Consider the following 111,130-nt stretch of genomic DNA (forward strand, 5'->3'; position numbering starts at 1 on the left):
GCAAGGAGAAAATGGTCATCCGTATCGCGCTCGCCCGCAAGCTGCTCGTCATTCTCAATGCAAAAGCACGCGACGCGCGCAGCGAGTTCGCAAATGCAACTTGACACCTCAGATAGTCGCTCATCCGGCCGCTTCGCGGCCATCATCTCCCGCAAGGGGAGAAGGGGAAGTCTGCGTCCTACTCGTCCGCCTTGAACGTCTGCTTCTGCTGGCCCATGCCTTCGATGCCGAGCTCGACGACGTCGCCGGCTTTCAGGAACACCGGCGGCTTCATGCCCAGCCCGACACCCGGCGGTGTGCCGGTGGAGATGATGTCGCCGGGATGCAGCGACATGAACTGGCTGAGATAGGAGACCAGATATTTGACGCCGTAGACCATGGTCTTGGTCGAGCCGTTCTGCATGGTCTTGCCGTTGACGGTCAGCCACATCTTGAGATTCTGCGGGTCGGCGATCTCGTCCTTGGTCACCAGCCAGGGGCCGATCGGGCCAAAGGTGTCGCAGGACTTGCCCTTGGTCCACTGGCCCTGGCGCTCGGCCTGGAAGGCACGCTCGGAAACGTCGTGCGAGACGCAATAGCCGGCAACATAGTCCAGCGCGTCGTCCTCGCTGACATACTTCGCCGTCTTGCCGATGACGACGCCGAGCTCGACCTCCCAGTCGGTCTTGACCGAACCGCGCGGGATCAGAACGTCGTCATCCGGCCCGACGATGGCCGAGCTTGCCTTCATGAAGATGATCGGCTCCGGCGGCACCGTGGCGCCTGTCTCTGCGGCGTGGTCGGAATAGTTGAGCCCGATGCAGATGAATTTTCCGGTGCCGGCGACGCAGGCGCCCATGCGCGGCTTGCCGGGGACAGCCGGCAGCGATTTCGGGTCAAGCTTCGACAGCATCTCCAGCGAAGCCGGATCGAGCGCCGTGCCGGCGATGTCGACGACATGAGCCGAAAGGTCGCGGATCGTCCCATCCTGATCGAGCAGGGCGGGCCGTTCGCTTCCCGCCTCGCCATAGCGCAACAACTTCATCTTTTCTCTCCACCTTGCGGCCAGCGGCCGTTTTCTCGAACTCTTTCGCGAAGTCGGGCGGACCGTAATCGCCGTCCCGATCGCCAGCAAGCGCGCATCTCACTCACGCTGGGCCCGAGGGCAGGATTTTCAGACCCTGCGATCCCTCTGCCGATAAATGCCGGATGAGGCCGCTGTCTTCTCTGTCCGTGCTTTCCCAAGGCAACAAGTCAGATCGACCAGCCGCCGTCGATATTGTAGGCCTGCCCCGACGTGTAGGTCGCGCCAGCCAGATAGACGGCGAGATCGGCAATCTCCTCGGGCGTGCCAAGCCGCCCCATCGGCTGGCGGGCGATGAAGGCCGCGCGGGCTGCTTCGTAGTCCCCCTGCGCGTGCATGCGGTCCTGCAGCGACGGGCTTTCAACCGTGCCGGGGCAAATGGCGTTGCAGCGAATGCCCTTGGCGACATAGTCGGCGGCGACCGCCTTGGTCAGGCCAACGACGGCCGCTTTGGTCAAGCCATAGACGAAGCGGTTCGGCACGCCTTTCTGTGAGCTCGCCAGCGACGCCATGTTGATGATCGAGCCGTCGCCATGCTCCAGCATGCCGGGCAGCACGGCGCGGATGGTGCGGATCATCGAGCGGACATTGAGGTTCAAGGCGAAGTCGAGATCGGCATCCGTCATTTCGAGGATCGAGCCCGCATGGACGAAGCCGGCGCAGTTGAACAGCACATCGACCCGTCCGATCTCGGCGAAGGCGGCAGTAACGGCCGCGTCGTTGAGCACGTCGAGCTTGCGGGTCTTGATCCCGGCAGTCTTGCCAAGTTCTGCCAACAGCGGCTCGTTGATGTCGGTGGCATGAACGGTGGCGCCAGCCTTGGCGAAGGCCAGCGCGCTCGCCCGCCCGATGCCCTGCGCCGCCGCGGTGACCACAACCACCTTGCCTGCCAAATCCGCCATGCTTTTCTCCTCGCCTGCCTGGTGCGTCCGCTCTTTATCATGACCGGCTGCGGCGTCGTGGGCCAGACGGCCGACATCGTGCAGCCTATGCCGCTGCCTTCATAGATAAAGATGTTTTTTCTCGTTAAAGAACACACGCGTGAGCGTCAAGCCCGAAGGCGATCACCTTCGCGACAATGGCCGCAAGCCGGCGCGCTTCCAGCGATAAGCTTCAGTCGCCGTAAGGCACCCAGACGTTCTTGACCTCGATGGCACGGCGCAGGAAGGCCTCGCCGGCGGCTTCGCTCGATGCCCAGTCGAGACTGCGGCCGTTACCGCTCCAGACGCGCTTCAAGTTGCCGATGGAATCTGCTTCGGCCTTGGCGCAGGTGTCGGCATCGACAAACACCCAGAGCCCGTCGACGTCGTCGTGCTTGGCCAGCACGTCGCAAAGCTCGGCGCTGCGGCCGGTGACGATGTTGATGGCGCCGGCAGGCAAGTCGGAATATTCGATCACCTGGTAGAGATCGGTGGCCAAAAGCGGGTGGCGCTCGGACGGGACGGCCACCACCGTGTTGCCCATGGCGAGCGCAGGGGCCGCCAGCGAGATTAGCCCAAGCAGCGGCTGATTGTCCGGCGCGACGATGCCGACGACGCCCACAGGCTCATGCAGCGCCAGCGTGACGGCGCGGGCCGGCGGCTGGTGGACGCGGCCTTCGAACTTGTCGGCGAGACCGGCATAAAGGAACAGCCGCTCGATAGACTGCTCAACCTCTTCACGGGCCGCTTTGGCGGCAACGCCGGTGAGCTGGACAAGACGGGCAGCGAACTCGTCAGCGCGGCCGGACAGGTTTTCCGCGAAATAGTAGAGCACCTGGCTGCGGTTAAAGGCCGTCGCGTCCGACCAGGCCTTGCACGCGCGGGCAGCAGAAACCGCATCACGTATATCCTTGCGATTGCCAAGGCCGACTTCGCCGGCAAGCTTGCCCTTGGCGGTGGCGACGGCGAGCGAGTAGTTGCCGTCGGGCCGCACCTGCTTGCCGCCGATGAACAGCTTGGCCGTGCGGTCGATGACCATGCCGTCGGCCTGCTCGACCGGCTGGGCCGAGCCGGCCGCGGCCGGCTTGATAGCGGGGCCGACAGGCAGTTTTCCCGCCAGATATTCGAACATGCCTTCCCGTCCGCCCTCGCGGCCGAAGCCGCTTTCGCGATAGCCGCCGAAGCCGCAAGCAGCGTCGAACATGTTGGTGCCGTTGACCCAGACGACGCCTGCCTTCAATTGCGGCGCGACATGCAAGGCGAGGTTGACGTTCTCGCTCCAAACGGAGGCGGCAAGGCCATAGCGCGTGTTGTTGGCAAGTTCGATCGCTTCCTCGGTGTTGCGGAAGCTCATCGTCGCCAGCACGGGGCCAAAGACCTCTTCCTGCGCCAGGATATTTGCCGGCGAAACAGATGTCGCGAGCGTCGGCAGATGATAGTAGCCCGTCGTCGGCAAGGAAGCATCCGGCTGCCAGCAGATGGCGCCTTGCCTGGCACCTTCGGCGATCAGGCCCTTGACGCGGTCGAGCTGGGTGCGGTCGACCAGCGGGCCGATATCGGTGTTCTTGTCGAGCGGGCTGCCGAGGCGCAGCCGGCCCATCCTGACCTTGACCTTGGCGATGAAGGCCTCGGCGATGCCTTCCTGCACCAGAAGCCGCGAGCCGGCGCAGCAGACCTGGCCCTGGTTAAACCAGATGCCATCGACAAGACCCTCGACGGCGCTGTCGAGATCGGCGTCCTCGAAGACGATGAAGGCCGACTTGCCGCCAAGCTCCAGTGACAGCTTCTTGCCCGACCCCGCGGTCGCCTTGCGGATGATCTTGCCGACCTCGGAAGAACCGGTGAAGGCGATCTTCTGCACGCCGGGATGATTGACGATCGCAGCACCCGCCTCAGGTCCGCCCTGGACGATGTTGACGACGCCTTTCGGCACGCCGGCGCGCTCGCAGATCTCGGCGAACAGGATGGCGGTGAGCGGCGTGAACTCGGCCGGCTTCAGCACCACCGTGCAGCCGGTGGCCAAAGCCGGCGCGATCTTCCAGGCCAGCATCAGCAGCGGGAAGTTCCATGGGATGACCTGGCCGACGACGCCGACCGGCTTGTGGCCGGGAAAATCCTTCTCAAGCGTCTGCGCCCAGCCGGCGTGATGGATGAAGTGGCGGATGGCCAGCGGCACGTCGATGTCGCGGCTCTCGCGGATCGGTTTGCCGTTGTCGATCGATTCCAGCACCGCGAACAGGCGCTGGTGGCGCTGCATGGCGCGGCCGATGGCATAGAGCACTTTTGCTCTGGCGTAGCCTGTGGAGGTCGACCATTTCGGCAGCGCCTTGGCGGCCGCGGCGACCGCGGCATCGATATCGGCGGCGCCTGCATCGGAAACCTTGGCAAGCAGCTTGCCTGAGGACGGCTCGCTGGTGTCGAACGTCTTGCCGCCCGCCGCTGCTTTCCAGGCGCCGTCGATGAACAGCGCCTTGGAAAAATCGCGCGAGGCCAACCAGGCATCGGCCTCGTTGCGGGCTTCCGGCGCCGGGCCGTATTCCATGGCGTGGTAGCGTTCGAGGATGTTCATGGGGCGGCTCCTTTACCCTCCCCCTTGTAGGGAGGGTCGATCGGCAACGCCGATCGGGGTGGGGGTAAATGGCTGATGGTTCGGTTCATTGGACAGGCAGTTTGTTCTTTCGACCCCCACCCCGTCGCTGCGCGGCGACCCTCCCTACAAGGGGGAGGGTAGACGGCGCTACGCCATCGCGTGGCGATGGTTGGCCGAATAGTGGCCAGTCAAATGATGCTCGAGCTGACGTTCGATGTCGGTGAGCAAGCTGGAAGCGCCGAAGCGGAACAGGTCCGGCTCGAGCCAGGGCCTGCCGAGCTCTTCCTTCATCAGCACCAGCCAGTCGAGCGAGACTTTTGCGGTGGAAATGCCGCCGGCCGGCTTGAAGCCGATGAGATATCCGGTCTCCTCGAAATAGGCGCGGATGGCGCGCACCATGGCGAGGCCGACGGGAAGCGTGGCGTTGACGCTTTCCTTGCCGGTCGAGGTCTTGATGAAGTCGGCCCCCGCCATCATGGCCACCATGGAGGCGAGCATCACATTGCGCAGCGTGGCGAGGTCGCCGGTGCCGAGGATGACTTTCAGATGCGCCTCACCGCAGGCGGCGCGCATGGCGACGATCTCGTTGAACAGCTCGCGCCACTTGGCGCCGTAGACCAGGCCGCGCGGAATGACGACGTCGATCTCGTCGGCGCCGTCGCGCACCGAAGCCTCGATTTCCTGCAGGCGGGTCGACAGCGGCGCTAAGCCATGCGGGAAGGCGGTCGAGACGGCAGCGACATGGATGCCCGTGCCGCGCACAGCGTCCACCGCGGTGGCGACGAAGGGATGATAGACGCAGACCGCCGCCGGGCGGATGGTTTCGCCGGCGATGCCGAGACCGTCGACGATATCCTTGCGCAGCGGATTGATCGCCTTGGCGCAGAGCCGGCGCACGCGCTCGTCGGTATCGTTGGAGTTCAGCGTGGTGAGGTCCATGCAGGCGATCGCCCGCAGCAGCCAGGCGGCCTGGTTGTCGGCCTTGATCGATCGCCGCTTGGTGAGCGTGGCGACACGGCGCTCCAGCGCCGAGCGGTTGACGCTGCGCACCGATTCCAGGAAGCCGAGATCGAGCTTCATGCCGGGATTGCGGGCGATGCCGTGCTCCAGCGGCACCGGCGTGTTGGCAGCGGCGCGCGCCGGCAGCGGCATGATTTTGGACGCGCCTGCGCCGGCCTCGCGGATGGTGCTGCTCATCTCCTGCCCTTTCGTTCCGGCGCGCATGCGCTTTATGCCTTCGTCGTTGGCCGACGCACACAAAGATAGCCCGTGAAGCGACGCTTCACGAGTCTTTCAAAAGGGTCATAGCGGAAAAAGGACGCCGAAGCAGCAGATTTTTGACCGTATGGTCAAAACATCTGACCGGATGGCCGCACGCCTCAGCCGACGAAGGCGCGCTCGACGACGAAGCTTGCGGGATGGCTGAGCGAGCCCTCCTGGAAGCCGAGGCTTTCGGCGAGTTCCTTGACGTCCTTCAGCATGTGCATCGAGCCGCAGATCATGATGCGGTCGGTCTCGGGGTTGAGCTTGTCGATGCCGAGATCGGAATAGAACTTGCCCGAGCCGATCAGCGCGGTGATGCGGCCCATGCGCGCCGACTCCTCGCGGGTCGTCGAATTGTAGAGCGTGACCCGGCCGCCGGTCAGCTCGCCGATCAGTGGGTCGTTCTCGAGCGCCGCCACCAGTTCCTGGCCGTAGGTCAGCTCGGCATTGTCGCGGCAGGTGTGGGTGAGGATGACCTGGTCGAATTTTTCGTAGGTGTCGGGATCGCGCAGCAGGCTGGCAAAGGGCGCGATGCCGGTGCCGGTCGAGATCATGAAGACGCGCTTGGCGGGCGTCAGCGCGTCGAGCACCAGCGTGCCGGTCGACTTCTGGCGCATGATGACGGTATCGCCGACCTCGATCTTCTGCAGCTCGGAGGTCAGCGGACCGTCCGGAACCTTGATCGAGAAGAATTCGAGCTCGTCGTCCCAGGCGGGGCTCGCGACCGAATAGGCGCGGAAGATCGGCTTCTCGGCATTGGGCAGGCCGATCATGACGAACTCGCCGGAGCGGAAGCGCAGCGACTGCGGGCGCGTGATGCGGAACGAGAACAGCCGGTCGGTGTAGTGCTTCACCGAGACCACGGTCTCGGCATAAACATTGGCCGGAATCGGGAACTGCAGCGGCTTGGCGCCGGCAACGTTCAACGCGGATGTCGTGTTCATCAAACCCAACCTTCCGGCCCAGGCTCGCGGCGCTGGCGCCAAACCTTCTCCTGCGCGCCCGAACGGTCAGGTTCCGACGTGCCCTTCGCACACTGCCAAGCGGTAAGCTCTTGTGTCCGGAATTTATTAGTATACAAATGATCTCCAGGTCAAGATGGCAGCGTAAAACGCCTTTCCAAACCGAGGCATATCCGTAGTCGTCGTATTTCGGGTTTCGGCAATGAATGAGAAATTTTCGGCATCGGCTGGAAGCGTCGTTGCTGGCATCGATGTCGGCGGAACCTTCACCGACCTGCTTTTGATCGACGGCAAGGCGGGCGGCAAAGTGCATATCGCCAAGACCCCGACGACGGTGGAAAATCAGGCCTTTGGCGTGGTCGCCGCGCTTGGCGCCACCGGCTTTCCGGTCGACGGCATCGACCTCATCGTGCACGGTACGACGACCACCACCAATGCGGTGCTGGAGCGGCGGCTGGCACGAACCGGCATGATCACCACGCGCGGCTTCCGCGACGTGATCGAGCTTGGACGGCGCACCCGCCCGCAGGCCTATGGCATGACGGGTACCTTCGTCCCCGTCATTCCTCGGGATCTCAGGCTCGAAGTGTCGGAGCGGGTCGAGGCGTCCGGCACCGTCCGCGTTGCGCTCGACGAGGCAGAAATGCGCGACGCGGTGAAGCGGCAGCTCGCTGCCGGCTGCGAGTCGCTCGTCATCCATTTCCTGCATTCCTACGCCAACCCGGCGCATGAGCGGCGCGCGGCCGAGATCGCGGCCGAGCTCTGGCCGAACGGCCACATCACCACCGGCCATGCGCTGCTTTCGGAAGCGCGCGAGTTCGAGCGCGGCGTGACGGCGGCGGTCAACGCCTCGGTGCAGCCGATCCTCGAACGCTATGTCGAGCGGCTGCGCAAGGAACTCGGCGCAAAAGGCTATGCCCGCGACTTCCTGATCATGAACGGCAATGGCGGCATGATCTCGGCCCGCTTCGTCACCCAGGAATCGGCCAAGACCGTGATGTCCGGCCCGGCCTCGGGCGTGATCGCCGCCGCCTATACCGGCAAGCGGGCCGGCTTCGGCAACCTCGTCACCTACGACATGGGCGGCACCTCGACCGACGTGGCGCTGATCCGCAATGCGGAGCCAGCCGTCTCGAACGAGATCGAAATCGAATATGCGATGCCGATCCATGTGCCGATGGTGGCGGTGCACACGGTAGGCGCCGGCGGCGGCTCGATCGCGCGCGTCGACGCGGCCGGGCTGATCCAGATCGGCCCGGAAAGCGCCGGCGCCAATCCAGGCCCGATCTGTTATGGCCGCGGCGGCACCGAGCCGACCATCACTGACGCCAATCTGGTGCTCGGCCGGCTGGCGCCGAAGAAGCTGCTGGCGGTCGACAATCCGGTCACCGTCGAGCGCGTCACTGGCATCTTCGAGGACAGGATCGGCAAGCGGACCAGCCTTTCCGGCGTCGAGGCAGCGGGCGCTGTCTTGCGGCTCGGCAACATGAAGATGGCGGGCGCCATCCGCATGGTGTCAGTGTCGCGCGGCCACGATCCGCGCGATTTCGCGCTGTTCGCCTTTGGCGGCGCCGGGCCGCTGCATGCGACGGCGCTGGCGCGCGAGCTCGGCCTGCCCCGCGTGCTGGTGCCGGCGCGCCCCGGCATCACCAACGCGCTAGGCTGCGTGGTCGCCGATCTGCGGCATGACTTCGTCAACACGGTCAACCAGCCGGTCGGTGGGCTCGACGAAGCTGCTATTCGCCAGGTATTGGAACGGCACCGTAACGAAGGCGAGGCGCTGATCGCCAAGGAAGCGGTGAAGCCGGACGCGATCCGCGTCACCCACTCCGCCGACATGCAGTTCGTCGGCCAGACCCACATCATCAACGTGCCGCTGCCTTCGCCGTCGGTGACGCGGGCGACGCTGCAGCAGCTGTTCGAAAAGGCCTATTTCGCGCGCTTCAAGGTCGAGCTGCCGGAGATCCGCGCCAATCTGGTCAACCTCAACACCTCGGTGACCGGCGTGCGGCCGCAGATCGACCTGTCGCGCCTGATCGACCCGGCGGGGCGCGCGGCGACGCTTGAGGAAGCGCGGCGCGAGATCCGGCCGGTCTGGTATCACGGCACCTGGCACGACACGCCGGTCTATGCCCGCGAAAAGCTGCCGCTCGACGCGGTCCTCGAGGGGCCGGCGATCCTGGAGCAGATGGACGCCACCACGGTGCTCGAACCTGGCGACCGGGCGCGCTCGGACGCCGACGGCAACATCATCATCGACATCGGCGAGGCCTAAGATGGCAAAGCTCGACACGATCACGCTTTCGGTGCTGCAGGCGGCCCTGCAGCAGGTCTGCGACGAGATGGATCTGACGTTTTCCCGCGCGGCCTTCTCGCCAGTCATCGCCGAGGCCAATGACCGCTCGGACGGGATCTATTCGGCGGTGGACGGCTCGCTGATCGCGCAGGGCAGCCAGGGCCTGCCGGTGTTCGTCGGCGTCATGCAGTATTCGACGAAGACAGTGATCGAGATGATCGCCGACGGCCGCTGCCTGGCGCCTGAGCCCGGCGACATCTACATCGTCAACGATCCCTATCTCGGCGGCACGCATCTGATGGACGTGCGCTTCGTCATGCCGGTCTACCGGACCGGCAAGATTTTCTGCTGGCTCTCCAATACCGGGCACTGGCCGGATATCGGCGGCTCGGTGCCGGGCGGCTTCTCGGCCTCGGCCACGGCCGTCGAGCAGGAAGGCTTGCGACTGCCGCCTGTGAAACTGTTCAAGAAGGGCGCGCTCGATCCGGAAATCTACGCCATCATCTGCTCGAACATCCGCGTTGCCGACCAGCGCATCGGCGATATCCGCGCGCAGGCGGCTGCCTTGCTGATCGGCCAGGACAGGCTCAATGAAATCCTCGATCGTTACGGCGACGAAACCGTCGTCGAGGCAATTGCCGAGTTGCGGCGGCGAGCCGCCGAGCAGATGCGCGCCTCGATCGCGGTCATACCGGACGGCGTGTACCGCTCGCAGGCCTTCGTCGATTCCGACGGGGTAGTGAACGAGCCGCTGACCATCAATCTCGCGGTCGAAAAGAAAGGCGACACGCTGACCTTCGATTTCGGCGGCTCGTCAAAGCCTTGCGCCGGACCGATGAACAGCGTGCTGGCGACGACCTTGTCGTCGGTCTATCTCGCCATGCGCCACATCTTCCCCGAAGTGCCGATCAGCGCCGGCGCTTTCGAGCCGCTGATCGTGAGGCGACCGGAGGGTACCTTCCTCGACGCGAAATATCCTCGGCCCGTATCGGGCTGCGCGGCGGAGGTTTCGCAGCGTATCGCCGAATCGGTGTTCGCGGCCATGGTGCAGGCGTTGCCGGAGAAGGTGACGGCGGCGCCCGCCGGCTCCAGCGGCAATTTCGCGCTCGGCGGCAACGATCCCGTGCGCGGGCGCGACTATGTCATGTACCAGATCTCGGGCGGCGGCTATGGCGGCAATGCCGGCCATGACGGCTTGAGCAATGGCTGCTCGACCATCGGCATTTCGAAATCGCCGCCGGTCGAGATCATGGAGCAGGCCTTTCCGGTACTCTATCGGCATTATGCGCTGCGCGAAGGCTCCGGCGGCGCCGGCAGGCATCGCGGCGGCTTTGGGCTCGCCTATGAGGTCGAGATATTGCGCGGCGAGGCCCGCGCATCCTTTGTCATGGACCACGGCCGTTTCGGCCCGCAAGGCGCACTCGGCGGCAAGGACGGAGCGCCGAACAGCGTGACCGTGTTCCGCGGCGGCGAAGCGCATGTGCCGCCGCATCTTTCCAAGGAACAGGATATCGCGCTCAAAGCCGGCGACCGCGTGCGCGTCGGCACGCCCGGCGGTGGCGGTTACGGCGACCCGAGCGAGCGCGACCCGAAGCTGGTCGCCGAGGATGTCAGGCTCGGCTACTACACGGCCGAACAGGCGCGGGAGATGTTCGGTGGGCCTTCCGGCTGAGGGCTTCGCGGAAGCGGCCGAGTCTGCGCAGAACGAGGATCATGCGCGGGATCAAGGCGGGGGCATTCTCACCCAGCCGGTCGTGCCGTCAGGGTTTTCATGGGCCCGCGCCTGCTGCCGCCGAACGCGCAACTGAGCGGATCGTTCGTTGTCGCGGTCAGGGCTTCCAGCCAGGCGAGTCGCTCTCCCTGGCGCCCGATTATGCACCCGCCCAGGCGCCTCCGGCAGTGGCGCCACCCACACGCATCAATATCGCCCACGCCGCCGGAACCGCCTACACCGTCACTCGAACCGGGCGGATGTTCTGGTTGTGGTGGAAGACGTTGTCGGGGTCGTACGTGGTCTTCACGTCCACCAGCCGGTCGTAGACAGAGTCGCCGTACGCCTCGCGGACCCGGTCCGGATCTTCGTCGCCGCCGAGGAAGTTGACGTAAACGCCTTCGCGGAATTGTCCGAGGGCGGCGAAAAACCTCTTGGTCCAGACAGTATCCCGGTCTCCACAGTCCTCGCCGGGCCGCCACACCGCATCAAGGGTGATCGCGTGCGACGCCTGGCGGTTCCCGAATGCCGTCTCGCCCTCGGCCACCCGGCTCACCGCCCCCTTCAGATGGAACATCGCCACATAGGACCGTGGCGACGAAGAGGAAAACGCATGCCCTGCGATCACGTCGATGAGGTCGTCGTGAAGCTCGGATAGATGGGTGGACTTCCAGTAGTAGTTCCAGCCGTGGACGACGGTCGAGTCGAGCGCGCTCTGGAATACCGCGTACGGCTTGGCCCCGACGAGGTCGAGAAGGGGAGTCCGGAATGCGCGGAGCGGCCGGAGCATCTTCTCGCCATCCTCTATCGACCCGGCGTAGCAGCTACCCACGATCATCACGGGGCGCCAGTGCAGATACTCAGGAATGACGGGCAGCGGCGGGGCGGTACCGAACCTCACGACCGTGCCGAGCTCGTCGGGAGCATCTCTGACGAAGTCGCGGTAGAAGCGGAGGACGTCCCCGGCGTGGTTAGCGTCCCAGAGGATGGGCCCGGCCAGAACGGTCGGCCCGACGGCGTGGAGACGGAACTCGAACGAGGTGACCACGCCGAAATTGCCGCCGCCGCCTCTGAGCGCCCAGAACAGGTCGGGGTGCTCGTCCTCGGATGCCCGCAGCAGCTCGCCGTCGGCAGTCACGAGATCGGCGGCGACGAGGTTGTCGACTGTGAGGCCATGCTTGCGCATCAGCCAGCCGACGCCACCGCCGAGGGTGAGTCCGGCAACTCCAGTGTGGCTAACGATCCCGCCAGTGGTGGCGAGACCGTGCGCCTGCGTCTCGTGGTCGACATCGCCCCACAGCGCGCCACCCTGTACCCATGCCCTGCGGTTTACGGGATCGACCCGCACGCCCCGCATCGCCGAGAGGTCGACGACGATGCCGTCGTCGCAAACGGCGGTGCCCGCCACATTGTGGCCTCCACCTCGGATGGCGATCTCCAGATCGTGGCCGCGGGCGAAACGCACGGCCGTGATCACGTCGGAGGTCCCGATGCATCGGGCGATCAGGCGCGGGCGCCGGTCGATGGCGCCGTTCCACACTGCGCGGGTGGTGTCGTAGTCGTCTTGGTCGGCACTGATCAGCCTGCCCCGGAAATCGCCGATCTCCGCGACGCCTGTTTCCTTGCTCTGGAGGCCGACGCCTTCGATCATAGCTGTCATTATCGTGTCCTCCTCTCTCGAAGGGAGGCAACATCGGACCACCGTGTAGCGCTGCCGTATAGTCAAGAATCTGGACTTCACAGCCGACGTCGGGCGTGGAACACTGGTGGTGTGAGAACGTACGGCCAGTACTGCCCCATCGCCCGCGGCGCCGAGATTTTCGCCGAGCGCTGGACACCGCTGATCGTCCGCAACCTGTACCTTGGCTGCGGAAGCTTCAGCGAGATTCTGGAGGGCGCGCCCGGACTCTCCCGTACGTTGCTCTCTGAGCGGCTCAAGCAGCTCGAATCGGTCGGTGTCGTCGAGTCGGCACCCAAGCCCGACGGGCGCGGGCGCCACTACGAGCTCACATTCGCCGGGCATGACCTCTTCGCGGTTTGCCAATCGCTCGGAGAATGGGGAGCTCGTTGGCTCGAGATAGCGCCCCAGCATCTCGACCCCTTTGTGGCCCTGTGGTCGATGTGCAATGCGCTACGCCGGGACCGGCTCCCGGATCGGCGCGTCGTCATCCGTTTCGACTTCACCGGCCGCCCACGCCGTGAGCGCTATTGGCTGCTTATCGAGCTTGGAGACACCGAGATCTGCAAAACGAATCCCGGCCTCGACGAGGACCTCTACGTCACGGCGGAAGCCGAAGCATTCGTCAAATGGCACGCCGGACAGCTTACTTGGGCCCAGGCCACCCGCGAGGACCGCATTCAACTCGACGGCGACCTGTCGCTCGCAAGGGCTTTCCCGACCTGGAACGCCCGCAGCACGTTCGCCCACATCAGGCCGGTCTCGCGCATCGTCACGAATCCTGCGGGCTGACATCCTAGTCTGGATGCGGCGACCGTTGCGGCACCGCCGCCGCCAGGAGCAAGGCAATCACATATAGGATCCTTGTGAGAAGGACCCCACCCTAACCCTCCCCACAAGGGGAGGGAACGCGCCGCGCGCCTTTATGGATCTTGTTCAGCGTCGAACTTCGGCAGTTTGCCAAGTTTAGCGCCTACGAGTGTCCCGTCCCCCTTGTGGGGTATTCGTAAGGCGAAGGCCTCCGCTATCCATATGCGATTGCCCTGCCGCCAGGAGAGGGCGCGACGTATCGCCGGCACCCGTTCACGCCAGCTTCGCCAGCAGCCGCAAAAATGTCGCGGCTTCCTTGGCGGTGAGCGGGGCCAGCGTTTCCTCGGTTATGGAGCGGGCAAGCGGGATCAGCCGTTCGATCGCCTCGCGGCCTTCCGGCGTCAGGTTGACCAGCAGCCGCCGCTTGTCGACCTCGTGCTTGGAAAGCTCGACGAGGCCACGCGCCTTCAGCCGGTCGATAACGCCTTTCACCGTGGCGGCGTCCATGGCGATCAGCGTGCCGAGCTGGTTCTGCGAAGTCTCGCCGATATCGTAGAGCTTGGCTAAAGCCGCGAATTGCGGCGGCGTCAGATCGCCGATGTGGGCGGCAAAGATCGAGACGTGGCGCTGATGCGCCTTGCGCAGGATGAAGCCGACCTGATCCTGCAGATGGTAGTTGTTTTCGTCCGGCTCCTCGGCCTCGACCAGCCGCAGCAGATTGTCCTCGCCGCTCATCGCAACCCATCCCACGCCTTGATGTCCTCGGCCGCTAGGCCGCCCATCCGGTTGTGGACACGCGGACCGCAGGTCATGGCGAGGCAGAACAGGATCTCGTCCGGACGCGGCCCGTCGCTGATGCCGACCTCCATGGCGTCGAAATGGCTGCGCACATAGGCGGCGTTGATGTGGCCGAGCGGCACGTCGAGCCGCGACCCGAAAGCGCCGACCTTCTTTGCCGACGGCACGATCGCCTTGGCGTCGCCGAGCCGCTCGCGCATGGCGTAACCGCCCGGCACGTGCCACAGCGCGCCGTGCTCCAGCTCACCGTCCGAACCGACGATGGCGCCCTTGCCGTAGCCGTCGATCTTCCTCACGTCGCCGCCAAGTGCTGCAATCAGCTTGTCGGCCAGCAGAAGCCCGAGCGGCTTCAGGTCGTCCATCGCGCCTTGCAACTCCTCGACATAGCGGCCGGCGAACGGGTTCTTCACCACGGCAAGAGCGGCGGCGCGGCGGCGCGGCTCTTTCGCCACGGGGCCACCGTCATGAAAAATCTCCTCGGTCAGAACCGCGACCTTGCGGATCGGAAAGTCAGGCATGGGCAGTTTCCTTCACCTTATGCTTGTTGGGCGCGGCGAGCGCCACGGGGCCACTGATGCGGGTTTGGCCCGCCAGAAACAGCGCCGATGCGGCGATCAAGCCGCGCCGGCGAAAATCTTCGGCGACGGCAAGGCCGTTGTCCAGCGCCCGCGCCACCTGGCCGGGCGCAAGCGCGCCGACGCCCTGCGTCACCAGCCGATCGCCGAGGTCGCTGTCGGGCGCAAGATCACGCGCCGGCACGCGACGGATTGCCGGGTGTCCGGGCAGGTCGACGGCGTTGGCGATCAGCGTCGCCGCTGCGTCAGCCTCGGCACCGGACCGCGCTAGAACAGTCACCGCATCCGCTATGCCGAACGAAAAGGAGCGGCCGCGCCAGCCGCTGGTCGCGACGCCGCGCACGCCGTCCTCGGCATGGATCGTGATGCGATCGGCCATGCCGTGCCCGGTGCCGGCGATCGCCAGTGTCATCGACTGACCCCTGGCAAGATGGATGGCGCTGTCACCGCCATTGTTGACATAGGCGCGCTCCAGCCGGCGCCCGGCAAGCAATGCGGCAAGCATTTCGTCGGCTACCGAGCCGGCGACGGCGGCCATCGGCGTGATGAAGCTTTCGGACAATGGCACAACCGCCGCCTCCATGCGCCGCGCCGTCGGGCCAGCGAAACCGCGCGGCAGCAAGGACGCGGGACGGCGCAGTTCGGGAAGTTCTTCGACCAGCTCGTTCAAAATCGTCTGGAAACGCGCGACAGCCTGCGCATAGGCGGCGCGTCGTTCATCGGCCCCGCCAAACACCTCGACGACGAGGTCGATCGGCCCATGATTGAGATGAAGCCGCCTGCCATCGGCGAGCCAATGCGCCTGCGGGCCGTTCATCATCCAGCTCCGTTGGCCCAGCCTCGGCGCAATTGCGCCAGCGGCGGCCAGGGATTGCCGGCTGGCGCGCCGGCACTGCTGCGCGGATTGAGGTATTCGCCGCCCCTGGCGAGAATATCCTCGACGCTGCGGATCTCGCTTTCATAGCCGCCGAGCCGGACATAGTCGTCGCGGCGCAGCGTGAACTCGATCGGCGCTACCAGCGCCGGCGTCGGCACATAGCCGAAGGCGCCTTCGGGCACGCGGGTGACGTCGACCATCAGCGTGATGCCGCCGCCGGGCCAGACATAGACCGGCGCGCCGCCGACCGTGACATAGGTTTTCAAACCCTGCACCGATCGAGTGAGGTTCACAGGGTTTTCGGTGACGCCGGCGCGCAGCGAACCACCGGCGCCGCCGATGAACAGGACCGTGCACAGCGCCGGCTCGCAATTGTCCTCGATCAGGCCGACGGATTTCTGAAGCCGCTCGGGGAAAGGCTTTTCAACCGGCTTCAGCTGGTCGTCGAGCTCGTAATAGGCAAACTGCTCGCCGGTGGTCGAAACCATCAGCAGCGACAGGCCTGGACGCGCGCCCTTCTTGGCGTTCCAGTCGCCAAGGATCGACAGCGGATCGGAGATCGTCGTGCCGCCCCAGCCAAGGCCGGGCTCCGAAACCTTGAAGTAGCGGCCCGGCGTCGAACGGCGGCCGATGATCTTTATCCCGGTATCCTGCCAGCCCAGCACCTTGCCGGCCTGATGCTCGGAGACGACGCCGGTGATGTGGTCGTCGACCACCACCACCTCGTCGACCAGGCCGCGCCATTGCGTGGCGAACATACCGATAGTGGCCGAGCCGCAGCCGACACGCATGCGATGCTCGGCCTTGCCGTCGATGACCGGCGCCTTGCCGGCCTCGACGATGACCGTCGCGCCGCCATCGATGGTGAGCTCGACGGGCTTCCTGTTGCAGAGGTTGAGCAGCGCATCGCAGGTGGCGCGACCTTCGGCCTTGGAGCCGCCGGTCAGGTGATGGACGCCGCCAAGCGACAGCATCTGCGAGCCGTACTCGCCGGTCGTCACATGGCCGATCGCCTCGCCCTCGGAGCGCACCGTCGCCGTCTCATCGCCAATATGGCGATCGGTGTCGATCTTCACCTTGACGCCGCAGTAGGAGAAGATGCCTTCGGTGACGACGGTGACGAGATCGACGCCCTCGACCTCCTGGCTGACGATGAAGGGCGCCGGCTTATAGTCCGGATAGGTGGTGCCGGCGCCGATCGCGGTGACGAAGCGGCGGCCGGTGTTGACCAACTCGCCGTTCCAGGCTTCGCCCTCGGCGACGAAGGGCACCACCGCGCCGCCGGTCTCGGCCGCATGGTCGAGGATGGTCAGCGGGTCCATGCGCACGATGCGTCCGCCGACATTGCCGTAGCGGTCGCAGGCGCCGGTGCGGCCGTCGGCGATGTAGCACATGACCGGGCAGGCATCGCAGCGGATCTTCTCCGCCACCTGCTTCTCGCCGGGATCGTGGGTTTCGAAACGTTCGGCAAGCTCGCTCATCGGCGCGCCTCCTTTTCACGGATGGCCGCCAGGATACGGCTCGGCGTCGCCGGCACCTTGGTGACCAGGACGCCTGTGGCGTGGCGGATGGCATTGAGGATCGCCGGCGCCGTCGGGATCAGCACATGCTCGCCAAGGCCCTTGGCGCCGAATGGTCCTTCCGGATCCGGAACCTCGACCAGGATGTGCTCGACCGGCGGCACGTCGCCGATGGTCGGGATGAGGTAGTCGTGCAGGTTCTCGGTGCGGCCGGGGATGTATTCCTCCATCAGCGCCATGCCGATGCCCTGCGCGATGCCGCCCTCGATCTGGCCTTCGACCAGCACCGGATTGATCGCCTTGCCGACATCGTGCGCGGCGGTGATCTTGATCAGCTTCACGGTGCCGAGCTTGAGGTCGACCTCTAGCTCGGCGATCTGCGCGCCATAGCCATAGACGGCATAGGGCTTGCCCTGGCCCTTGGCGTCGAGCGGCAGCGTCGGCGGGTCGTAGGTTTCCTCGGCGACGAACACCAGGCCATCGGCATCAGCCTTCAGGGTCGCGAGATCGATCAGCCGCGTCGCGTCGCCTTCGCGGATGGAGATGCTTGCGCCGTCGACCGCGATCGTCGCCTGGCCGGAGACATTGGCGAAGCGCAGGATTTTTTCGCGCAAGGCGCGGCCCGCTTTCTCCGCTGCCTTGCCGGTGACAAAAGTCTGGCGCGAGGCGGACGTCTTGCCGGCGTCTGGCGTGATGGCGGTGTCGGCGCTCTTCAGCCGGAACTTCTCCAGCGGCAGGCCGAGCGCGTCGGCACAGATCTGGGTGATGACGGTGTTCGAGCCCTGGCCGATGTCGACCGCGCCCTGGTGCAGCACCACATCGCCCGAGGCCGAGATACCGACCTTGATGGTCGAGGGATTGGGCAGCGAAGTGTTGCCGCAGCCGTACCAGCAGGAGGCGATGCCGACGCCACGTTTGCTTGCGGTATGGGTCGCGTTGAACGCCTCCGCATCGCCAAGCGCGCGCGACCAGTGCGGCTGCAACTGCTCCAGGCATTCGCCGATGCCGACGCCCGATTCCAGGCGTTGTCCGGTGACTGTTTCGGATCCGTTACGAAGGCAGTTTTTCAAGCGGAAGTCGAGCCGATCCAGGCCGAGCTTGCCGGCGAGCTCGTCATAGAGCGTTTCCTGCATGATGGTCGCCTGCGGCACACCGAAGCCGCGGAAGGCGCCGGCGATCGGGCCGTTGGTGTGGATGGCATAGCCCGTCGCCCGGTAGTTCGGCGTCAGATAGGGGCCGGAGGCATGCACCGGTACGCGGTTGGCGACGGTCGGGCCCCAACTGGCATAAGCGCCGGTGTTGAAATCGCCGGTAAACACCATGCCGGTGACGCGGCCCTCGGCATCGGTGCCGATGGTCGCTTTCATCTCCGCCGGATGGCGCTTGGTGGTCGACACCATCGATTCATTGCGCGTGTAGGCAAGTGCTGCCGGCCGTCCCGTCTTGATCGCCACCAGGCCGATGAGAGGCTGCAGCGAGACATCGAGCTTGGAGCCGAAGCCGCCGCCGGTGGCGGTCGGCACGATGCGCACCTTGTCGACCGGCAGGCCGAGCACCTTGGCCGTGTCGTCGCGATCCATATAAGGCGCCTGCGTGCAGGCGACGACGACCAGCGTGTCGCCGTCCATGTAAGCATAGCCGGCTTCCGGCTCGATATAGGCATGCTCGACGAAGGATGTCTCGATGGTGCCGGACGCGGTGATTGCGGCGCCAGCGATAGCGGCATCCGGATCGCCCCGTTCGACAAAGCCCGACGTGAGCAGGTTCGCGGGCCGGTTAAGGTGGATCAACGCAGCGCCGTCGGCTTTTGCTTCGCCGGGCTGCAGCACATGCGGCAGCTCCGTCCAGGTGACCGGAAAATCTTTCAGGTCGAGATCCAAGATCGCTTCGCGCTCGCCCGCCACCAGCGCCACCGCCTCGCCGCGAAAGCGCGCGAAGCCCTCGGCGAGCGCCGGCTGGTCGGCAAAGGGCCCGATCACGCCGAAGCGGTTGGTGCCAGGGATATCGGCGGCGGTGAAGACGCCGGCAATGCCGGGACGGGATTTGGCCCAGGCTCCGAGATCGCCGAAGCTGAAGCGGGCATGATAGTGCGGCGAGCGTACCACGAGCACGGCGAGCGCATCGGCCGGGAAGGAATCGCCACCGAACTTCTCGTCGCCGGTAACCTTCGGCACACCATCAAGGCGAATCGGCGAGGCGCCGACGGCGTGGCCGACGCCGGGCATGCGGCGATCGACAACGTCAAGATGGCGCGAAGCATGCATCACCGCCGCGACGATTTTTCGATAGCCGGTGCAGCGGCAAAGCACGCCGCCCAGCGCATCCTGCGTCTCGGCCTCGCTCGGCGTCGGATTGCGCTCCAGAAGCGCGGTGGCCGCCACCAGCAGGCCCGGCGTGCAGATGCCACATTGCGCGGCGCCGTGCTCCAGGAACGAGGCCTGCAGGGCGGACAGCCTGCCATTGGCGAGGCCCTCGACCGTGGTGACGCAAGCGCCGGATACCGAGGCCGCAGGCATGAGGCAGGCACAGACCGGATCGCCGTCGACAAGCACGGTGCAGGCGCCGCAATCGCCGGCGTCGCAGCCGACCTTGGTGCCGGTGAGCCGCAGCTCGTCGCGCAAGACCTGCGACAGCCGCCGCACCGGCGGCACCGATACGCTGACGGCAGCACCGTTGACCTCGAAGGCGATGTCGGCACGTTGCATGCCCGTGGACGGCCGGGCCTTGCCGATGTCGGGCCGCGCTTCGTTCATGCCGCCACCTTGTCGCTGTTGCCGTCGCCGATGGCTACCCGCAGGGCACGGGCAACGATCTCGCGCGCCGCGTCCTGCCGGTATTCAGCGCTGCCGCGCACATCGCCGATCGGCGACAATTCATTGATCGGCGCCGAAAGCATCGCGCCGGCGAGCGCCTCGTCGATCGGACGCCCGCGCAGGGCCGCCTCGACGCCGGCAAGACGGCGGGCAACCGCGGAACAGGCGCCGACGGCGATTGCGGCATCGGCGACCGCGCCGTCCTCGACCACCAGGCGAACCGCAGCCATGGCAATCGAGATGACCAGATAGCGCCGGGCGCCGAGCTTGACGAAGGCCGATGCGCCGACGGCCGAGCGCTTCGGCACGCGAATGGCCGTGACCATCTCGCCGGGCTGCAGCGCGGTGCTGCGATTGCCGAGGATGAACTCGCCAAGCGGCAGCTGGCGCGTGGCCTTCGTCGATCGCAATTCCACTTCGGCATCGAGCACCAGCAGCGCCGGCACGCCATCGGCGGCAGGCGAGGCGTTGCAGAGATTACCGGCGACGGAAGCGACGTTCTGGATCTGGACCGAGCCGACTTCGCGCGCGGCAGCCTTCAGCGCGTCGAACGCCGCCGGCAGCGGGTGGCGCACAATGTCGGTCCAGGTGGTGCGGGCGCCGAGCCGCCAATGATCGTCCATCTCGGCAATGCCGCGCAGTTCGGCCAGGCCATTGATATCGAGAATGTTATCGCGGAAGGGATTTGCGCCCTGCACCGGATAGAAATCCGTACCGCCGGCAAGAATGCGCCAGCGGTCCCCGCCAAGCAGGGCGAGCGCCTCGTCAACCGTGGTGGGTTTCGCGTAACGGATCACGCTTTGCCTTCCCGAAAAGGGGCTTTTCCGAGGGAACCTGCCGGGCATCAGGCTCGAGCAAATTCATTCGTATGCAAATGATATCAACTTCGCCGAAATTGTCAAAGCAGACACGCGCGTGCACCTCCTCGAGCCATCGCCCCAGTTTTGTTGTGCCTGCCTGCGCATGACCCCGAAAATCAGGTCGATTTTCGGAAAAGGATCATGCCCAAATTTGAAATGCTACAGCGTCCTTTGGGCGTCCAAGGGGACGCGCGGCACTGTAGAGGTTGACGCCGCCGGCCATCTGGTCAAGGTTCTGCCTCCGGTCGCGTCAGCGGCATCAGATTGGAGCCGCAACGAAAGGGAGCCCCATGGCCGAGGAAGCGCTCATCGTCATCGACCTGCAGAACGATTTTTGCCCCGGCGGCGCGCTGCCGGTGGCCGGCGGCGACGAGATTGTGCCGCTGGTCAACGACCTGATCCGGCACACCGATCATGTGATCCTGACTCAGGACTGGCACCCGGCCGGCCATTCGAGCTTTGCCTCCAGTCATCCGGGCAGGCAGGCATTCGAGACGATCGAGATGCCCTATGGGCCGCAGACTCTGTGGCCAGACCATTGCATCCAGGGCAGCCTGGGCTCGGATTTCCATTCCGGGCTTGCCTGGACCAAGGCGGAGCTGGTGATCCGCAAAGGCTTCCGCACGGCCATCGACAGCTATTCGGCCTTTTTCGAAAACGACCACACGACGCCGACCGGGCTTGCCGGCTATCTGAAGGAACGCGGTATCGACAGCGTGACGCTGGTCGGTCTCGCCACCGATTTCTGCGTCGCCTTCTCCGCGCTCGACGCGGTCAAGCAAGGCTTCAAGACCACGGTGCGGCTCGACGCCTGCCGCGGCATCGATCTCAACGGCTCAGTCGACACGATGCTGAAACGCATGCGGGAAGCCGGCGTGACGCTCGAAGACCATTTGTCGGACTGACCCGCCTGTGAGGCATCGAGGGGGCTTCTCAGCATCGAAAAAAGGTGGGGCTGCGGGCCTGGCTGCCGCAGCCTTGGTCGCCTTTGCAGAACCGGCTTTTGCCGCCGAAACACATGAGCTGCCGGGCGCGGCGATGTCGCTGTGGTGGGCGTTGCCCTTTGCCGGCCTGCTGTTGTCGATCGCGACCGGACCGCTGCTCTTCCATCATGTCTGGGAGCATCACTACGGCAAGATCGCCGCCGCCTGGGCGGCGCTGGTTGTGCTGCCACTGGCAATCGCCTTCGGCATCCCGACCGCAGGCGAGGCGGTGCTGCACACACTGCTCACCGAATACATGTCCTTCATCATCCTGTTGTTCGCGCTCTACACGATCTCTGGCGGCATCCTGCTTGCCGGCAATATCCACGGCACGCCGCTGGTCAATGCCGGGCTGCTGCTTGTCGGCGCGCTGCTTGCCTCGATCATCGGCACGACCGGCGCCTCGATGATCCTGATCCGGCCGATGCTGCGCGCCAACGACAACCGGCCGTTCAACGCCCATGTGGTGATCTTCTTCATCTTCCTGGTATCCAACATCGGCGGCTCGCTGACGCCGCTCGGCGACCCGCCACTGTTCGTCGGCTTCCTGCGCGGCGTCGACTTCTTCTGGACGACGGTGCACATACTGCCCGACACGCTGTTCGTCGGCGGCCTGGTGCTGGCGATCTTCCTCGCACTCGACATCGTCCTGCACCGCCGCGAAGCCGGAATGCCGAAGATCAAGGACCCGACCCCGGACACCAAGGTGCGGCTGCGCGGGCTGGCTAACCTGCCGCTGCTTGCCGGCGTCATCGGCGCGATCCTGCTGTCGGCCAGCTGGAAGCCGGGCGTCAGCTTCTCCATCTTCGGCGCCAGCCTCGAGCTCCAGAACCTGGTGCGCGACGCCATCATCCTGGCGCTGGCCTGGCTGTCGCTTCGCGTCTCGTACAAGAGCCACAGGCAAGCGAATGGCTTCACCTGGGGGCCGATCGCCGAGGTCGCGAAGTTGTTTGCCGGCATCTTCATCTGCATCGTGCCGGTCATCGCCATCCTGAGGGCGGGTCACGACGGCGCGCTGGCGCCGCTGGTGTCGCTCGTCACCTCCGCCGACGGCCAGCCCAACGACCTCGCCTATTTCTGGCTGACTGGCGCGCTGTCGTCCTTCCTCGACAATGCGCCGACCTATCTGGTGTTCTTCGAGCTTGCCGGCGGCGACGCGAAGCACCTGATGACCGAGGCTGCCTCGACCCTCGCTGCGATCTCGGCGGGCGCGGTGTTCATGGGCGCCAACACCTATATCGGCAACGCGCCGAACTTCATGGTGTTTGCCATCGCCAGGCATCGCGGCTTCAAGATGCCGGGCTTCTTCGGCTACATGGCGTGGTCAGGCCTCGTGCTGATCCCGACCTTTTTGATCGCGGGTTTTCTGTTCTTCGGGTGAGTTGGCGCGGAGCTTTACCTCCCCCTTGTGGGGAGGTCGGACCGAAGGTCCGGGTGGGGGTCGGCGCCGTACCCCCGCCCCGCTGCTTCGCAGCGACCCTCCCCACAAGGGGGAGGGTGAGCCTCAACCGACGCCGACATAGCGTCGCACCGCCGATGGATCAGACCGCAAGGCCTCGACATCGACCGTCTCGCGGTTGCGGCCGTTCTCGATGAAGCAAACGCGGTCGGCGACCGACAGCACGGCGTCGACGCGTTGTTCGACCAGTATCGTCGAGACGTCGAGATCGCGCAGCTTCGCCACCGTCTCGAGGATTTTCGCGATCATCGACGGCATCAGTCCTTCGGTCGGCTCGTCGAGCAACAGCACCTGCGGCTCCAGGCAGAGCGCGCGGGCCATGGCCAGCATCTGCTGCTCGCCGCCGGAGAGCGTGCCGGAGCGCTGTTTCAGCCGCTCGCGCAGCAGCGGGAAAAGGTCGAGCACGCTCTCGCGGGTGGCCTTGCCCTTGCCGCGCGCCATCAGGCCGATCTCGATGTTTTCCGCCACCGTCATCTCGGCAAACAGCCGCCGGCCCTGCGGCACATAGGCGACGCCGGCCTTCGGCACGTCATGCGCGGCGAGCCCGGTCAGCTCAGCGCCGTCCAGCCTGATCGAGCCGGCCGCGGCCGGCACCAGCCCCATGATCGCCTTCAGCGTCGTCGTCTTGCCGGCGCCGTTGCGGCCGAACAGGCACAGCACCTCGCCCTTGTTCAGCACGAGGTCGAGACGGTAGAGCACCTGGACCTCGCCATAGAAGCAGTCCAGCCCGGAGATGGTGAGCAGCCCTCGATCGACCATATGGGGATCAGCCATGGGTCGCTCCGAGATAAGCGTCCTGCACCTCGGCATTGGCGCGGATCTGCTCCGGCGTGCCTTCGGCGAGGATCTTTCCCGAATTGAAGACGGTGATGCGGTCGGCAAGCTGCATGACCACCGGCATGTTGTGCTCGATGAGAAGCACGGTGGCGTCCTTGGCAATCTCGCGCACCAGCGTGATGAAATTGTCGATCTCGCTGTCGGCAAGGCCTTGCGTCGGCTCGTCGAGGATCAAAAGACGCGGCTTCAGCGCCAAGCCCATCGCCACCTCGAGCAGGCGCTGATGGCCGTAGGACAAATGCCCGGCCAGCGTGCCGGCGCGATCGGCAAGGCCGGTGCGTTCGAGTGCCGCCATGACGCCGCTCCTCACTTGGCCCTTCGAGCGTCCGTCCGTCAGCGTTCGCTGCACCGGCAGGGCGACATTGTCGAAAGCCGTGAGGTTGGCGAAGATGCTGGTGATCTGGAAGGTATAGGCGACGCCAAGGCGGACCCTTCGGTAGGCCGGCATCGTCGTGATGTCGGCGCCGTCGAAGACGATCATGCCGGAGGACGGCCGGATGCGGCCGCTGAGCAGGCTGACAAAGGTGGTCTTGCCGGCGCCGTTGGGACCGATGATGGCGCGGATCTCGCCCGGCATAAGCGCGAAGTCGACGCCGTCGACGGCGCGCAGGCCGCCGAAATGCCGCGACAGGCCCTTGGTGGTGAGCAGCGGCATCACGGCAGCCACCCCAGCCAGCGTTGACGGATCGAGCCCAGAATGCCCTTCGGGGCAAACAGCACAAGCAGGATCAGCGCTACGCCGACGATCAAAAGATAGGCGGAGGTGAAGCCGCTGGTAATGTCGGTGACATAGTACATGAACAGCGTGCCAACGAGCGGCCCGAGCGTCGTCGCGGCGCCGCCGAGCAGCACCCAGAGCAGCGGCAGGATCGAATATTGCACCGAAGCGAAGCTCGAGCCGATGTAACCGAAGAGCAGCGCATAGGCCGCGCCCGAGGCCGCGCAGATGGCGCCCGAGGTAACGACCGCTGCGAGCTTGTTGGCGACCGTGTCGTAGCCCAGCATCTTGGTGCGCTCCTCATTCTCGCGAATGGCGACCAGCACGCGGCCGAAACGGGAGCGGACGACGGCAAGCGTGACAAGCAGCACGACCGAGAACAGCGCCAGCGCGCTCATGTAGCGCACAGCTGGGTTGGTCAGGTCGAGCGAGGCGCCGCCGATCGAGATCACCCGCGACGCCTGCTGGATGACCAGGCCCTGATCGCCGCCGGTCCAGGCGGCGAAATAGAGGATGAGCAGATAGAAGACCTGGGCGAACATCATGGTGACGATCATGAACGCCACACCCGAGGTGCGCAGCGCAAGCAGGCCGATGACCAAGGCGAGCAGCGCGCCGCAGGCAACTCCTGCGACGAAGGCTTCCGGCACGCCCCAGCCGAGATGGTAGACCGTCAGCCCGGCGCCATAGAGGCCGGCGGAGAAGAACATGGCGTGGCCGAGGCTGAGCAGGCCGACATAGCCGAAGAGCAGATTGTAGCCCGTGGCGAAGACGGCCAACGCCATGATGCGGGCGAAGAGGCCCTGATGGTAGTCGGGCAGGATGAAGTTCAGCACGAACAGAAGCGCAATGACGCCGACGTGCAGCGCGTAGGTCTTTGCCGGCGAAGCATCCCTCATCGCTGCGCGGACCCGAACAGGCCTTGCGGCCGGAACACCAGAACCATGGCGACGACCAGCGTGGCGATGATCTTGGCCAAAGTCGGCGAGAAGAACACCGAAATGATGCCGTCGGAGAGGCCGATCAGGACGGCGGCGACCACGGTGCCGCGCAGCGAGCCGAGGCCGCCGATGATGACGACGATGAAGGACAACAGCAGCGGGTCCTGCCCCATCAGGTAGTGCGCCTGGCTGATCGGCACGATCAGCACGGCGGCGATCGCCGCCAGCATGGCGCCGATGGCGAAGACGCCGGCATAGACGCGCTCGACCGGAATGCCGAAGGCCTGCGCGGTCTCGCGGTCGTACTGGGTGGCGCGCATGATCATTCCGATCTTGGTGCGTGTCAGCACCAGCCAAGTCAGCACCAGCAGCAGAGCCGAGGCGGCGACGACCGACAGCTTGTAGCCGGAATAGCCGAACCACGGCAAAAGGATGCGGTAGCTGAAGGGCGGCTCGACCGGGCGCGCCTCCGGGCCGTAGAAGGTCAGCGCCAGCTGCTGGATGATGTAGAGCATGCCGATGGTGGCGACGATGGTGCTTTCGGGATTGTAGCTCAGCCGGCGCAGCACCAGCCATTCAGCAAGAAACGCGACCAGCCCGACCAGCAAGGGCGCGATCACCAGCGCCGCGACGAAGCCGATCGCGGGATGGCCGGAGATCGCCGTCGAGACCGCCCAGGCAAGCACCGCGCCAAGCATGAAGAACTCGCCATGGGCGACATTGACGATGCGCATGACGCCGAAGACCAGCGACAGGCCGAGCGCCGTCAGCGCCAGCACGGCGGAAGTGACGAGACCTTCGAGGGCGGCGAGGAGGAGGTGGGGTCCGAAATGCATTGACTACACGCAGGCCGGTGCCAAGCGCACCCCCCGGACAGAGGGGGGTGGCCGGGCGCTCACGCTCGCTGGAGCAACCACACTCACAGCGCCTGCGTCGTATAATCCCCTTCCGGCTCGTAGAGGCCGTCCTCGATCTTGGTCTTGTGGACGACCTTGAGCTTGCCGCCCTCGACCTTGGAGATGTTCTGGATGCCGAAGCACTGATGGATCTTGCCGTTGAAGCTCTTTGGACCCTGCGGATGCTCCGGGCCTTCGGCGAATTCCTTCAGCGCCTCGGTCGCCTCGACCAGCTTGGCCCGGTCTTCCGGCCCTTTGTAGCCGGCGTCCTCCATCGCCTTCTTGACGACGTAGAGCGTTTCCCAGCAGCCGAACATGTGCGAGGCGGTGGAAATGTCCTTGGGATCGCCGACGGCGGCGCCGTTGTCGTCGATGCCGACGGCGGCGCGATAGGCCTTCTGGGCGGCGGAGTCATCGGCCTGCGCGTAGCGCGGCGAGCCTTCCCAGAAATGGCTGCCGTCGAGGAATTCAAGGCCGGGGCTGTTGATGTCGACGGCCTCGAGCGAATCCATGAAGCCGAAGAGCTGCGGCCTCTGCGAGCCGTAGAACTCGCCGAGCTCCTTGACGAAGGTGAGCACGGCCGGGCCGACCATGACGTGGTAGATCACCTCCGTCTCTGCCGGGATCTGCGGGAAGTATTTGGTGAAGGAACTCTCCGTCGGCGGGATGGCGATCTGGGCGATCACATCGGCGCCTTGCGCCTTGAGCGCCGGCGGCAGGTAGTCGCGATGGTCGTAGCCGAAGGCGAAGTCGGGGAAGATCTGCGTCACCTTCTTGCCGGCGTTCGCCGCGATCCACGGCGCCATCGACTGGATCTGGCTCTTCACATCGGTGATGCCGGGCTGGAAGACGTAGCGGTTGAGCTTGGTCGAGGCGACGTGATGGCCTTCACTGACGACGAAATAGGGGATCTTGTTCTCGCCGGCGGCAGGCGCTGACCCGATCACGACATGCGAGAACAGCGTGCCGAAGACGATGTCGGTCTTGTGCTGGGTTGCGAACTTGCCGACCACCTCGGCGCCGCGCGCGGGATCGGTGCCGTCATCCTCGATGACCAGCTCGACCTTGCGGCCGTTGATGCCGCCGGCGTCGTTGATCGCCTTGACGGCGGCGGCGCTTGTCTTGTCGTACCATCGACCGTAAGCGGCGCCGATGCCGGTGCGGTGCAACTGGAAGCCGATCTTGATCGGTGCCGAGCTCTGCGCCTGGCTGTAGCGAACGAAGCCCGGCGCGAGCGCAAGGCCGGCGCCGGCCGCCAGGCCTTTCAGCGCCGTGCGGCGGGAAAGCGTGGTCTTGGAGAGGTCGAAAAATCCGTTCTTGTCAGCCATGTCGGTTCCCCTGTTTTTTCAGTTTTGACCAGCGATAAGGCGGCTCGATCCTCCTTGGCCAGAGGACGAGAAAATTGCATGTATACAAACTAAATCACCAAAGCCTTGGCCTGGCAAGCGAGCTTCCAAAAGACACTCATCCGGCGGTCGGCGTGGCGAGCAGCCACAGGCCGAAGATCGTATAGGCGATCATCAGAAGCGTCAGCGGGAGCTGGCTGAGTGCGGCGCGGGACGGTTGCGGGTGAAGACGCCAGGCGAGGCCATGGGCGACGAGGACCGCGAGCACATGGCCGGCGATGATGACGCCGGCCTGCAGGTTCCACAGCCACCAGGCCGACTGGGCGCCGGCGACGACGCCCGCCTCGACCATCCTGTCGGCGGTCCCGAACAGGTTCCAGCCGAGCGCGAAGGGATCCGACAGGGCGGCCAGCGCGTATTGGCCGCCGACGAGCAGCGCGGTCAGGTAATGCGCAACGTGATAGGCGAGCGCGATCGGCACGATCGACCACACCAGCAGGCCGGCGGCTTTTTCGAACGGCTGCGCATCGCCGGCAAGGCGCTGGCCGAGAAAGACGGCCAGCGCGAACACCGCCGCGAGCAGACCGAAGGTGAGGACGAGGCCGAAACTGCCGATGCCGACCAGCGCGGTGCGGCCCGGAAATTCCAGCGGATTGACGCCAAACAGACCGAGCCAGAAGAAGGTTTTCGACAGACCGTCGAAGGATACCGAAGAAAGCGCCACAAGAAGGAAGGCCACGCCGCTTGGCGGCAGCGGCTCGGCCGCGAGCAGCTTGGCGCCCGGCCAGCACAGGCTGAGCCGGCGATCGCGATGCTCGAAGAGCGCGAAGCGGGCGACCATCGAGAAGAAGACGGTCAGGAATTCGCCGCGCCGGCTCCAGTCGCCATAGCCGAAGGCGAGCATGGCGACAAAGCTGAACAACCAGTAGAAGCCGGCGGCGAGGGCCAGTCGGGACGGATCGTCGGGTGCGGGATCGATCAGCTCGAACCAGGCAAAGGCGAAGAACAGGGCGAAGGCCGGCCAGAAGCCGAGCCATGCGGGTAGACTCGACGGCTGGGCTTCGCCTGCGCGTTTGCCGGCAAGCCGGCATACAACGCGCCACGGCCCATACCATGGATTGAGCCAGGACCAGAGATCACCGAAGACGCCCTGCAGCAGTGTGAAGCCGGCCCAGAGCAGCGTCCAGATCACCAGCGGCAGCGGGTTGGAGAGAGGGTCGCGGCTGCCGACGAGGCCGGCGAAGATCAAGAGCGCAAAGCCGGCAAAGGAAAGCAGGCTGACGATGGTGCGTGGCGCGTCGCCGAAGGTGGCCAGGGAGAAGCGCCGACGCCAGAAATTGTCGAGCGCCGCCGGCGGCAGCAGCGCCAGGACGAGGAAGCTGACCGCCACGGCGAAAGCGCCGCCGGCAATGTAGTAGCCGGTGGGCAGAAGCAGAACGTGGCCGCGGTCGGACGCATGGGCGAAGGCGGGAGTGGGGAGGAGGGCTAATGCAAAAGATGCGAAAGCCAGCTTGGAAAGGCAGCGCTCTACGGCGCCCCCCTCTGTCCTGCCGGACATCTCCCCCACAAGGGGGGAGATTGAGCTCTCATCTCCGCTTTCGCCAATTTCCAACGTTGCAAGAAAAGCGCCGGCGACGAAACCGCCAATCTCCCCCCTTGTGGGGGAGATGTCCGGCAGGACAGAGGGGGGCGCGAAGGAACTCAAGCTATCCAAACTTCGACCCCCTTAAGGGCGATGCCGAAGTACCAGCACTCACACCTTGACCAGCTGCCTCACCCGATCCTTCTCGCCAAAGATCCTCAGATACCGTTTGATCTCCTTCTCATCCCCCGTCGCCTTGGCGGGGTTGTCCGACAGCTTCACCGCCGGGCGGCCATTGGCTTCGCTGACCTTGCAGACAAGCGAGATGGCGTCGAGGCTCCTGGTCTCGGTCGGCGCGCAGCCTTCGAAATCATTGGTGAGGTTGGTGCCCCAGCCGAAGGACATGCGCACCTTGCCGCGGAAATGCCTGTAGGTTTCCTCGATGGTCTCGACCTCGAGCCCGTCGGAGAAGATGAGCAGCTTCTGCTTCGGGTCCTTCCCTTTCTCGCGCCACCAGGACAGGATTTTCTCGCCGCCTTCGATCGGCGGCGCGCTGTCGGGGCGAAAGCCGGTCCAGTCGGCGATCCAGTCCGGCGCATCGCGCAGGAACGCAGCCGTGCCGAAGGTGTCGGGCAGCACGATCAAGAGATTGCCGCCATAATAGCGCTGCCAGTCCTGCAGCACCTTGTAGGGCGCTTCTCTCATTTCCTTTTCGGAATTGGCGAGTGCGGCAAACACCATCGGCAATTCATGCGCGTTGGTGCCGAGCGCCTCGAGGTCGTTGTCCATGGCCAAGAGCACATTGGACGTGCCGGTGAAGGCGTCGCCGATACCTTCCTTCAGCGCCTCGACGCACCAGCGCTGCCAAAGGAAGGAATGGCGGCGGCGGGTGCCGAAATCGGAGATGCGGATGCCGGGCAGCGCCTTAAGCCGCTCGGTCTTGTCCCACATCTTGGCCTTGGCGCGGGCATAGAGCACATCGAGCGCGAACGGTCCGAAGGAGCGCAGGGCGGCGCGCGAGCGCAATTCGTTGATGATGGCTAACGCCGGGATCTCCCAGAGCGTCGTGTACATCCAGGGACCGCTGAAGGAGAGCTCGAACTGGCCGTCGCGCCTGGAAAGCTCGTAGGCCGGCAGCTGGAAATCCTCCAACCAGGCAAGGAATTCCGGCTCGAAGATCTGCTTGCGGCCATAGAAGGTGTTGCCGCCTAGCCAGATCATCTCCTTCTTGGAAAAGCGCAAGGTGCGCGCATGGTCGAGCTGCTCGCGCAGTTCCCCTTCGTCGATCTCGTCGGCCAGGCGCACCGACGTCGTGCGGTTGATCAGCGAGAAGGTGGCGTCGACCTTGGGATACATGCCCCAGATCATCTGCAGCATCAAAAGCTTGTAGAAATCGGTGTCGAGCAGGCTGCGGACGATCGGGTCGAGCTTCCAGGTATGGTTGTAAACGCGCCGCGCAATATCGGTCTTTGCCATGTCCTGCCTTCACTGCTCAGGCTTCGCCAGAGAGCCTCTTAGCATTGAATTTCCGAAAGTTCTGCCCGCTTTGGCGGCTGGCCCGACAAAAACAGGTATGCAAGTCCAGCCGTCAGGACGCCGTCCTGGCGCCGATCACCCTCAGCGCCGGGCGCTTCCTACGGCTGGGCACGCGGCCGGCCACCGGGGCGTCGGCGCGGCCCTCGTCCTGCTCCTTCTCGGCAAACAGCCAGTCGATGAAGAGCTGGACGATCGGCGCCGAGCGCATCTCGTTGCGGCACACCACATAGAAATCATCGACCGCCGGCACCGACAAGGTGAAGGGCGCGACGAGCATGCCCCTGGCAAGCAGGGCGCGCGCGGTGACGGAATCGCCGAGCGCCACGCCGTGACCGTGGACGGCGGCTTCCGTCGCCATGCGCGCGTCGCCCAGATGATGGCGGCGGCCGCGCTCCAGATCGAGCGCGTCGGCGGCGGCCAGCCAGGTGTGCCACTCGCGGCCGTCGTCGCCATGGAGGAAGACGTGATCGGCCAGATCGCGGACGCTGCGGATCGGACGGTTGTTGGTCAATGTCGGACTGACCACGGGAAAGAGCTCCAGCCCGGACCATTTGCGTATCCAGCAGTCGCTCCAGCTGCCGTCGCCATAATGCACGCAGACGTCGATATGCGGGGCGCGGATGTCCCTGGCGTCGTTTGACGGGATCAGCGTGAGCTGGATGTCGGGATATTGCGCGGTGAAGGAGCCGAGCCGCGGCGTCATCCACAGAAGCAGCAGCGCCGGCACGCAGGACACCGAAAGCGCGCCGGCGCTCGCCGGCCTGGTCATGCGCTGAGTGGCGGCCGCGATTCCATCGAAGGCGGCCGAAACGGCGGGCAGGAACTCGGCGCCATGCGGCGTCAGCTTCACGCGCTGACCGGTACGCTCGAAAAGCTTTACGCCGAGCGATTGCTCGAGCGCCTTGATCTGGTGGCTGACGGCGCCGTGAGTGACGTTGAGCTCACCGGCAGCCTTGGTCAGCGAAGCATGCCGCGCCGTCGCCTCGAAAGCGCGAAGCGGGTTCAATGGCGGCAGGCGCTTGGCCACGGACAGCTCCCTGGTTTGTGAGATTTTCTCACAAGAGAGACCCTAACAATATCAATTGATTTTTCAAAGCGGCTGCCCGACACTTTTGTCCGGAACAGCTCCAAGAGACGCGAAAACCCGCAGGGCGCCAGCCTGGCAACGATCCAGCCGGACGAACGGCCGGCTTGGCACAGTCCACGCGGGCAGCGCTGCAAGCAGTCACAGAGGAGGACCGGACATGGGGTACGATCGCGGCAAGCTCGAAGCGTTGCGCCGCAAATATGGCGAGAGCCATGGCGGCGAGATGTTCGACCCGAAATTCCGCAAGGTCGCCGACAAGATCTTCAGCAAGTCGGGCACGCGGCTGGCGCCCTATTCCGGCATCCCGACCTTCCTTGCCGCTCCCTACCGGCAAGTCGCCGCCGAAAATCCGGATTTCGGCGACCTGCAGGTGGCGATGATCGGCGTGCCGATGGACCTCGGCGTCACCAATCGTCCCGGCGCGCGCTTTGGGCCCAGGGCACTGCGGGCCATCGAGCGCATCGGCCCCTACAACCATGTGCTGGAATGCGCGCCGACGCATGAGCTGCGCGTCGCCGACATCGGCGACACGCCGTTCCGCAGCCGCTACCGGCTGGAGATCAGCCATGAGGACATCGAAAGGCGCACCAACCAGATCGTCGATGCCGGCGTGCTGCCGCTTTCCGTCGGCGGCGACCACTCGATAAGCCATCCGATCCTGAAGGCGGTCGGCAGACAAGCGCCGGTCGGCATGATCCATATCGATGCCCATTGCGACACCAGCGGCCTGTTCGACATGACCAAGTTCCACCACGGCGGACCGTTCCGCAACGCGGTGCTGGACGGCGTGCTCGATCCCACCCGCACCATCCAGATCGGCATTCGCGGGTCGGCCGAATATCTGTGGGAGTTCACCTACGAATCCGGCATGACCGTCGTCCATGCCGAGGAGGTGACCGGCCTCGGCATCCCCGCCATCATCGAGAAGGCGCGCAAGATCGTCGGTGATGGGCCGACCTACATTTCCTTCGACGTCGACAGCATCGATCCCGCCTTCGCGCCGGGCACCGGCACGCCGGAAGTCGGGGGGCTGACGACGCGCGAGGTGCTCGAACTGCTGCGCGGCCTGAAGGGCCTCAACATCGTCGGCGGCGACGTCGTCGAGGTGGCGCCGCAATATGACGCGACCACCAACACCGCCCATGTCGGAGCGCAGGTCCTGTTCGAGATCCTGAGCCTGATGGTGTTCAGCCCGGCGATCAAGAAGGGCTGACGTCTCTATATTTCACGCAATTCCGGACGGAAGCCATGACGAGGTCGCCAAGCCTAAACCGCGTCTCAGTTTTCCTGGAATTGCTCCGACCAATACGGCCGTCGCGCTGGAGCCGGCGGCCGGTTCGAACAACAAGCTTCCAGCAGGGGAATGACAATGACACTTCGCAACGCACTGAAATCCGCCATCGCGGCAGCTATGATGCTCGGCGCCGCCGGCCTGGCCACGCAGGCCAAGGCTGACGCCGTCGACGACATCACCAAGGCCGGCGCCATCAATGTCGGCATCTTCTCGGACTTCCCGCCCTTCTCCTCGGCCAGCGCCGACATGAGCATCAAGGGCTATGACATCGACGTGGCGCAGGCGATCGCCGATGCCTTGAAGGTGAAGCTCAACCTGGTCAGCGTCACCGGCCAGAACCGCATTCCTTATCTCACCGACAAGCGCGTCGATATCCTGATGAGCGTCGGCTACTCCAAGGAGCGCGAGCAGGTGATCGACTTCGCCGCAGCCTACGCGCCTTACTACATCGCCGTCATCGGCCCGAAAGCGACGGCGGTCAAAGGCAAGGAAGACCTCGCCGACAAGTCGATCGCCGTCAATCGCGGCACGCTGGAGGATACCTCGCTGACCGAAGCGGCGCCGTCTTCGGCCGACATCCGCCGCTTCGACAACTACAATTCCGTCATCCAGGCCTTCATCTCCGGCCAGACGCAGCTGATGGTCGTCGGCAACGACGTCGGCGCGCAGGTGCTGGCCAAGCAGGACGCGCTGCAGCCCGAGCAGAAATTCCAGCTGCTCACCTCGCCCTCGCATATCGGCCTCAACAAGAACGAGGACCGGCTGAAGAAGGCGGTGAACGACGCGGTCGCCAAGATGCTGGCCGACGGCAAGCTGGACGAGAGCTCGAAGGCGTGGCTCAAGACGCCGCTCAACCCCGACAATCTCAAGGATTGATCTCCCGGGCGGTTCAGCTCACCATGAAGCGCTGAACCGCTCCATCATCGTTTTGCGGCAGGCACTTCTCCAACAAGGTCAATCGCCATGGGCTACAGCCTCGACTTCGGCTGGCTTGCGGGTGCCGTGGGCGCGATCGCGCGCGGCGCGGCGACGACGGTCCTTCTGATCGCCGTCACCACGCTGGCGGGGACCTTCCTCAGCATCCTGGGTGCCGCCGGCAAAAGAAACGGTCCGAAGCCGCTCAGGCTGGCGATCGCGACCTATGTCGAGGTGATGCGCAACACGCCGTTCCTGGTGCAGCTGTTCTTCATCTTCTTCGGCCTGCCCAGCCTCGGCATCAGGCTCGACCCGATTCTCGCCGCCATGCTGGCGATGACGCTCAACATGGCAGCTTACACGATCGAGATCGTCGGCGCAGGGCTCGACGCCGTGCCGCGTGGGCAGACGGAGGCGGCGCTTGCGCTTGGCCTCAGGTCCCGCCAGGTCTTCATCAAGATCGTGCTGCCGCAGGCGCTGAAAGTGATCTATCCGGCGCTCACCAGCCAGATCGTCATCATGATGCTGGAATCGGCCGTGGTATCGCAGATCGCGGTTCGCGAGCTGACCTACGAGGCCGACATGCTGCAGGCGCGCACTTTCCGCGCTTTCGAGACCTATCTGGTGGTGACCATGGTCTATCTCGGCCTGTCGATGGGACTGCGCCGGCTGCTGGTCGGCGGCGGGCGCCGCGTTCTCGGAGCCGGCGTGTCATGATCGAATTCACCTTCTGGGACATATTGCGCAACCTCCTGCTCGCCGCCCGCTGGACGGTGCTCTTGTCGCTTGCAGCCTTCGTCGGCGGCGCGCTGGTCGGGCTGGTCGTGCTGTTCTTCCGCATCTCCAGGAACAAATGGATCAAGCGGATCGCTTCCGGCTACATCGCGCTGTTCCAGGGCACGCCGCTCCTGATGCAGCTCTTTTTGATGTTCTTCGGCCTGCCGATGCTGGGACTGCGCATCGAGCCCTGGACGGCGGCGGCGCTCGGCCTCACCTTCTTTGCCAGCGCCTATCTCGCCGAGATCTGGCGGAGCGGCGTCGACGCGCTGCCGCGCGGCCAGTGGGACGCCGGCGCCAGCCTCGGACTGCACTATCTGCAGGAGCTCAGACTGATCATCCTGCCGCAGGCCTTCGCGATCACCCGCGCGCCGACCGTCGGCTTCCTGGTGCAGCTCATCAAGTCGACGGCGCTGACCTCGATCATCGGCTTCGAGGAACTGGTCAGGACCTCCAACGCCATCAACAACGCGACCTTCGAGCCGTTCACCGTCTACGGCCTGGTGGCGCTGATCTTCTTCGTCATGTGCTTCCCCCTGACGCAATATGCCCGGCGGCTCGAGCGCGCGGCGGCGCATTGAATGGTGAATGGACCGCCAGTCGACCGGCGGTCTTTGTCAGTGACTAAAGGACAGCGCCGGCGCGATGCAGTCGCGCCGCAGCCAGCGCACGAGCAGGAGCGCGGCCACCACGGCCAGCCCCGACGCCAGGCCGATCCAGATGCCGACGCCAGTGAAGCCGAAATGGAAGGCGAGCAGCACGCCGAGCGGCAAGCCGACGCCCCAATAGCCGACCGCGGCGTAGATCATCGGCACCTTGGTGTCGTGCAGGCCGCGCAGCATGCCCGCCGCCACTGCCTGCGCACCGTCGAAAATCTGGAAAAGTGCTGCAAACACCAGGAACGACACGGCAAGCCCGATCACCCTGGCGTTGGCCGGATCGGCGAGATCGATGAAAGCGCTGATCAGGAGATGCGGCCACAGGATCATCACCAGCCCCATCAGCGCCATGAAGGAGACGCCGATGACATAGGCGGTCCAGCCGGCGCGCGACACGCCTTCCGGATTGCCGGCGCCATGAGCGAGGCCGACGCGCACGGTGACCGCCTGGTTGAGGCCGAGCGGCACCATGAAGGAGATCGAGGCGATCTGGATGGCGATGGCATGCGCGGCCAGCGAATCCGCGTCGATGAGACCCATCAGAAGTGCCGCCGCGTTGAAGATCGTCACCTCGAACGCGAGGATGCCGGCGATCGGCAGGCCGAGCCGAAGCAGGCCGCGGAAGCGCGCCCAGTCGGAGCGCCAGAAGCGGCCGAACAGGCGATAGCGGCGGAACTTCTTCTGCAGGACCACCACGGCCGCCAGGCCAATGAACATCAGCGTGCTGGAAAGCGAGGTGGCGAGGCCCGACCCGGCAATACCCATCGAGCGGACGCCGAGATTGCCGAACATGAACACCCAGTTGAAGAAGGCGTTGCAGGCAACAGCGACGAAGACGATGACCAGCGCCCAGCCCGGCCGCTCCAGCGCCGAGATGAAGGAGCGCAGCACGATATAGCCGTAGAAGGGCAGCACCGCCCATTGCAGCCAGTGCAGGTAGACGCCTGCCTGATGCGCGAGCTCCGGCTTCTGGCCCATGGCCAAAAGCACCTCTTCACCATGCCAGAGGAAGAGCCAGATCGGGATCGAGACGAGGACCGCCAGCCACAGGCCCTGGCGCACGGTGCGGCGCAGGTCGCGCACCGAATGGCGGCGGCGGCCAAGCTCTGTCGCCATCATCGGCGAGGTGGCCAGCATCAGGCCGAGACCGAAGATCAGCGGCATGAAATAGAGGTTGGAGCCGAGCGCGCCGGCGGCGAGCGTGTCCGGCCCGAGCCGGCCCATCATCATGACGTCGGTCGCAGTCATGGCGGTCTGGCCGAGATTGGTGAGCACCATCGGCCAGGCAAGCGACAACGTCGCCCTGATTTCCTGACGCCAAAGGTTTTCCGGCGCGCGAGCGCCGGCTTCGATCGCAGACATTTCCGCTCTTCAGACCACGGCGCGTCGGGACGAAGCCCGGAAGCCGCACGCAAACGGCGCAAAATGGCGCCGTTTGCGGCGTCTATTGAACGAAATGCGACATGTTGGCAAGGAGGAGGAGCAGCCAATCATTGATCCAGCAGGAAGCCGGACTGGTGGCCGCGTTCACTTGCCGGCCGGGGGCTGCTACGAATTGTGCGAGGACACAAGAGCCGGCGAGAGATGCCGGGAGGACTAGATGCCGTTCAGGCGCAGAAAGAACACGGCAGCGATCCCGCGGACGGTGCCCGCCTTCGAGCACATCGTCACCGAGGCAAGCGACAGCTTTCTTTGGCGGCTGGACGACTATCCGTGGGAGCGCAATGTCTGGAACTTCCATCCGGAATACGAGATCCATCTCTTGCGAAAATCCTCCGGCGTGGTGCTGGTCGGCGACCATATCGGCGAGTTCGGGCCTGGGTACCTCACCATCGTCGGCGGCGGCCTGCCACATGACTGGGTGACGGCGGTGCAGCCTGGCGAGCTGATCGAGGGACGCGACATCGTCCTGCAGTTCGATCCCGAGCGGCTGCGCGGGTCGGCCGGGCTGCTGCCGGAACTGCGCGAGCTGGAGCCGTTCCTGGAGCGCTCGCTGCGCGGCATGGTCTTCCATGGCCAGACGGCGCTCGACGGCGCCGAGTTGATGGAACGAATGGGGGAGGTGCATGGGCTGGCAAGGTTCCGCATGTTCCTCGAGCTGCTCGACCTTTTGGCCACCACCGACGAATACGAGCTGTTGTCGTCGCCGGACTTTTCCCCGCTTCTCGACGCCGAGTCGCTGGACATCATCCAGCGCTCGCTGACCTATCTGTTCCAGCATTTCGCCGAGGATTTGAAGCTGCCGGATGTGGCGGCATTGGCCGGCATGAGCGAGAGTACCTTCTCGCGCTTCTTCCAGAAAAACACCGGCAACTCCTTCAGCGACCATATCGCCAAGCTCAGGCTCTGGCAGGCCTGCAAGCTGCTCGCCGATACCGAGATCCCGATCACCGATATCTGCTTCCAGGTCGGCTACATGAACATCTCGAATTTCAACCGGGCCTTCCTGCGCAAGCACAAGATGACGCCGTCATCCTATCGCAAGCTGTCGCGGCAGCGGCTGGCGTTGCGGGCCTGATCGGATCGAGAATCGGCTCTCCTGATACTCGTGTGACAGGCAGGCTTTGCCTGCATTATTTTTTGCGCCGCACAATGCATAAAAGTACAGGTCTGATGCAACGGGGCTTCTAGTCTCGCTCCTTCCAACTCCTCATTTTGGCGACGGGTGGCAGGTCACCCGGGCGACGGTGAGGGTCGCTTAGCCCGCGGATCTCCGCTTCCTGCGAGTGTTCCTGGAGGAGAAAAATCAATGAGACCACATCGGCTCGCTGCCGGCCTCGGCGCAGCGTTCGTGCTTACCGCTTCTGTTTCTACCGCAGCGCTTGCGCAGGCGCCGGTCTGCTCGGCGCCGGTCAAGGTACTGGCGCAGCCACGCGACGGGCTGACGCTTCTGGAAGACTCCAAGGATGAGTTCAAGAAGCTCTCCGGCGCCTCGTTCCAGATCGACTATCTCAACGAAAACGACCGCCGCGCCAAGTCGCGCGCCGACGCCTCCACCGTCGGCAATTACAACGTCTACTATGTCGACGAGGCCAATGTGGCGCTGTTCGCTTCCTCGGGCTGGATTGCGCCGCTGACCGATTATTACCCGGCTGAATACGATTTCGCCGATTTCGATCCGGGCCGCCAGAAGGTCGCCACCTATGACGGCAAGGTCTGGTTCGCGCCGCTGACCGGCGGCGGCGACCTGATGGTCTACCGCAAGGATGTGCTGCAGGCCGCCGGCATTCAGCCGCCGAAGACGCTCGACGAACTTATCGCCGACGTGCCGAAGCTGACGAATGCCGACAAGGGCATGTACGGCATTGCGCTGCGCGGCGCACGCGGCTCGGGCGCCAATGTCTGGCGCTGGATGCCGTTCTTCAAGGCCTATGGCGGCAAGTGGTTCGACGGCGACAAGCCGGCTTTCAATTCGGACGCCGCCGTGAAGGCGACCGAAACCTATCTCAAGCTGTTCAAGGACTCCGCGCCCGGCACGCAGACCGGCAGCTGGGATGAATCGACCGGCGCCTTCCTCTCCGGCCAGGTCGCCATCCTCGTCGAATCGACACCGCTGTCCGGCATGGCGGTGGATCCGAAGACCTCGCAGGTGGTCGGCGAGGTCGGCTTCCTGCCGCCGCCCTCGCCGCTGCCTGGCGGCGGCTACGGCCACGGGCTCGCGATCGGCACCAAGGCCAATGCGGACGACGCCGCGAAGAAGTGCGCCGGCCTGTTCATTGCCTGGGCGACCTCGAAGGAGAACGAGAAACGCCGGCTCGACGCGCACCAGTTCGGCGAGCTCAACCGCACCAGCATCCTGTCCAGCAAGGAATTCGCCGACATCTACGGCGCCGATCTCGGCCAGGCGCTCGCCGAGACCGGCAAGGTCACGGCGGTCAACTTCTGGCAGGATCCGCGCTGGCCCGACCTCGGCGACCGCTGGGGCATCATCCTGGAAGAGCTGGTCACAGGCACGCGCACCGACATCAAGGGCGGCCTCAACGAGCTGGAGGCCTATGCCAACGAGCTGGCGAAGAAGAAGTAATCCTCCCGCCTGCGGCGCGCGGTCCGCGGCATTCACCGGAATGCCGGGACCCGTGCGCCGCGGGTTCACGCCAGCGATACGATCTCTTTGTTTGAACGCAATTCCGGACGGGAAACCGCGTCACACTTTTCCTGGAATTGCTTCGATATCCCGAGGATAGGCAATGCGCCGACGCTCCTTCCTGCCGGTCACGTTTCTCGTTCCGACGCTCGCCATTCTATTGGTGCTGTCGATGGTGCCGACGCTCTACGCCATCGTGATTGCCCTGCAGAACCGAGAGCTCAGCACGCCGGGCTATTCCTGGGTCTGGTTCTCGAACTTCGCCGATTTGTTTCTCGACCGCCGCTTCCTCAACGCCGTCTGGGTTTCGGTGAAATGGGAGATCGTCACCGTCGTGGCGACGATGGTGGTGGCGATCGGGCTCGGCGTGCTGATGTTCGAGGTCGCCGGCCCACGCCTGCGCAATTTCTATTGCCTCTTGTTCATTATCCCGGTGCTGTTGCCGCGCGTCTCGGCCGCGTTCGTGTGGAAGTTCGCCTATCACCCGCTCTACGGTATCGCCACCTACCCTTACCGGCTCGTCACCGGTGGGCTGATCTTCGATCCGCTCTCCAAGGCCTCGACGGCCTTGTTCGCCGTCGCGTCGGTGGATGTGTGGCAATGGGGGCTGTTCTTCGCGGTGATCGTGCTGAAGCTGCTCGAGACCTTGCCGCCGCAGCCGATCGAAGCGGCCAGGCTCGACCACGCCAGGCGCTGGCAGATACACGCCTATGTGACGCTGCCGATGCTGAAGGCGCCGCTGATCAGCCTCATGTTCGTCAAGATGATCGAATCGCTGCGCTCCTTCGACCTCATCTATGTGATGACGCGCGGGGGACCGGGCGTCGCGACCGAGACGCTCGACATGTATGCCTTCTCGCAAGGCTTCATCGAATCCGGCAAGGTCTCGTACGCCTCTGCCATGGCGGTGCTGATGATGATCGCCACCGTCATCACCTTCACCATGCTTTGGAAGCGGGTGCAGGCATGAAGCCCGGCCGCCTGATCGCCAAGGCCATGCTGGCGCTGGCCGGGTTCCTGGCCGTGTTCCCGCTCCTTTGGACCGCGCTCAATGCGCTGAAGAACAATGTCGACATCATCACACGCGTCCCGCGCCTGATGTTTTCGCCAACGCTTGCCAACATCGGCTACATACTCGGCCGCGACAGCGTGCTGACCGGCCTCTACAACTCGGTCATCGCCTGCGGCATCGCCGTGCTGATCGGCGTCGCGCTCGGGCTGCCGGCGGCTTACGCGGTGGCGCGCTATCCCAATCGCTTTGCCGGCGACATCCAGTTCTTCGTGCTGTCGCTGCGCTTCCTGCCGCCGGTGGCGGTTGCCATTCCGCTGATGGTGATCTGGCTGCAGGTCGGGCTCTACGACACTTTGCCGGCTTTGATCGTCACCTACTCGCTGCTCACCATCTCGGTGATCATGTGGCTAGCGATCCCAGCCTTCCAGGCCGTGCCGAAGGAGATCGAGGAAGCGGCCTTCGTCGACGGCTACGGCGCCTATTCGGTGTTCTGGCGCATCGCGCTCCCGGTCGCGGCGCGCTCGCTCGTCGGCGCCGTCGCCTTCAGCTTCGTGCTGGTCTGGAACGAGTTCCTGATCGCACTGATGCTGTCGAGCTCCAACGCCAAGACCCTGCCGATCGTGGCTTCCGAGCTCTCCCAGCAAGGCATGAACGTGCCGTGGGGGATCCTCAACGCCTCGGTCGTGCTTCTGTCGCTGCCGCCGCTGCTGTTCCTCGGCGTTCTTAGCGGCTTCCTGAATTCCGTTTTCCGGCAAAAGAAAAGTTGATGCGAGGATACCCGATGCGGGCACTGGTGCTTGAGAAGAAGGGCGAACTGTCGCTGCGCGAGATCGCGTTGCCGCTCGACGTCAGTCCGGACGACGTCAGGATCGCCATCCATACCGTCGGCGTCTGCGGCAGCGACGTGCATTACTACACGCACGGCGCCATCGGCAGCTATATCGTGCGCGCTCCGATGGTGCTCGGCCACGAAGCGTCGGGGACGATCATCGAGACCGGCGCCAATGTCACGAGCCTCAAGGTCGGTGACCGCGTCTGCATGGAGCCTGGCGTGCCGAACCTCTCGTCGCGGGCGACAAAGCTCGGCATCTACAATGTCGATCCCGACGTCACATTCTGGGCAACGCCGCCGGTGCACGGCGTGCTTGCGCCTCAAGCGGTGCATCCGGCGGCCTTCACCTACAAGCTGCCGGACAATGTCTCCTTTGCCGAAGGCGCCATGGTCGAGCCCTTCGCCATCGGCATGCAGGCGGCGACGCGTGCCCGGATCGTTCCCGGCGACATCGCCGCCGTCGTCGGCTGCGGGCCGATCGGCATCATGATCGCATTGGCCGCCTTGGCAGGGGGCTGCTCCAAAGTTCTGATCTCGGACTTCTCCGCCCCGAAGTTGAAGATCGCCGCCCAGTATCCAGGCATTGTGCCGGTCAACATCGGCGAGCAGTCGCTGGTCGACGCGGTCGCGGCCGCGACCGGCAATTGGGGCGCCGACATCGTGTTCGAGGCGAGCGGCAGCCCAAAGGCTTTCGCCGACCTGTTCGCCGTCGTGCGGCCGGGCGGCGCGGTGGTGCTGGTCGGGCTGCCCGTCGAGCCGGTCAGCCTCGACGTGCCTGCGGCGATCTCGAAGGAAGTGCGCATCGAGACCGTGTTCCGCTATGCCAATATCTTCGACCGCGCCCTGCAGCTGATCGCCTCCGGCAAGGTCGACCTCAAGCCCCTGATCACGGGGACCTACAATTTCTCCGAAAGCATCGAGGCGTTCGAGCGGGCGGCCCAGGGCAATCCGCAGGACGTCAAGCTGCAGATCCTGCTCACCGGCGAGAAGGGATAAGGGATGTCCGCGATCACCTGCTCCCATGTCGACAAGGCCTATGGCGCCACGACCGTCATCCGCGATCTCAACCTATCGATCGAGGAGCACGAATTCGTCGTGTTCCTCGGCCCGTCCGGCTGCGGCAAGTCCACTCTGCTCAGGATGCTGGCCGGGCTGGAGGACATCAGCGGCGGCGAGGTTTCGATCGGCGGCAAGGTGGTGAACGATCTCGATCCCGGCGAGCGCGGCATCGCCATGGTGTTCCAGAACTATGCGCTCTATCCGCACATGACGATCTTCGACAACATCGCCTTTGGGCTGAGGCGGCAGAAGGTGCCGGCGGCTGAGATCGGGAAACGGGTCGAGGCCGTGTCCAAGACGCTCGGGCTCGAGCCCTATCTCGGCCGCAAGCCGACCGAGCTGTCCGGCGGCCAGCAGCAGCGCGTGGCGATCGCGCGCGCCATGATCAAGACGCCGAAAGTGTTCCTGTTCGACGAGCCGCTGTCCAACCTCGACGCCAAGCTGCGCAACCACATGCGGGTCGAGATCGCCAGGCTGCACCAGTCGCTGAAGACCACGACGGTCTATGTCACCCATGACCAGCTCGAGGCGATGACGCTGGCCGACCGCATCGTGCTTCTGAAGGACGGCGTGATCGAGCAGATCGGCTCGCCGGCGGAGATCTATCGCCGTCCCGGCAATATGTTCGTGGCCGGCTTCATCGGCACGCCGAACATGAATTTCATCGAAGTGACGGCGGGCCGGGCCGGAAACGGCTGGGCGCTGACCGGCGCCGGAACGGTGCTTTCGATCGAAGGCCGGGGATTCCATCTGCAGCATGGCGACCGCGCCGTGCTCGGCATCCGGCCGCCGGACCTGAAGACGGCAAATGCCGATGCCGGCGGAAACCTTCTGCTGGGCGCGGCCGACCTCATCGAATTCCACGGCAACGACGCGCTGGTGACCTTCGGGTCCGGCGGCAAGGAGATCAGCGCGTTGGTGCCGGCCCGCGAATGCCCGGACCTGCGCGCGCCTGTCCGCTACACCTTCGAGCAGGAAAGCATTCACCTGTTCGATGCGACGACGGGCATGTCGCTGCGCAAGCAATAAACTTGGACTGCTCCTGAGTTACTCTATCGCGTCGAGCGCCTGGCGCTGGCGATGCATCTCCAGGAAAATCCGGTAGTCGCGGTCGAAGCGGGCGCCGGCGGCGGAATTCGAGGGCCGCGTCCTGCCGCCTTGCTGCATGCCGACGCAGGCCGCGTTCAGGTCCGGGTAAAGTCCGGCGGCGGTGGCCGCCACCATGCCGGTGCCGAGCAGCACCGCCTCGTCGGCCAGCGGCTCGATGACGGTGCAGCCGGTGGCGTCGGCATAGAGTTCCATCAAAAGCGGGTTCTTGGTGTGGCCGCCGGTGACATGCAGCGTGTCGATCAGGTAGCCGTTCTCGTTCAGCGCCTCCAGCACATGGCGCACGCCGAGCGCGATGCCGACGGCGGTGCGCCAGTAGAGCTTGCACAGACTGTCGAAGGAAGAGTCCAGCGTCAGCCCGCTGACCACGCCGACCGCATGCGGGTCGGCGAGCGGCGAGCGGTTGCCATGGAAATCCGGCAGGACATGCAGCCTCGCCGCCAGATCATCGCCCTCGACGGCGCGCAGTTCGGCGACGCGCCTGGCGATCCTGGCATGCATGGCCGCATCCGGCTCGCCGCCGGCGCCGTGCCAGCGGATGATGTGGTCGAGCAGCGCGCCGGTTGCCGACTGGCCGCCTTCCGACAGCCACAGCTTCGGCAGGGCGGCGCCATAATAAGGGCCCCAGACGCCGGCGAAAGGCTGCGGATCCAGCGACATCGCCATGACGCAGGACGAGGTGCCGGCAATCAGCGCAAGATGCCGGCTGATATCCGTCTCGTCGCCGGCAAAGCCGCCGAGAACGCCGAGCGCGCCGGCATAGGCGTCGATGACGCCGGCACCGACGCGGCATTTCTCGGTGAGGCCGAGATCAGCGGCGGCTTGCGTCGTCAGCGGGCCGATGTCGGCGCCGACAGGACTGGCCTTTTCCGGCAAGTTGCCGTGCTCGAAGAGATCGCCAAGCCCGACGAGATCGAAGAAATCACGCCGCCAGCTCGTCTCCTCATGTGCGAGATAGGTCCATTTGGCTGTCAGGGTGCATTGCGAGCGGGCGAGCGAGCCGGTCGCCTTCCAGGTCAGGAAATCGGCAAGGTCGAATAGGTAGCCGGCTTCGTTCCAGGTTCCGGGCAGGTTGCGCTTCAGCCACATCAGCTTCGGCGTTTCCATTTCCGGCGACATCACGCCGCCGATGTAGTCGAGCACCGCATGGCCGCTTCGCGTGCACTCGTCGGCCTCGGCGATGGCGCGGTGATCGAGCCAGACGATGGTGTCCCAGCGCCTCTCGCCAGTGACGGAGACACTGAGCTGGCCGCCCTGGCTGTTTCGCACCACAAGCGAGCAGGTGGCGTCGAAAGAGATGCCGACGATATCCGCGGCGGCGACGTTCGCTTTCTCGCGCGCGGCGCGCACTGCGGCACAGACGGCCGACCAGATATTTTCCGAATCGTGCTCGGCGTGGTCGGGCCTGGGCTGGTGCATGGCGATCGGCCGATCGGCGCGGCCGAGCAGATTGCCATGCGAGTCGAGAATGCCCGCGCGAGCGCTCCCGGTGCCGACATCGACCGCGCAAACGAAACTCGTCGTCAAGATGCTTTTACTCTCGCTCCCAGGCCTGCAATCAGATCGGGCAATTGCAGCATGTCAGCGAATATAGAGTCCGGTTCGGTCGACGCAAGCCGCGCCTTAAGAGCGGGGTTGTCGGCGTGCGAGCCGCCGGTGAAGGCAAAGACGCGCATGCCCGCCGCGCGCGCCGCCGCGACGCCGGCCGGGCTGTCCTCGATGACCAGGCATTTGCGCGGATGCGCGCGCATCGTGGCGGCGGCATGGAGGAAGAGGTCCGGCGCCGGCTTGCCGCGCTTCACCATGGCGGCGCTGAAGAGATGCGGCTCCATCATGCCGAGCAGCCCGGTAACGTCGAGAGCGTAGCGGATGCGCTCCAGCGTCCCGGAAGAGGCGACGCAGAAGGGCAGGCCCAGCCTTGGCAGGATCTCCTTGACGCCGGGGATCGGCTTCAGCTCTTCGCGGAACTTGCGCATCAGGTCGACGCGCATGGCGGTGACATGCTGGTCGCTGATCTCGAGTCCGAAATCGCGGCCGAGGATCTCGCGCACGCTCTTCATGCTCTTGCCGAGGAAGTGCTCGTAGGCGGCATCCTCGCTGAGCGCGCCGCCGGCGAGCTCGATCATGCCGAGCAGCGCCGAGACCGAGAGCGCCTCGCTGTCGACCAGCACGCCGTCACAGTCGAAGATGACCAGTTCGGGCGTCATCCAACCGGCTTCCAGCGCCTTCAGAGCTTACCGGCGAGATAGCGCGTCAAGGTTTCGCGCGCGCCTTCGGCCCAGAGCACGTTCAGCGCTTGGGCGAAGGCATCGGTGAAGACGGGCGAGCGGCCGACATCGCCATAGATGTCGTCCATGGCAAGCCAGGCGCCGGGCATGTCCTTGGCGGCCTTCGCGGTTGCCTGCATGCGGTCCCAGCTCGGATCGTTCGGCTCGATGACGGCGCCGCTGTCGGTGGTGCCGAAGCAGTAGCGGCACCAGAGCGCGGATTCCAGCGCGAGACCCGCGACGCCGCTGCCCGCCTTCAGCCGGTCGGCGATGGTCGGGATGATGAATTTCGGCTGCCGGTTGGAGCCGTCGAGGCAAAGCCTGCGGATGGTGTCGCCGATCTTCGGATTGGAGAAGCGGCGCTCGATGAGCTGGTAGTAATCCTCCAGCACCGTGTCGGGCACCGGCGGCACGGTCGGGATGATCTCGTCGCGCTCCAGCTTGGCGAGGAAGCCGCGCACCAGCGGCTCCTGCATCGCCTCATGGACGAAATGGATGTCCATCAGCCCGGCCGGATAGGCGATTGCCGCGTGGCCGCCGTTGAGGATGCGGATCTTCATCAGCTCATACGGCGAGACATCCTTGACGAACTGCACGCCGGCCTTTTCCAGCGGCGGCCGGCCGGCGGTGAAACGGTCTTCCAGCACCCATTGCTTGAACGGCTCGCAAAAGACCGGCCAGTTGTCATCCAGCCCGAAATCGCTGGCCAGGATGCCGCGCTCGCGGTCGGTGGTGGCGGGCGTGATGCGGTCGACCATGCCGTTCGGGAAAGCGACATTGTCCCTCACCCAGTCGGCCAGATCCTCGTCGATCAGCCGCGCAAGGCCGATGACGCCGTCGGAAGTGACGTGGCCATTGTGGGGGATGTTGTCGCAGGACATGACGGTGAACGGCACGATGCCGTCGCCGCGCCGGCGCACCAGACCGGCAAGGATGATGCCGAAGACGGTCTTCGGCGCGGCGTCCGGCTCGGCATCCGCAACAATGTCGGGATGGGCCGGGTTGAACTTGCCGGAAGCCGGGTCGATGAAATAGCCGCCTTCGGTGATGGTCAGTGACACAATCTTGATCGCCGGGTCGGCCAGTTGCTCGATGATCGCCTGCGCATCGCCCGGCATCAGGAAATCGATCATCGCGCCGGTGACGCGGGCGCTCATATGGCCCTGATCCTGCTCGACCACGGTGGTCAGCCAGTCCTGTTCCTCTAGCTTCGAGCGCCCGACCTTTTCGCCCTCGAACACGCCGGCGCCGATCAGCGCCCAGTCATGGCCGAGCCCGGAATTGAACAGGTCGTCGAGATAGACGGCCTGGTGCGAGCGGTGGAAGTTGCCGACGCCGAAATGCACGATGCCAGCCTTCAGGGAGGAGCGGTCGTATTTCGGACCGGATACCTTCGAAGGAAGCTTTGCGAGGTTCGAGGAAGAGAGTTTCACGGTCATCTTGCTTACCCTTCGGCCGATATGCAGCCCGACAATTCCGCCTGCGTTGGGTGAGCGGTGAGGGACGGCATCCGCTTTGCAGTGTGCTGCCCCTCACCTGCCCCGCGGCGCGTTCTCCCCGGAGGAAGGGAGACGCGCCTTCCCCCTCAACTCATCCATTGGCCGCCGTCGACATTGTAGGTCTGGGCGACAATGTATTCGGCCTCGTCGCTGGCGAGGAAAACCGCCATGCCGGTCAGATCTTCGGGCCGACCCATGCGGCCGTAGGGCACGCTTTCGCCGACCAGCTTCTTCTTCTCGCCCTTCGGCCGGTTCTCGTATTTTGCGAACAGCGAATCGACGTGATCCCAATGCTCGCCGTCGACGACACCCGGCGCGATGGCGTTGACGTTGATGCGGTGCTTGATCAGGTCGAGCCCGGCCGACTGGGTCAGCGAAATCACGGCGGCCTTGGTGGCGCAATAGACCGCGACCAGCGCTTCGCCGCGGCGCCCGGCCTGGCTTGCCATGTTGATGATCCTGCCGCCCTTGCCACGCGCGATCATCGAGCGCGCCGCCGCCTGCAGCATGAACAGCGTGCCGGCGACATTGACGCAGAACAGCCTGTCGTAGCTTGCCCGGCTGATTTCGACGATGGGCGCGAGATCGAAGAGCGCGGCGTTGTTGATCAGGATGTCGAGGCCGCCACTCCTGGTTTCGACCGCCTTCACGGCGGCCTCGATCGAGGGCTGATCGGTTACGTCGAGCTTGACCGCATGGGCTGCCGGACCGATCGCCTTCGCGGTCGCTTCCGCCGCTTCGAGGTTGATGTCGGCAATCGCCACCGTGGCACCTTCATGCGCGTAGGCTTCGGCGAAGGCTCTGCCGATGCCGCGCGCCGATCCGGTGATCAGCGCCGATTTGCCCTTAAGCCTCATTGCGCCAGCGCCTTGCCGTCGGCGCCGAAGCGATGGAGCTTGGTCTTGTCGGGCGTCAGGTAGACGGTGTCGCCATGCTTGACGGCGACCTCGCCGTCGGCGCGCACATTGATCGTGCCGATGCCGTCGGTCTGGACATGCAGGAAGGTGTCGGAGCCGAGATGCTCGGCAACGCCCACCGTCGCCTTCCAGTCGCCGGCGGTGGTCGAGATGTTGATATGCTCGGGCCGGATGCCGATGGTCTTGGCGCCATATTTGTCCGCCGGCGCGCCTTCGATCAGGTTCATCTTGGGCGAGCCGATGAAGCCGGCGACGAAGAGGTTCTTCGGCGTCCGGTAGAGTTCCATGGGCGAGCCGACCTGCTCGATATTGCCGGCGTTGAGCACGACGATCTTGTCGGCCATGGTCATCGCCTCGACCTGGTCGTGGGTGACGTAGATCATCGTCGTCTTGAGCTGATGATGCAGCTCGCTGATCTCCAGCCGCATGGTGCCGCGGAGCGCTGCGTCGAGGTTGGACAGCGGCTCGTCGAACAGGAAGGCCGACGGCTGGCGCACGATGGCGCGGCCGATGGCGACGCGCTGACGCTGGCCGCCGGAGAGCTGGCCCGGACGCCGCTCGAGGTAATTGGTGAGGTTCAAGACGCGCGCGGCGTCCTTCACCTTCTTGTCGATGGTCGCCTGGTCCTCGCCCGCCATCTTCAGCGGGAAGGCGATATTCTTGGCGACCGTCATGTGCGGATAGAGCGCATAGGACTGGAAGACCATGGCCAGCTTGCGCTTGGCCGGCGCTTCCTGGGTGACGTCGCGACCATCGATGCTGATGGTGCCGCCGCTGGTGTCCTCGAGGCCGGCGATCAGCCTGAGCAGCGTGGACTTGCCGCAGCCTGACGGACCGACGAACACGACGAACTCGCCGTCCTCGATATTGAGGTCGATGTTCGGAATGATCGTCGTCGACCCGAAGGACTTGGAGACGTTCTTGAGCGTGATGTTTCCCATGGTTTCCTCCCGGGGGATTTCGTCCGCCGCTTGCGGCGCTCTTATTTCACTGCGCCAAAGGTCAGGCCGCGCACCAGCTGCTTCTGGCTGAACCAGCCCATGATCAGGATCGGCGCGATCGCCAGCGTCGAGGCCGCCGACAGCTTGGCCCAGAACAGGCCCTGCGGGCTGGAGAAGGAGCTGATGAAGGCGGTGAGCGGCGCCGCATCGGTGGTGGTCAGCCGGATCGTCCAGAACGCCTCGTTCCAGGCCAGGATGATGTTCAACAGCATGGTCGAGGCAATGCCGGGGACCGCCATCGGCGTCAGCACATAGATGATCTCGTTCCACAGCGAGGCGCCGTCCATGCGCGCCGCTTCGAGGATCTCGCCCGGGATCTCGCGGAAGTAGGTGTAGAGCATCCAGACCACGATCGGCAGGTTGATCAGCATCAACATCACGGTGAGGCCTATGCGGCTGTCGAGCAGGCCGGTATCGCGGAAGATCAGGTAGATCGGGAACAGCACCGCGACGGCCGGCATCATCTTGGTGGAGAGCATCCACATCAGGATGTCCTTGGTCCGCTTGGTCGGCGAGAAGGCCATCGACCATGCCGCCGGGACCGCGATCAGCAGCGCCAGGACGGTCGAGCCCACCGACAGGATCACCGAATTCAGGAAGAACTTGAAATAGCCGCTCTGCGCCTGGACTTCGGCATAGCTTTCCGTGGTGCCCGACGGGATCAGGGCGAAGCCCTGGATCGCCTCCTGCTCCGACTTGAACGAGGTGATGATCGTGTAGAGGATCGGGAAGAAGATCAAAAGCGCAACGATCCAGGCCGCTGTCGTGGCGATGGTCTTGTGCTGGGTGGTGACTGCGCGTGCCATGGTCAGGTCCTCCCGTATCGGCGATGTTGGCGTGGGGGTCGACCCCCACTCCGGTTTGCTGCGCAAACCACCTCTCCCCCGATCGACGGGGCAGAGGAAAGGTGCAGCGTCGATGCAGGCGTTTCCTCTCCCCCGGGCAGGGGGAGAGGTGTCCCGCGCAGCGGGACGGAGTGGGGGTGGTTCAGCGCACGTGGCATGGTCTTCCCCGTCATTTGTCCAGGTTCTTGCCGACGGCGCGCATGACGAAGAAGGCGACGATGTTGGCGAGAATGACCGCGATGATGCCTCCGGCGGATGCCTGGCCGATTTTGAACTCCAGCAGCGCCTTCTGGTAGACGAGGAAGGGCAGGTTGGTGGAGGCGTAGCCCGGGCCGCCATTGGTGGTGACCAGGATCTCGGCATAGACCGAAAGCAGGAAGATCGTCTGGATCAGGATGACGACGGTAATGGCGCGCGACATGTGCGGCAGCGTCAAATACCAGAAGCGGCTGAGGAAGCCGGCGCCGTCCATCTCGGCCGCCTCTTTCTGCTCGCCGTCAAGCGACTGCAGGGAGGTGAGCAGGATCAGTGTCGCGAAGGGCAGCCACTGCCAGGCGACGATGAGGATGACCGCCGTCAGCGGATGCTGGCCGAACCAGTCGATTGGGTCGGCGCCGAAGAAACGGGCAATATCGGCGAAGACGCCATATTGCGGGTGCATGATCATGTTCTTCCACACCAGCGCCGCGACCGGCGGCATGACGAAGAACGGCGAGATGACGAGAATGCGGACGATCCCCTGACCCCAGATCGGCTGGTCGAGGAGCATGGCCAAAAGGATACCGCCGACCACGGTGATGACCAGCACGCTGACGACGATGGCGAGCGTGTTGAGGATCGACTGCAGGAAGGCCGGGTTGGAATAGAACAGCGCGTAGTTGGAGAAGCCGACGAAGCCGTCGCGGATCGGGTTGAGCGGGTTGTACTGCTGGAACGAGAACCACAGCGTGAAGGCCAGCGGCACGATCATCCAGATGAACAACAGGATCACCGATGGCGCCATCATGAAACGGGCAAGCGAACGGGTTTGCTGAGTAGCCATGACGGTCACCCTCCAAAGGTCAGCCAGATTTTCAGAGCCGTGCCCAGAATTTCCTGATTGTGAAGATGGCCGCCCGAACTGGGTTTCGGGCGGCCAATGCCGGTCATGATGCGCTACCGGCGTTCGGCACCGGGAGGAGCCTTACTTGATGTAGCCGCCCTCGGTCATCGCGGCCGTCGCCGCGTCCTGGGCCTGCTTCAGCGCGTCGTCGACGCTCGACTGGCCGGCAAGGGCGGCGGAGAAGAGCTGGCCGACGGTGGTGCCGAGGCCCTGGAATTCAGGGATGGCCACAAACTGCACGCCGACATAGGGCACCGGCTTGACGGTCGGATGCGTCGGGTCGGCGGCGTTGATGGAGTCCAGCGTCATCTTGGCGAAGGGCGCCGCCTTCTGGTACTCCGGATTGTTGTAGAGCGAGGTGCGCGTTCCGGGCGGAACGTTGGCCCAGCCTTCCTTCGATGCCACCAGCTCGGCATAGTGCTTGCTGGTTGCCCACGACACGAACTTCTCGGCGGCGTCCGCCTTCTTGGTGCCGGCGGGAACCGCCAGCGACCAGGCCCACAGCCAGTTGCCGCGCTTGCCGAGGCCGGTGTCCGGCGCCAGCGCGTAGCCGACCTTGTCGGCCACCTGCGAGGCCTTCGGATCGGAGACGAAGGAAGCGGCGACGGTGGCGTCGATCCACATGCCGCACTTGCCCTGCTGGAAGAGCGCTAGGTTCTCGTTGAAGCCGTTGGACGAAGCACCCTCGGGACCGTCGGCCTTCATCAGGTCGACATAGAACTGCAGCGTGTTCTTCCATTCCGGCTGGTCGAACTGCGGCTTCCAGTTCTCGTCGAACCAGCGCGCGCCGAAGGAGTTCGACATGGCGGTGAGGAAGGCCATGTTCTCGCCCCAGCCGGCCTTGCCGCGCAGGCACACGCCGTTCACGCCATTGGCGCGGTCGGTCATCTTATCGGCGGCCTGCTTGATGAAATCCCAGGTCGGTGCGTCGGGCATCTTCAGCCCGGCCTTCTCCATCAGGTCCTTGCGGTACATCACGAAGGAGCTTTCGCCGTAGAAGGGCGCGGCATAGAGCTTGCCGTCGACCGAGAGGCCGCCGGCGATGGCCGGGATGATGTCCTTGACGTCGTAGTCGTCGCCGAGCTTGTCGAGCGGCAGGAGCCAGCTCTGCTTCGCCCAGATCGGAACCTCATAAGTGCCGATGGTCATCACGTCGTACTGGCCGCCCTTGGTGGCGATGTCGGTGGTGACGCGCTCGCGCAGCACGTTCTCTTCAAGCGTGACCCAGTTGAGCTGAATGTCGGGGTTAGCCTTGGTGAAGTCGTCGGTCAGCTTCTGCATGCGGACCATGTCGCCATTGTTGACGGTGGCAATGGTGATGGATTCGGCATGCGCGGCGAAAGCAAGGGCGCTGGCCGACAACAGGCCCAGGGTGAGCGTGCGAAGTTTCATCAATTCCTCCCTAAAACCAAGATGAGCATTTGCCTTGGCTGTGGGCAATTACTCACTTAGCGTGAATTATGTCAAGCGGAATCGATGCTGCAGCGCAGCACAAATCACCATCGCGCCGCTTCGGCAGCGCTGAAGAAAATTTCAATTCGGGTGGTTGGTTTTCGTGTCCGGCCTACTGGCAGGCGATCTCGGCGAGGATCCAGTCACGGAAGGCGCGGATCTTCGGCACGTTGCGGCGGGCCGTCGGATAGACCAGCCAATAGGCATGGCCGTCGTCGCCGACCAGGTCGAAGGGCTGGATCAGCCGGCCGTCGGCGATCTCGTTCTTGAACAGCGCCGTGGTCAGGATCGCCACCCCGTGGCCGGCCATCGCGGCATTCGCCTCGTAGGCCTGCGCGCCCATGCTGGTGCCGGGCCGGCTGGCGAGCTCGTCTGCCGGCAGGCCGGCGAGCGCGAACCACTCCTGCCACCAGATGTCGCCCGGATCGAGGATCGGCAGCTTGAGCAGGTCGGCCGGCTCCTTGACGCCGCCGATGCTCGCCGCAAGCCTGGGACTGAGCACCGGCGTGAAATCGGCCTTGAACAGCATATGCGTTTCCACGCCCGGCCATTTGCCCCCGCCTGAACGGATGGCGATATCGATATCCTCGCGAGCGAAGTCGACGACGCGGTTCGACGTGTCGACGCGCACGGCGAGCGAGGGATGCGCGACCTGGAAGGAGCCCAGGTGCTGCGCAAGCCAATTGGAGGCGAAGGTGAGCAGAGTGGAAACGCAAAGCACGCCTTCCGCGCCGGCCCGGGCTGCCGAGTAAGCCCCGCTCAGCAGGGAGAAGGCCTCGCTGACGGCCGGCGCCAGGCGCTGGCCGGGTTCGGTCAGCTCGATCTGCTTCGGCCGGCGTAGGAACAGTGGGGCGCCGATGCGCTCCTCGAGAAGCTTGATCTGATAGCTGGCCGCCGCCTGTGTCATGCCAAGCTCCTCGGCGGCCTTGGTGAAGGAGAGATGCCTGGCCACGGCCTCGAACACCCGGATCGCCTGCAGCGGCGGGAGTTGAGCAAACTGTCGGGCGTTTAGATCCGGCATAAGGCCTCTTTATGGGTCATGATCGACGTTTGATTGGCGGCGCTGGCCGATCAGCCCGATATGTGGGGTCGACGATCAATCCAGTTCAAGCATAGCGAAGGCTGACGATCATGACCACGATACAGGAAAAACTGCTTCTCGCTCCAGGACAAGGCTGGTTTTCGAGGCTTGTGCGTGGATTTGCGCGCCGCCAGGCCAAGAGACGGGCCTATCTCGATATCAGAGAATTGTCGCCGCACCTGCAGCGCGACATGGGCTTCCTGGACGGCAACGACACCCTCAAGCCCTACAGGTAGGCTGGCCGATTTTATCGAAGATTATGGCGTATCCTTGCCCCGGTGCATGACGTTCCGGCACCAAGAGGTCTGGCGTCATGCGCCGGCCAGCAAGGCGGCGGCCGTCTTCTCATCGGTGATCAGCCCGTTGACCAGCCGCCGGTTCACGGCGGCGAGGATGCCCGGCAGCTTGCGCTCGCCCATGGCGAGCGCGATGACCAGCGATTTCTCGCGCGACGGCAAGGCGGCGGATGAAACCCGGTCGTTGGTGATGCCTTCGATCATGCGGCCTTCGCGGTCGAACACCCAGCCGACGATCTCGGCGACGCCGCCGGCCTTCTGCAGCGCCTTCAGTTCGCTCTCCGAAATAAAACCGTCCTCATAGAGCGGCGCCTTGGGGCCGAGATCGCCGATGCCGACGAAGGTGACGTCGGCTTCGGCGGCAAGCGCCAGCGTCGGCTGGATCATAGGCTGGCTGAGCAGCATGTCGCGCTCTTCCGGCGAGGAAGCGATGACCGGCAGCGGCATCGGGAAGGAGCGCGCCTTGACGCGGTCGGCCATGGTGAAGATGACGTTGTAGAAGGCAGCCGAGCCGTCGGGCGAGATATTTCCGGTCAAGGACACCACCTTGTGCTGCGGACACTCCATCGGCGGCAACTGCTCGATCGCCGCTTTCAGCGTGCGGCCGGTGCCGATCGCCATGACGATTGGCGCGGCCGAGCGCAACCGCCGCTCGATCTCGGCCGCGGCCGCCTCGGCAACGCCGATCGTCGTCGAGGACGAGGTCGGATCGCTCGGCACGACTTCGACCAGATCGAGCGCGAAGCGCGACTTCAGCCGCGCGGCAAGGTCGAGGCAATTGGCGATCGGATGGTCGACCCGCACCTTGATCAGGCCTTCCGACATCGCCAGCGACACCAGCCGCTGCGCCGTCTGCCTGGAAATGCCGAGCTTGGCGGCGATCTGGTCCTGCGTGTTGCCGGCAACATAGTAGAGCCAGCCGGCGCGCGCGGCGTCGTCCAACCTCGTGTTGCCGGTCTCCTGTCGCGAGTTCACAACCTGCCTCCCCAGCCCCGAGATAGCGGGGTGCTATAGATTACAGTGAAAGCGGCAATGCGCAATTGTCAATCGAAAGGGCAATTGCTTGCGGCGACCGGAAGCCGCGGACGAACCAATTCGGCCTTGCGCCAACCATTAGACGGTGGGGCGGTTTATCTCGGCCGGGAAACCCATTAAGGGATCGGCAAAAGGAGCCTCGCATGACGCCGAAAGCGGTTTTCTGGGACATGGATGGAACGCTGGTCGACAGCGAGCCGCTGCATGAGGCAGCGCTTGTGGCTGCGCTGCGCAGCGTCGGCATCGCGCCACCGGTCGACCTGCATGAGCGGGTGCTCGGCGTCGCGGCATGGCCGGTCTACGAGATGCTGCGCAACACGTTCGGGCTCGACCTACCCTTCGATGACTGGATCGTGCGCAAATACGACCACTACCTGCCGATGGCCGAGACGCTGAAGCCGCGTCCCGGCGCGATCGAGGTCTTCAACGAATTGCGGGCGCTCGGCGTCGAGCAGGCGGTGGTGTCCAATTCCGACCGGCTGATCGTCGATGCCAATCTGAGCGCCGTCGGCCTCATCTATCCCGGCATGCACACCGTCAGCCGCAACGACGTGCGTCAAGGCAAACCGCATGCGGAACCCTTCCTGCGCGCCGCCTATCTCGCCGGCGTCGATCCGGCCGACGCGGTCGCGGTCGACGACAGCCGCACCGGCGCCATGGCCGGGCTGGCTGCCGGCATGAAGACCATCTTCTGGCCGGAAGCGCCGATGGAAGGACCGCCCGGTGCGATCGTTATCGGCAGCGCGGATGAGCTCCGGCAAACGCTCGGGCTGTAGGTCTCAGCTGCGGTACACCGGCTCTTCCTCGTCGAGGATCGCCTTCAGCTCCGCAAGATGGCGCTCGGCCTGGCCGGGATAGTCGTCCATCTCGCTGGCCGTCTTCTCGGCGATGGCGTCCGAGAGCGTGCGCAGCGGCCGGCCGGTCCACAGCGCCTTGATGTAGGTCTCTGCGGCGCGCTCGAAATAGAACATGCGGTTGAAGGTGTCGGCGACGGTGTCGCCAATGACCATCACGCCGTGATTGCCCATCACCATGACCTTCACCTTGGGGTCGGTCAGAAGCTGCGAGCAGCGCTCGCCCTCTTCCTCGAAGGCGAGCCCGCCATAATTGGCATCGACGACATGGCGATTGAAGAACATGGCCGAGTTCTGGTCGATCGGCGGCAGCGTCGAGTCGGCCAGCGAGGCGAGCACGGTGGCGTGGATGGAATGGACATGCATGGCGCAGCGCGCATGCGGGACGTTGCGGTGGATGGCGCCGTGCAGGCCCCAGGCCGTCGGGTCCGGCGCGTTGGGACCGGAGAGCGTGTCTGGATCATTGGCGTCGATCAGAAGCAGGTCACTCGCCTTGATGCGCGAGAAATGCACCTGGTTGGGATTCATCAGGAATTTGGTGCCGTCCGCGTTGACCGACAGCGAGAAGTGATTGGCCACCGCCTCGTGCATGTTGAGCCGCGCCGTCCAGCGGAAGGCGGCGGCGAGATCGACGCGCTCCTCGTAGTAAGGAAGGTTGGTCAGCGGTTCCTTCAGACGGGCAATGCTCATTGAATATCCTCCGGTTTCCCTGAGAATGCCGTGCCCAACTGCGACCAGCAACCGCAAACTGGTGGGTCAGATAGTGTCAGGCCGCAGGCCGTGCCGATTGCAGCCCGCCCTGCTCGACGATGAAGTCGATCACCTGCTGCAGGCCCTTGCCGCGCGACAAGTCCGTAAAGCCGAAAGCCCGCTTGCCGCGCATGCGGGCGGCATCCGCTTCCATCACGTCGAGATTGACGTTCACATAGGGCGCAAGGTCGCTCTTGTTGATGATGAGAAAATCGGAACGGGTGATGGCCGGCCCGCCCTTGCGCGGGATCTCCTCGCCCTGGCAGACCGAGATGACATAAAGCGTGAGATCGGCAAGATCGGGCGAGAAGGTGGCCGCAAGATTGTCGCCGCCGGATTCGATGAAGACGATGTCGAGATCCGGAAACTTGCGGTTCAGCTCGGCGATGGCGCGCAAATTGATCGAAGCGTCCTCGCGAATGGCGGTGTGCGGGCAGCCGCCGGTCTCGACACCGACGATGCGCTCCTCCGGCAGCGCCTGCAGGCGGGCCAGCATCATGGCGTCTTCCTTGGTGTAGATGTCGTTGGTGACGACGGCGATGGAGAAGTCGTCGCGCAGCGCCTTGCAGAGCTTTTCGGTGAGCGTCGTCTTGCCGGAACCGACGGGGCCGCCGATGCCAATGCGCAGGGGACCGTTTTTCGATGTCATGCCGGAAACTCCATGATGGCGAGGACGGCGAAGCTCAGCCCGATCAGCAGGCAGAGCGGCGAATAGAGGCTTTGGTCGAGCCGCGCGAAGGGCTGCTCCGGCGTCAACCGGCGCCACCACGGCGTGAAGCCGGCGACGCCGCGGCCGAGAAAGACGATGCCAATGAGCAACGCGGTGGCTGCCAACCCTTCCTTTGGAAAGGGCGTCGCGAAGACGCCTGCGAGCGCCAGCGGCCACAGAGTGGCGAGCGCCAAGCAGGCGGCGACGGCGAAGCTCGCGACAGGCGACGGCATCTCGTCGACGCCGCGAAAACCGACGACGGCATGGGCGCAGGATCTTGCATCCGTGCCCGGCCAGATGCCGCCGATGCCCCAATAGACGTGCAGCGTGGTGATCAGCAGCAGAACGAAGGAGAGCAGGACGGCAAGAACGATCATGAGCGGAACAGACGCGAATACTGGGTTTCGTGCTTCATCGCCTCTATGTCGGAGACGAAGGCTGAGCCGCCGAGATCGTCGAGCGAAGAATTCGCCGCACCGGCGGCCGTCGCAAGAGCCAATGGTTCGAAGCCGGCTAACAATGCCGTTGCATCGACCTGACCTACCACACCGAGCCGGATCGCGGCCTGCACGAGGTTGGAGAAGAAGGCCTGCAGGAAGGCGGACAGCCCATCCGCGAGGCTGATACCGTTGCTCCCGGCAATCGCGCCGACGGCGACGCAATAGGGACAATCGGCAGGCAGTCGCTCCAGCGCCGGGCACGGCCAGGCGGACGCCGCCTTGAGAAAGGCGGCGCCCTGCAGCATGGTTTCCAAGTGCCGCTCCTGCGAGCCGGCAACCGCCTCGGCAAGTGCTGCGACTTCCGCGAGATCGCCGCCATCACGCGCGCGCCGCCAGCTTTCGGCGAACAGCACGGCATCGTTCCAGCCGGAACCCATCTCGACCAGCGTCTCCAGCCACTCTGCGAGAGTCTCGCGATCGGCGATCAGCCCGTCATGCACGGCGCGTTCGAGACCATGGCTGTAGGAGAAGCCGCCGACCGGAAAGGACGGCGACAGCCAGGCCATCAACCGCAACAGCGCTATGGACGACGGCTGGTCAGTCATGATGGTGGTGGTGATCATGGTGGTGATGGTCATGATCATGATGGTCGTGGCCATGGTGATCATGCGCATGGTTATCATGGCCGTGCCCGTGTCCGGAATAGGCGCCGCGCACCGGATTGAACGGTTCCGACACCTCGCTCACTCTGGCGCCGAGCCCCTCCAGCATCGCCTTGACGACATGGTCGCGCAGGATGAGGATGCGGTCCGCCTCGATCGCCGCTGCGAGATGGCGGTTGCCGATGTGCCAGGCAAGCTCGGCCAGATGCACGGCGTCGCGGGCGCGGATGTCATAGACCTCTTCCGGCGCAGCAACGATCTCGAGCTGGCGACCGTCCTCCAGCACCAGCCGGTCGCCATTGCGGAGCGCCACCGGCTCGGGCAGGTCGACCAGCACCTTGTCGCCGGCCGCCGTCTCAATGGCGCGACGGCGCAGATGCCTCTCGTCATGCGGCAACACGGCCCTGTCGAAAGGTGTCGCCGCTCCCGCCTCGCCGGCTGGCAGCACCGAGACGGCGCGGGGGAATTTGGTGAAGTCGGTATTGATGTTCAGCTTCATCTCATGGCTCCGCCATTGGCTTGCGCCCGCGCGCGGGCAGGACGCTGCAATACACGATCGAAATAGGCGTTGACCCGTTCGGATTCGATCGGGAACCGGCCGGCGCGTGCCCAGCCGCCCATGTCGCCGAGCAGCACATCGACAGCGGAAAAGCGATCGCCAAGCGCAAACGGCTTGTCGCCAAGCCGGCGATCCAGCGCTTTCACCTCCGAAGCGAAATCATGGGCCGCGGCCGGACCGACATCGACGCGCATGTCCTTGGGCAAGAGGAAGCGGTGGCGCAGCTTGTTCCACAGCGGCGCTTCCAGTTCGCTCTGGGCGAAATGCATCCAGGAATCCATCTCGGCGCGACCGGCGAGACCAGGATTGGCGCCCATGCCCTTGTCGGCATGCTTGTCCGCCAGGTAGACGCAGATCGCCGCCGAATCCGTGATTTTCAGATCGCCGTCGATCAGGATCGGCACCTTGCCCGACGGATTGAGCGCATAGGCTTCCGGCGAGCGCAGCTTGACCTCGACGAACTCATAGGGCTGCCCGAGCTCCTCGAGCATCCAGAGCACGCGGCTGACCCTGGAGCCTCTCGATCCGACCGCCTTGTACATGGTTGAACCCTGTCTTTTACCGGACTCTAGAGCGGTTCAGCCTCTCACGGAATCGCCGAAGCGCTCTAAGTATTTGTTTTTACGCAATTCCGGACGGAAAACCGTCACACACTTTTCCTGGAATTGCTTTAGACTATCCGCGGCGGTCATACGATGGTGTCGAAGAGCCGCAGGATGAACGATATCTGATAGACCAGCGTGGCGACGACGAAGGCGATGTGGAAGCGGCGGTCGCGCACCAGGATTGCCGCGATGCACAATGCCACGAAGACCGGCGTGCGGATCAGATATTCGTGGCCATAGCGGGCGAAGTGCTCCGGCCCCTTCAGCAGCGTGTCGATGACGTCGAGCAGGTAGGTCATGCCGAGCAGGCCGAAGAACCAGGCGCGGCGCGAATAGAAATAGTCCTCGTAGCTGGTGTAATCGAGCATCGAATCCGGAAACAGCAGCGCGCAGAGCAGGAATAGCGTGACCGCGTAGAAGATGATGAAGAGGTACTTGCCGAAGGTCCAGGTCTCCAGCGCGTAGAGGCCGAACTCCCACCACCAGAAATGCACCAGCAGCAGCAGCATGGAGCCGACCCAGGCGAGATGCACGGGATAGAGCTTGTATTGGCCGGGATGCTGGACGATGCGGGCAACCCCGGACAGAAGCCGGGTGACGCCAAGGCCGACCACCATGCCCATGACGATGCGGATATGCGGGAAGACGTCGTGGGGAGAGGCGATTTCGGTGGCCATGGTTGTCCGCTATGCAGTTGCGCAACCGCATAGTGCAAGGTCCACACTCCAGCCGCAACGGAATTTGCCCGCTCACCGGAAGGCGCAATCGGCTTTAAAACAGAAAATACCGCTGCGCCATCGGCAAGACCGTCGCCGGTTCGCAGGTCAGGAGCTCGCCGTCGGCGCGCACCTCGTAGGTCTCGGGATCGACCTCGACATGCGGCGTGGCGTCGTTGAGCACCATCGAATGCTTGCCGATGCCGCCGCGCGTGTTTTCGACCGCGACCATGGCTTTGTCCACGCCGAGCCGGCCCTGCAGGCCGGCATCGAAGGCGGCCTTCGAGACGAAGGTCACGGACGAGTTGGTCAGCGCCTTGCCAAAGGCGCCGAACATCGGCCGGTAATGCATCGGCTGGGGCGTCGGGATCGAGGCGTTGGGATCGCCCATCGGGGCGGCGGCGATCGAGCCGCCGACCAGCACCATCTCCGGCTTGACGCCGAAGAAGGCCGGATTCCACAGCACGAGATCGGCGCGTTTTCCGACCGTCACCGAGCCGATCTCCTTCGACAGGCCGTGCGCGATGGCCGGGTTGATGGTGTATTTCGCAATGTAGCGGCGGACGCGGAAATTGTCGTTGTCACCGGTTTCCTCAGGCAGCGAGCCGCGCTGACGCTTCATCTTGTCGGCGGTCTGCCAGCAGCGGATAGCCACCTCGCCGACGCGGCCCATGGCCTGGCTGTCGGACGAGATGATCGAGAAGGCGCCGATGTCGTGCAGGATGTCCTCGGCCGCGATCGTCTCCTTGCGGATGCGGCTCTCGGCGAAGGCGATGTCCTCCGGGATCGACGGCGACAGATGATGGCAGACCATCAGCATGTCGAGATGCTCTGCCAGCGTGTTGACCGTGTAAGGCCTGGTCGGATTGGTTGAGGACGGGATGACGTTGGGCAGGCCGCAAACCTTGATGATGTCGGGCGCATGGCCGCCGCCGGCACCCTCGGTGTGGAAGGCGTGGATGGTGCGGCCTTTGATGGCGGCCACCGTGTTTTCGACGAAGCCCGACTCGTTCAGCGTGTCGGTGTGGATCATCACCTGGACGTCGTAGGCGTCGGCGACCGACAGGCAGCAGTCGATCGCGGCGGGCGTCGTGCCCCAGTCCTCATGCAGCTTCAGCGAACAGGCGCCGGCGAGCACCATCTCTTCGAGCGCTGCCGGCCGCGAGGCGTTGCCCTTGCCGGACAGGCCGATATTCATCGGGAAGGCGTCGAAGGACTGGATCATGCGCGCCATGTGCCAAGGGCCGGGCGTGCAGGTGGTGGCCAGCGTGCCATGCGCCGGACCGGTGCCGCCGCCGAGCATGGTGGTGATGCCGCTCATCAGCGCTTCCTCGATCTGCTGCGGGCAGATGAAGTGGATATGCGCGTCGAAGCCGCCGGCGGTGAGGATCTTGCCCTCGCCGGCGATGATCTCGGTCCCCGGCCCGATGATGATGGTGACCCCATCTTGAGTGTCCGGATTGCCGGCCTTGCCGACGGCCGCGATGCGGCCGTCCTTCAGGCCGATATCGGCCTTGACGATGCCGGCAATCGCATCGACGACCAGCGCATTGGTGATCACTGTGTCGACCGCGCCCTCAGCTCGCGCGACCTGGCTCTGGCCCATGCCGTCGCGGATGACCTTGCCGCCGCCGAACTTCACCTCCTCGCCATGGACGGTGAAATCCTTCTCGACCTCGATGAAGAGCTCGGTGTCTGCCAGCCGCACCTTGTCGCCGACGGTCGGGCCATACATCTGCGCATAGGCGACGCGGGTAATTCTGGCCATTAGCGATTGCTCCTGACAGTGAGGTTGCCGAAAGTGAGGATTGAGCGTGAGGTGCACATTGTCGCCATCCAATGGTCACGCAATGACCCGCTCGGCGACACCTTCCGATCCCATTTGGCGGTTGAGGTGTGCGAGTCAGCCCAAAACGACCGTTTGCAAAACCGATGGAAGGAACATCCATGCGCAAGACGATATTCTTCGCGGCCGCTGCCAGCTTGGCGCTGGCGGGTGCAGCCAGCGCCCAGCAGCAGCCCGCGCCCCAACCAAGCCCGGCGCCGACCGCACCTGCTCCCGCCGCTCCGAAGGCGCAGCCGGCCGTGCCGTCCATCCAGAGCGTGAGCATCGTCGACATTACCGAACTGCCCAAGGACACACAGACGCAGGTCAACCAGATCGTGGCGCAGCGCGGCGACGCCGGCCTGCAGACCCTGCGCAAATCGATCGACGCGACGCCCAAGGTGAAGTCGGCGCTCGAAGCCAAGGGGATGAGCTCCGCGCAGGTGATCGCGGCCAGCCTGCAGCCCAATGGCGCGCTGACCCTGATCACCAAGAAGGCGAGCTGAAGACCCATGCTGGCGGGCCGGCTGCGGGTCCGTCAGCAGCATCGCCAAGGGAACCTCCTGCCGACACGACTCGTTTCGCCTTTTTCGCCCCGCCACAAGTTCAATCAGGAGCGAGCGATGGCGAGCGTCCCGCGTCTCGGAACAGGATCTCCAACCCTTGTCGCGGCCATGCTTCTGGTGGCCGGCGCCCCGGCCTTCCCGGCGCAGCCGCTGGACAGCACCAAGCCAAGCGCCGCGATCGTTGATTCCGACATCCGGCAGGAAGAAGCGCTGTCGAAGACGGAAGCCGGCAAAGTCATCACCGCGATAGACCGCACGCGCGAGAATATCGGCACAGTGCGCAAGACGACCAGGCTCGACACGGTCGATATCGTGTTCCTGACGGATGCCGCGCGCAGCGAGGGCGGACCGCCGCCCGCGATCGAGAACAAGGTGAAGCAGCATCAGGACGACGTCGCGGAACTGCGGCAGGAGATCGAAGCGAACGCGCTGCTGTTCAACGCCATCGATTCGCGGCGTGTGCTCGCCGAGGACGTGCTTGCCGTGGAATTCGACAATCCGGGCAAGATCGTCATCTACGCGGCGGCCAAGCCTCCGAAGTGATTTGACCCCGCCGCCAGACCTCACAGCTTGCCCATCACCTTCTGCTGGAACCCATAGACCTCGCGCTTGCCCCCGAGCGGCACCAGCGTGACGTCGCGTTCCTGGCCCGGCTCGAAGCGCATGGCGGTGCCGGCGGCGATGTCGAGCCGCATACCGCGCGCGCGCTCACGGTCGAATTTCAGTCCCTCGTTGGTCTCGAAGAAATGATAGTGGCTGCCGACCTGGATCGGCCGGTCGCCGCTGTTGGCGACCTTGAGCGTCACCGTGGGCAGGCCCTTGTTCAGCTCGATCTCGCCTTTGGCGGTGACGATTTCGCCGGGGATCATCGCGGCCTCACAGCATGCCGAAAGCAATCGCCATGAGCGCGGTTCGTATCATCGGAGCTGTTGTCATCTGCATGCCTTTCTTCAGGGGTCGTGTTGCTCAAGCGGCCTTGCGGGGATCGCAGCCCTCGGCCTTGACCACACGCTTGGTCGATGCCGGGTATTTCGCCAGCTTCGCAGCCGGCCTGATCGGCCGCGGCGCGAAATTGCCGCCGCAGTTCGGGCAAACGCCGGCAAGCACGCCTTCCGCACAACCGGCGCAGAAGGTGCATTCGAAGCTGCAGATCAGCGCATCCGCCGCTTCAGGCGGCAGATCCTTGCCGCAGCATTCGCAATTGGGCCTCAGTTCCAGCATCGGTTTCTCCTCACCGGATTGGCCCTCACCTGATTGGCTCGTGCACAGTCACCAGCTTGGTGCCGTCGGGAAAGGTCGCCTCGACCTGGACGTCGTGGATCATCTCGGCAATGCCATCCATCACTTGGGCTCGGGTGACGACATGGGCGCCGGCCTCCATCAGTTCGGCCACCGAGCGGCCGTCGCGGGCGCCTTCGACGACGAAGTCGGTGATCAAGGCGATCGCCTCGGGATGGTTGAGCTTGACACCGCGCTCCAGCCGCTTGCGCGCCACGATCGCCGCCATGGCAATCAGCAGCTTGTCTTTTTCACGCGGCGTCAGATTCATGCGTCGTCCCGGTATTCAAGATCAACCATTCGAGGTCAAAGTGACCATAATTTGGGCAGGCCCGCCCGTCCGTTGAGCAGTTCGACCAGCGGAACCAGCCGCTTGCGGAGCTGGTAGCCGTCGCCGGCGGTGAGCCTCGCAAGAAGCTTGCCAGATTGCCCGACGCTCCAGAAACTGACGCCGCCCCGGTCACTGTCAACGAGGCCGCCGATCATGGGATCGCCGATGATGGCGCGGGCCGGCTCCAGCAGGGCTTCCGCATGCGGGGAGACGAGAAGCAGCGTTGCGATCGCACGCGCGCCGCCGGCCACGGCCCGGCGCTGGAGGCCGGCGGCGATATCCGGCCCGATGCGAAAATCCTCGGCATGGATGAGCCTGCCGTCCTGCCAAACCCGCCAGCGGTCGCGGAAGTTGCCCAGAACCGTCTGCTCGCCCATCGCCAGCCGGCCGAACAATGTCGCCTCCAACAGCAGCGCTTCGGCGCTCCCCGCAAGCGTCACATCGAGCGTCCTCGCAAAGGCCGCCCGGTCGAAGACGATCGTCTCCTGCGGCAGCCACGCAATCCGGCCGCCGGCGCCGACATCGAGGCTGACCTTGGTCTCGGCGCGATCGAAGGCGGCGCGATAGACCTTCTCGCAGGCCTGGGTGGTGATGGAGGCCGAGGCGCCCTCGCCGACTTCGATCGCCCAGCCGAGCCGGTCGCCGCCGGTCAATCCGCCGGCCGTGTTGATCAGCACGGCCTCGAGCGGGTCGCCTTGCACGGCCGGCATGCGAATCTTGGCCGATCCGTCCTGATAAAGGCGCTGAAGGCGGGTCCGGCCGCCTGTTCTGCCGCAGAAAAGCCTGCCTCGCCCGGCAACACGTTGGGCGGCAAGCGGGGAAACCAGGGTATCGTCGATCATGTCCACGACGCCAACGTTAAGCACTCCGGTGGCTTTGTCGATATATAGCTTGTTGCTTGACATCGTTTCGGTTTCTATAGAGGGAGCCACCTTGGAGCGGTCACGCGATGCCTGGAGAGGTAAGGGCGACGGCATCCGTGTATCCGGGTACGAAGGGGCGCTGATCAGTCGGCGTCGGAAAACGACAGGGGAAGGAACCGAATGGCTGACCAGCTGACGACCGAAATCATCGAGAAGATCAAAGCTCATGCCGAGACCGGCGGCGAGGAAATCACCACCAGCACGGATCTCAACACGCTTGGCATCCACTCGCTGGAGCTGACCGAGATCATCTTCGATCTCGAGGAGAAGTACGGCATCGAGATCGAGATGAACACGGTCGACGCCTGGAGCAACCTCAAGAACGTCGGCGACATGGTCGAGGCGGTTCGCGAACTGATCGCGAAAAAAGCCTGATTGCATGCTGAAACGCGTCGTCATCACCGGCATCGGCGGGATATGCGGGCTCGGCAACGATGTGGCCGCGATCTGGGACGCAATGCGCGCCGGCCGCTCGGCAATCGGCCCGATCGACAACCCTTCCCTGCATGACCTGAAGGTCAAGGTAGGCAGCGAAATCAAGGAGCTGCCCGATCACGGCATCGACCGCAAGCAGGTGGTTTCGATGGACCGTTTCAGCCTGCTGGCGGTGATCGCCGCCCGGGAAGCGATGCGGCAGTCCGGACTGGTCGCGCATGCCGACAACACCTACCGGATGGGCGCCGTCGTCGGCATCGGCGTCGCCGGCTTCGAGACGATCGAGGAAAATTACCGCGCGATCCTGATCGAGGGACGCAACCGCGCCGCCATCTTCACCGTGCCGAAGGTGATGCCGGGCGCGGCCGCCGGCCAGGTCAGCATGAGTCTCGGCCTGCGCGGGCCGGTGTTCGGCGTCACGTCAGCCTGTTCTTCGGCCAACCACGCCGTCGCCTCGGCTGTCGACCAGATCCGGCTCGGCCGCGCCGACGTCATGGTCGCCGGCGGCACCGAGGCGCCGCTGGTATGGGGCGTGCTCAAGGGCTGGGAAGCGTTGAGGGTGCTTTCGCCTGACACCTGCCGGCCATTCTCGGCCGACCGCCAGGGCCTGTCGCTGGGCGAGGGCGCCGGCATGGCGGTGCTGGAAAGCTACGACCACGCCATGGCGCGCGGCGCCACAATCCTCGCCGAGATCGCCGGTACCGGCCTATCGGCCGACGCCTCCGACATCGTCGCGCCGACGATCGAAGGGCCGGAAGCGGCGATGCGCTTCTGCCTGGTGGATGCCGGGCTCAATCCCGAGGATGTCGACTATCTCAACGCGCATGGCACCGGCACCAAAGCCAACGACCAGATCGAGACGGCTGCGATCAAGCGCGTTTTCGGCGAGCATGTGGGCGCGCTCTCGGTCTCCTCGACCAAGTCGATGCACGCGCATTGCCTTGGCGCATCGGGCGGACTGGAGATGATCGCCTGCGTCATGGCGATCCGCGACGGCATCGTGCCGCCGACCGCCAATTACCGTGAGCCCGACCCGGAATGCGATCTCGACGTGACGCCGAACGTGGCGCGCGAGCGCAAGGTGCGCGCCGCGATGAGCAACAGTTTCGCCTTCGGCGGCACCAATGCGGTGCTGGCCTTCAAGGCGATCTGACACGAGCGATCTGATTCGGGCGCCAGCCATTCCGCCGGAACGCGCTTGCGTCCCGGCGGATCGCTATGGTTGCCTGTCCGTGCATGGCAATATTGATCCCGAGGGATCGCGGTCCTAATTCTTGCCCACCCGCCATGAGCGCCGCCCGGCGCCAATCCGCATCCGGAGCCCCCGATGACCGACCTGTCCGTCTTTCCGATCGCCAAGCGCTGGCCGGCCAAGCACCCCGACCGCCTGCAGCTCTATTCCGCTGCAACCCCCAATGGCGTGAAGATCTCGATCGCGCTGGAGGAGATCGGCCTGCCCTACGAGCCGCACTACGTCGACATCGGCAAGAACGAGAGCTGGACGCCGGAATTCCTATCGCTCAACCCGAACGGCAAGATACCGGCGATCATCGATCCGAACGGACCCGACGGCAAGCCGATCGGCTTGTTCGAATCCGGCGCCATCCTGCTCTATCTCAGCGACAAGACCGGCAAGCTCATACCGGCCGATCCGATCCGGCGCTACGAGACGATCCAGTGGGTGTTCTTCCAGATGGCCGCGATCGGCCCGATCTTCGGACAGGTCGGCTTCTTCAACAAATTCGCCGGGCGCGAGATCGCCGACAAGCGGCCGCTGGAGCGCTATCGCGACGAATCGCGGCGGCTGATCGGCGTCCTGGAGACGCGTCTGCAGGGCCGGCGATGGATCATGGGTGACGACTACACCATCGCCGATGTCTCGATGCTCGGCTGGGTGCGCAACCTGATCGGCTTCTACGAGGCGCGCGACCTCGTCGGCTTCGACGATTTCCCGACTGTTGCGGCATGGCTGGAGCGCGGCCTTGCACGGCCGGCCGTGCAGAGGGGCCTCACCATTCCGGCGAGGGCCTGAACGGGAGCCGCCGCGCGCTTTTCCAGGAATCGCCTATTTCGTCTTGGTTTTGGTGCCACCGCGGCCGAGAACGGAAGCGGCAAGCCGGGCGGTGGCCACCACCGCGCCGGTCGCCACGCTTGCAACGGTGCGGATCGGACCCGACTTTGCCGCCGCGGGCTTGTGCGGCTTCGCGGCGACCTTGTGCGCCGCGCCGGGCACCACTTTCCTCGGCGCGGCCTTGCCGAATGTGGGTTTGGCGTCCCTGGCACCCTCGGCCATCGCCTCGCCGGCGCCGCCCTTCGATTGCGCTGTCTTCGATTGTGGTGTCTTGGATTGACTGGCCCTGCTTCTCGCGGGCACGGGTTTTCTGGTCTTGGTTGCCATGGGACGGTTCCCTGTTATTTGTTTTGCGCAATTCCGGACGGAAAACCGTCACGCACTGCTGCTGGAATTGCTTCAGCGCCGGATAATTCGGGATAGGGCATAACGGCGCGGAACCCTTAAGGTTCCCGTCCGAAAATATTGAAAATTGAGCAGGTTAACCAATCACCAGGGTCATTGACCAATGACCAGATCGGCCTCGCGGCGGCGCGCCAGCACACGCTCGATATTCGGCATGTCGTTGGAGGCGATCCAGGCGCGGGCGTCCTCGTCGGACTTGCCATGGCCGCGCCAGCGTTCCATCAGGCGGCGCTCCAGCTCGCCCCGCGGCACGTCGACAAAAATCGTGAAGTCGAACAGAGGCGCCAGCCGCGACCACGGCTCCTCGTCGAGCAGGAGATAGTTGCCCTCGACCAGGATGAACTTGGTGTCGGCGGAAATGATCTCGGCGGCGGCGCGCGACAGTTCGATGCTGCGGTCGAAGACCGGAATGGCAATGTCCGGCTCACCGGAGCGGATGCGCTTCAAAAGCGTCTCGAAGCCGCCGAAATCGAAGGTCTCCGGCGCCCCTTTTCGCGAGCGCATGCCGCGCCGGTTGAGCACGATGTCGTCAAAATGGAAGCCGTCCATCGGCACGACTTCGGATGAGCCCTCGGGCAGCAATTCATGCAACCTGCCCGATATGGTCGACTTGCCGGCTCCCGGCGGGCCGGCAATGGCGACGACGAAACGCTTGGCCTTGCCGGCGCGCTTGAAGATGGCGGCGGTGATATGGGCTAAATCGGACATCAACGCCTCTCCGTTAGCGATTCCGGCTCCATCTTGGCGGCTGTCGGCGGAAATTTCAAACCGCGATTGCTGCCGGCTTCAGGCCGGAACCGAGCGGCCGATGCGCAGGAATTCGCTGTCAAAGGCGATGTCCCTTGCCGAGCCATCTGTCGCCACGAGACGCATGCGCCCATCCTCCGATTCGATGCCGCTTGGCGGCTCGGCATCGGCGAGCGGAACCGCGCCGATGACATGGCGGAAGGAGACGCTGCGCCCTTGCGCAAGCGCGAAGGCCGTCGCCACGCCTTCGTGCTTCAGCCAGTTGTCGCCGAGCGAGGCGGCGTGGCCGACCGCGGCGCGGCCATCCTCGATGCCGAGCACGCCGATGTGGCGGCCGCTCCAGGGCGCGTAATCGCGCCCGCCATTGCTGAACCACAGCATAGTGACCGGCAGTTCGGCCGGGTTCTTCAGCACCAGCACCAGATCCTGCTCGGCGCGGCGGGCGAGCGCCGTCCAGCCCGGTCCGACGTGATCGGCTTCGACCAAAGTGATGAAATCCTCGCGCCGGTCTTCCATGCGGTAGTCGGTGAGGTCGGCGGTGCCACCGGCCGCGATCGGGAAATGGGTGAGATCGGTGGCGCGGGCGGGATAGGCCAGGCGAAAGCGGCCGCGCGCCGGATCGGGCTCCAGCGGGGTGGCCGGCGTGACCGCCAGGCGCTTCGGCGAGAAGGCGAGCCTGCCGCCGCCGTGCATCGCCGTCATCGGATGATGGGCGACGGAAATGGCGCCGGAGCCGCCGGAAAAGATGTGCTCCTGGTAGAGGAAGGGGTGGTTGTCGCGCAGCGTGAAGATCTTGTCGACGGCCGCGCCCATCACCTTGCGGCGCAGCCGGAAGACGGCGCGCCAGCCGCCGGCGATGGCGCTGTTTTCGACGACATCCCATTCACTGTTGGCCGTCCAGCCATGCAGGGGTGCTGCCTCGACGTCGCTGGTGGAGAATGGCGCGCAGAGGAAATCGCCCGACAGTCGCACCGTGCCTTCGGGAAGGTTCTCCGGCAGCTTCTCGCGCGGCGCGCCGACCCAGGGCGCGCGGTGCAGCGGCTTCAGGCGGCGGCCGTCCGCCTCGATTTCCATGGCTGCGATATGGCCGACCACGAGATCGAGCGAAACCGAGATGCCCTTTGCGTTGATGGTGACCGTGTCCATTGCTGCCTCGCCGCGAATCTTGTTCTTCGGCTGGCAGCAAAGCCTGCACCATCCCCGGTGCGCAAGGGCAATGGCAGGCATTTTGCATCAGCGTCTACCCTCCCCCTTGTGGGGAGGGTCGGCGAGCGGTCGGAGCGAAGCGGAGATCGCTTGACGGGGTGGGGGTCCAACCCAAAAGAGTCCTTTCGCCCCCCACCCCGATCCGCTGCGCGGATCGACCCTCCCCACAAGGGGGAGGGTAGGCCCCTACTGCCGTTTATACTCTCGCACCGGCGACTTCGTGCCATCGGTGTAAGTGACCTGCACCGCCATCGATTTCACGTCGTCCTTGACCTTGAAATAGGGCTGGTAGTCGGCCGGGATCGCGTAGGGATCCTTGGCGTCGCAGGGCGGCATCTTGATCTCCTTGTCCAACGCGGTGCCGTTCAGGCTGTAGCGCACCTCCTTGATGGCGCAGCGGAAGGACAGCATCTGCGTGAAATAGACCAGGCCGTGGTTGCCACTGGCATCGAAGGCGATCCACGAGGTCCAGAACTGGCCGAGGATCTGCTTGTTGCCCTGCTGCAGCGCCGAATCCGGATCGAAGCGGATGTCGAACGGGCCGGTCTCGCGGCCCCTGATGTCGAGATATTTTATGCCGATGGTGGTGGCCGCGGTGCTGTCCGGCAGCTCGAAGCTCGGGTTCGGCATCGGCTTGCCGGTGCGCTGGTCGTTCATCGCCATCAGGCCGGTTTCGGTGAAGGGGCCGCTGTCGCCGAGCCGCCAGGAAATGGCGGTGGCCGGCTCGGGCAGCGAGATCGTCATCGACCAGCCGGCGTTGGAGCGCGTCGGCGTCAGCGTCGGCACGAAGCGCGACGGGTCGAGCACGTCGCCGAGCGCAGCCAGCCTGGTGCGGCTGCGGTCGAGCCAGTCGGCCAATTGGGTCTGGTCGACGAAATATTTGAGCAGGCCGCCATCCTTCTCATAGGACACGAATTTGGTCAGCGCCTCAGCCTCGCTGCGCTTGTCGGCCAGCGTCTGGCTGCCGAGACGGTCCTCGGAGAATTCCTGCGCAAGCAGGAAGTAAGCCGGCGCGTAGTCCGAATTGGCTGAAATGAAGGCGTTGAGCTTGTCGAGCCGCTGGGCATCGTCGAACTGGAGCAGGTGGACGAGCTTGATCGCCGGCGCCTTGGCCTTCCCGGCGAGCTGGCCGAACACTTCGCGCGCGCCGGCCTTGCCGTCCTGGACCCTCAGCAGCGTGGCGAAGCGCGTATAGGGATCGATGGCGTCGACATCGAAGCCGGCAAAGGCGAGATAGGCGCGGCGGGCGTTGAGCATGTCGCCCGCCAGCTCATAGACGCGGGCGTTGTGGTAGAACTCGTCGGGACGCTTGGGATCGGCGATGGCGCCGCCCTGCGCGGCGAGCTGGGCAAAGCCCTTGGCTATCGTGTCGATCGAAGCGGCGATCTGCTCGGTAGTCGCCTGCAGTTTCTCGGCCTGCGCCTGCTGCTGTTGCTGGCCGGCGGCTAAAGTGTCGGTGGTCTGCTTGACCGCCTCGACCGTCTTCTGCGTTTCGGCACCCTGCGCGGTCTGCTGCTTCTGCGTCTCGGCAATCTGATCGGTCTTCTGCGCCACCGTGTCGGTGGATTTCTTGACCGCTTCGACCGTCTTCTGCGTCTCGGTGACCGTCTTTTCGATCTTCGCCACCTTCTCGGAGACGATGCCCAGCGACTGCTGCAGCTCGGCCACCGCCGGCACCAGCGCGGCGATCACGCCGTTCTGCGAATTGGTTTCCTGCTGGACGCCATAGACGCCGCCGGCGATCGCCGCCGCGCTGGTGGCAAAGATCAGCGCCGGCATGGCCTTGGCCGCCAGCACCAGGCGCAACACCATGGCGATGGCGATGATCGCCGCGGCGACCGCGGCGACCAGCGCGATATAGGCGGCAAAGGGCCCCAGCGGATTGAGCACGTCCGACGCCGCGCCGCTGAGGAAGGCGACGCTGCCCGCCCATTTGCCGGTGCGGCTGAGCGATGCCCTCAGCAGCGACGTCGTGCCCGTGGCGATTTCCGACATGCCGATCCCCCCGATTCCAAGCCGCAGACATCATAGCGGCAGGGGCATGGGGATGGCAAAGGCGGCTGAGGGGCGCGAAAACCTGGGCAAATGCCTTATTGCTGCCGTTAACCAGTTGGACGCGGCATTGGCGTTACGTTAGCTTCGCCGCATCTCAGCAACAGTTTAGAACACGTCTTGTCCCGTCCCTTTTCGCTCCTCCAGAAACTGATGGCCGCATTGGCCCTGCTGCTCCTGCTTGCAGGCTGCACCACCGCGGCGACGCCGGAAAGCGTGCTGGCGGTGCCGGCGCAGCCGCAGAAATACGCGGCGATCGTGGTCGACGCCCCGACCGGCAAGACCCTGTTCGAGGTCAATTCGTCGGCACAGCGCTATCCCGCCTCGCTGACCAAGATGATGACGCTCTACATGCTGTTCGAGGCACTGCAGAGCGGCCGGGTGACCAAGGAGACGCAGATTCCGGTCTCCGATCACGCCGCCTCACAGCCGCCGACGAAGCTGCGCTTCAGGCACGGCGAGACGATCGATGTCGATTCCGCCATCCGCGCCATGGTGGTGAAATCGGCGAATGACGTTGCGGTGGCGGTGGGCGAATATCTCGGCGGCAGCGAGGACCAGTTTGCCGCTATGATGACCGCCAAGGCGCGCCAGCTCGGCATGACCAGCACGACCTTCCGCAACGCCTGCGGCCTGCCCGACGGCGGCCAGGTGACCAGCGCGCGCGACATGGCGGTGCTGGGGCTGGCGTTGGAGAAGCGCTTCCCGCAGCATTTCCACTATTTCTCCGAAAGCGACTTCATGTTCCGCGGCCGGCTGGTGCGCGGCCACAACGACATGCTGGGACGCGTGCGCGGCGTCGACGGCATCAAGACCGGCTATATCCGCGCCTCCGGCTACAACATTGTCACCTCTTACAACGCCGACGGACGGCATCTGATCGTGGTGGTGATGGGCGCCGACAGCGCGCGCCAGCGCAACGACCATGTCGAGGCGCTGATCCAGAGGAGCCTGGGGCCGATGACCGCCGCTGCGACCCAGCCCAAGCTGATGTATGCCGGGCAGCAGCCGGCCGCTTCGGCGCTTCCCGGATTGCCGCCGCCGGACGCGGCGCTGCCAGGGTTGCCGGCTCCTGGTTTGCCGGCGCAGTAGCAGGTCGCAGAAACCTGAAACGCCGGCGGGACAGCGCCCCCCTCTGTCCTGCCGGACATCTCCCCCTCAAGGGGGGAGATTGGCTGTTCCAGCGCCCCGCTCGTCCAGGGCACGTTGAGATTCAGGTCAGGCCGAGCCGAAAATGGGGGTTTCCGAGAACCGGAGCGAAGCGTACTTGAAGTACGTGAGCACTGGAAGCGCAGGAAACCGCCGTTTGCAGGCCGGCCTCACCTGAATATCAACGTGCCCTTACCGCACCACCAGCACCGGGATCTCCGTCAGCGACACCACTTCCGCCGTCTGGCTGCCGAGCACCAGCCGGCCGATGCCGCGGCGGCCATGCGAGGCCATGACGATCAAATCGCAGGCTTGTGTGCGGGCCGTGTCGAGGATCGCCTCGGCGGGCGTCCGGTTCTCGATATGCAGGCTCTTCGAGGCCACGCCGAGCGCGTCGGCATCGGCCTTGCATTTGTCCAGCACTTCGCGGGCATATTTGCGCGCGCTTTCCTCATAGTAGACCAGCTCGTCGCCGGTTACATAGCCGGCCATGGCACCGCCCCAGGCCAGCGCCGGGAACGGCTCCGTGACGTGGACGAAGGTGACGACAGCGCCGAGGCCCTTGGCCAGTTCCAGGCCGTGGGCGACGCCCTTGCCGGCGAGTTCCGAACCGTCGGTGGCGATCAGGATGTGCTTGTACATGTCGATCCCTCTTCTTGCGGGGCGATGCGCCCCCTGGTGGCGGGTCGAGCGCTTGCGCGCGACCGGGCCTGAAACGGATATAGTTAGCCGGCCGGGCCGGCCACAGAGCTTGGATAAGGCCACCCAGCAGCGACGATGGCGCCAGGGTAGACAATCGCCCACGGCGCTCCCCCGCTCCGTCTCGGCGCTGCGCGCCGATCCACCTCTCCCCTGCTTCCGCGGGGGCGAGGAAACTAAGTTTGCAAAGGTCGCGGCCCTCGCGATTGGCGTTGGGTCCGAAGGACGGGCGAGACCGGTGGCTCGCTCCGGCACGGTGGCTCGGCGAAGCCGAGACGGAGCGGGGGCTGGCGCTACCCTATGCGGTTGCAAGGAAGCCCGCCCATCATCACAAGAACTTGTTCGGTCACACCAGCTTCACAGCCACCATGGATATGCCGCGCCGGCTTGGCGTATCGTATCGCAAAGCCTCGCGAACAGGAGCACTGAGCATGGCCAGCGACCCCAAGGCATCCGCGCCAAAGCAAGCGGACGACGAGAACGAGTCGGGCGGCGAGTATCTCGAGGCGGCCACGGTGCCGGAGGACGCGCATGAGGCGGCAGACGAGATCCTCGAAGCGCCGGAGGTGCCGGATTCCGAGCCCGCCCTACCCGGCACGACGCGGGTCAAGCCGAAGAAAAAGCCGTCGGCGATCAGCGGCAGAAAGTTCCGCAAGCGCGACCTGGTGCGCATCGACGATCTCAGGCCTAGCCTCGCCGACCGCATCCGCTCCGACCATCCCGACCTGCCGCGCGGCGCCCGCATCAGCCGCCAGGAGCTCTCGCGCTACCGCATGCGCTACATGGAGGAATTGCTGCAACAGGAGCACGGCGAATTCTCCGAGCTCGACCGCCAGGTGGTGGAATCGATCGCCAGGCAGGACACGATCTCGGAAAACTCGGAAGAGGAGTTCGAGGAGCACCGCTCCTTCGCCGACCGCGTCTCCGACAACATGGCCGAGTTCGGCGGCAGCTGGTGGTTCCTGATCTCGTTCGCGGCCGTGCTTTTGATCTGGATCGGCATCAACCTCGCCGAGGGCACGACAGGCGCGTTCGACCCGTACCCGTTCATCCTGCTCAACCTGATGCTCTCCTGCATCGCGGCCATCCAGGCGCCGGTGATCATGATGAGCCAGAAGCGGCAGGAGGCGAAGGACCGGCTGCGCTCCTTCAACGACTACCGGGTGAACCTCAAGGCCGAGCTGGAAGTGCGGCACCTGCACGAAAAACTCGACTACCTGATCTCGCGCCAATGGCAGCGGCTGGCCGAAATGCAGCAGATGCAGCTCGACGCCATGCATGAGCTGACCGCGAAGAAGCAGAAGCGGGCGACGCGGGGGGTGAGGCGGAGGACGGCGAAGGTCGAGGTGGAGGGGTGAGCGGGACGAAGCCCGCGCGCCGCCCTCTCAAGCCGCGCCTTGCCTCTTATGCCCGAGGCGACACGCGGTCGTCCTGTGCGCTTAAAACGTCACCATCCCAATTGGCCGTTGAAGCGCGGAGCGGCTTCCGCTAAGAAGCCGTGGCTGGCCGGCTCACCGGCTGGTTCGTTTTCCGGTCTCTCGGGAAGCACCCGTAGCTCAGCTGGATAGAGCGCTGCCCTCCGAAGGCAGAGGTCACAAGTTCGAATCTTGTCGGGTGCGCCAATCTCCCCTTACGCCTCTTTGCATAAGCGGACTTCCCGATCAAATCCAGATAGGCGGCGGGCGCTTACGGCGCGATTGTGGAGTGACGCGGGCCAGTGGGAAGTCTAGGGTCGAATGTCTTTCCTGCCTGCACGAAGAGCGCACCGCATGCCCCGCTTTCTCGCCGTTTACACCATGAAGCCCGAAGACCTCGGCCGCTTTCGCGCCCTGCCCAAGTCCGAGCAGGACGCGATCGACGCCGTCGGGCTAAAGCAGTGGACGGATTGGGAGGAGAGGAATGCCGCATCGTTCCCTGATCGTGGCGGCATGGTTGGCAAGACGATGCGCGTGACCAAAGACGGCATTGCCGGCGCCGTGAATCCCTTCTGCGGCTACATCGTCGTTGAGGCTGAAACCATCAAGGCCGCCGCCCGCCTCTTCGAGAACCACCCGCATTTCTCTGTCTTTCCAGGAGACGGCGTGGACATCATGCCCTTCCTCACCGACCCCGCGACCTAGAGCAATTCCAGGAAAAGTGTGTAACGGTTTTCCGTCCGGAATTGCGTAAAAACAAATACTTAGAGCGGATCGGCGATTCTATGAATCGCTGAAACGCCTTGCCCCAGGCAAAGCGAACAAAACACAGGAGCCGGAACGCATCTTAGCGGCGCGACTCCATGGGCTAAAGCGGCGGCGCGCATGGCGGATGCGTCCCCCCGGGCGGCCGCCACTCCTTCACTCCTTGACTCTATCATCAGTCTGCACTAATCATAAGTCATGACTGTTGATAGCGCCCAGCTTGCGGCCCTTGGCGATACCACTCGCAGGCAGATTTTTGAGCTGATCGCGGAGCGGCCGCGCTCGGTGGCGGAGATCACGCGGCAGGTCGCGGTGTCGCAGTCGGCGGTGTCGCAGCATCTGAAGGTGCTCAAGGACTCGCGGCTGGTGCGCGCCGAGCCGAAGGGCGCCAGCAACGTCTACCACATCGACCCGCACGGGCTTGGCCAGATGCGCGCCTGGCTCGACCGGTTCTGGAGCAAGACGCTCGCGGCCTACAAGCTGGCCGTCGAGACCCCACCAGAGGAGTCACCATGAATACCCGAGTCCCAATCACGTCCGTGAAACAGTCCGTCGTGGTCGAGGCGCCGATCGAGCGCGCCTTCAAGGCTTTCACGCAAGATTTCGGCAGCTTCAAACCGGCCGAGCACAATCTGCTGCCGGTCAAGATCGCCGAGACAGTGTTCGAGCCGCGGGTCGGCGGCCATCTCTACGACCGCGGCGTAGACGGCAGCGAGTGCCGCTGGGCGCGCGTGCTGGCCTATGAGCCACCCAACCGGGTGCTGCTCAGCTGGGACATCAGCCCGCAATGGCGGATCGAGACCGACCCGGCCAAGACCAGCGAGTGGGAGGTGCGGTTCACCGCCGAAACGGCCGGGCGCACCCGCGTCGAGATCGAGCACCGGAATCTCGAGCGCCACGGCCAGGGCTGGGAAAGCGTGCGCGACGGCGTCGACGGCGATCAGGGCTGGCCGCTGTATCTGCAGCGGTATGCCGAGGTGATTGCGCGGCCGGCTTGAGCGCCGTCAGGCGAGCAGTCGCATAGGGCGCTCCCCCGCTCCGTCTCGGCTGCGCCGAGCCACCTCTCCCCCACGTTCGTGGGGGCGAGGAAACGCCAATCGCCTGGGTCGCGGCGCTATGCGATTGCCTGCGATTAGGCATTCGCCCCTCACCCCAGCGTCTCGCGTATCGCCGCCGCCAGCCTCTCCACCCCCTCCCGCGTCTGCACTGCGTCACAGGCGGCATAGCCCAGCACCAGCCCCTGGGTCGCCGCCGTGTTCTGGAAATATTTCGACAGCGGCGAGACGTTGATCGCCCTTCGCGCTGCCGCCTGGCTGACCTTGATGTCGTCGATGCCCTCTTTCAGATAGCCCACCACCTGGATGCCGGCTTCGGCGGGGGACAGCGTGATCTCGTCGCGCAGGCGCTCGGCGACGATCTCGCGGAAAAGCTGGCGACGCTGGGCGTAGATGCGGCGCATGCGCTTCAGGTGCCGGCTCATATGGCCTTCGGTGATGAAATCGGCCAAGGCGGCCTGCAGCAGGAGGGGCGCGAACTGGCCGGTGGTGGAGATCGCGTTGACGATGCGGCCCGCCAGCTCGATGGGAAGCACCATGAAGCCGATGCGCAGCGCCGGGAACAGGAGCTTGGCGAAAGTGCCGACATAGATGACGCGGCCGGAGCGGTCCATGCTCTGGATCGCCGGCACGGGGCGGCCCTGAAAGCGGTATTCGCCGTCGAAATCGTCCTCGATCACCCAACTGTTGGCGGTCTCGGCGATGTCGAGCAGGCGCAGCCGCTCCTCCATGCGCATGGTGATGCCGAGCGGATGCTGGCAGGCCGGCGTCACGTAGATGAGGCGCGGCAACGGGTCCGGCGGGTCGAGATGCCAGCCGCGCTCCTGGTCGACCGGGATGGGCAGGATTTTTGCGCCGGCCACGGTGAAGGCGGCCTTGGCGCCATAATAGCCCGGCTCCTCCATCCACACCGTGTCGCCGGGGTCGAGCAGCAGGCGGGCGAGAAGATCGAAGGCGGCCTGCGCGCCGGTGGTGACGACGATCTGCTCCGGCCGGCAGCGCACGCCGCGCGCGGAGAACAGATAGCCGGAGATCGCCTCCTTCAACGCCGGATGGCCGGTGACGTCATAGGTGCCGAACAGGGTTTCGCCGCCATGGCTGGCGCGGCGCGCGACCAGCCGGCCCCAGACGCCGAAGGGAAAGCTCGACGCATCCGGCATGCCGGGGTGGAAGGCGACATGCCCCGGCCTGCCATGGTGGCAGGGCTGGCTGAGCAGCTGCTGGCCGCGCCGCGAGGGTGAGCGCAGCGGCACCGGCGGCGCCTCGGCCGGCGTCTCGCGCGGGCCGTCGGGCAGGTCGACGATCACCGGGCGCGCGCCCTGGCGGTTGGCGAGGTAGCCTTCGGTGACGAGCTGGTCGTAGGCTGTGACGATGGTGTTGCGGCCAAGGCCGAGCTCGGCGGCCAGGGCGCGCGTGGAAGGCAGTTCCGAACCCGGCGGCAGCGCGCGGCTGCGGATGATGGCGACGAGGCCATGGTAGAGCTGGCGGGAGAGGTGCTCGGGGCTCGACCGGTTCACGGCCAGCATGTCGAGGGGGAAGGCCTGGGGTTTGGGGTGGAGGGGTCGCATGGGTGACTCGCTCTATGGGCTTCCAGGCCATTGCCCGCCATGGCCTTGCACGGTCGAGTTCCTTCGCGCCCCCCTCTGTCCTGCCGGACATCTCCCCCACTTGGGGGGAGATTGGCGGTTTGGGCGCCCCGCTCTTTCCGCAGCGCTGGTAATTGGCGAAAGCGGGTGCGACGTCCGATCTCCCCCCTCGTGGGGGAGATGCCCGGCAGGGCAGAGGGGGGCGCTGTCCCGCCGACGCCTCCAGCTTTCCATACGCCATAACCTCCAAGGGCCCGTCCTCCCATCCTGCCACAGCTGCGAGCGCGCTCAAACTGGTTCCTTCATTTTTCGGAAAACTGGCCCTCGCGATGGAGACAGAGCGGCGTAGACTTCGCTCACTGACGTCGGGGTAGACGTCGACGCAGACGAGTTTGGGCAAGGCAACTGGGAGGGTGCCTAGCCAAACGAAAACGGCGGCGCTTTGCATGGTCCCGCCGCCTGAAACCATTCCCTCCCGAAAACTCACACACCCCGCGGCCCTTTGGGTCGCGGGCGGGAAGCGAGCAATGACCACCGTTCGACTTGGCATCAATCCGATCACCTGGACCAATGACGATGTGCCGGAACTGGGCGGCGACACGCCGCTCGAGACATGCCTCCGCGAAACCGCCGAAGCCGGCTATGCCGGCACCGAGCTCGGCGGCAAGTTCCCGCGCGAGGCCCGCACGCTCGGGCCGATCCTCGACCACTATGGGCTGGCGCTGGTCTCCGGCTGGTATGACGGCCGCATCTGCGAGAAGGAGGTGGACGAAGAATTCGAGGCGATCCGCCCGCATCTGACGCTGCTCAAGGCGCTCGGCGCCAAACACGTCGTCTATGCCGACACCTCGCGCGGCCGCCATGGCGCCATCCACGATCCGATCTCGCAGCGGCCAAGACTTTCGGCCGAGGAGTGGAAGCCCTACGGCGAAAAGATCACGCGGCTGGCCGAACGTTTTGCTGATTTCGGCGTCGGGTTGGCCTTTCATCACCACATGGGCACGATCGTCGAGACCGACGCCGAGATCGACATGCTGATGCAGACCACGGGCGAGGCCGTCGGACTGCTCTACGACACCGGGCATTGCGCCTTCTCCGGCGGCGACCCGGAAAAGCTGTTGCGGCGGCATGTCGGCCGCGTCGTCCATGTCCATTGCAAGGACGTGCGGCCGGCGGTGCTGAAGAAGGCGCGCGCGGCCGACATGAGCTTCATGGGCGCGGTGATGGACGGCATCTTCACCGTGCCCGGCGACGGCGCGATCGACTATAATAGCCTGCTCAAAATCCTGGCCGACAAGGGCTATGCCGGCTGGCTGGTGGTGGAGGCCGAGCAGGACCCGGCCAAGGCGCATCCGCTGACCTACGCCACGATGGGCTATCGGAACCTGAAGGCTCTGGCGCAAGGCGCAGGCTTCACGGTGGCCGAGCGGAAGGGCTGAGGAACAAGCTGGAGCGCCAGGGAGGGCGATGAGTTCAGTCCTGTTCAGAAACGTGGTCAAGAATTTCGGCGCGCTCAACGTGCTGAGATCGCTGGACCTCGCCGTGCCGGACCACAAGTTCCTCGCGCTCCTCGGCCCATCGGGCTGCGGCAAGACGACGGCGCTGCGCATCCTGGCAGGGCTCGACATGCCGACCGCCGGCAAGGTCTTCATCGGCGAGCGCGACGTCACCCGGCTGCAGCCGCGCGACCGCGACATCGCCATGGTCTTCCAGAGCTACGCGCTCTATCCGCAGATGACGGTCGCCGAAAACATCGGCTATCCTCTGTGGATCCGCGGCACGCCGGAAGCCGGGCGCAAGGCCAAGATCGGCGAGGTCGCCGCCATCCTCGAAATCGGCCATCTGCTCGACCGCCGGCCGCGCCAGCTCTCCGGCGGCCAGCGCCAGCGCGTGGCGCTGGCGCGGGCGATCGTCAGGGATCCGGCGGCCTTCCTCATGGACGAGCCGCTGTCCAATCTCGACGCGCGGCTGCGGCTCACCATGCGCGGCGAGATCAAGCGGCTCTGCCAGCGCCTCAGCGCCACCACCATCTACGTCACCCACGACCAGGTCGAGGCGCTCACCATGGCCGATCTGGTTGCGGTCATTCATGGCGGCGAGTTGCAGCAGATGGCGCCGCCCATCGAAGTTTACGACCGTCCGGCAAACCGCTTCGTCGCCACCTTTGTCGGCAACCCGCCGATGAACATCCTGCCGGCTGCGCCAGGCGAGCGAGGCGTGATGATCGGTGCCAGGATCGTGCCGCTGGAGCGAACCCGGCTCACGGCCTGCCGCCTGGCCGAGATCGTGGAGATCGGGCTCAGACCGGAAGACTGCAGCCTCGCCCAGCCAGGCGAACCGGGGGCGCTGCCCGGCGAAATCTATGTCGTCGAGCCGATGGGCAACGAGACGCTGGTCAATGTCCGCCTCGAAGGCGGCAACGTCTCGGTACGGGCCGGCCGCGATTTCAGGGGCGCGGTCGGCGAAAGCATCGGCGTCGCCTTCGACCCGGCGAACGCCTGTTTCTTCAATTCGGCCGGCCTGACCGCCGTCCACAGGGTCAACAGCAATGGGAGAGTGAAATGATGCATTCCAGCAGACTTACTCGCCGCTCCGTCATCAAGGGCGGGCTGGGCCTGGCTCTAGCCACCACGGCCCTCACCACGCTCGGCTTGCCCATGCCCGCCACCGCCGCCGGCAAGAAGGTCATCATCGGCGCTTTCGCCGATGGCGGGCTGACGCCGTTCAAGCAGAAGATCATCCCGCTGGCGAAGGAGCAGGGCTTCGACGTCGAGTTCCTCGAGGATGAATATGGCGTGACGCTGGAGAAGTGGTTTGCCGACGCCCAGAGCGGCGCCGGCCAGTACGATCTCTATCTGCTCGACGATCCATGGGTGCCGCAGTTCGGCGCCGCCAACGTGCTCGAGGATCTAGGCGCCGGCGGCATCGACGGCTCCGACAAGGACTGGATCGGCTCGATGATCGACATGGGTTACTGGCCGCCGCAGAAGGGGCCGCGCGTCAAGGGCTTCGAAAGCGCCAAGCCGACGCTGATCTGCGTGCCTTTCGTCGGCGATCTGCAGACGCTTACCTACCGCAACGACGTCTTCGCCGGCGGCGCACCGAAGACCTGGGACGAGGTGATCGCCAAGGGCAAGGAAGGGGTGGCGGCCGGCAAGATCAAATATCCGGTCGTCTTCCGCGGCGTTTCGGGCAATCCGATCGTCACCAGCTGGTATCCTATCTTCCTGTCGTTCGGCGGCTCCTTCTTCGACGACAAGTGGAACCCGATCTTCAATTCGGCCGAAGGCAAGGCATCGGCCGATTTCTTCGTCGGCACGATGAAGCAGAACGCGCCGAGCGGCGTGGTCGAGTTCGACTCCGACCAGGAGGGCGCGGCGATCCTCGGCGGCGATGCCGGCGCCATCATCCAGTATTCCGGCAACGCGTTGAAGGCCGACGATCCGGCCCAGACCAAGGTTGCCGGCAAGCTCGATTTCGGCGTCGTGCCGAAACAGCAGTCGGCGATCGCCCAGATGGGCATCTTCATCGCCGGCGTGCCCAAATCGGCGCCCAACAAGGCGAACTCGATCGAGTTCCTGAAGTGGTATGTCAGCGCCGAAACCCAGGCCAAGCTGTCGGAAGCCGGCTCGATCCCGGTCAAGCGCAGCGCCTTCGGGGTCGCCAAGCCCGGCAATCGACTGATCCCGGTCGCCCTGCAGCAACTCGACGCCGGCGCGCTGCCCAGGCCCCGGACGCCGGACTGGGCGAAGGTCGAGGAACTGCTCGGCATCGAGCTCAACAAGGCGCTGCAGGCCGGCACCGGCGGCGGCGCGGCGCTCGATACGGCCGCCAAGCAGGTCAAGGACTATCTGACCACGGCTGGCTACTACTGATGCAAGGCGCGAGGCAGGCACGCAAATATCGCCTGCAGGGGGCGGGGCTCGACCTCGCCCTCCCCTATCTCATGCTGGCGCCGGGCCTGATGATCGTGCTCGGCGTCCTCATCTATCCGCTCTGGGATGGTCTCAGGGCCAGCACCAGGGCCTATCGCTACGGCTCGCCAATCTCCGATGTCGGGCTGCAGAACTATGTACGCCTGTGGAGCGACGCCCAGTTCCTGAATTCGCTCTGGGTGACGGTGAAGTTCGTCGCGCTGTCAGTATCGTTCGAAGCGGTGCTCGGCTTCGCGCTGGCGCTGTTTTGCCTGCACGAGTTTCGCGGCATCCGCCTGCTGCGGACCGTGCTCATCATTCCGATGGTGATCACGCCGGTCGTCGTCGCCATCGTCTTCCGCCTGATCTACGCCAGCGATGCCGGCATGCTGACGGCGCTCTCGGAAGCGATCGGCGGCGGCGAGGCGCAGATCCTCGGCAACCCGCTCAACGCCTTCATCGGGCTTGTCGTCCTCGACGTCTGGGAATGGACGCCGCTGATGTTCCTGATCCTGCTCGCCGGCCTGCAATCATTGCCGCACGAGCCGTTCGAGGCAGCGCGCGTCGACGGCGCCGGCGCCTGGCGCGTCTTTGCCGATCTCACCTTCCCGATGATGCGGCCGGTGCTGGCGGTGGCGATCGTGCTCAGGACCATCGACGCCTTCGGCACCTTCGACCAGGTGTTCGTGCTGACGCGCGGCGGGCCGGGCGAGGCGACGCGACTGGTCTCCATCTATGGCTACGACACCGCCTTCAAGTTCCAGCAAACCGGTTATGCCGCCGCCCTGTTCGTGACCATCGGCCTCGTCGTGCTCGCGCTCGCATTCAGCGCCATCAGGCTTCTGCGCAGGGTTGACGCATCATGAGCACTCGTCTGGCACGCATCCTCACAACTATCTTCGTTCTGGCCGTGGTGCTTTTGCCGATCTACTGGCTGGTCTCCACCTCGCTCAAGGCCAACCGCGAGATCACGCAGGAAGGCACGCTCTACCCGCATGTGCCGACGCTCGACAATTACGTCCGGCTGTTCACCGAAAAGCAGTTTGGTTCCTACCTGACGAACTCGCTGGTGGTGACCTTCTTCTCCGTCGCCATCGCGCTGGTCGTCGGCGCGATGGGCGCCTATGCGATCGTCAGGTTCCGCCTGCCTTTTGCCACGGAGCGCAAGATCGGCCTGTTCCTTTTGACGCTGCGCATCATCCCGCCGGTGGTCATCCTGATCCCCGTCTATCTGCTGATGCTCAGCCTTGGCCTGCTCGATACCTGGCTTGGGCTGATCGCCACCTACACCGCCTTCAACGTCACCTTCTGCGTCTGGATGATGGAGAGCTTCTTTCGCGAGATCCCGGTCGATCTCGAGGAGGCCGCGATGGTCGACGGCGATTCGCGCTTTGGCGCCTTCCGCCGCATCACGCTGCCCCTGGCGGCGCCCGGGCTCGCGGCGACCGCAATATTCGCGGTGCTGGTCACCTTCAACGAGTTCCTTTTCGCGCTGGCGCTGACGGCGACGCCGAGGGCCATGACCATGCCGCGCGGCACCGCGACGCTGATCGGCCGCATCGACACCGACTGGGCCTCGATGTCGGCGGCCGGCGTCATCGGCGCGATGCCGATCGTCTTCTTCGCGCTCCTGGTGCAGCGCCATCTGGTGCGCGGGCTGACCATGGGCGCCGTGAAGTGACCGTCGGCCGGACATGTTGAACTGGCCGTCCCGAACGGCCCGACTGGAAAGTTGAACGCATGATGGATGTTTGTCTGTTCGGAGTGGGACTGATCGGAAAGGTCCATGCCGGCAATCTCGCGCGTCACCCGAAGGTGCGGCTGCGCTACATCGTCGATCCCAATCAGGAGGCCGCCGCCAAGGTCGCTGCCGTCACCGGCGGTGAGATCGCCGACACCGAGACCGTGATGAACGATCCGTCGGTGAAGATGGTGTTCATCGCCTCGGCGACGCGCACCCATGCCGAGCTTGCCATGGCCGCGGCCGCGAACGGCAAGGCGATCTTCTGCGAAAAGCCGATCGATCTCGACCTCAAGCGCACGGACGAGTGCCTGGCCGCGGTCGAGAAGGCCGGCGTGCCGTTCCAGATCGGCTTCAACCGCCGCTTCGATCCGAGCTTCCGGGCACTGAAGGAGCGCCTAGCCGGCGGCGAGATCGGCGCCGTTGAGCAGGTCATCATCACCAGCCGCGACCCCGAACCCGAAACCGAGGAAGCGCTGGCCGGGGGCGGGGGCGTCTTTCGCGAAATGACCATCCACGACTTCGACATGGCGCGCAATCTGCTCGGCGAGGAGCCGACCGAGCTCTTTGCGACCGGCTCCTCGCTCGTGGCGCCGCAATACAAGAAGCTCGGCGATTACGATACCGCGATGTTCATCCTGCGCACCGCGACCGGCCGGCAGTGCCACATCAACAACAGCGTCAGGGCCGCCTATGGCTACGACCAGCGCATCGAGGTGCATGGCGCCGCCGGCATGCTGATAGCCGGAAACCGGCTGCCGACCTCGGTAGAGATGTACGGCGGCACGGGCATCTCGCGCGACAAGCCTTACTACTTCTTCGTCGAGCGCTACGCCGAATCCTACGCCGCCGAGATCGATCACTTCATCACATGCGTCGAAACCGGCAGGAAGCCCGCCGTCACGGCCAGCGATGGCCGCAAGGCCATGATCCTTTGCGAGGCAGCGCTTGCCTCCGCCAAGTCCGGCAGGTTCGAGCCTGTGAAGCTCTGAGCGGATGGTCTCAAGTCAACCAGGAGTCCCGAGATGAAGATTGGCATGATCACCGACAGCCTGGGCAACCTTTCTTTCGACGAAATGCTGCGCGCTTCCGCCGAACTCGGGCTGGAGACGCTGGAGTTCGCCTGCGGCAACTGGTCGTCCGCGCCGCACATCAATCTCGCGGCGATGCTGGACAGCGCCAGCACGCGCACCGAATTCATGGCCACGGTCCGCGACCATGGGCTGACGATCGCAGCGCTCAACTGCTCGGGCAATCCGCTGCACCCGGGACCGCAAGGCAAGAAGCACCATCAGGTGACCGAGGACACGATCCGGCTTGCCAGCCTGATGGGCATCGACCGCGTGGTGATGATGTCCGGCCTGCCCGGCGGCCCGGGCGACGCAAACCCCAACTGGATCGTGACCGACTGGCCGCCCGAATGCGCCGACATCCTGCGCTACCAGTGGGATGACTGCATCATTCCCTACTGGCGCGATCTCGTGACGTTTTCGAACAATCTCGGCATCGGCAGGCTCTGCTTGGAACTGCACGGCCATCAGGCCGTCTACAATGTCCAGACACTCTTGCGCCTTCGCGAGGCCGTCGGCGAGACGGTCGGCGCCAACTACGATCCGAGCCATCCGATGTGGATGGGCGCCGATCCCATCGCCGCCGTCCGCAAGCTGGGCTCGGCGATCTACTACGTCCATGCCAAGGATACGCGCGTCGAGCCGATTCCGGCCGGCATCGATGGCGTGCTCGATGCGCGTCCGCCAAACCACTATGCGGAACGGGCCTGGAACTACATCACGTTGGGCTATGGTCACGGCGAGACGTGGTGGCGGCAGTTCTGCGCTGCCTTGAAGCAGGTCGGCTACGACGACGTGCTGTCCATCGAACACGAGGACATGATGCTTTCGCCGATGGAAGGCATGCGCAAATCCGTGGCGTTGCTGCGCAACGCCGCCATCAATCTGGCTTAAGGCAGGCAGAGGCGGCGCCCATGGCGAGTGTCGAGTTGCTCGCGTTCAAACCAGTTTCCGGCCGGCCGATGCAAGTGCGGTCTGGACGGCCTGCGCCACCGACACTGGTCGCCGCGCTCGCCAGCGAGCCGAAACTGGTCGCCAAGCATCCGGCGCTTGGCGATTTCCTGCGCAGCCGATGGGCCGATGCCGCCTTCATGACGGCGACCGGCATGGCGCAGGCCACCGGCCTTCCCGCCACGACGCTGATCAGGCTGCTTGCGCTTCTCGGATTCCCCAGCTTCCGCGCCTTTCGCGATGCGGTGCGCGCTCAACTGCGATCGCGGTAACCATTTGTTTTTCGCAATTCCGGACGGAAAACCGTTACACACTTTTCCTGGAATTGCTCCTAGGGCACGATGCCCCGACATGCCCAGGCGACATTCGCGAACGACCTCGGGCCGTCGGGACGGCCGGCCTCATAGGCGTCGCGAACGGCGGCCTCGGTGCGGGTTCGCTCCGACTGGTCCAGCGTGGTCATGTATTTGCCGAGCGGGCCTTCGCCGGCGCCGATCGGCGCCCAGTAGTCGTCGAAATTCTGATAATCCATCCTAATCATCAGCTCCGTTTCGGTGACATCGGCCAGGCCCTGTTCGACGAAGGTCCGCTTCATCTCGCCGGGCTGCATCATCGGCTGGAAACAATAACGGCTGCGCATCTGGCGGCCGCTTTCGCCGAGCGCCGCGACCGTGTCGATCATCATGCGCATGCCCGGCATGCCGCCGAGATGGTCCCACACCACGGCCGCGACCACGCCGCCCGGCCGCACCACGCGGCGCATCTCGGCCACCGCCTTGCCGGCCTCCGGCACGAAGTGGAGCACCAGCAGGGCAAGGGCGCGATCGAACGTGTCGTCGGCGAAAGGCAGCGCGGTGGCGTCCGCCTGCTGAAAGCTGATGCGCGGATCGGTGTTGCGCTCCCTGGCCGCCTGGACGAAGACCGGCGAGAAGTCGATGGCCTGGATTTCGGCGAGGCCGGCTGATTTCGCCAGCTCGAAGGTAAGGCTGCCGGTGCCGCAGCCGACGTCGAGGATCCTTTCGCCGCCGGCCAAGCCCGCGAAGTCGATGAACTTGGGCGCCAGCCTGCGGCTCCAGCGCCCCATGAGCTGCTCATAGCCTGAGGCTGCGTGAACGGTGAAGCTTGAGGTCATCGAACCCTCCCCTTGGCTGCGGCTCAGGCTAACCCCTGGCGGGTGCGATGCCAAGCGACGGCGGCGTCCACGGCTGACCGGCGCCCGAAACTAGCCCATCACCTCGCGCAGCCAGGCGGTGATCGCGTCGAAATCGACCGGCTTGGTCGTGTCGACGTCGAACAGCGGGCCGCGCCGGAGCGGTTCGGCGCGCTTGGCGAGTTCGACCAGCTCAGGGATGTAAGCAGCGCCCGGATGGCCAGGCAGGCGCTGGTCGAGGCGGGCGCGGTAGCGTTCGGCCAGCACCTCGCCCGGCGCGTGGCACCAGACCTCGGCGGTCTGGCCGACGCCGGCGCGGCTCAGATGCTGCTCCAGCAGTTCGCGCGGCTGGAAGCCGAACCAGGCGTCGACGACGAAGATGGAGCCGGCAGGGGTTTCGCCGACAATCGACCATATGGCCTGATAGCTGGCGCGGCCGAGCGTGCGGTTGAACTCGCGGTCGGCGCCGCCGAGGATTTCGAGGAACGGGTTCTTGACGGTGTCGAGCGCAAGCAGCGGCCAGCCCATACGCTGCGAAATGCCACGTGAGACCGTGCTCTTGCCGGAGGCCGGAATGCCGTTGACCAGGATCGCGCGCCGGCCGCGCGCCGGCCGGGCCGAGGCCGTGGAAGCCTGCGCAGCGAGCGCCTGCAGGCCGGCGCCGATGACGCCGGCTTCGTCGCCGAGCTTTGCCGGCTGCACCGGGGCTTGATACCAGGTCGCCAGCGCCGGGGCCTCGGCAAGCGCCCTGTGTGCCGCCTCGCCTAGCCCGCCGCCAAGCAGGACCAGGTCCGGACTGAACATGGCCACAGCCGTGTCGATCGCGGCGCGCAGCGGCCGCGCCCAGACGTCCAGCACGGCGCGCGCCTCAATGTCGCCGGACGCGGCCCGGGCGAAAAGCTGGTCGACCGAAACGTCCGGGCCGAGTCCGGCGCGGGCGATGTGACGGCCCAGCGCGGTGCCAGAGCTTGTGGTTTCGACGCAGCCGCGCCGGCCGCACTTGCAGACCGCGCCGTCGAGATCGACGCCGATATGGCCGAGCTGACCCGCCGTCGCGCTGCCGCGCACGATGCGCCCGCCTTCGGCTACGGCCCCGCCGATGCCGGTGCCGATGGTGAACATGACGATGTTGCCACGGCCGGCCGCCGCGCCGAGGGCCATTTCGGCTGACAGCGCCATGTTGCAGTCATTGTCGATGATGACGGGCTTGCCGGCCATGTTTTCCAGCCGCTGCGCCAAGGCGACGGAGGCAAGGTCGACATAGCCACCGGAAAGCACAGCGCGGCGCAGGGCATCGACCCGGCCAGGAACGCCGACGCCGATGGCAGCCACTTCCGAAGCGTCCAGCCGGCGCGTCATGTCGGCGATGCGGCCGAGCACCAGCTCCGGATCGGGAGCGCTCTTCTCGGAGACGCGCCTGAGGATTTCACCCGAGCCCGAGATCAGAGCGGCACGCAGATTGGTGCCGCCGATATCGATCCCTATGGCCATCGATCTGTGTGGCATGGTTGCGTGCCTGCTGCGAACGCCAATCTCTAGAGCAGTTCCGGCGGAAACCGCTCCAACTATTTTCGCCGTAGAGGTGTGTCGAGATTCAGGTCAGGCCGTGCCGAGAGCGGCAGGTGCAGGAACCTGCCGGTCGCAGGCCGGCCTCACCCGAATATCAACATGCCTCAGGCGGCCTTGCGGCGGTAGTTGCCGATGACCGCCTGGATCTCGCGCAGCCGCGACACGGCGACGGTCTTCAGCCTTTCGCGCTGGACATCACGGTCGAGCGAGATGCAGTCCTTCCACAGCGAGCGGCCGGCGATCACGCCGGAGGCGCCGTTCTTCATGGCGATCTCGACCTGATCCAGGAAAGTAGCGTGGTTGACGCCGGCCGACAGCACCGCCCACGGCACGTCGCCGGCGATCCTGGTGATGTTGGCGCAAGCTTCCGGCGTGCCGGGATAGGGAAGCTTCAGCACCTTTGCCCCACAGTCCAGCGAGATCCGGGTGCCTTCCTCGACCAGTGACGGTATCCTGGCGGCGTAATCTTCGGCGCTTTCGCCCTCGAGCTGATAGGTCAGGAACTCGACGACGAGCAGAAGATCCTCCCTGGCGAAGTCGGCGATGCATTGCTTGAGGATGGCGATGTTGTGCCCGTTCGCCTCTGGCCGGTCCGCCCTGAGATAGACCATGATCTTGCCGCCGGTGCCGCCAAGCTCGCGCACGCGGCGCGCGTCGATGCCGGGCACGAGACGCGACAGGCGGTAGCCTTCCGGCGAGACATCATAGCCCGAGGCGTCGAGACCGATGAGCAGCGCGGTGTCGCGGTTCAGCACCCCCTCGTCGACGACACGCGGCACCGCGCAAAGCGGGTCCAACAGGACGCAGGAGGCCTCACTGGCGAGGTATCTGGTGATGTCGGACTTGGTGTCGCCAAGCATGTCGTTGGTGATCCTGGCCTGCTCGTCGGGGTCGGAGGAAAGAAGCGTGCGCATGCCGCCGCGCTGGTCGCAGGCAATGGCCATCATGGCCCCGTCTCTGCCGCAAATCTGCTGGTAGCCGCGCAGCTCGGCGGTCGTCATCTTGGTCATCGTCTTTGATCCATTCTTGGCGCAGCCCATGCGTCCGGAGCGCGCTGTCCGTGGAAACTGGAAACGCCGTTTTGAAACCTCGAGGCGGCAAGCTTCACCGCTCCGACGCGCCTGCCGTCGCGAGAAGAGCAGCGTGCCGAGAGAGCAGCCCCCAAGTTGCGGGTTTGCCGAATTTGGGCGATAACTCCCGTCGGTCGACAGGTCTGTAACACATTGCTGAAAGGAATTGCAAGCTGTCTGTCCCCCCGATACAGGATGCGACAGCATCGCGCACGATGCTGCATATGGTCGCCAAGCTGCATTACGAGGCGGAGATGTCGCAGGTCGATATCGCGCGGCGGCTGGGTGTGTCCACGGCCACCATCTCGCGCCTTTTGCAGCGGGCGCGGGCGGAAGGCATCGTGCGCATCGAGGTGCTGGACATCGCGGCGCCCGAGGCCATCACCACGCAGGTGATCGAGGCGCTCGGGCTTCGCGACGCGGCTGTCGTGGAGACGCCGGCGGCCGGTGTGCTGACAGCGCTGGCCGCGCCCCTCGGCGGGATGCTCAAGCAGGCCGAACTGTCGCCCGGTTCCGTGGTGGCCATCGGTTGGGGTAGAGCGATCCGCGAAGTCATCCGCGCCGGCCTGCCGCGCGTTCCCGGCGTGCTGACCGTGGCAGCCACCGGCGGCATGCAGCAGCAGGCGCCGCATTTCCAGATCAACGAGTTCGTGCGGCTGGCGGCGGAAGAATTCGGCGGGACGCCGCATTTCATCCATGCGCCCTATCTGCCGTCCAGCGAGCTTCGCGAGGTTTTCCTCGGCGACGCGGCCATCCGTGACGCCGTGGCGCTCTGGGATCGGACCAGTGTCGCCATCGTCGGCGTCGGCCTGCCGCATGCCATCAATGCGCCGGAGGCAAGTGCGGCGACGCCCAGCGAGCGGGCCCTGGTCCATGCCGCGGGCGACGTCATCCGCCACTATTTCGATGCCAACGGAGCCCTCATCTCCTGGGAGGGCGAGGGCCGCATGATCGCGATGTCGCCGGCCCAGCTCCAGGCCGTTCCCCTTGTGATCGGCGTCGCCTCCGGGCCGGAAAAGGCAAGCGCCATCATCGGCGCCGCCCGCGCTAGGCTGATCAATGCGCTGGTCACGGACACCAAGACGGCGCAGGCCATCCTCGAAGCGCTCCTGCCGCGATAGGACGCCGCCAAGTGTTTGTTCTTACGCAATTCCGGACGGAAAACCGCTAAGCACCTTTCCTGGAATTGCTCTGGAAATCACCCGTTGTGCCGCCGGCGGGTTGGGGCGATAGTCGCCACGCGGGGCTGCGCGGAGCAGAAAGATGACGTCCGGTCCGGACATTGCGGCGGCTCAGTTCGCCAAACAGCCGCTTGCAATTAATTTCAGCAAAGTGTTACAAAGCTGCGCGCTTGGCACGGATGCGTGCCGGGCGGCGCGGTTTTCCGGACCTTGCGGAGGCGGGGAAACGAGACCGCTGGTACAAGGACGGCCGGTTTCGGCTGGTTGAGGCAACGACCGGGGCGCTTTGGAGGAAAGCCGCCCGCATGGCCGAGCAGACGAAACATTTCTCCGCGTCGTCAACACGATCCGACCAGCTGACGCCCATCCAGCGTCAACAGCACACCTGCCACCACCCATGAGGAGGAACCCATGAAGAAGACACTTGCCGCCTTGGCGGCGCTCGCCATCTCGGCATCGGCGCTGATCGCGCCCGCCCACGCCGAGGACAAGAAATACACCATCGCGCTCATTCCGGGCCTGACCACCGACGGCTTCTACATCACCATGCGCAAGGGCGCCCAGGCGGCAGCCGACGCGCTCGGCGTGAACCTTGTCTTCCAGGGCGCTCCGGACTTCAACCCGGTCACCCAGGTGCCGGTGCTGGATGCGGTCATCGCCAAGAAGCCGGACGCGATCCTGATCGCGCCCACCGACAAGGCCCAGCTGGTTGAGCCATTGCGCAAGGCCAATGATGCCGGCATCCCGGTGATCACCGTCGACACCTTCATCGGTAGCGGCGTCTACCAGACCGGCGCCGGCGACGCCGACTTCCCGCTCGCCTACATCGCCTCGGACAATGTGCTCGGCGGCGAGATCGCGGCGCGGGCGCTTGCCACCTCGATCGGCGACAAGGGCAAGGTCTATGTCTCGAACGTGAAGCCCGGCATCTCGACCACTGACCAGCGTGAGGAGGGCTTCAAGAAGGAGATGGCGAAGCATCCCGGCATCACCGTGCTGGAGACCCAGTTCAACGACGACGACGCCAACAAGGCGGCCTCGCAGCTGCAGGCCGTGTTCGCGCGCAATCCCGATCTCGTCGGCGTGTTCGGCGCCAATCTGTTCTCGGCCCTAGGTGCGGCCAATGGTGTCAAGCAGGCCGGACAGACCGGCACCGTCAAGGTGGTGGCCTTCGACGCTCCGGTGAGCATCGTCGACAACATCAACACCGGCCTTGTCGACGTGGCGATCGCCCAGCATCCGGCCGAAATCGGCTATTTCGGCGTGGTCTCGGCCTATGCCCACCTGACCGGCCATTCGATCCCGGTCACGATCGGCACCGGCTTCACGATCATGGACAAGTCCAACATCGCCGATCCGAACATCTCGAAGTATCTTTACTCCGAGTAAGCCAGGCGCGTTCGCTCCTCTCCCGGCGAGCCGGGAGGGGAGCAGCGCCGGGTCCTGGCCGGAATCAGGCTCCCGTTCGAAAGCAAGCCGCGGATCGGATGCGTTCATGACTTCAACATCACCAGCACAGCAGGCTGAAAAGCATGTCGCCCCCCAGGCTGACCATGGCGATGCGGCAAAAAGCTGGATCCGGCGCATAGCCGAAGGGCGCGCGTGGCTGTTCCTCGCCGGCCTGATGATCTGCTTCGAAGTGTGGTCGAGGGTCGCCTTCGGCGCCACCTTCGTGCTCAATCCGTTCAACCTTCAGTCCATCGCTATCTTCGCCGTGGCGCCGCTGCTGCTGGCGACCGGACAGACCTTCGTCATCATCTCCGGCGGCATCGATCTGTCGCTCGGCTTCATCATGGGGCTGGCCGCCGTCATCGCCGCGCATGCGACCAACTTGGCGGGCGCGGCGATCCCCTTGCCGCTGGCCATGCTTGCCGGCATGCTCGCCGCCGTCATCGTCGCGGGCGTGCCCGGCGTTATCAACGGCCTCCTGATCTCGCGCCTGAGAATCCCGCCCTTCATCGGCACGCTCGGCATGTTCGGCGTCGCCCGTGGAGCGGCTTTCCTGCTTGCGGGCGGCACGACCGTGCCGGTGCAGAATTCCTGGCTTGCAGTGGTCGGCAACGGCAGGCTTTTCGGCGTGCCCTACCTCGTCGTCATCACTGCCGTCTTCGTCATCGTCATGCACTACATCCTGAGCCAGACGCGGTTCGGCCAGCATAACTACGCCATCGGCGCCAACGTGCAAGCAGCGCGCCGCGCAGGCATCGACATCAGGGACCACATCCTGCGCCTCTACGTGCTGTCGGCGATGTGCGCCGGCCTCGGCGGGGCGCTCTACGCCGCGCGTTTCACCGCCGGCGCCGCGCAGGCCGGCGAGCCGCTTCTGCTCGACAGCGTCGCGGCGGTGGTGATCGGCGGCGCCAGCCTGTTCGGCGGCTCCGGCACGATCTTCGGCACGGTTGCCGGCGCGCTGGTGATCGCGGTCATCCAGTACGGCCTGGTCTTCGTCAATGTCGAGCCGTTCTGGCAGTTCATCGCCGTCGGCGTCGTCATCATCATTTCCGTCCTCATCGACCAGGCGCAGCGCCGGTTCAGTGGAGCCCGTCAGGATGAATAACAGCGCGCCTCTCCTCGAAGTCCGCAACCTGTCCAAGCATTTCGGAGCGGTGCGGGCGCTCAGCGACTTCTCCATGGTCGTGCGGCCGGGCGAGGTGGTGGCGCTTGCCGGCGACAACGGCGCCGGCAAGACGACGCTGATCAAGGCGATATCGGGAGTCTACCAGCCGACGGCCGGCGAGATCCTGCTCAGGGGTCAGCCGGTGACCTTCGCCACGCCGCACGACGCGCGCGACAAAGGCATCGAGACGATCTACCAGGACCTCGCGCTCGCCGACAACCTGTCGATCGGCGCCAACATCTTTCTCGGCCGCGAGCCTATGCGCAAGGCTTTCGGCTTCCTGCCGGTGCTCGACCGCAAGGCGATGGCGACGGCGGCCAAGGAGACGATGAGCCGGCTGGATTTCCATGTCAGCCGGCTGGAGGCCCCGGTCAGCAATTTCTCCGGCGGACAGCGGCAGGCGGTCGCCATCGGCCGCGCCGTCTACTGGGACGCGCAGATCCTGATCATGGACGAGCCGACCGCGGCGCTCGGCGTGCCCGAGCAGCGCAAGGTCATCTCGCTCATCCACCAGCTGAAGGCGCAGGGGCGGGGCGTGATCTTCATCTCGCACAATCTGCAGGACATCTTCGCCGTCTCCGACCGTATCGTGGTGCTCAGGCGCGGCGTCCAGGCCGGCGAGCGCAAGATCTCGGAAACCAACCACGACGAGGTCGTCAAGCTGATGGTCGGCGGCTAGAAGGCCCCGTCACTGGTTTCGTACGGGCACGCTGCCTACCGACTCCCGCTCCACCAGAGGGCATTCCAGCTTGGTGATGGGGTAGCGTCCCCGGCCAGGCGCCGGCGGCGTCTCCAGCTGCTCGATCGCCCATTGGCCCATCGCCAGATGCGGGAGGATCGATGTGGTCAGCGGCGGGAAGAGGTGGCGGGCGATCTCCTCGTCGTCATAGCCGACCACGGAAATATCCTGCGGGATATGCAGGCCCGCCTCCTTCAGCGCCTCGTAGCAGCCGATCGCCGTGCGGTCGTTCTGGCAGAAGATGGCGGTCGGGCGGTCTTTCAGGGCGAGAAGCTTGACGGTCGCGGCATAGCCGGCGCTAGCCGACCAGTCGCCCTCGACCACCAGTTCGGGATCGAAGGGGATGTCGGCGGTCGCCAAAGCGCGGCGATAGCCTTTCAGGCGATCCTGCGCCGCCTGCATCCAGGGCTCGCCGGTGATGGTGGCGATGCGGCGATGGCCGTGGCCGATCAGATGCCTTGTCGCGCTCTGGCCGCCGGCGATCTCGGAGGGCACCACGGCGGGAAAAGCATAGTCGGTGGTGTAGCAGTTAAGCAGGATGACCGGGATGTCGAGGCTGTAGAGGAAATCCGGCGCCGTGATCTCGCGGGTGAAGATGGTCATGTAGATCAGCGCCGAGATGCCGCGCCGCGTCAGCGCCTGGATGGCGCGAGGCTCCATCACCGCGTCGCCCATGGTCTGCGCCACCAAAAGCACGTTGCCGGCGTTCCACGAGGCCTGGCGCGCGCCCTCGATGGCGACCACCGCTTCGGGGCTGGTGGCGAGTTGGTCGACGGCGAAGCCGATCACCCCATCCAGTCCTTCGAATGGTGTCACGGCCGGGCGGAGCGCCGAAAAGACCGGCGGCGAATAGCCGAGCGACCGCGCCGCCTCGATCACCCGGTCGCGCGTCTGCTGCGACAACCTGATGCCCGGCGAATTGTTGAGCACGAAGGAGACCGTCGCCTGCGAGCAGCCGGCCACGCGCGCGATGTCGGTCATGGTGACACGGCCCTTGGGCTTGGCCGACGGCTTGCGGCGCCTGGAGGCTTCCGGGGGATCGCGCAGTTCCGTCGGTTCGCTCATGGTCGTTTCCCAAACGCTCCGGCTGTCAAGCAAAGGCGGGCGGCAGCGGCAAGATCGTCAAGTCCGGCGCATTTATCCGAAGCGCTCGATTTATAACTATTAGCCAGCGCGACATCTTCCTCGCCAAGCGTGCCGCCTGTCAACGAAAAACAACCGGTTAAAACCACGAAACCGGCTGATTTCCGGGAATTCCCGTGTCAGCGGCGGAGCACGTTATGACTGCCGCCCTCTCCTCCTTCAGGCCCTCCCGGCAATCACCCCCTCCACCACGGAGGCACCCGCTTGAGCTCCCAAACTAATACTCTTTACTAATAGCCGTAAGCGTTCTACTGTCAACTTGCCGCGACCGGCGGGTCGTAACCGGCTGGTGGCGGCAAATGGGAGGGACGCATGCCGACTGCCCGGCAAGCCGCCGGATGGGGCGGACTCCCTCTCACGAAAATGTCAGACAAATCTGACTATTTACGAACGGCAAATGAGTGTCTAGTGTCTCGGTCGCGGCTGGATTGGCGCGCCGTTCTTAAGGTGCCAGACCTTGGGCAAGCCCCTTGAGGAGGAGGGCGTCCGGGCCGCAGCCGGGATATCAGCAATGAGTTTCAAAAGGGAGGTTGAACCATGAAATCCATGATCCGTAACGCATCCGTCGCCGCGGCGGCCTTGATTGTTGGCCTGTCGGCGAGCGCCACCGTGCGCGCCGACGACAAGCCGACGCTGGCCTTCGTCGTCAACGGCGCGTCAGACTTCTGGAAGGCGGCCGAAGCCGGCGTGAAGAAGGCGCAGGGCGAACTGCCCGACTACAATCTCGAGCTCAAATATCCCGAGCAGTCGTCGGTCGCCATCCAGCAGCGCCTGATGGACGACCTGGTGACGGCCGGCGTCAAGGGCATCATGGTCTCCGCCGTGGACCCCAAGACCTCGACCGACGGGCTGAACAAGATCGCCTCCGAGACGGCGCTGTTCACCACCGACAGCGACGCGCCGCAGACCAAGCGCGTCGCCTATATCGGCTCGTCCAACGTCGACGCCGGCAAGCAGGCGGCCGAGATCGCCAAGAAGGCGATGCCGGACGGCGGCAAGTGCCTGGGCTTCGTCGGCCTGCTCGGCGCCGACAACGCCAAGGAACGCATCCAGGGCATGAAGGACGGGCTCGCCGGCAGCAAGATCGAGCTCGTCGACGTGCGCGGCGACGACATCGACCAGGCGCGCGCCAAGAAGAATGTCGAGGACGCGCTGGTCGCCAGCCCCGACATCACCTGCATGGTCGGCTTCTACTCCTACAACACGCCGCGCATCTATGAAGCGCTGCGCGACGCCGGCAAGCTCGGCCAGATCACCGTCGTCGGCTTCGACGACGATCCGATCACGCTGGGCGGCGTCAAGGAAGGCACGGTTGCCGCGACCGTCGTGCAGCAGCCCTTCGAATGGGCCTATCAGGGCATGAAGCTGATGGCTTCCTACCTCAAGGGCGACAAGTCGGGCATTCCCGAGAACGGCCTGATCATCGTGCCGACCAAGATCATCGGCAAGGACGATGTCGACGCCTATGCCGCCAACCTGAAGGCGATGGCGGGCAAGTAATCGATGCACAGCTGCGCCGGCTCAAGGTTTGCCTTGAGCCGGCGTCCGTATTGACGGGCCCCACGCGGCCCGTCAGTCTGTGGCCCACCGGCTGCTGACACGCGATGAATTGTGGCGTGATGAATTATTCCGAGACATCCTTCGCTCCATCGACGACGGCTCCGTTCCTGAGCCTCGAGGCCGTGCGCAAGACCTACCCCGGCGTCGTGGCGCTGGACGGGTTCTCCATGGAGGTCGGGCCGGGCGAGGTGATCGGCCTCGTCGGCGAAAACGGAGCCGGCAAATCGACCCTGATGAAGATCCTCGGCGGCGTGACGCGGCCGGACAGCGGCACCGTGACCGTCGACGGGGTCGCGCATGACGGGCTGACCGTGGAAGCCAGCATCGGCTCCGGCATCGCCTTCGTGCATCAGGAACTCAATCTCTTCGAAAACCTCGACGTCGCCGCCAATATCTTTTTCGGCCGCGAGCCACTGAAGGCCGGGCCGCTGAGGCTGGTCGACCGCGCGAAACTGCGGCAGATGGCGGCGCCGCTGTTGAAACGCGTCGGCGCCAATTTCTCGGCCGACGCGCCGGTCGCCTCGCTGTCGCTGGCGCAGCAGCAAATGGTCGAGATCGCCAAGGCGCTGTCGATCAAGGCGCGGCTGGTGATCCTCGACGAGCCGACCTCGAGCCTGCCGATCGCCGAAACCGAAAAGCTGCTCGACGTCATCAAGGGGCTGCGGGCGGAGGGCATCAGCGTCATCTTCATCTCGCACCGCCTGCATGAGGTCGAGCGCGTCGCCGACCGCGTCGTCGTGCTGCGCGACGGCATGCTTGCCGGCACGCTGCCCAAGAGCGAGATCCACCACGACCAGATGGTCAAGCTCATGATCGGGCGCATGCTGAAAGAGCGTGAGAAGGCGGCCGAGGCAGGGCGCGCGCCGGGCGGCGTCGCGCTCTCTGCCAGCGCCGTTCGCACGAGCGCCTATCCCGATCACCCGGTCGACCTGGAACTCAGGCGTGGCGAGATCCTCGGTCTTGCCGGGCTGGTCGGCTCCGGCCGTACGGAGCTTGCGCGCGTCCTGTTCGGCATCGACGAGCGGCTCGGCGGTAGCGTCGCTCTGGACGGCAAGGCACTGCGGGTCGGATCGGCCGCCGATGCGGTGGCGAACGGCATCTTCCTGGTGCCGGAAGACCGCAAGCTGACCGGCATCCTGCTCGACCTCTCGATTGCCGAGAACATCTCGCTGCCCAACCTGCCGGCGTATGCGAAGCGCTCACTGGTCTCTGCCAGCGCCGAGCTCGCCACCGCCGAAAAGCAGAAGAAGAATCTCGGCATCAAGGCGCCGTCGGTCCTGACCCGCACCGGCACGCTCTCGGGCGGCAACCAGCAGAAGGTGGTTTTGGCCAAATGGCTGGCGATGAACCCGAAAGTGATGATCCTCGACGAGCCGACGCGCGGCATCGACATCGGCGCCAAGGCGGAGATTTACGGGCTGATGCGCTCGCTCGCCGACGCCGGCGTCGCCGTGCTGATGATCTCCAGCGACATGGAAGAGGTGATCGGCGTCTCGGACCGCATCGCGGTCATGCACGAGGGGCAGATCTCCGGCATTCTCGATAAGGACGATTTCAGCCAGGAAAACGTGCTGCTGCTGGCGGTGGGCAAGAAGCCCAGGCCCGCGCACGCCGTGGGAGGACCGCAATGAGCAAGAAAGACCTCGGCCTGCTGGTCCTGATCCTGGTGGTCGGCGCGGTGGTGACGGCCATCAACCCGCGCTTCCTCTTGCCGATCAACCTTGCCAACACCTCCAACCTGATCGGCCTGTTCGGCATCCTCTCCATCGGCCAGGCCTTCGTCATCATCACCGGCGGCATCGAGCTCTCGGTCGGCTCGCTGGTGGCGCTGCTCGGCACGCTGTTCATTGACTTCATCGCCGTGCGCGAGATGGACTGGCCGTTGGCCTTCGCGCTGATCATCGCGCTCGGCGCCATCATCGGCTTCGTGCATGGCTGGCTGATCACGCGGCTCAAGATGCAGCCTTTCGTGGTGACGCTCTGCGGCCTCTTGATCTATCGCGGCGTGGCCCGCTTCTACACCGCCGACGGCACGGCGGGTTTTGCCTTCGGGCAGAATTTCCCGGACCTCGAATTCCTCACTGCCGGGCGCTCCGAGGGCGTGCCGAACAGCTTCATCGCGGTGATCGTCATCGCCACCGTCATGTGGGTGGTGCTGCACCGCTCGGTGTTCGGTCGCTATCTCTACGCCATCGGCAAGAACGAGGAAGCGGCGAAATATTCAGGTATCCGCACCGGACGCGTCGTGATCGCGGCCTATGTGATCTGCGGCGTGCTGACGGCGCTGTCGGCGATCTATTTCGCCATGTACACGCGCTCGATCTCGCCGGCCAGCCACGGCCAGTTCTACGAGCTCTACGCGATCGCCGCGGCGGTGCTCGGCGGCTTTTCGCTGCGCGGCGGCGAGGGCTCGCTGGTCGGCGTCCTCCTCGGCACCGTGCTGCTGCAGGAGTTGCAGAACCTCGTCAATTTGCTCGGCATCCCCTCCTCGCTCAACTTCGCGGTGATGGGCGGTGTGATCCTGATCGGCGTGCTGGTCGACCAGCAATGGGGCGTCTTTCGTGCTCGACGCCGGATGATGGAAGCGGCGCGCAGGAACGTCGCCGGCGCGCCGGCGGAGTAGCCGGCGCCGACGGACCCGCAGCGCCGAGGTGGTTGAGATTCAGGTCAGGCCGTGTCGAAAACGGCGGGTTCCGAGAACCGGAGCGGAGCGTACTCAAAGTACGTGAGCACCGGAAGCGCAGGAAGCCGCCGTTTGCAGGCCGGCCTCACCTGAATATCAACACACCTCAGATCATGCTCGACAGATCAGAAAACGCCATCGCCTTGCGTAGCACCTCGGCGAAGTGCTCGCCGGCGATCTCTTTCGCGCCGCTGTTGTCGATCGAGGTGACGTCGGGACCGGAAAGCGTCACGCTCGTGCTGCGCGCCAGGCGCGCCAGCACCTCGCCGCGCGATTCACGGCCGCGCGCCGCCAGCCGCTCGGCGAGGATTTCCGGTCTCGCGGTGATCTCGACCACCGCCAGATTGGCGTAGCGCTCGCGCAGCGCCGGGACGACGGCGCGGGAAACGTTGGCGACCGCGACATGGCCGTTGGCGACCGCCCAGTCGACGTCGGCCGGCAAGCCATAGCGCAGGCCATGCGCGTCCCAGCAGATGGCGAAGGCGCCGTCGGCCTCCGCCTCGGCGAAGGCAGCGTCGGCCAGCGTGTCGTGGTCCTCGCTGGCGGAATCGCTCGGCCGGGTGATGACGCGGCGCACGAACTCCAGCCGCGTCTCATCGGCAAAGCGCGCCTTGGCATAGCCGATCACCGTGTCCTTGCCGGCGCCGCTCGGGCCGACGACCGCGACGAAGACGCCGTTGCGGATGGGAAGCGTTTCGGCGAGCTCGCGTTCGATCAAGGCCGAAACCATCATGCGGCACGCCTGCCCTGGCGCCAGACGGTGCGCACGACCGGCACGTGCTCGTCGACGCGCACGCGCACGAGATCGGCGCGCCGGCCGGGCTCGATGACGCCGCGATCGGTCAAGCCGACGGCCTCGGCCGGGTTCTTCGAGACCATGGCGACCGCCCGCGGCAGCGAGATGCCTTCGACGACGTCGCCGAGGAAGAAGGCCGACTGGATCAGGCTGAAGGGGATGTAGTCGGACGACAGGATGTCGAGCAGGCCGTCGCCGGCAAGCGCCCTGGCCGAGACATTGCCGGAATGCGAGGAGCCGCGCATGACGTTGGGAGCGCCCATCAGCACGCCGAGGCCGGCCGCCTTCGAGGCCCTTGCCGCCTCCTCGGTGGTCGGGAACTCGGCGACACGAACGCCCTGCGCAATCGCCTCGTCGACATGGCCGGCCGTCGCATCGTCATGGCTGGCGAGGACGATGCCGCGCTCCTGGCAGGCGGCGGCGATGAAGACGCGGTTCGGACCCGAGTTGCGGGCCGATTCCGCCATCCGCTTCTCGCAGAATTTCTGGAAATCGCGGTCGGTCAGCTTCAGCTTGCGTTGGTAGTAGTAGGCATAGGTCTCGAGGTTGACGAACTGGCGCTGGCCCGGCGCGTGGTCCATCAGCGAGGCGAGCTTCACCCGGTCGTCAGTCTCGAAATTGGCGAAGGCCTCGAGGCAATCCGGCGCCGACACCTCGCAGCGCAGATGGATGAAGTGGTCGGCCCTGAGCCGATCCTGCCTGACGCTGTCCTCGATCGCGTCGGCCAGCTTGCGAACGTCGTCGGACTTCAGGTCGGCATCCTCGTCCATGCCGACGCGCAAGGCATCGAGCACCGTGGTGATGCCGGCCGTCGCCACCTGCGCGTCATGGGCAAGCACCGCCGCGATCGGGTTCCAGCGCACTTTCGGGCGCGGCGCGTAGTGGCCTTCGAGATGGTCGGTGTGCAGTTCGATGAGCCCCGGGATGATGTAGTCGCCGCCCATGTCCTCGCCGCCGCGCGCCGCGCCCGGCTCGATCGCAGCGATCAGGCCATCGCGCAGCAGGAGCGAGCCCTCGACGATTTCGTCGGGGAGCACGATGCGGGCATTGTTCAAAACGGTCTCGGCGGTCATTTCAGGCAGTCCTATCTCAAGCGATCCATATTGGGAGGCCGTATCGGGTGGTCAAATCAGGCAGTCCTTCTGGCCGCACGGCGGCCAAGCGCATGGTGGGAGAGCACCATGAAGGGGGCGCCCGGCTCGGTTTCGACAAACAAGGTCAGCGCGTCCACCGGCACCGGATGCTGCAGCACATCCGCGAACAGGCTGTCGATTGCCGCACGAAGACGCAGGCTTTCCTGTGGCCCGACGCGCCCGGAGAGCGTCATGTGGAAGCGGAACGTCTCGAAGACGTAAGGATAGCCCCACTGGCACAGATTGCGGAATTCCTGCGGCTTCAGCGAATCGGGGCTGCGCCGCTCGATCTCGGCTTCCGTCAATGGCGCGCGGAAGCGGTCGAAGGCGCGCACGACCTCGCCGGCGAAGCCGTTCAGCGGCTCGAACGGGGCTTCCGGCACCAGGGCGAAGAAGCCGTCGATCTGGCCGATGACAAGGCGCGGAATGACGACATCCGGGGTTGCTTCGGCGAAATCGTCGAGCGCGGCGCGCAGCGAGGCTTCCGTCTCGCCCGGCGCCAGCCGGAACGGCGCCTTCAGCGTCGCATGAAAACCGTAGCGCCGCGCCGAGGCGGTGTGGAAGGCAACTTCCGCCGCCGACAGCTCAGCCACGGCCTCGACCGGCCGCGTCGCCGCGCCGAACGGGTCGCGGCCGAGCCAATTGGCGGCGATGCGCGCCAGCGGCTCGTCCTGCCGTGGGGTATAGTAGATGGCGTAGCGCATGAGAAAACCTCGTCAGCCCGCTGCCATAGGTGATTTCCATGACGGATTGACGAAGCTTTCATGGGTTTTCGAAGGCAACCAGACCCTGTCGGTCCTTAGCCGACGATTTTCCCGAACTGGACCAACAAGTTGTGCGCGCCGAGAAACCTCAGGCCTTCATCAGCCACTCATGCTCGGCCGCGTTGTGGAATTTCCACGTCCGCTTCGGGCCGGCCATGACGTTCAGATAGTAGAGATCGTAGCCGTGGCAGGCCGCGCACGGGTGGTAGCCCTTGGGCACCAGCACGACATCGCCGTCCTCGATCGCCATCGCCTCGTCCAGATCGCGCTCGCCGTTCTTGCCGGCGTCCGTATAGACGCGCTGGAAGGCAAAGCCCTGCGGCGGGTTGAGACGGTGGTAGTAGGTCTCCTCGAGATAGGATTCGGCGGGAAGATTGTCCTGGTCGTGCTTGTGCGGCGGATAGCTGGAGGTGTGGCCGCCGGGTGTGATGACCTCGACCACCAGCAGCGAGTCGGCAGGCTTGCCCTCGGGCAGGATGTTGGTGACGTAGCGCGTGTTGGTGCCCTTGCCGCGCACTTCCTGGCCGAGATCGTCGGGGCCGATGACGCGAACCGGCAGGCCGCCGCCCAGGCTGGGCGCCGAGCAGACGGCGAGTTCCAGCTCGGTATCGGCGGTCACCGACCAGTCGGAGCCTTGCGGCACATAGACCGACCAGGGCTTGCCCTCGAAGGGCGACATGCGCTGGCCGAGCAGGCCGAGATCCTTGCCGCCGGCCGACACCTTGCCCTTGCCGGTGACGAAGACCAGGCAGACCTCGCGGTCGCCGGTGTTGCCGGACGTCGTCTCGCCGGGCCGCAGCCGGTGGAGATCGAACCCCACATACGTCCAGTTGGCGCTTTGCGGCGTGACGTGAGCGACGCGGCCGTGGCCCTTGTCGGCCTTGACGAGCAGTTTCGACATGATTTTCTCCTGGATCATTCCTTCGGCTCGGCCGGAGGCTTGGCCTCTTCGGCTGGCTTGTAGAGATAGAAGAACTGCCACACCGCATACCCGGCGAAGCCCAACGCGATGACGCCCCAGAATGGCGTGCCGGAGGCGAACTCGATCACCGACCAGACGAGGCAAACGGCGACGACGGCGATGCGTCGCCACAGCGGCCGGAAGAAGGGGTGCTCATAGTCTTTCATCGCGCAATCCTGGGATTCGCCTAACACGCATCAGATAGACCGCGCGCCTCGGCAAATCCACCGCTCAGGCATTCGGGAAGCCTTGCGTCTCCACCGTGTAGCCGGCGGCCGTCATCGCCCGCATCAGCTCCTTGTAGCCGACCTGCGCCATCTTGAGCGGCGGGTTCTTCTTCGGGTCTTGCTCAGCCTCGACGACGAACCAGCCCTCATAGCCATAATCGGCGAAGCGTTGGACGATGGCGCCGAAATCGAGCGAGCCGTCGCCCGGCACGGTGAAGGCGCCGAGCGCCACGGCATCGAGGAACGACTGTTTTGAGCGGTCGAGGCCGTCGATCACCCTCATGCGCACGTCCTTCACATGGACGTGGTTGATACGCTTGTGGTGATTGTCGATGGCGCGCAGCACATCGCCGCCGGCAAAGGCGAGATGGCCGGCGTCGAGCAGCAGCGGGATGCCCTCGCCGGAATGGCGCATGAAGGCGTCGAGCTCCGGCTCGGTCTCGACCACCGCCGCCATGTGATGGTGGTAGGAGAGCGGCATGCCCTGGTCGGCGCACCATTCGCCGAATTCGGTGACGCGGCGGCCATAAGCCTTCATCTCGTCGCCCGTGAGCTTCGGCTTGGTGGCCAAAGGCTTCGAGCGATCGCCCTGGATGGAACGGCCAACCTCGCCATAAACGATGCAGGGCGCGTTGACCGCCTTGAACAGGTCGATCATCGGCTGGATGCGATCCTTGTTCCTGGCTAGGTCCTCATTGACCAGCGTGCCGGAGAACCAGCCGCCGCAGAGCGTGACGTCGGCCTCCTTGAGGATCGGCAGCATCACCTTCGGGTCGTTGGGGAAGCGGCGGCCCATCTCCATGCCGGTGAAGCCCGCCGAGCGAGATTGGCGCAAGCACTCCTCCAGCGACACGTCATCGCTCAGTTCCACGAGATCGTCGTTCCACCACGCGATGGGGGACATGCCCAGTTTGGCTTTCAAGTCGTCACTCCAATGTCAAATCGTTTGAGAGGAAAGCCGATGCTTAGCCCTGCCGGCTGCCCACGGCTTCCTCGTATTTCTTGCGCGCGGCATTGACCTGGGGCCGAGCAGACACCTCCGGCACGGCGACGTCCCACCAATGGCCGCCGGCTTCGGTCGACACCAGCGGATCGGTGTCGATGACCAGCACGGTGGTCTTGCTGTTTTGCTTCGCCTTGGCCAGCGCCGTTTCCAACTCGGCGATCGACGCTACCTTGTCGGCGATGGCGCCGAGGCTTGCCGCATGGGCGGCGAAGTCGACGTCGGGCATCACCTCGTGGCGCGCGTCCTTCAAGAGGTTGTTGAAGTTGGCGCCGCCGGTCGCCATCTGCAGCCGGTTGATGCAGCCATAGCCGCGGTTGTCGAGCAGCACGATGGTGAGCTTCAGCCCCAGCATCACCGAGGTTGCGATCTCGGAATTGAGCATCAGATAGGAGCCGTCGCCGACCATGACGACGACCTCCTGGTCGGGCTTGGCCATCTTGACGCCGAGACCGCCGGCGATCTCGTAACCCATGGTCGAGAAGCCGTATTCGGCATGGTACGAGCCCGGCGCGCCGGCCTGCCAGAGCTTGTGCAATTCGCCGGGCAGGCCGCCAGCGGCATGCAGCAAGGTGACACCGGAGCCCATGGCGCGCTGCACGGCGCCGATCACCTGCGCATCGGAAGGATAGGCGGCGTTGGTCGAGGCCGTCACCTTGGCGGCGGCGGCCTGCCATTCCTTCTTGCCCTTCAGGGCATTGTCGGTCCAGGCGGTCGGCGCCTTCCAGCCCTTCAGCGCGGCGGAAACCTCGGCGAGCCCCTCGGCTGCGTCGGCGACCAGCGGCAGCGCCCAGTGCTTGCCGGCGTCGAAACCTTGCGTATTCAAGCCGATGATGGTGCGGCCGGCATTCTTGAACAGCGCCCAGGAGCCGGTGGTGAAGTCCTGCAGCCTAGTGCCGACGGCAAGCACCACGTCCGCCTCCTTGGCCAGCCGGTTGGCGGCCGACGTGCCGGTGACGCCGACCGCCGCCATGTTGAGCGGATGGTCGTCAGGGAGCGAGGACTTGCCCCCTTGAGTCTCGCAAACCGGGATGCCGGCACCCTGGACCAGCTTGGCCAGTTCTCCGGAAGCCTGCGAATAGAGGACACCGCCGCCGGCAATAACCAGCGGCTTTTTCGCCCCTTTCAGTGCCGCCACGGCTGCCGCCAGCTCATTGCGATCCGGCCGCAGCCTGCGCGGCGTCCAGACGCGCTCGGCAAACAGGCTTTCGGGATAATCATAGGCCTCGGCCTGCACGTCCTGGCAGAGCGACAGCGTAACCGGGCCGCATTCGGCCGGATCGGTCAGCACCTGCATGGCGCGGTTGAGCGCCGGGATGATCTGCTCCGGCCGCGTGATGCGGTCGAAATAGCGCGACACAGGGCGGAAGCAGTCGTTGACGGTCGCCGTGCCGTCGGAGAAATCCTCCGCCTGCTGCAGCACCGGATCGGGCAAGCGGTTGGCGAAGACGTCGCCCGGCAGCAGCAGCACCGGCAGCCGGTTGACATGCGCGAGCGCCGCGGCCGTCACCATGTTGAGCGCGCCCGGGCCGATCGAGGTGGTGGCCGCCATGAACCGGCGGCGGAAATTCGCCTTGCCATAGGCGATCGCCGCATGCGCCATCGCCTGCTCGTTATGGGCGCGATAAGTCGGCAGCTCGTCACGCACCTGATAGAGCGCCTCACCGATGCCGGCGACATTGCCATGGCCGAAGATCGCCCAGACGCCGCCGAAGATCGGCACCTTTTTGCCGTCGATCTCGGTCATCTGTCGGCTGAGAAAGCGGGTCAGCGCCTGCGCCATCGTCAGGCGAACAGTCTTGCTCATTGTCGTTTCCTCCGGCTTCCTTTTGGCGCCTTGTTATGCTGCCGCGTTGTTATGCTGCTTTGCGGCCACGCGCGGCAAGCCATGCCTCGGTCAATTGCTCGAAGCGCGAGGCCATGTCGGCGACAGCCTCGTCGTCCGACATCCGGCCTGCCAGCCATTGTTCGGCGGCGTTGATGAAGATGGTGCGACCGACGGCAAATCCCTTGACGATCGGCGCGTTGGCGGTGGCCGCGAAGGCGGCGACCAGCTCGTCCTGCGGCGCCTCCAGCCCGAGCAGCACAACGCCGCGGCACCATGGATCATTCTTGACGATCACCTGTTCGATCTTGGCCCAGGCGCCTGCCGAAGCCTGCGGCTCGAGCTTCCACCAGTCGGGCTTGATGCCGAGCGCATAGAGTTCTTCAAGCGCGCGCGGGATGGTGTTGTCGTCGAGCTTGCCGTGCTTGCCGGCGATGATCTCGACCAGCAACTCGCGACCGACTTTCCGCGCCGCCTCGAACAGACCCCTCAGCTTCTGCTGTTGCTCGGTCTTCAGCGCTTCCGGATCGTCCGGGTGGTAGAAGCACAGGCATTTGATGCAGTGGTCGACCGGCCAGTCGATGAGCTGCGAGCCGATGTCCTGCGAGAACTCGAAACGAAGCGGCCGCGAGCCGGGCAATTCGACCGGACGGCCGAGCCAGGCGAAAGGATGGCGGGCGAATTCGAACATGGCGTCGCGGCCATATTTCTCGTCGATCAGCATGCCGTAGCCGTCGCGGCCGGCGGCGACCTTGGCCGCCGCCTTGACCGTCAGCACCTTGAAATCGGGGATGCGCGAAGCGTCGGCGCCGACTTTTGCCGCAACGTCTTCGAGCTGGACGCGGTGGTCGCAGGCTAAAGCCATCAGAGAAGGAATGTCGCGCCGGCGCGTCGTCGCCCAATGGATGTGGTTGATCGCCTCGTCCTTGCGCAGCGCCAGATGCTTGCTGCCGTGCTTCAGGAAGAACTGCAGCTCCTCGAAGGTAGGATATTCCGGCGCGCAGAGCAGACGCGACACCGCGAAGGCGCCGCAGGCGTTGGCCCAGGTCGCGGCCGTCGCAAAACTTTCGCCGCCCAGCCAGCCGCGCAGGAAGCCCGACATGAAGGCGTCGCCGGCACCAAGCACATTGTAGATCTCGATCGGAAAGCCCTTGCCGACGATGCCGTCCTCGAGGTCGTCGCTGATCGGGCCGTCATAGACGATGCAACCCTTGGCGCCGCGCTTCAGCACGATGGTGGCCGACGACAGTGCGCGGATCGTCTTCAGCGCGCTCAGGCAATCGTCGGCGCCGGAGGCGATCATGATCTCCTCCTCGGTGCCGACGATGAGGTCACAGTCCGGCAGCACCGTCTTCAGCTGCGCCGAGACGCGGTCCGACTTGACGTAGCGCTCGAAGCCTTCGGCATGGCCGGCGAGCCCCCAGAGGTTCGGGCGGTAGTCGATGTCGAACACGACCTTGCCGCCCTTGGCCTTCATCAGGCGGATCGCCTTGCGCTGGGCAGCATCGGTGTTGGGGCGGGAGAAATGCGTGCCGGTGACGACGACGGCGCGGGCCGAGGCGATGAACGCTTCATCGATGTCCCCTTCGGCCAGCGCCATGTCGGCGCAGTCGGAGCGGTAGAAGATCATCGGCGAAACGCCTTCGTCCTCGACCGAAAGCAGCACAAGCGCCGTCAGCCGCTCCTTGTCGGTCTTCAGGCCGTCGACCGATACGCCTTCACGCCGGAGCTGCTCGCGGATGAAGCGGCCCATCTGCTCGTCGCCGACGCGGGTGAGCAGCGCCGAGCGCAGGCCGAGCCTGGCCGTGCCGACGGAAATATTGGCCGGGCAGCCGCCGACCGATTTGGCGAAGGAGGCGATGTCCTCCAGCCGCGAGCCGATCTGCTGGCCGTAGAGATCGACCGAAGCGCGGCCGATCGTGATGACGTCGAGCGGCGGATATTTCGCTTCCACGGCTTCGCCCATTCGAACCTCCCATCGGCCTTGTTGTGCAGAGCAGCGTTGTTTTGGGCAGCACGCGCGAGCGGCCGCGCGGTGCCGTCAATATGAAATAATAATTCCAATCCATAGTCAATATGGAATGAGCATTCCCGGATTGAAAAACACCGACGCGGGCCGTTCAGGCCTTGCGTTTGCGGCCGGCGTCGCGGCGCTTCTCGCCAACGGCGACGGTCAACGCCATTGCCAAGGCCATGGTCGCCGAGATCGAGCGAAACCCGCCGAAATCGGCTTCGGCCACTTCAAACCAGACCTTGGCGAACTGGGCGAGCGGCGAGAAGGAACTGTCCGTGATGGCGATGATCGGCACGCCCTGTTCCGCGATCGAGCGCGTCTCTTCGATGGTCGCGGGTGCGTAAGGCGAGAAGCTGATGGCGATGACGGCGTCGCGCGGCGTGGCGAAGCCGATCATCTCGGCATTCAGCCCGGCCGCCGACTCGATCAACTGGTTGCGGATCTTGAGCTTGCCTAGCGCATAGGCGATGTAGGAGGCGACCGGATAGGAGCGGCGCTTGGCCAACACATAGATGGTCTCGGCCTTCGCCAGGAGCGCAATCGCCTCTTCGAAATGCACATCGTTCAATGCGCGCGAGATGTCGCTGAGCGAGGTGCTGGCGGCGGCAACGAAGCCGTCGAAAATCGCCCGGTGCCCGGCACCTTCCTCGGCCTTGGCGCGCAATGCGGCCAGACGCTCGTCATAGGACGAATTGCGCTCCCTCAGGCGCTCCCGGAAGACCTGCTGCAGGCTGGTGAAGCCATCGAAGCCGAGCTGTTGGGCAAAGCGGATCAGTGTCGAGGGCTGGACGCCGGCCGAGGCGGCGATGCTCGCCGCCGTCCCAAAAGCGATGTCGTCGGGATTGTCAAGCGCATAGGCGGCGATCTGGGCGATGCGCTTGGGCAGGCTCGCGCGCCGTTCCAGGATCGTCGTGCGCAACGTCTCGAAATCGCGAGGCACCCGTTCGTCCATCGTCGCTCCGCCCACGGCCATATTGAAAGTTCTCTCTCCTGCCTCATCATAGCGAGTTCGCGCAAGAACACCATAAAAAATGATTTGGACGTTCCATTCCGGATGAAAATGGATTAATTCATCCATACAAAATTCTTCCCAGAACGGTTCCGCGTTTCGCGGAACCGTTCCATCTGTTTATCGACGCAATCCCGGACGGAAAACCGCTTCACACTTTTCCTGGAATTGCTCTAGCGCGGAGACAATCGACATGGTCGGAGTGGGCCTCATCGGCACGGGCTTCATGGGCAAGTGCCACGCCATTGCATGGAATGCGGTCGGCACCGTCTTTCCCGATGTCGAGAAGCCGAGGCTGGTGCATCTCGGCGAGGTCAATGACGAACTGGCCAGACGCAAGGCGGGCGAGTTCGGCTTCGCTAAGGCGTCCGGCGATTGGCGCGCCGTGGTCAACGATCCGGAGGTCGATGTCGTCTCGCTGACCACGCCCAACCAGTTCCACCCGGAAATGGCGATCGCCATCCTGGAAGCCGGCAAGCATCTCTGGTGCGAGAAGCCGATGGCGCCGGGTTTCGCCGAGGCCGAAGCCATGGCCGAGGCGGCCAGGAAATCCGGCAAGGTCGCCGCGCTCGGCTACAACTACATCCAGAACCCCGCCATCCGCCATATCGGCGCGCTGCTCGAGGAAAAGATCATCGGCGACGTCAATCTCGTGCGCATCGAGATGGACGAGGATTTCATGGCCGATCCCGAGGCGCTGTTCTTCTGGAAGCACGAGGCGGCTTCCGGCTACGGCGCGCTCGACGATTTCGCCGTGCATCCGCTGTCGCTGATCAGGGTGCTATTCGGCCGCGTCGCCCGCGTGATGTGCGACATGGTGAAGCCTTACGCTGACCGGAAGGTCGCTTCCGG

The 111,130-nt window shown here is 65.1% G+C and carries 105 protein-coding genes, 1 tRNA gene and 1 pseudogene (1 of these 107 cut by a window edge); 45 read left to right on the forward strand and 62 right to left on the reverse strand.

Annotated features, from left to right (window positions below; all coding sequences use genetic code 11):
• Window positions 1-104 (forward strand): annotated as a pseudogene (locus EN853_RS35270) (IS110 family transposase); the annotation flags it as partial.
• Window positions 105-178: 74 nt separating this feature from the next.
• On the opposite strand, the gene EN853_RS08425 reads toward EN853_RS35270, so the two are convergent.
• The 5 genes from EN853_RS08425 to EN853_RS08445 all read right to left on the reverse strand — a co-directional run bounded on the left by EN853_RS08425 (window position 179) and on the right by EN853_RS08445 (window position 6,780).
• Window positions 179-1,024, reverse strand: a complete 846-nt coding sequence (locus EN853_RS08425) for a fumarylacetoacetate hydrolase family protein (RefSeq protein WP_127859539.1) — start codon at window positions 1,022-1,024, stop codon at window positions 179-181.
• A gap of 209 nt (window positions 1,025-1,233) precedes the next feature.
• The gene (locus tag EN853_RS08430) at window positions 1,234-1,965 is read right to left on the reverse strand and encodes an SDR family oxidoreductase (protein ID WP_127859538.1); all 732 of its coding nucleotides are present in this window, start codon (window positions 1,963-1,965) and stop codon (window positions 1,234-1,236) included.
• Between the two features lie 211 nt (window positions 1,966-2,176).
• Window positions 2,177-4,552 (reverse strand): aldehyde dehydrogenase family protein, encoded by a 2,376-nt coding sequence (locus EN853_RS08435; protein WP_127859537.1) that lies wholly within the window; start codon window positions 4,550-4,552, stop codon window positions 2,177-2,179.
• 168 nt (window positions 4,553-4,720) lie between these two features.
• Window positions 4,721-5,770, reverse strand: coding sequence for a deoxyribose-phosphate aldolase (gene deoC, locus EN853_RS08440; protein WP_127859536.1), 1,050 nt, complete (start codon window positions 5,768-5,770; stop codon window positions 4,721-4,723).
• A 182-nt stretch (window positions 5,771-5,952) separates the two neighbouring features.
• Window positions 5,953-6,780 carry a ferredoxin--NADP reductase gene (locus tag EN853_RS08445; RefSeq protein WP_127859535.1) on the reverse strand — a complete coding sequence of 276 codons (828 nt, stop codon included), beginning with the start codon at window positions 6,778-6,780 and terminating at the stop codon, window positions 5,953-5,955.
• A gap of 220 nt (window positions 6,781-7,000) precedes the next feature.
• On the opposite strand from EN853_RS08445, the gene EN853_RS08450 reads away from it, so the two are divergent.
• Both EN853_RS08450 and EN853_RS08455 read left to right on the forward strand, forming a co-directional pair.
• Window positions 7,001-9,073 carry a hydantoinase/oxoprolinase family protein gene (locus EN853_RS08450; protein WP_127859534.1) on the forward strand — a complete coding sequence of 691 codons (2,073 nt, stop codon included), beginning with the start codon at window positions 7,001-7,003 and terminating at the stop codon, window positions 9,071-9,073.
• A 1-nt stretch (window position 9,074) separates the two neighbouring features.
• Window positions 9,075-10,766: a hydantoinase B/oxoprolinase family protein gene (locus tag EN853_RS08455; protein WP_127859533.1), complete on the forward strand. Its 1,692-nt coding sequence runs from the start codon at window positions 9,075-9,077 to the stop codon at window positions 10,764-10,766.
• 274 nt (window positions 10,767-11,040) lie between these two features.
• On the opposite strand, the gene EN853_RS08460 is transcribed toward EN853_RS08455, so the two are convergent.
• Window positions 11,041-12,465: an FAD-binding oxidoreductase gene (locus tag EN853_RS08460; RefSeq protein WP_127859532.1), complete on the reverse strand. Its 1,425-nt coding sequence runs from the start codon at window positions 12,463-12,465 to the stop codon at window positions 11,041-11,043.
• 111 nt (window positions 12,466-12,576) lie between these two features.
• Here EN853_RS08460 and EN853_RS08465 point away from each other — a divergent pair, with 111 nt between their 5' ends.
• Entirely contained in the window at window positions 12,577-13,275 is a 699-nt protein-coding gene (locus EN853_RS08465; RefSeq protein WP_127859531.1) for a helix-turn-helix domain-containing protein, read from the forward strand.
• A 291-nt stretch (window positions 13,276-13,566) separates the two neighbouring features.
• Here EN853_RS08465 and EN853_RS08470 read toward each other — a convergent pair whose 3' ends face one another.
• The 6 genes from EN853_RS08470 to EN853_RS08495 are packed head-to-tail and all read right to left on the reverse strand — an operon-like array spanning window position 13,567 to window position 20,673.
• The gene (locus EN853_RS08470; protein WP_127859530.1) at window positions 13,567-14,028 is read right to left on the reverse strand and encodes a MarR family transcriptional regulator; all 462 of its coding nucleotides are present in this window, start codon (window positions 14,026-14,028) and stop codon (window positions 13,567-13,569) included.
• The gene (locus EN853_RS08475) at window positions 14,025-14,609 is read right to left on the reverse strand and encodes an amino acid synthesis family protein (protein WP_127859529.1); all 585 of its coding nucleotides are present in this window, start codon (window positions 14,607-14,609) and stop codon (window positions 14,025-14,027) included. Before EN853_RS08475 ends, EN853_RS08470 begins: the two co-directional genes overlap by 4 nt.
• Window positions 14,602-15,483 (reverse strand): UPF0280 family protein, encoded by an 882-nt coding sequence (locus EN853_RS08480; protein ID WP_127859528.1) that lies wholly within the window; start codon window positions 15,481-15,483, stop codon window positions 14,602-14,604. Before EN853_RS08480 ends, EN853_RS08475 begins: the two co-directional genes overlap by 8 nt.
• The gene (locus EN853_RS08485) at window positions 15,483-17,024 is read right to left on the reverse strand and encodes a 6-hydroxynicotinate reductase (protein WP_127859527.1); all 1,542 of its coding nucleotides are present in this window, start codon (window positions 17,022-17,024) and stop codon (window positions 15,483-15,485) included. Before EN853_RS08485 ends, EN853_RS08480 begins: the two co-directional genes overlap by 1 nt.
• The gene (locus EN853_RS08490) at window positions 17,021-19,816 is read right to left on the reverse strand and encodes a molybdopterin-dependent oxidoreductase (protein WP_127859526.1); all 2,796 of its coding nucleotides are present in this window, start codon (window positions 19,814-19,816) and stop codon (window positions 17,021-17,023) included. Before EN853_RS08490 ends, EN853_RS08485 begins: the two co-directional genes overlap by 4 nt.
• The gene (locus EN853_RS08495) at window positions 19,813-20,673 is read right to left on the reverse strand and encodes a xanthine dehydrogenase family protein subunit M (RefSeq protein ID WP_127859525.1); all 861 of its coding nucleotides are present in this window, start codon (window positions 20,671-20,673) and stop codon (window positions 19,813-19,815) included. Before EN853_RS08495 ends, EN853_RS08490 begins: the two co-directional genes overlap by 4 nt.
• A 353-nt stretch (window positions 20,674-21,026) precedes the next feature.
• On the opposite strand from EN853_RS08495, the gene pncA reads away from it, so the two are divergent.
• The gene (gene pncA, locus EN853_RS08500; RefSeq protein ID WP_127859524.1) at window positions 21,027-21,641 is read left to right on the forward strand and encodes a bifunctional nicotinamidase/pyrazinamidase; all 615 of its coding nucleotides are present in this window, start codon (window positions 21,027-21,029) and stop codon (window positions 21,639-21,641) included.
• Between the two features lie 133 nt (window positions 21,642-21,774).
• Window positions 21,775-23,100 carry a sodium:proton antiporter gene (locus EN853_RS08505; RefSeq protein ID WP_127859559.1) on the forward strand — a complete coding sequence of 442 codons (1,326 nt, stop codon included), beginning with the start codon at window positions 21,775-21,777 and terminating at the stop codon, window positions 23,098-23,100.
• A gap of 123 nt (window positions 23,101-23,223) precedes the next feature.
• Here EN853_RS08505 and EN853_RS08510 read toward each other — a convergent pair whose 3' ends face one another.
• The 8 genes from EN853_RS08510 to gcvA (EN853_RS08550) all read right to left on the reverse strand — a co-directional run bounded on the left by EN853_RS08510 (window position 23,224) and on the right by gcvA (EN853_RS08550) (window position 32,061).
• On the reverse strand, window positions 23,224-23,952 hold the full coding sequence (locus EN853_RS08510; RefSeq protein WP_127859523.1) for an ABC transporter ATP-binding protein: 729 nt from the start codon (window positions 23,950-23,952) through the stop codon (window positions 23,224-23,226).
• Complete coding sequence (locus tag EN853_RS08515) at window positions 23,945-24,673, reverse strand: ABC transporter ATP-binding protein (protein ID WP_127859522.1); 729 nt, start codon at window positions 24,671-24,673, stop codon at window positions 23,945-23,947. The genes EN853_RS08510 and EN853_RS08515 overlap by 8 nt, the downstream gene beginning before the upstream one ends.
• Window positions 24,670-25,632, reverse strand: coding sequence for a branched-chain amino acid ABC transporter permease (locus EN853_RS08520; RefSeq protein ID WP_127859521.1), 963 nt, complete (start codon window positions 25,630-25,632; stop codon window positions 24,670-24,672). The genes EN853_RS08515 and EN853_RS08520 overlap by 4 nt, the downstream gene beginning before the upstream one ends.
• Window positions 25,629-26,510: a branched-chain amino acid ABC transporter permease gene (locus EN853_RS08525; RefSeq protein ID WP_127859520.1), complete on the reverse strand. Its 882-nt coding sequence runs from the start codon at window positions 26,508-26,510 to the stop codon at window positions 25,629-25,631. Before EN853_RS08525 ends, EN853_RS08520 begins: the two co-directional genes overlap by 4 nt.
• Before the next feature lie 83 nt (window positions 26,511-26,593).
• The gene (locus EN853_RS08530; protein WP_127859519.1) at window positions 26,594-27,898 is read right to left on the reverse strand and encodes an ABC transporter substrate-binding protein; all 1,305 of its coding nucleotides are present in this window, start codon (window positions 27,896-27,898) and stop codon (window positions 26,594-26,596) included.
• 136 nt (window positions 27,899-28,034) lie between these two features.
• Window positions 28,035-29,474: a hypothetical protein gene (locus EN853_RS08535; protein ID WP_127859518.1), complete on the reverse strand. Its 1,440-nt coding sequence runs from the start codon at window positions 29,472-29,474 to the stop codon at window positions 28,035-28,037.
• Between the two features lie 195 nt (window positions 29,475-29,669).
• Window positions 29,670-30,974 (reverse strand): nicotinate phosphoribosyltransferase, encoded by a 1,305-nt coding sequence (gene pncB, locus EN853_RS08545; RefSeq protein ID WP_127859516.1) that lies wholly within the window; start codon window positions 30,972-30,974, stop codon window positions 29,670-29,672.
• 112 nt (window positions 30,975-31,086) lie between these two features.
• Complete coding sequence (gcvA, locus tag EN853_RS08550) at window positions 31,087-32,061, reverse strand: transcriptional regulator GcvA (protein WP_127859515.1); 975 nt, start codon at window positions 32,059-32,061, stop codon at window positions 31,087-31,089.
• A gap of 217 nt (window positions 32,062-32,278) precedes the next feature.
• Here gcvA (EN853_RS08550) and speB point away from each other — a divergent pair, with 217 nt between their 5' ends.
• From speB to EN853_RS08570, 4 genes are all read left to right on the forward strand, one after another.
• Window positions 32,279-33,334: an agmatinase gene (gene speB / locus EN853_RS08555; RefSeq protein ID WP_127859514.1), complete on the forward strand. Its 1,056-nt coding sequence runs from the start codon at window positions 32,279-32,281 to the stop codon at window positions 33,332-33,334.
• Window positions 33,335-33,490: 156 nt separating this feature from the next.
• Window positions 33,491-34,291 (forward strand): transporter substrate-binding domain-containing protein, encoded by an 801-nt coding sequence (locus EN853_RS08560; protein ID WP_127859513.1) that lies wholly within the window; start codon window positions 33,491-33,493, stop codon window positions 34,289-34,291.
• Window positions 34,292-34,378: 87 nt separating this feature from the next.
• Window positions 34,379-35,047, forward strand: coding sequence for an amino acid ABC transporter permease (locus tag EN853_RS08565; protein ID WP_127859512.1), 669 nt, complete (start codon window positions 34,379-34,381; stop codon window positions 35,045-35,047).
• Window positions 35,044-35,688, forward strand: coding sequence for an amino acid ABC transporter permease (locus EN853_RS08570; RefSeq protein ID WP_127859511.1), 645 nt, complete (start codon window positions 35,044-35,046; stop codon window positions 35,686-35,688). Before EN853_RS08565 ends, EN853_RS08570 begins: the two co-directional genes overlap by 4 nt.
• A gap of 36 nt (window positions 35,689-35,724) precedes the next feature.
• Here EN853_RS08570 and EN853_RS08575 read toward each other — a convergent pair whose 3' ends face one another.
• The gene (locus tag EN853_RS08575) at window positions 35,725-37,128 is read right to left on the reverse strand and encodes an MATE family efflux transporter (RefSeq protein ID WP_127859510.1); all 1,404 of its coding nucleotides are present in this window, start codon (window positions 37,126-37,128) and stop codon (window positions 35,725-35,727) included.
• Between the two features lie 238 nt (window positions 37,129-37,366).
• On the opposite strand from EN853_RS08575, the gene EN853_RS08580 reads away from it, so the two are divergent.
• The 6 genes from EN853_RS08580 (at window position 37,367) to ugpC (ending at window position 43,782) form a co-directional block, all read left to right on the forward strand.
• The gene (locus EN853_RS08580) at window positions 37,367-38,284 is read left to right on the forward strand and encodes an AraC family transcriptional regulator (RefSeq protein ID WP_127859509.1); all 918 of its coding nucleotides are present in this window, start codon (window positions 37,367-37,369) and stop codon (window positions 38,282-38,284) included.
• A 231-nt stretch (window positions 38,285-38,515) separates the two neighbouring features.
• Window positions 38,516-39,790 carry an extracellular solute-binding protein gene (locus EN853_RS08585; RefSeq protein WP_127859508.1) on the forward strand — a complete coding sequence of 425 codons (1,275 nt, stop codon included), beginning with the start codon at window positions 38,516-38,518 and terminating at the stop codon, window positions 39,788-39,790.
• 163 nt (window positions 39,791-39,953) lie between these two features.
• On the forward strand, window positions 39,954-40,820 hold the full coding sequence (locus EN853_RS08590) for a sugar ABC transporter permease (RefSeq protein ID WP_127859507.1): 867 nt from the start codon (window positions 39,954-39,956) through the stop codon (window positions 40,818-40,820).
• Complete coding sequence (locus EN853_RS08595; protein ID WP_127859506.1) at window positions 40,817-41,629, forward strand: carbohydrate ABC transporter permease; 813 nt, start codon at window positions 40,817-40,819, stop codon at window positions 41,627-41,629. The genes EN853_RS08590 and EN853_RS08595 overlap by 4 nt, the downstream gene beginning before the upstream one ends.
• A 14-nt stretch (window positions 41,630-41,643) precedes the next feature.
• Entirely contained in the window at window positions 41,644-42,690 is a 1,047-nt protein-coding gene (locus EN853_RS08600; protein WP_127859558.1) for an NAD(P)-dependent alcohol dehydrogenase, read from the forward strand.
• A gap of 3 nt (window positions 42,691-42,693) precedes the next feature.
• Window positions 42,694-43,782, forward strand: coding sequence for a sn-glycerol-3-phosphate ABC transporter ATP-binding protein UgpC (gene ugpC, locus EN853_RS08605; RefSeq protein WP_127859505.1), 1,089 nt, complete (start codon window positions 42,694-42,696; stop codon window positions 43,780-43,782).
• Window positions 43,783-43,800: 18 nt separating this feature from the next.
• On the opposite strand, the gene EN853_RS08610 is transcribed toward ugpC, so the two are convergent.
• From EN853_RS08610 to gcvA (EN853_RS08650), 9 genes are all read right to left on the reverse strand, one after another.
• Window positions 43,801-45,387 (reverse strand): FGGY-family carbohydrate kinase, encoded by a 1,587-nt coding sequence (locus EN853_RS08610; RefSeq protein ID WP_127859504.1) that lies wholly within the window; start codon window positions 45,385-45,387, stop codon window positions 43,801-43,803.
• Window positions 45,384-46,067 carry an HAD-IA family hydrolase gene (locus EN853_RS08615; RefSeq protein WP_127859503.1) on the reverse strand — a complete coding sequence of 228 codons (684 nt, stop codon included), beginning with the start codon at window positions 46,065-46,067 and terminating at the stop codon, window positions 45,384-45,386. Before EN853_RS08615 ends, EN853_RS08610 begins: the two co-directional genes overlap by 4 nt.
• A 20-nt stretch (window positions 46,068-46,087) precedes the next feature.
• Window positions 46,088-47,566 carry a mannitol dehydrogenase family protein gene (locus tag EN853_RS08620; RefSeq protein WP_127859502.1) on the reverse strand — a complete coding sequence of 493 codons (1,479 nt, stop codon included), beginning with the start codon at window positions 47,564-47,566 and terminating at the stop codon, window positions 46,088-46,090.
• Between the two features lie 146 nt (window positions 47,567-47,712).
• On the reverse strand, window positions 47,713-48,483 hold the full coding sequence (locus EN853_RS08625) for an L-iditol 2-dehydrogenase (protein ID WP_127859501.1): 771 nt from the start codon (window positions 48,481-48,483) through the stop codon (window positions 47,713-47,715).
• Window positions 48,480-49,484: an ABC transporter ATP-binding protein gene (locus tag EN853_RS08630; RefSeq protein WP_127859500.1), complete on the reverse strand. Its 1,005-nt coding sequence runs from the start codon at window positions 49,482-49,484 to the stop codon at window positions 48,480-48,482. The genes EN853_RS08625 and EN853_RS08630 overlap by 4 nt, the downstream gene beginning before the upstream one ends.
• A 41-nt stretch (window positions 49,485-49,525) precedes the next feature.
• Window positions 49,526-50,350, reverse strand: a complete 825-nt coding sequence (locus EN853_RS08635; protein ID WP_126090730.1) for a carbohydrate ABC transporter permease — start codon at window positions 50,348-50,350, stop codon at window positions 49,526-49,528.
• A 208-nt stretch (window positions 50,351-50,558) separates the two neighbouring features.
• Window positions 50,559-51,431: a sugar ABC transporter permease gene (locus tag EN853_RS08640; protein ID WP_127859499.1), complete on the reverse strand. Its 873-nt coding sequence runs from the start codon at window positions 51,429-51,431 to the stop codon at window positions 50,559-50,561.
• A 141-nt stretch (window positions 51,432-51,572) separates the two neighbouring features.
• Window positions 51,573-52,883 (reverse strand): sugar ABC transporter substrate-binding protein, encoded by a 1,311-nt coding sequence (locus EN853_RS08645; protein ID WP_127859498.1) that lies wholly within the window; start codon window positions 52,881-52,883, stop codon window positions 51,573-51,575.
• Window positions 52,884-53,055: 172 nt separating this feature from the next.
• On the reverse strand, window positions 53,056-53,964 hold the full coding sequence (gcvA, locus tag EN853_RS08650; protein WP_127859497.1) for a transcriptional regulator GcvA: 909 nt from the start codon (window positions 53,962-53,964) through the stop codon (window positions 53,056-53,058).
• Window positions 53,965-54,074: 110 nt separating this feature from the next.
• Between gcvA (EN853_RS08650) and EN853_RS08655 the strand changes: the two genes are divergently transcribed.
• The gene (locus EN853_RS08655; protein ID WP_127859496.1) at window positions 54,075-54,260 is read left to right on the forward strand and encodes a hypothetical protein; all 186 of its coding nucleotides are present in this window, start codon (window positions 54,075-54,077) and stop codon (window positions 54,258-54,260) included.
• Between the two features lie 75 nt (window positions 54,261-54,335).
• On the opposite strand, the gene EN853_RS08660 is transcribed toward EN853_RS08655, so the two are convergent.
• Complete coding sequence (locus tag EN853_RS08660) at window positions 54,336-55,295, reverse strand: sugar-binding transcriptional regulator (protein ID WP_127859495.1); 960 nt, start codon at window positions 55,293-55,295, stop codon at window positions 54,336-54,338.
• Window positions 55,296-55,498: 203 nt separating this feature from the next.
• On the opposite strand from EN853_RS08660, the gene EN853_RS08665 reads away from it, so the two are divergent.
• A complete protein-coding gene (locus EN853_RS08665; protein ID WP_127859494.1) occupies window positions 55,499-56,131 on the forward strand; it encodes an HAD family phosphatase in 633 nt (210 codons plus the stop codon).
• A 3-nt stretch (window positions 56,132-56,134) separates the two neighbouring features.
• On the opposite strand, the gene EN853_RS08670 is transcribed toward EN853_RS08665, so the two are convergent.
• The 8 genes from EN853_RS08670 to ureC form a co-directional block, all read right to left on the reverse strand.
• Window positions 56,135-56,899 carry a class II aldolase and adducin N-terminal domain-containing protein gene (locus EN853_RS08670; RefSeq protein WP_127859493.1) on the reverse strand — a complete coding sequence of 255 codons (765 nt, stop codon included), beginning with the start codon at window positions 56,897-56,899 and terminating at the stop codon, window positions 56,135-56,137.
• A 76-nt stretch (window positions 56,900-56,975) separates the two neighbouring features.
• The gene (gene ureG, locus EN853_RS08675; protein ID WP_127859492.1) at window positions 56,976-57,608 is read right to left on the reverse strand and encodes an urease accessory protein UreG; all 633 of its coding nucleotides are present in this window, start codon (window positions 57,606-57,608) and stop codon (window positions 56,976-56,978) included.
• Complete coding sequence (locus tag EN853_RS08680) at window positions 57,605-58,045, reverse strand: DUF3995 domain-containing protein (protein ID WP_127859491.1); 441 nt, start codon at window positions 58,043-58,045, stop codon at window positions 57,605-57,607. The genes ureG and EN853_RS08680 overlap by 4 nt, the downstream gene beginning before the upstream one ends.
• Complete coding sequence (locus EN853_RS08685; RefSeq protein ID WP_127859557.1) at window positions 58,042-58,713, reverse strand: urease accessory protein UreF; 672 nt, start codon at window positions 58,711-58,713, stop codon at window positions 58,042-58,044. Before EN853_RS08685 ends, EN853_RS08680 begins: the two co-directional genes overlap by 4 nt.
• On the reverse strand, window positions 58,706-59,269 hold the full coding sequence (locus EN853_RS08690; protein ID WP_127859490.1) for an urease accessory protein UreE: 564 nt from the start codon (window positions 59,267-59,269) through the stop codon (window positions 58,706-58,708). The genes EN853_RS08685 and EN853_RS08690 overlap by 8 nt, the downstream gene beginning before the upstream one ends.
• A complete protein-coding gene (locus EN853_RS08695) occupies window positions 59,266-59,871 on the reverse strand; it encodes a glutathione S-transferase family protein (RefSeq protein WP_127859489.1) in 606 nt (201 codons plus the stop codon). Before EN853_RS08695 ends, EN853_RS08690 begins: the two co-directional genes overlap by 4 nt.
• Before the next feature lie 146 nt (window positions 59,872-60,017).
• Window positions 60,018-60,611: a hypothetical protein gene (locus EN853_RS08705; protein WP_127859488.1), complete on the reverse strand. Its 594-nt coding sequence runs from the start codon at window positions 60,609-60,611 to the stop codon at window positions 60,018-60,020.
• A 94-nt stretch (window positions 60,612-60,705) separates the two neighbouring features.
• Window positions 60,706-62,418: an urease subunit alpha gene (gene ureC / locus EN853_RS08710; protein ID WP_127859487.1), complete on the reverse strand. Its 1,713-nt coding sequence runs from the start codon at window positions 62,416-62,418 to the stop codon at window positions 60,706-60,708.
• Between the two features lie 179 nt (window positions 62,419-62,597).
• Here ureC and EN853_RS08715 point away from each other — a divergent pair, with 179 nt between their 5' ends.
• Complete coding sequence (locus EN853_RS08715; protein ID WP_127859486.1) at window positions 62,598-62,981, forward strand: hypothetical protein; 384 nt, start codon at window positions 62,598-62,600, stop codon at window positions 62,979-62,981.
• Window positions 62,982-63,149: 168 nt separating this feature from the next.
• Window positions 63,150-63,584 carry a hypothetical protein gene (locus tag EN853_RS08720; RefSeq protein WP_245516889.1) on the forward strand — a complete coding sequence of 145 codons (435 nt, stop codon included), beginning with the start codon at window positions 63,150-63,152 and terminating at the stop codon, window positions 63,582-63,584.
• Window positions 63,585-63,604: 20 nt separating this feature from the next.
• Here the strand turns inward: EN853_RS08720 and EN853_RS08725 are convergent, their stop codons facing one another.
• The 4 genes from EN853_RS08725 to EN853_RS08740 form a co-directional block, all read right to left on the reverse strand.
• Window positions 63,605-63,910 carry an urease subunit beta gene (locus tag EN853_RS08725; RefSeq protein WP_127859485.1) on the reverse strand — a complete coding sequence of 102 codons (306 nt, stop codon included), beginning with the start codon at window positions 63,908-63,910 and terminating at the stop codon, window positions 63,605-63,607.
• A 97-nt stretch (window positions 63,911-64,007) separates the two neighbouring features.
• Window positions 64,008-64,262 (reverse strand): DUF1272 domain-containing protein, encoded by a 255-nt coding sequence (locus tag EN853_RS08730; protein ID WP_127859484.1) that lies wholly within the window; start codon window positions 64,260-64,262, stop codon window positions 64,008-64,010.
• Between the two features lie 25 nt (window positions 64,263-64,287).
• Entirely contained in the window at window positions 64,288-64,590 is a 303-nt protein-coding gene (locus tag EN853_RS08735) for an urease subunit gamma (protein WP_059188709.1), read from the reverse strand.
• A gap of 35 nt (window positions 64,591-64,625) precedes the next feature.
• Complete coding sequence (locus EN853_RS08740) at window positions 64,626-65,498, reverse strand: urease accessory protein UreD (protein WP_167524434.1); 873 nt, start codon at window positions 65,496-65,498, stop codon at window positions 64,626-64,628.
• 195 nt (window positions 65,499-65,693) lie between these two features.
• On the opposite strand from EN853_RS08740, the gene EN853_RS08745 reads away from it, so the two are divergent.
• From EN853_RS08745 to EN853_RS08755, 3 genes are all read left to right on the forward strand, one after another.
• Window positions 65,694-65,948: an acyl carrier protein gene (locus EN853_RS08745; protein WP_059188710.1), complete on the forward strand. Its 255-nt coding sequence runs from the start codon at window positions 65,694-65,696 to the stop codon at window positions 65,946-65,948.
• Window positions 65,949-65,952: 4 nt separating this feature from the next.
• Window positions 65,953-67,161: a beta-ketoacyl-[acyl-carrier-protein] synthase family protein gene (locus EN853_RS08750; protein ID WP_127859482.1), complete on the forward strand. Its 1,209-nt coding sequence runs from the start codon at window positions 65,953-65,955 to the stop codon at window positions 67,159-67,161.
• A gap of 174 nt (window positions 67,162-67,335) precedes the next feature.
• A complete protein-coding gene (locus EN853_RS08755; protein ID WP_127859481.1) occupies window positions 67,336-68,040 on the forward strand; it encodes a glutathione S-transferase N-terminal domain-containing protein in 705 nt (234 codons plus the stop codon).
• Window positions 68,041-68,073: 33 nt separating this feature from the next.
• On the opposite strand, the gene EN853_RS08760 is transcribed toward EN853_RS08755, so the two are convergent.
• The 4 genes from EN853_RS08760 to EN853_RS08775 all read right to left on the reverse strand — a co-directional run bounded on the left by EN853_RS08760 (window position 68,074) and on the right by EN853_RS08775 (window position 72,432).
• Entirely contained in the window at window positions 68,074-68,406 is a 333-nt protein-coding gene (locus EN853_RS08760) for a hypothetical protein (RefSeq protein WP_127859480.1), read from the reverse strand.
• A 171-nt stretch (window positions 68,407-68,577) separates the two neighbouring features.
• Window positions 68,578-69,192 (reverse strand): nucleoside triphosphate hydrolase, encoded by a 615-nt coding sequence (locus EN853_RS08765; protein WP_127859479.1) that lies wholly within the window; start codon window positions 69,190-69,192, stop codon window positions 68,578-68,580.
• Window positions 69,193-69,270: 78 nt separating this feature from the next.
• Complete coding sequence (locus EN853_RS08770) at window positions 69,271-70,377, reverse strand: hypothetical protein (RefSeq protein WP_127859478.1); 1,107 nt, start codon at window positions 70,375-70,377, stop codon at window positions 69,271-69,273.
• Between the two features lie 246 nt (window positions 70,378-70,623).
• Window positions 70,624-72,432, reverse strand: coding sequence for a DUF948 domain-containing protein (locus EN853_RS08775; RefSeq protein WP_127859477.1), 1,809 nt, complete (start codon window positions 72,430-72,432; stop codon window positions 70,624-70,626).
• 210 nt (window positions 72,433-72,642) lie between these two features.
• Here EN853_RS08775 and EN853_RS08780 point away from each other — a divergent pair, with 210 nt between their 5' ends.
• On the forward strand, window positions 72,643-73,581 hold the full coding sequence (locus tag EN853_RS08780; protein WP_167524423.1) for a D-alanyl-D-alanine carboxypeptidase family protein: 939 nt from the start codon (window positions 72,643-72,645) through the stop codon (window positions 73,579-73,581).
• 249 nt (window positions 73,582-73,830) lie between these two features.
• Here EN853_RS08780 and EN853_RS08785 read toward each other — a convergent pair whose 3' ends face one another.
• The gene (locus EN853_RS08785) at window positions 73,831-74,280 is read right to left on the reverse strand and encodes a universal stress protein (RefSeq protein WP_127859475.1); all 450 of its coding nucleotides are present in this window, start codon (window positions 74,278-74,280) and stop codon (window positions 73,831-73,833) included.
• Window positions 74,281-74,768: 488 nt separating this feature from the next.
• On the opposite strand from EN853_RS08785, the gene EN853_RS08790 reads away from it, so the two are divergent.
• The 5 genes from EN853_RS08790 to EN853_RS08810 all read left to right on the forward strand — a co-directional run bounded on the left by EN853_RS08790 (window position 74,769) and on the right by EN853_RS08810 (window position 77,515).
• Window positions 74,769-75,695: a DUF1003 domain-containing protein gene (locus EN853_RS08790; RefSeq protein ID WP_127859474.1), complete on the forward strand. Its 927-nt coding sequence runs from the start codon at window positions 74,769-74,771 to the stop codon at window positions 75,693-75,695.
• 187 nt (window positions 75,696-75,882) lie between these two features.
• Window positions 75,883-75,959, forward strand: a tRNA-Arg gene (locus EN853_RS08795).
• Window positions 75,960-76,106: 147 nt separating this feature from the next.
• A complete protein-coding gene (locus tag EN853_RS08800; protein ID WP_127859473.1) occupies window positions 76,107-76,457 on the forward strand; it encodes a hypothetical protein in 351 nt (116 codons plus the stop codon).
• Window positions 76,458-76,715: 258 nt separating this feature from the next.
• The gene (locus tag EN853_RS08805; protein WP_127859472.1) at window positions 76,716-77,033 is read left to right on the forward strand and encodes a metalloregulator ArsR/SmtB family transcription factor; all 318 of its coding nucleotides are present in this window, start codon (window positions 76,716-76,718) and stop codon (window positions 77,031-77,033) included.
• Window positions 77,030-77,515, forward strand: coding sequence for an SRPBCC family protein (locus EN853_RS08810; protein ID WP_127859471.1), 486 nt, complete (start codon window positions 77,030-77,032; stop codon window positions 77,513-77,515). Before EN853_RS08805 ends, EN853_RS08810 begins: the two co-directional genes overlap by 4 nt.
• A gap of 149 nt (window positions 77,516-77,664) precedes the next feature.
• Here the strand turns inward: EN853_RS08810 and EN853_RS08815 are convergent, their stop codons facing one another.
• Window positions 77,665-79,140, reverse strand: coding sequence for a PLP-dependent aminotransferase family protein (locus EN853_RS08815; RefSeq protein ID WP_127859470.1), 1,476 nt, complete (start codon window positions 79,138-79,140; stop codon window positions 77,665-77,667).
• Window positions 79,141-79,685: 545 nt separating this feature from the next.
• On the opposite strand from EN853_RS08815, the gene iolE (EN853_RS08825) reads away from it, so the two are divergent.
• The 8 genes from iolE (EN853_RS08825) to EN853_RS08860 are packed head-to-tail and all read left to right on the forward strand — an operon-like array spanning window position 79,686 to window position 87,106.
• Window positions 79,686-80,597, forward strand: a complete 912-nt coding sequence (iolE, locus tag EN853_RS08825) for a myo-inosose-2 dehydratase (protein ID WP_127859469.1) — start codon at window positions 79,686-79,688, stop codon at window positions 80,595-80,597.
• 28 nt (window positions 80,598-80,625) lie between these two features.
• Entirely contained in the window at window positions 80,626-81,723 is a 1,098-nt protein-coding gene (locus EN853_RS08830; RefSeq protein ID WP_127859468.1) for an ABC transporter ATP-binding protein, read from the forward strand.
• The gene (locus EN853_RS08835; RefSeq protein WP_127859467.1) at window positions 81,720-83,033 is read left to right on the forward strand and encodes an extracellular solute-binding protein; all 1,314 of its coding nucleotides are present in this window, start codon (window positions 81,720-81,722) and stop codon (window positions 83,031-83,033) included. The genes EN853_RS08830 and EN853_RS08835 overlap by 4 nt, the downstream gene beginning before the upstream one ends.
• Window positions 83,033-83,938, forward strand: coding sequence for a sugar ABC transporter permease (locus EN853_RS08840; RefSeq protein WP_127859466.1), 906 nt, complete (start codon window positions 83,033-83,035; stop codon window positions 83,936-83,938). The genes EN853_RS08835 and EN853_RS08840 overlap by 1 nt, the downstream gene beginning before the upstream one ends.
• Complete coding sequence (locus EN853_RS08845) at window positions 83,935-84,753, forward strand: carbohydrate ABC transporter permease (RefSeq protein ID WP_127859465.1); 819 nt, start codon at window positions 83,935-83,937, stop codon at window positions 84,751-84,753. The genes EN853_RS08840 and EN853_RS08845 overlap by 4 nt, the downstream gene beginning before the upstream one ends.
• A 59-nt stretch (window positions 84,754-84,812) precedes the next feature.
• Window positions 84,813-85,805 carry an inositol 2-dehydrogenase gene (gene iolG, locus EN853_RS08850; protein ID WP_127859464.1) on the forward strand — a complete coding sequence of 331 codons (993 nt, stop codon included), beginning with the start codon at window positions 84,813-84,815 and terminating at the stop codon, window positions 85,803-85,805.
• 33 nt (window positions 85,806-85,838) lie between these two features.
• Window positions 85,839-86,777, forward strand: coding sequence for a sugar phosphate isomerase/epimerase (locus EN853_RS08855; protein WP_127859463.1), 939 nt, complete (start codon window positions 85,839-85,841; stop codon window positions 86,775-86,777).
• Between the two features lie 20 nt (window positions 86,778-86,797).
• Window positions 86,798-87,106, forward strand: coding sequence for a hypothetical protein (locus EN853_RS08860; RefSeq protein WP_127859462.1), 309 nt, complete (start codon window positions 86,798-86,800; stop codon window positions 87,104-87,106).
• A gap of 59 nt (window positions 87,107-87,165) precedes the next feature.
• Here EN853_RS08860 and EN853_RS08865 read toward each other — a convergent pair whose 3' ends face one another.
• The 3 genes from EN853_RS08865 to EN853_RS08875 form a co-directional block, all read right to left on the reverse strand.
• A complete protein-coding gene (locus EN853_RS08865) occupies window positions 87,166-87,966 on the reverse strand; it encodes a class I SAM-dependent methyltransferase (RefSeq protein WP_127859461.1) in 801 nt (266 codons plus the stop codon).
• A 90-nt stretch (window positions 87,967-88,056) separates the two neighbouring features.
• Window positions 88,057-89,490: an ROK family protein gene (locus EN853_RS08870; RefSeq protein WP_127859460.1), complete on the reverse strand. Its 1,434-nt coding sequence runs from the start codon at window positions 89,488-89,490 to the stop codon at window positions 88,057-88,059.
• A gap of 167 nt (window positions 89,491-89,657) precedes the next feature.
• Complete coding sequence (locus EN853_RS08875) at window positions 89,658-90,563, reverse strand: tagatose-bisphosphate aldolase (RefSeq protein ID WP_127859459.1); 906 nt, start codon at window positions 90,561-90,563, stop codon at window positions 89,658-89,660.
• Between the two features lie 275 nt (window positions 90,564-90,838).
• Between EN853_RS08875 and EN853_RS08880 the strand changes: the two genes are divergently transcribed.
• The 4 genes from EN853_RS08880 (at window position 90,839) to EN853_RS08895 (ending at window position 95,100) form a co-directional block, all read left to right on the forward strand.
• Entirely contained in the window at window positions 90,839-91,744 is a 906-nt protein-coding gene (locus EN853_RS08880) for a sugar-binding domain-containing protein (protein WP_127859458.1), read from the forward strand.
• 471 nt (window positions 91,745-92,215) lie between these two features.
• Window positions 92,216-93,193 carry an ABC transporter substrate-binding protein gene (locus EN853_RS08885; RefSeq protein WP_127859457.1) on the forward strand — a complete coding sequence of 326 codons (978 nt, stop codon included), beginning with the start codon at window positions 92,216-92,218 and terminating at the stop codon, window positions 93,191-93,193.
• Window positions 93,194-93,299: 106 nt separating this feature from the next.
• On the forward strand, window positions 93,300-94,361 hold the full coding sequence (locus EN853_RS08890) for a ribose ABC transporter (protein ID WP_127859456.1): 1,062 nt from the start codon (window positions 93,300-93,302) through the stop codon (window positions 94,359-94,361).
• Window positions 94,354-95,100, forward strand: a complete 747-nt coding sequence (locus tag EN853_RS08895) for an ATP-binding cassette domain-containing protein (RefSeq protein WP_127859455.1) — start codon at window positions 94,354-94,356, stop codon at window positions 95,098-95,100. The genes EN853_RS08890 and EN853_RS08895 overlap by 8 nt, the downstream gene beginning before the upstream one ends.
• A 9-nt stretch (window positions 95,101-95,109) precedes the next feature.
• Here EN853_RS08895 and EN853_RS08900 read toward each other — a convergent pair whose 3' ends face one another.
• Complete coding sequence (locus EN853_RS08900; RefSeq protein WP_167524424.1) at window positions 95,110-96,225, reverse strand: LacI family DNA-binding transcriptional regulator; 1,116 nt, start codon at window positions 96,223-96,225, stop codon at window positions 95,110-95,112.
• A 615-nt stretch (window positions 96,226-96,840) separates the two neighbouring features.
• Here EN853_RS08900 and EN853_RS08905 point away from each other — a divergent pair.
• The 3 genes from EN853_RS08905 to EN853_RS08915 all read left to right on the forward strand — a co-directional run bounded on the left by EN853_RS08905 (window position 96,841) and on the right by EN853_RS08915 (window position 100,486).
• Window positions 96,841-97,803 carry a sugar-binding protein gene (locus tag EN853_RS08905; protein ID WP_127859454.1) on the forward strand — a complete coding sequence of 321 codons (963 nt, stop codon included), beginning with the start codon at window positions 96,841-96,843 and terminating at the stop codon, window positions 97,801-97,803.
• 119 nt (window positions 97,804-97,922) lie between these two features.
• Window positions 97,923-99,494 carry a sugar ABC transporter ATP-binding protein gene (locus tag EN853_RS08910; RefSeq protein ID WP_127859554.1) on the forward strand — a complete coding sequence of 524 codons (1,572 nt, stop codon included), beginning with the start codon at window positions 97,923-97,925 and terminating at the stop codon, window positions 99,492-99,494.
• Window positions 99,491-100,486 (forward strand): ABC transporter permease, encoded by a 996-nt coding sequence (locus EN853_RS08915; protein ID WP_127859453.1) that lies wholly within the window; start codon window positions 99,491-99,493, stop codon window positions 100,484-100,486. Before EN853_RS08910 ends, EN853_RS08915 begins: the two co-directional genes overlap by 4 nt.
• 166 nt (window positions 100,487-100,652) lie before the next feature.
• On the opposite strand, the gene phnN is transcribed toward EN853_RS08915, so the two are convergent.
• The 9 genes from phnN to EN853_RS08960 form a co-directional block, all read right to left on the reverse strand.
• Window positions 100,653-101,279, reverse strand: coding sequence for a phosphonate metabolism protein/1,5-bisphosphokinase (PRPP-forming) PhnN (gene phnN / locus EN853_RS08920; RefSeq protein ID WP_167524425.1), 627 nt, complete (start codon window positions 101,277-101,279; stop codon window positions 100,653-100,655).
• Window positions 101,276-102,415: an alpha-D-ribose 1-methylphosphonate 5-triphosphate diphosphatase gene (locus EN853_RS08925; RefSeq protein ID WP_127859452.1), complete on the reverse strand. Its 1,140-nt coding sequence runs from the start codon at window positions 102,413-102,415 to the stop codon at window positions 101,276-101,278. The genes phnN and EN853_RS08925 overlap by 4 nt, the downstream gene beginning before the upstream one ends.
• 56 nt (window positions 102,416-102,471) lie before the next feature.
• Window positions 102,472-103,179 (reverse strand): DUF1045 domain-containing protein, encoded by a 708-nt coding sequence (locus tag EN853_RS08930; protein ID WP_127859451.1) that lies wholly within the window; start codon window positions 103,177-103,179, stop codon window positions 102,472-102,474.
• A gap of 148 nt (window positions 103,180-103,327) precedes the next feature.
• Window positions 103,328-104,140, reverse strand: a complete 813-nt coding sequence (iolB, locus tag EN853_RS08935; protein WP_127859450.1) for a 5-deoxy-glucuronate isomerase — start codon at window positions 104,138-104,140, stop codon at window positions 103,328-103,330.
• A 14-nt stretch (window positions 104,141-104,154) separates the two neighbouring features.
• Window positions 104,155-104,367 (reverse strand): DUF3329 domain-containing protein, encoded by a 213-nt coding sequence (locus EN853_RS08940; protein WP_127859449.1) that lies wholly within the window; start codon window positions 104,365-104,367, stop codon window positions 104,155-104,157.
• A gap of 64 nt (window positions 104,368-104,431) precedes the next feature.
• Window positions 104,432-105,349, reverse strand: a complete 918-nt coding sequence (gene iolE / locus EN853_RS08945) for a myo-inosose-2 dehydratase (protein ID WP_127859448.1) — start codon at window positions 105,347-105,349, stop codon at window positions 104,432-104,434.
• A gap of 43 nt (window positions 105,350-105,392) precedes the next feature.
• The gene (gene iolD / locus EN853_RS08950; RefSeq protein ID WP_127859447.1) at window positions 105,393-107,237 is read right to left on the reverse strand and encodes a 3D-(3,5/4)-trihydroxycyclohexane-1,2-dione acylhydrolase (decyclizing); all 1,845 of its coding nucleotides are present in this window, start codon (window positions 107,235-107,237) and stop codon (window positions 105,393-105,395) included.
• Window positions 107,238-107,286: 49 nt separating this feature from the next.
• On the reverse strand, window positions 107,287-109,221 hold the full coding sequence (iolC, locus tag EN853_RS08955; RefSeq protein WP_127859446.1) for a 5-dehydro-2-deoxygluconokinase: 1,935 nt from the start codon (window positions 109,219-109,221) through the stop codon (window positions 107,287-107,289).
• A 154-nt stretch (window positions 109,222-109,375) separates the two neighbouring features.
• A complete protein-coding gene (locus EN853_RS08960; RefSeq protein WP_167524426.1) occupies window positions 109,376-110,221 on the reverse strand; it encodes a MurR/RpiR family transcriptional regulator in 846 nt (281 codons plus the stop codon).
• 250 nt (window positions 110,222-110,471) lie between these two features.
• Here EN853_RS08960 and EN853_RS08965 point away from each other — a divergent pair, with 250 nt between their 5' ends.
• Window positions 110,472-111,130 carry the 5' portion of a Gfo/Idh/MocA family oxidoreductase gene (locus EN853_RS08965; protein ID WP_127859444.1) on the forward strand. Its footprint extends 451 nt past the window's final position, so only the first 659 of its 1,110 coding nucleotides appear in the window; the start codon lies at window positions 110,472-110,474; its stop codon lies beyond the right edge, outside the window.

Origin of the sequence: Mesorhizobium sp. M1C.F.Ca.ET.210.01.1.1 (assembly GCF_004791585.1) — a bacterium.
Lineage (GTDB): Bacteria > Pseudomonadota > Alphaproteobacteria > Rhizobiales > Rhizobiaceae > Mesorhizobium.

Excerpts from the sequence above, each read along its gene's own strand:
- EN853_RS08425 (WP_127859539.1), bottom strand. The coding sequence starts at position 1,024 with ATGAAGTTGTTGCGCTATGGCGAGGCGGGAAGCGAACGGCCCGCCCTG.
- EN853_RS08430 (WP_127859538.1), bottom strand. The coding sequence starts at position 1,965 with ATGGCGGATTTGGCAGGCAAGGTGGTTGTGGTCACCGCGGCGGCGCAG.
- EN853_RS08435 (WP_127859537.1), bottom strand. The coding sequence starts at position 4,552 with ATGAACATCCTCGAACGCTACCACGCCATGGAATACGGCCCGGCGCCG.
- deoC (WP_127859536.1), bottom strand. The coding sequence starts at position 5,770 with ATGAGCAGCACCATCCGCGAGGCCGGCGCAGGCGCGTCCAAAATCATG.
- EN853_RS08445 (WP_127859535.1), bottom strand. The coding sequence starts at position 6,780 with ATGAACACGACATCCGCGTTGAACGTTGCCGGCGCCAAGCCGCTGCAG.
- EN853_RS08450 (WP_127859534.1), top strand. The coding sequence starts at position 7,001 with ATGAATGAGAAATTTTCGGCATCGGCTGGAAGCGTCGTTGCTGGCATC.
- EN853_RS08455 (WP_127859533.1), top strand. The coding sequence starts at position 9,075 with ATGGCAAAGCTCGACACGATCACGCTTTCGGTGCTGCAGGCGGCCCTG.
- EN853_RS08460 (WP_127859532.1), bottom strand. The coding sequence starts at position 12,465 with ATGACAGCTATGATCGAAGGCGTCGGCCTCCAGAGCAAGGAAACAGGC.
- EN853_RS08470 (WP_127859530.1), bottom strand. The coding sequence starts at position 14,028 with ATGAGCGGCGAGGACAATCTGCTGCGGCTGGTCGAGGCCGAGGAGCCG.
- EN853_RS08475 (WP_127859529.1), bottom strand. The coding sequence starts at position 14,609 with ATGCCTGACTTTCCGATCCGCAAGGTCGCGGTTCTGACCGAGGAGATT.
- EN853_RS08480 (WP_127859528.1), bottom strand. The coding sequence starts at position 15,483 with ATGAACGGCCCGCAGGCGCATTGGCTCGCCGATGGCAGGCGGCTTCAT.
- EN853_RS08485 (WP_127859527.1), bottom strand. The coding sequence starts at position 17,024 with ATGAGCGAGCTTGCCGAACGTTTCGAAACCCACGATCCCGGCGAGAAG.
- EN853_RS08490 (WP_127859526.1), bottom strand. The coding sequence starts at position 19,816 with ATGAACGAAGCGCGGCCCGACATCGGCAAGGCCCGGCCGTCCACGGGC.
- pncA (WP_127859524.1), top strand. The coding sequence starts at position 21,027 with ATGGCCGAGGAAGCGCTCATCGTCATCGACCTGCAGAACGATTTTTGC.
- EN853_RS08505 (WP_127859559.1), top strand. The coding sequence starts at position 21,775 with ATGTCGCTGTGGTGGGCGTTGCCCTTTGCCGGCCTGCTGTTGTCGATC.
- EN853_RS08510 (WP_127859523.1), bottom strand. The coding sequence starts at position 23,952 with ATGGCTGATCCCCATATGGTCGATCGAGGGCTGCTCACCATCTCCGGG.
- EN853_RS08520 (WP_127859521.1), bottom strand. The coding sequence starts at position 25,632 with ATGAGGGATGCTTCGCCGGCAAAGACCTACGCGCTGCACGTCGGCGTC.
- EN853_RS08525 (WP_127859520.1), bottom strand. The coding sequence starts at position 26,510 with ATGCATTTCGGACCCCACCTCCTCCTCGCCGCCCTCGAAGGTCTCGTC.
- EN853_RS08530 (WP_127859519.1), bottom strand. The coding sequence starts at position 27,898 with ATGGCTGACAAGAACGGATTTTTCGACCTCTCCAAGACCACGCTTTCC.
- EN853_RS08535 (WP_127859518.1), bottom strand. The coding sequence starts at position 29,474 with ATGTCCGGCAGGACAGAGGGGGGCGCCGTAGAGCGCTGCCTTTCCAAG.
- pncB (WP_127859516.1), bottom strand. The coding sequence starts at position 30,974 with ATGGCAAAGACCGATATTGCGCGGCGCGTTTACAACCATACCTGGAAG.
- speB (WP_127859514.1), top strand. The coding sequence starts at position 32,279 with ATGGGGTACGATCGCGGCAAGCTCGAAGCGTTGCGCCGCAAATATGGC.
- EN853_RS08560 (WP_127859513.1), top strand. The coding sequence starts at position 33,491 with ATGACACTTCGCAACGCACTGAAATCCGCCATCGCGGCAGCTATGATG.
- EN853_RS08565 (WP_127859512.1), top strand. The coding sequence starts at position 34,379 with ATGGGCTACAGCCTCGACTTCGGCTGGCTTGCGGGTGCCGTGGGCGCG.
- EN853_RS08570 (WP_127859511.1), top strand. The coding sequence starts at position 35,044 with ATGATCGAATTCACCTTCTGGGACATATTGCGCAACCTCCTGCTCGCC.
- EN853_RS08575 (WP_127859510.1), bottom strand. The coding sequence starts at position 37,128 with ATGTCTGCGATCGAAGCCGGCGCTCGCGCGCCGGAAAACCTTTGGCGT.
- EN853_RS08580 (WP_127859509.1), top strand. The coding sequence starts at position 37,367 with ATGCCGTTCAGGCGCAGAAAGAACACGGCAGCGATCCCGCGGACGGTG.
- EN853_RS08585 (WP_127859508.1), top strand. The coding sequence starts at position 38,516 with ATGAGACCACATCGGCTCGCTGCCGGCCTCGGCGCAGCGTTCGTGCTT.
- EN853_RS08590 (WP_127859507.1), top strand. The coding sequence starts at position 39,954 with ATGCGCCGACGCTCCTTCCTGCCGGTCACGTTTCTCGTTCCGACGCTC.
- EN853_RS08595 (WP_127859506.1), top strand. The coding sequence starts at position 40,817 with ATGAAGCCCGGCCGCCTGATCGCCAAGGCCATGCTGGCGCTGGCCGGG.
- EN853_RS08600 (WP_127859558.1), top strand. The coding sequence starts at position 41,644 with ATGCGGGCACTGGTGCTTGAGAAGAAGGGCGAACTGTCGCTGCGCGAG.
- ugpC (WP_127859505.1), top strand. The coding sequence starts at position 42,694 with ATGTCCGCGATCACCTGCTCCCATGTCGACAAGGCCTATGGCGCCACG.
- EN853_RS08615 (WP_127859503.1), bottom strand. The coding sequence starts at position 46,067 with ATGACGCCCGAACTGGTCATCTTCGACTGTGACGGCGTGCTGGTCGAC.
- EN853_RS08620 (WP_127859502.1), bottom strand. The coding sequence starts at position 47,566 with ATGACCGTGAAACTCTCTTCCTCGAACCTCGCAAAGCTTCCTTCGAAG.
- EN853_RS08625 (WP_127859501.1), bottom strand. The coding sequence starts at position 48,483 with ATGAGGCTTAAGGGCAAATCGGCGCTGATCACCGGATCGGCGCGCGGC.
- EN853_RS08630 (WP_127859500.1), bottom strand. The coding sequence starts at position 49,484 with ATGGGAAACATCACGCTCAAGAACGTCTCCAAGTCCTTCGGGTCGACG.
- EN853_RS08635 (WP_126090730.1), bottom strand. The coding sequence starts at position 50,350 with ATGGCACGCGCAGTCACCACCCAGCACAAGACCATCGCCACGACAGCG.
- EN853_RS08640 (WP_127859499.1), bottom strand. The coding sequence starts at position 51,431 with ATGGCTACTCAGCAAACCCGTTCGCTTGCCCGTTTCATGATGGCGCCA.
- EN853_RS08645 (WP_127859498.1), bottom strand. The coding sequence starts at position 52,883 with ATGAAACTTCGCACGCTCACCCTGGGCCTGTTGTCGGCCAGCGCCCTT.
- gcvA (WP_127859497.1), bottom strand. The coding sequence starts at position 53,964 with ATGCCGGATCTAAACGCCCGACAGTTTGCTCAACTCCCGCCGCTGCAG.
- EN853_RS08655 (WP_127859496.1), top strand. The coding sequence starts at position 54,075 with ATGACCACGATACAGGAAAAACTGCTTCTCGCTCCAGGACAAGGCTGG.
- EN853_RS08665 (WP_127859494.1), top strand. The coding sequence starts at position 55,499 with ATGACGCCGAAAGCGGTTTTCTGGGACATGGATGGAACGCTGGTCGAC.
- EN853_RS08670 (WP_127859493.1), bottom strand. The coding sequence starts at position 56,899 with ATGAGCATTGCCCGTCTGAAGGAACCGCTGACCAACCTTCCTTACTAC.
- ureG (WP_127859492.1), bottom strand. The coding sequence starts at position 57,608 with ATGACATCGAAAAACGGTCCCCTGCGCATTGGCATCGGCGGCCCCGTC.
- EN853_RS08680 (WP_127859491.1), bottom strand. The coding sequence starts at position 58,045 with ATGATCGTTCTTGCCGTCCTGCTCTCCTTCGTTCTGCTGCTGATCACC.
- EN853_RS08685 (WP_127859557.1), bottom strand. The coding sequence starts at position 58,713 with ATGACTGACCAGCCGTCGTCCATAGCGCTGTTGCGGTTGATGGCCTGG.
- EN853_RS08690 (WP_127859490.1), bottom strand. The coding sequence starts at position 59,269 with ATGAAGCTGAACATCAATACCGACTTCACCAAATTCCCCCGCGCCGTC.
- EN853_RS08695 (WP_127859489.1), bottom strand. The coding sequence starts at position 59,871 with ATGTACAAGGCGGTCGGATCGAGAGGCTCCAGGGTCAGCCGCGTGCTC.
- EN853_RS08705 (WP_127859488.1), bottom strand. The coding sequence starts at position 60,611 with ATGGCCACCGAAATCGCCTCTCCCCACGACGTCTTCCCGCATATCCGC.
- ureC (WP_127859487.1), bottom strand. The coding sequence starts at position 62,418 with ATGGCCAGAATTACCCGCGTCGCCTATGCGCAGATGTATGGCCCGACC.
- EN853_RS08715 (WP_127859486.1), top strand. The coding sequence starts at position 62,598 with ATGCGCAAGACGATATTCTTCGCGGCCGCTGCCAGCTTGGCGCTGGCG.
- EN853_RS08720 (WP_245516889.1), top strand. The coding sequence starts at position 63,150 with ATGCTTCTGGTGGCCGGCGCCCCGGCCTTCCCGGCGCAGCCGCTGGAC.
- EN853_RS08725 (WP_127859485.1), bottom strand. The coding sequence starts at position 63,910 with ATGATCCCCGGCGAAATCGTCACCGCCAAAGGCGAGATCGAGCTGAAC.
- EN853_RS08730 (WP_127859484.1), bottom strand. The coding sequence starts at position 64,262 with ATGCTGGAACTGAGGCCCAATTGCGAATGCTGCGGCAAGGATCTGCCG.
- EN853_RS08735 (WP_059188709.1), bottom strand. The coding sequence starts at position 64,590 with ATGAATCTGACGCCGCGTGAAAAAGACAAGCTGCTGATTGCCATGGCG.
- EN853_RS08745 (WP_059188710.1), top strand. The coding sequence starts at position 65,694 with ATGGCTGACCAGCTGACGACCGAAATCATCGAGAAGATCAAAGCTCAT.
- EN853_RS08750 (WP_127859482.1), top strand. The coding sequence starts at position 65,953 with ATGCTGAAACGCGTCGTCATCACCGGCATCGGCGGGATATGCGGGCTC.
- EN853_RS08755 (WP_127859481.1), top strand. The coding sequence starts at position 67,336 with ATGACCGACCTGTCCGTCTTTCCGATCGCCAAGCGCTGGCCGGCCAAG.
- EN853_RS08760 (WP_127859480.1), bottom strand. The coding sequence starts at position 68,406 with ATGGCAACCAAGACCAGAAAACCCGTGCCCGCGAGAAGCAGGGCCAGT.
- EN853_RS08765 (WP_127859479.1), bottom strand. The coding sequence starts at position 69,192 with ATGTCCGATTTAGCCCATATCACCGCCGCCATCTTCAAGCGCGCCGGC.
- EN853_RS08770 (WP_127859478.1), bottom strand. The coding sequence starts at position 70,377 with ATGGACACGGTCACCATCAACGCAAAGGGCATCTCGGTTTCGCTCGAT.
- EN853_RS08775 (WP_127859477.1), bottom strand. The coding sequence starts at position 72,432 with ATGTCGGAAATCGCCACGGGCACGACGTCGCTGCTGAGGGCATCGCTC.
- EN853_RS08780 (WP_167524423.1), top strand. The coding sequence starts at position 72,643 with ATGGCCGCATTGGCCCTGCTGCTCCTGCTTGCAGGCTGCACCACCGCG.
- EN853_RS08785 (WP_127859475.1), bottom strand. The coding sequence starts at position 74,280 with ATGTACAAGCACATCCTGATCGCCACCGACGGTTCGGAACTCGCCGGC.
- EN853_RS08790 (WP_127859474.1), top strand. The coding sequence starts at position 74,769 with ATGGCCAGCGACCCCAAGGCATCCGCGCCAAAGCAAGCGGACGACGAG.
- EN853_RS08800 (WP_127859473.1), top strand. The coding sequence starts at position 76,107 with ATGCCCCGCTTTCTCGCCGTTTACACCATGAAGCCCGAAGACCTCGGC.
- EN853_RS08805 (WP_127859472.1), top strand. The coding sequence starts at position 76,716 with ATGACTGTTGATAGCGCCCAGCTTGCGGCCCTTGGCGATACCACTCGC.
- EN853_RS08810 (WP_127859471.1), top strand. The coding sequence starts at position 77,030 with ATGAATACCCGAGTCCCAATCACGTCCGTGAAACAGTCCGTCGTGGTC.
- EN853_RS08815 (WP_127859470.1), bottom strand. The coding sequence starts at position 79,140 with ATGCGACCCCTCCACCCCAAACCCCAGGCCTTCCCCCTCGACATGCTG.
- iolE (WP_127859469.1), top strand. The coding sequence starts at position 79,686 with ATGACCACCGTTCGACTTGGCATCAATCCGATCACCTGGACCAATGAC.
- EN853_RS08830 (WP_127859468.1), top strand. The coding sequence starts at position 80,626 with ATGAGTTCAGTCCTGTTCAGAAACGTGGTCAAGAATTTCGGCGCGCTC.
- EN853_RS08835 (WP_127859467.1), top strand. The coding sequence starts at position 81,720 with ATGATGCATTCCAGCAGACTTACTCGCCGCTCCGTCATCAAGGGCGGG.
- EN853_RS08840 (WP_127859466.1), top strand. The coding sequence starts at position 83,033 with ATGCAAGGCGCGAGGCAGGCACGCAAATATCGCCTGCAGGGGGCGGGG.
- EN853_RS08845 (WP_127859465.1), top strand. The coding sequence starts at position 83,935 with ATGAGCACTCGTCTGGCACGCATCCTCACAACTATCTTCGTTCTGGCC.
- iolG (WP_127859464.1), top strand. The coding sequence starts at position 84,813 with ATGATGGATGTTTGTCTGTTCGGAGTGGGACTGATCGGAAAGGTCCAT.
- EN853_RS08855 (WP_127859463.1), top strand. The coding sequence starts at position 85,839 with ATGAAGATTGGCATGATCACCGACAGCCTGGGCAACCTTTCTTTCGAC.
- EN853_RS08860 (WP_127859462.1), top strand. The coding sequence starts at position 86,798 with ATGGCGAGTGTCGAGTTGCTCGCGTTCAAACCAGTTTCCGGCCGGCCG.
- EN853_RS08865 (WP_127859461.1), bottom strand. The coding sequence starts at position 87,966 with ATGACCTCAAGCTTCACCGTTCACGCAGCCTCAGGCTATGAGCAGCTC.
- EN853_RS08870 (WP_127859460.1), bottom strand. The coding sequence starts at position 89,490 with ATGCCACACAGATCGATGGCCATAGGGATCGATATCGGCGGCACCAAT.
- EN853_RS08875 (WP_127859459.1), bottom strand. The coding sequence starts at position 90,563 with ATGACCAAGATGACGACCGCCGAGCTGCGCGGCTACCAGCAGATTTGC.
- EN853_RS08880 (WP_127859458.1), top strand. The coding sequence starts at position 90,839 with ATGCTGCATATGGTCGCCAAGCTGCATTACGAGGCGGAGATGTCGCAG.
- EN853_RS08885 (WP_127859457.1), top strand. The coding sequence starts at position 92,216 with ATGAAGAAGACACTTGCCGCCTTGGCGGCGCTCGCCATCTCGGCATCG.
- EN853_RS08890 (WP_127859456.1), top strand. The coding sequence starts at position 93,300 with ATGACTTCAACATCACCAGCACAGCAGGCTGAAAAGCATGTCGCCCCC.
- EN853_RS08895 (WP_127859455.1), top strand. The coding sequence starts at position 94,354 with ATGAATAACAGCGCGCCTCTCCTCGAAGTCCGCAACCTGTCCAAGCAT.
- EN853_RS08900 (WP_167524424.1), bottom strand. The coding sequence starts at position 96,225 with ATGAGCGAACCGACGGAACTGCGCGATCCCCCGGAAGCCTCCAGGCGC.
- EN853_RS08905 (WP_127859454.1), top strand. The coding sequence starts at position 96,841 with ATGAAATCCATGATCCGTAACGCATCCGTCGCCGCGGCGGCCTTGATT.
- EN853_RS08910 (WP_127859554.1), top strand. The coding sequence starts at position 97,923 with ATGAATTATTCCGAGACATCCTTCGCTCCATCGACGACGGCTCCGTTC.
- EN853_RS08915 (WP_127859453.1), top strand. The coding sequence starts at position 99,491 with ATGAGCAAGAAAGACCTCGGCCTGCTGGTCCTGATCCTGGTGGTCGGC.
- phnN (WP_167524425.1), bottom strand. The coding sequence starts at position 101,279 with ATGATGGTTTCGGCCTTGATCGAACGCGAGCTCGCCGAAACGCTTCCC.
- EN853_RS08925 (WP_127859452.1), bottom strand. The coding sequence starts at position 102,415 with ATGACCGCCGAGACCGTTTTGAACAATGCCCGCATCGTGCTCCCCGAC.
- EN853_RS08930 (WP_127859451.1), bottom strand. The coding sequence starts at position 103,179 with ATGCGCTACGCCATCTACTATACCCCACGGCAGGACGAGCCGCTGGCG.
- iolB (WP_127859450.1), bottom strand. The coding sequence starts at position 104,140 with ATGTCGAAACTGCTCGTCAAGGCCGACAAGGGCCACGGCCGCGTCGCT.
- EN853_RS08940 (WP_127859449.1), bottom strand. The coding sequence starts at position 104,367 with ATGAAAGACTATGAGCACCCCTTCTTCCGGCCGCTGTGGCGACGCATC.
- iolD (WP_127859447.1), bottom strand. The coding sequence starts at position 107,237 with ATGAGCAAGACTGTTCGCCTGACGATGGCGCAGGCGCTGACCCGCTTT.
- iolC (WP_127859446.1), bottom strand. The coding sequence starts at position 109,221 with ATGGGCGAAGCCGTGGAAGCGAAATATCCGCCGCTCGACGTCATCACG.
- EN853_RS08960 (WP_167524426.1), bottom strand. The coding sequence starts at position 110,221 with ATGGACGAACGGGTGCCTCGCGATTTCGAGACGTTGCGCACGACGATC.